This is a genomic window from Pseudoxanthomonas sp. GW835-FHT14C01 (assembly GCF_058793715.1).
This window is the reverse complement of the sequence record NZ_JBXAGB010000002.1, coordinates 1214794-1330136: the sequence shown is the minus strand read 5'-3', so window position 1 is coordinate 1330136 and position 115343 is coordinate 1214794. Positions and strand designations below refer to the sequence as shown.

Below are 115343 nucleotides of genomic sequence, written 5' to 3'. Positions count from 1 at the left end.
GCTGCTGGCCAGTTTCCGCAGCAACGGGAGCACCGCGTGAATCGCCTCCCACTCAATCGAAGCGCGCTCGCGATGCAGCAATGCGCGCACTGCATGGGCCGCACCTTTCTCCTCAAGCTCCGGTGATCACCGAGATGACCATGACTTCACCAATCGACACGCAACGCCGCCACGTTCTGATGGCCGCTGCGGCCCCCCTCGCGCTGGGAGCCGCCAAGGCCGCCCATGCCGTTCCGACTTCGGAGACCACCGCCATGTCCACCTCCACACTTGCACCCGTCAGCACCCCCACGCTCAAGCCGCTGCCGTTCGACCCGTCCAAACTGAAAGGATTGTCCGAACGCCTGATCCGCTCGCATTGGGAGAACAACTACGGCGGCTCGGTCAAGGCGCTGGCCGTGACGAAGAAGCACCTTGCCGAGGCGCTCGCCGCACCGGACATGCCGCCGTACCTCTACAACGAACTCAAGCGGGAGCACCTGCTGCGCACCGGCTCGGTGGTGCTGCACGAGTACTACTTCGACAACCTGGGCGGCAGCGGCCAGGCCGATGCCGGCAGTCGCAAGGCCCTGGCCGAAGCCTTCGGCAGCTTCGATGCATGGGAAACCGAATTCCGCCGGATGGGCACCGGGCTGGGCGGCGGCTCGGGCTGGGTGGTACTCGGCTTCAACACCCACACCCGCCAGCTCGAGAACTACTGGATGGCCGATCACGCTCACGGCCCGGCGGCCACGCTGCCCATCCTGGTGATGGACATGTACGAGCACTCCTACCAGATGGACTACGGCGCCGCGGCCGCCAAGTACGTGGATGCGTTCTTCCAGAACATCCAATGGGACACCGTGGCGCAGCGACTGGAGGCTTGCTGCAGGCCTTCCGCTGCCTGACCCCAAGTTCGCCCGTCAGATTGAGACGCTGTCGTCGCGAGCGCAAGTGCCCCTTCATCTTTTTTGTCGATGTAAATGTAAGGAGTAGTCATGAACGCCATCGCTCATCGTGCCCTGCGGGCCCTCACGCTGTCGCTGCTTTGGGGCTGGGCCAGCGTTCACGCGGCCGAGATCGACTCCGCCCGGATTGGCGAGGCCAGCGGCGCAGTCGCGAAGGTGCAACCGGACGGGGTGGTTCGCATCGGGTGGAGCCGCGACGACGTGGCGGTGACCGTGGACGGCATGCGGCTGCCGCCGCCCGCAGGGCTCGGCTCGTGGGCCGCGTTCATGCCGGCGGACGAGAACGCGATGCTGATGGGTGACACCGTCGTCTTCGAGGATGAGGTCGATGCGGCGATGGACGCAGCGTTCAAGGCCGGCCTCGATGTGACCGGGCTCCACAACCATTTCTTCTTCGATTCTCCGAAGGTGTACTTCATGCACATCGGCGGTCACGGCGATCCGGTGCGATTGGCCGGCAGCGTCAAAGAGGTGTGGGACGCCATCAAGGCCGTGCGCGCGCAGCGCCCGCAGCCGGCCACTGGCTTCGGCGGTCCCGTGCCCACACCGGGAAAGATTGATGCCGCTGCCATCTCCAAGGCCATCGGGCATCCACCGGAAATCACTGGCGACGTGGTGAAGGTGACGATCGGCCGGGAGGGACGCATGCACGGCCGGCCGGTAGGCGGATCGATGGGCCTGACGACCTGGGCGGCCTTCACCGGGTCGGATCGGCTTGCTGCCGTCACCGGCGACGTGATCATGACCGCCGACGAAGTCCAGCCGGTGCTGCGTGCACTGCGCCAGGCAGACTTCCACGTCGTGGCGCTGCACAACCACATGGTGGGCGAGCAGCCGGCGTTCTATTTCGTCCACTTCTGGGGCAAGGGGCCTGCGGCCGGGCTGGCCCAAGGGTTTCGCCGTGTGCTGGATGCCCAAAGTGCCCAAGTCAAATCCGCGGCGCGGTGATCCGATGCACGACCTGACGCAAACAACGACCACGGGAGCCCCATGAGCACAGTCACCAACCCTGTGGCCGCGAGCGAGACCAACGACGCGCCCACCTACGTGGTACCGCAAGAACCGTGGCTGCGGCTGTTCCTGCGGTTCCTACGCTTCGGCGCATTAGCCTGGGGTGGCCCGGTCGCCCAGATCGGCATGATCCGGCATGAATTGGTGGAGCAAGAGCGCTGGATCAGCAGCGCCCAGTTCAACCGGGTGCTGGCCGTCTATCAGATCCTGCCGGGCCCAGAGGCGCACGAGTTGTGCGTGTATTTCGGGATGCTGTCGCGCGGCCGCTGGGGCGGTGTGCTGGCGGGCTTGGGCTTCATGCTCCCGGGGTTCGTGCTGATGTTCGCGCTATCGTGGGCGTACGTGCGCTTCGGGTTGAAGGCCGACGGCGTGCTGGCCATCTTCGCGGCGGTCCAGGTGGCGGTGGCGGCGCTGATCGTGCGCGCCGTGTTTCGCATCGGCGGCCACGTCGTCACCGATCGCTGGCTCTGGGCGATCGCGATCCTGGCGACAGGTGCGCAGTTGGCCGGTGTGCACTTCGCGCTGATCCTCGCTGTGGGCGGGATCATCTACCTGATGGCACGCCACCGCCTCGGCATCGCCGCGCTGGGCGTGATCGGAGTGGCGGCCGCCGGGACCGTCGTGTTCGCAGTGCGCAACGGCGGCCTGGCCGGACTAGACGCGCTGAGTCATGTGGGCGCAGAGAGCACCGCCGTCGTGCAGGCGACGGTACCGCTGCTGCTGCTGTTCTGGTCCGGGTTGAAGGCCGGCCTGTTGACGTTCGGTGGCGCCTATACCGTCATTCCATTCCTGCAGCGCGATGCCGTAACCCAGGGCGCGTGGATGAGCAATGCGCAGTTCCTTGACGGCCTGGCTTTGTCGGGATTGCTGCCGGCGCCGCTGATCATCTTTTCGACCTTCGTGGGCTACCTCGGCGGCGGGCCGTGGGGCGCAGTGGTGATGACCGTGGGCATCTTCCTGCCGGCCTTCGCCTTCACGCTTTTGGGTCACGATGCCTTGGAACGCATAGTGCATCAGCCACGCGTGCGGCTTTTTTTGGAGGGCGTGACCGCAGGCGTGGTCGGCCTGATTGCGGGAACGACGCTGGCCCTTCTGCGCGTAAGCCTGACGGGCCTGGAGGCTCTGATCCTATTTGCGATCGTCCTGAGCATCTTATTCGCCAGCAAGGCGCGGCTGGTGATTCCGGCGGTGATTGCAGGCGCCGCACTGTGGGGCTGGGTGTCGCAGGCACTTGGCCACTGAACCGGTTGCGTTGGGCGACGAAACAGCGCCTGGTCATCATCACGCCGGCGACTGCCGGAACCGAGGTATATCCGCACACGCACTTTCTGGAGAAGCTGCAATGAAAATTGACCAAAAGCCTACGTTTCTGCTCCTCGCACTTGTTCTGCTCGTGTCCACTCCGGAGGTCCGCTCCAGCAGTTTGCAGGATGAAGGAACGGTGTCGCGGCCAGCGAATTCAGCTCCTACGACGTGCATTGAACTGGCCGCCTGGGGCGATGCAGCCGACTTCAGTTCGCGCGGAGTCGGCATGCTGAAGCAACGTTGCGACCTGGAAGATATCCGAGCTAAGTTCGCCGACTTGGACTCCAACCGCGATGGGTACCTCAGGCCGGAGGAATTGCCTATGGAACACTCGCTGAGCCAGCACTTCGCAGGCGTGGATTTCAATGGTGACGAGCGGCTCTCGCTGGCGGAAGTCGCGGAGCACGACGCAGAGACGAATCCAGTCGAGTGAGTGCGGTGCTGTAAGCGGTGGACGCCCCTTCGTGAAAAGCTCTCACGTGAAGTAACGCACGGAGCCGCGGCGTCGCGAATTGGCGTTGCGAACGCGCATGTCGGTGATCTGGAATCAGCGCCGGCGCAGGTTGCTTCGGACGCGAAGACCGCTGTCACAATCAAGTACGTACGCTAACGTCGAGATCGCCATGTCGCAACGAAAAGGCCCATCGAACTTGGGATCGCGCGTCAAGCTGTCGATCCTTCCGGCCGGGCGCGGTGACCATCATCCCGCATGTTGCATGATGAGCCGGGACATCCATGCACGCCGAACTCCGCAAATGTGGGAAGAGGCAGTCGCTTCACTCCAAAGGAGGCGGTGAATGAAGGTGATCGTCGCGTCTGGATGGCTCATGGCCTCCATGCTTCCCGGCATCGTCCTTGCCGAGGACGCAGGTTGGCGTACTGTCCAAGGCAAGGATCTGCAGTCACTTTTCTCCGATCATGAGCTTAGCGACGGCGTGCATTACACCAATCAGTTCCGTCGCGACGGATCGGTCATCGGCGTGGATATGGGCGAAAGGTTCAATGGCACATGGAAGGTCAAGGGCCCTTGCCTGTGCTACGCATGGGTACGTCCCGCCGGCCAGAACGAGTGCTTCGGAGTCAAGCGACGAGGCAACGAAGTCCGGATGTTCCAGAACGGCATTGAAATCTTTTCGGGCACTGTGACACGCATTCGTTCCCCACTGTGAAGATCAACAGGCGCGAAAGAGGATGGCCGCGTGGCGACTTCAAGAGGGTTCGACTGCAGGAAGTTCATGCACTGAACGCAACTGGCGCGCGACATAGCGAAGATACCACCCGTGACGGTTTCGGGTTCGAGCAATGCCGCAATCGGCGCAAAAGCCATGGCCTATCCGCGGGGTCATCGCCATTCCGCTTAGTCCGAGCCAACCCTGGTAGCCCCTGTGCGGGGCCCACGAGACGATAACCGCGCCGGAGAAGTAGGGCGCCTTCCATGCGAACCCGCCGTCTCCTAAAGCCGCAATGCCGTCCAACTGCAGGCGAGGGGAAACGCGTGTGCGTTCTCTCGGGCCGCTTGAGGTCCCACGCTCTCGCGCCATGTGCAGCCGCACCTCGAAATCGGTATTTCGTACCGAATTTCCCTCCGTCCCACTCGAATAAAATGATCAGGCGGGATAATTCAACATTATCCCGCCTGAGCAAAGCCGCCGCCGAACGGCCGCCTGCACTCTTTATTAGTATGTAATTACATGGTATGTAATACATTACGAAATAATTGGAGAACAGCATCATGGCGCGCGCAGGACTCTACAAAGGGGATGTCCAGAAAGCGCGTGACGCGCTGCTGGCCCAAGGCAAGAAGCCTTCCGTGGACGCGGTTCGGGTGGCTCTGGGCAACACGGGCTCCAAGACCACGATCCATCGCTACTTGCGTGAACTGGAAGAGGAGGAGGGCGGCGGTCCGTCACGTGCGGTGGCCGTGAGTGAGGCCTTGCAAGACTTGGTCGCGCGCCTGGCTGCGCGACTTCAAGAGGAGGCAGAAGCGATCCTCACCAGGGAGCGAGAACGCCATGGGGCCGAACTCCAGCGTCAGCAACAAGCGCTTTCCACCGCCCAACAGGAAGCCGCTGCCCTGGGCAGTCAGCTGCAGCGCACTGAGACCAGCTTGACGCAAGAGCAAGCCGCTCACGCCCTACTTCAGCAGAATCTGCGCGACAAGGTCGCGGAAATCGCCCAGTTGAATGAGCGCATCGCCGGCATGACGGTGCGGCTGGCTGATTACGAGGCGCATACGCGTTCTCTGGAGGACAAGCATGCCCACGCCCGGGAAGCGCTCGAGCACTACCGCGCTTCAACCAAAGAGCAGCGCGAGCAAGAGCTTCGCCGTCACGAGCATCAGATCCAAGAGCTGCAAGTAGCCTTACGTCAGGCCAATGAAGCCTTGGGCGCGAAGAATCAGGAGCTGTTGGTGCTTAACCGCGACAATGGCCAATGGCTGGAGCGCCATGGGCGGATTGAGCGTGAGCTTGTCCAGTTGAGGCAGGTCCACGAAGGCCAACACAGCGAGATCGTGGCGTTGCGCCAGACCGCAACGGACCACATGGCACTGCAGGAGCGCTGGAAGACTGACGTCAAGGCCTTGGATGCCCTGCGCAGCGAGCTAGCTCAAGTCCAAGACACCCTTGCGCAGGAGCGTGAGCGCCGCCAGAGCGCTGAAGCCGATGCGTTGCGTGCCAACGCGCGTCTTGAAGCGCTGGAGCCCCTGCTGAATCAACTGACGCCGGCACAAAATACGGTGAAGAGAACCCGGCGCAGCAGTACGCAGGGTGGGGGAGCGGACTAACGAGGCTACTCGTTTGCCTGCTAGCGGCCGGGATAGCGCTCCCCAGTCCAGTACGCCCATTCCATAGGTACGACCCAGTCTACGAACAGCTTGGCTACTGAGGACTCCGGTGCCAGATGGTAGGGCTTGAACATGCCTTGCTGGGGCGAACTGGTCATCAGGTAGCGCAAGCGCTTCTTGACCTCTTGAAAGATGGCCTCGCGCACATGGGCGCTGTCGTGCACGCCAAGACGCATTGCCACCGACGCGCCTTGGCGTACCGCCGCCCAGCAACAATAGCGCCACTGCGCGATCGGCAGACCCCGCGGTCCGGATTGAAACACGAACCCCACATCACGTGCCCAGCCTGGGTCGAAGTGATGTTTGAGCAATTGCTGCTCTAGAAACTGCTCGGTCTCCCAGAGTGCAAGTTCATCCCACAGCTCTAGTTTTGCGTCCGCCAGTTCTACATCGTGTGCCATATCACCGAGTTGGTCTTCCAGCACCGGGAGCAGGTGCCTGCGCTCGTGGGTAGACCAGGCGAAAGCCCATTGCAGATCTTCGATGGGCGTGACCTCGGCATCGGGTCGGATCTGCCATCGATCCGCTGGCCAGGGAACTTGGATCAGGGCCAAGTCTCGCAAGGCGTCCAGCACCAGCAAGGTGGAGCGGCGTGTGGGCGCCACCGGTATGCGTCGTAGCTGCGCGGCCAGCAGCGCGGCAAGGAAAAGGGTGCCACGAAGCCCCAACGCCTCGATGCTGGCGACCCCAGATGGCGTCATTGACGAGGTTCCGGGCATGCGGGTTCCGGGGGTGAGGGAGCGGCGTGGCTCCTGGCGATGGCAGCGCTACCGGGGTCGCCGGTTGCCTCAAAGCTAAGAATATCTTAGTATGCAAGGCAGGGTACATCCGCCATCCTTATGGGGTCTCCATGGGGTGCGCGCGTGACTTTGTCAGTCGACTCAACACCGACCTTCGCTCGACGCCTCAAACAAGCCCGCCTGCACACGGGCTTGTCGCAGAAGGAGTTGGGCATCCGGGCCGGTCTGGATCCTCACGTGGCCAGCCCCCGAATCAACCAGTACGAGCGTGGCAAGCACGAGCCGAAGCTGGAGACCGCTGAGCGGTTGGCTCAAGCGTTGGGGATCCCCGCCGCGTTGCTGTACACCGATGATGATCTGCTGGCCAAGTTGCTCCTACGCTGGGGCTCGCTCAGCAAGCAGCAGAAGCGCGAGCTGGTGAAGCTGATCGAGAGCACATCCGAGAAGTAGGCCGTACGGTCGCTCGCTTTATGGGCAGCACTTCGCTTCAACCCGGCCCTTTGGAGCGCCCCCGGATGGAACACCAGTGGGCGCGGCTAGCGCGACTAACGGGGCGCGGCATCTCAGGCCTGCCTGAGATTTTGTTCACGACCGATACACGCGCGCCTTGTCTAAAGTGATTTACCATGTCGCCCGTGTCAGCCTCCTCACTTCTACTGCGACTGATCCTGATCGCCATGCTCGTGCTTAACGGGGCGTGGTCGGCGTTTGCGTCGGTCAGTATGAATCCGGTGATGGAAGAGCAGGCCAGCGAAGTCGCTGCCGCGGTGCAAGTCGACGAAGACTGCGTCGCCCATCACAGTGCTGAGCATCATCCCGATGCCACATCGATTGAAAAGGCTGGCACTGGGCACGGCGATCATGCCGGCCCCGACTGTTGCAAGTCGTCTGCGTGCCGGTGCGCCTGCGTGCACGCGTGCGCGAGCGCATTGCCTGCGCGCCTGCATGTTTCGGTACAACTGGCCTTGGGCCTGGATGTCATGCCGCTGCCCTTGGGGCATCCGGCGCCTGCCTTGCCTCATCTGATCCGACCACCGATCGGCTAAGCGTCCCTAGGCGCCGCAATGGCGCCGTTGGTGTGGCTTGCATGCCTGTATAGGCCAGCCACCCGCTCTGTACCACCGCCTGCCGGTGGCAACACGACGCTTGGAGCATTTACATGTCGCATGATGATTTTCGTGGTCCACATGGTGGACCGCTGCTGCCTTCGCGGCGGCGATTTGTCCAAGGCTTGGCCTTGGGAGGCGCAGTCGCAGGATTGGGGTTCTGGCCCAAAGCCAGTTGGGCGCTCAAGGGCCCCGGACAAGCCAACGTATTGTCGGGCACCGAGTTTGACCTGACCATCGGCGAGACGCCGATGAACTTCACCGGCAAGACCCGCACCGCGATCACGGTCAACGGGTCCGTTCCGGCGCCGTTGCTGCGGTGGCGGGAAGGCACCACGGTCAACCTGCGTGTCTCCAATGCATTGCCGGCCAACTCCCTCCATGGCACGGATACTTCCATCCATTGGCACGGCATCATTCTGCCGGCCAACATGGACGGCGTGCCGGGCCTGAGCTTTGACGGCATCGGACGTGGTGAGACCTACCACTATAGGTTCACCCTGCATCAGGGCGGAACCTACTGGTACCACAGCCACTCAGGTTTCCAGGAACAAGCTGGGCTTTATGGACCGATCGTGATCGATCCACTGGAGCCAGAGCCTTTCAGCTTCGATCGCGACTACGTCGTGATGCTGAGCGATTGGACAGACCTGGACCCGACGGCCCTGTTCGATCGTTTGAAGAAGATGCCGGGCCATGACAACTACTACAAGCGCACGGTCGGCGATTTCGCGCGCGATGTGAAGCGCAATGGTCTGTCGGCCACGTTGGAAGATCGCAAGATGTGGGGCGTGATGCGAATGACGCCCACGGATCTGTCCGACGTCAACGCCAACACCTACACCTACCTGATGAACGGCACGACCTCTCTGGGCAACTGGACCGGGTTGTTCCGCAGTGGCGAGAAGGTGCGTCTGCGTTTCATCAATGGCTCTGCCATGACGTACTTCGATGTGCGTATTCCGGGGTTGAAGATGACCGTGGTCGCGGCGGATGGCTTGTACGTCCATCCGGTTTCGGTCGACGAGTTCCGCATTGCAGTAGCAGAAACCTTCGATGTGATCGTGGAGCCCTCCGGGCAGGACGCATTCACCATCTTTGCCCAGGACTCCGGTCGCACCGGCTACGTCAGCGGCACGCTCGCCGTGCGCGAAGGACTACGCGCGCCTCTTCCGTCTGTGGATCCCCGGCCGCTGCTGACGATGGCAGACATGGGCATGGATCATGGATCGATGGATATGTCTGGCGGCAGCAAGGGCATGGAAGGCGGCTGTGGTGCAGCCATGGGCATGCCCGGCATGACCCCACCTGCCAGCGGCAATGAGGCCTCGGCCCATGCGGGTCACGCGATGCCCGCCGCCGGCGATGGTGCCATGGCCGGCATGCAGCATGGGGGCATGCAATCACACCCTGCCAGCGAGACCAACAATCCCCTGTTGGACAACCAAGCCATGAGCGTGACTTCGCGCTTGGACGATCCGGGCAATGGCCTGCGCGATAACGGCCGTCATGTACTGACGTATTCCATGCTCAAGAGCACCTTTGAAGACCCTGACGGACGCGACCCCGGTCGCGAGATCGAGCTGCATCTGACCGGACACATGGAGAAATTCTCCTGGGGTTTCAATGGTCAGAAGTTTTCCGATGTCGAGCCGCTACGGCTGAACTACGGCGAGCGCATGCGCATCGTATTGGTCAACGACACGATGATGACCCACCCGATCCATTTGCACGGCATGTGGAGCGATGTGGAAGACGATAGCGGCAACTTCATGGTGCGCAAGCACACGGTGGACATGCCGCCAGGCAGCCGACGTACGTATCGCGTGCGTGCCGATGCGTTGGGCAGCTGGGCGTTCCATTGCCACCTGCTCTATCACATGGAAGCCGGAATGATGCGCACGGTGAGGGTCGACGAATGAACATCAATAGACGCAATACCACCCTGACTGCGCTGACCCTGGCTATCTCGCTGGCCCTGGCCAATGCGGCCAGCGCCCAATCCATGCAGCACGGCTCCATGCCGATGGAGCAGGGCGCGCAGACCCAGGCTCAGGATCACTCTGCACATCAGGCGCCGACATCAAAGCCTGCGCCAGCCCCCAAACCTACAACACCGGCCAAGACCAGCGAAGCGACTATCGATCATGCGGCGATGGGCCATGCCGCGCCGCCGGCTCAAGCAGCCGAGCCTGCCATGCAGGGCATGGACCACTCGCAGATGGGGCACAGCTCGCCCGCGAGTACACCTGCAGCGCCCAAAGCGCAGACGCAGCCGATGCAGGGCATGGATCACAGTCAGATGGCACAGCCCGCTGCGTCCGACGCCTCCAGCACGTCCACGCCTGCGATGCAGGGGATGGACCATTCGCAGATGGGCCACGGTTCGCCCGCATCCGCTACGCCAGAAGCTGGCATGCAATCGATGGAGGGCATGGACCACAGTCAGATGGGACATGGGCCTGTCGCACCAACGCAGCCGCGCACCCCGATTCCTGCGGTGACCGAGGCTGATCGTCAGGCGGCCATCGCGCCCGCACACGCGCATCCGGTGCATGACAATTCGATCAAGAGCTACGTACTGCTCAATCGCCTGGAAGCCTGGGATGCCGATCCGGGCACCGGGCTGGGTTGGGAGGGTCAGGGTTGGATCGGTACGGACCTCAATCGCGTCTGGTTCCGCAGTGAAGGCGAACGCACAGATGGTCAGACCGAGTCGGCTGATCTGGAAGTGCTCTACGGCCGCAGTATCTCCACGTGGTGGGATGTGGTAGCCGGTGTGCGCCATGACTTCAAGCCGGGGGCTTCGCAGAACTTCGCCGCTATCGGCGTACAGGGCTTGGCACCGATGAAGTTCGAAGTATCCGCCACAGCCTATCTCGGCGAAGGCGGCCAGACTGCTGCCAATGTCGAGGCCGAGTACGAACTGCTGCTGACCAATCGGCTGATCCTGCAGCCGCTGGTGGAGGTCACGGCGTATGGCAAGAACGATCCATTGCGCGGAATAGGTTCGGGTCTGAGTACCGCTGAGGCGGGCCTGCGACTTCGTTATGAGTTCACCCGAAAGTTCGCTCCCTACATCGGCGTGGTGTACGAGCGTGCGTTTGGCAATACCGCAGACATGCGACGCGAGCATGGCGAGTCTTTTGAAGACACGCGCTTGGTCATCGGCCTTCGTACCTGGTTCTAAGGGGAACTGACAATGAAATCCAACAAGAAGATGTGGGTATGGCTCGGCGCCGGCGTGGCATTGGTTGCGGTGGTCGCAACCGCCGCGGTCTCTCTGGGCGTGTACAACGTGGCCGCTGATGATCCGCATAGTCGCCCGGTGTATGCGCTACTTGAAACGGCGCGTGAGCGTTCCATTGAGGTGCGCGCCGCCAAGCTTCAGGTACCCACGAACCTGGATGATCCTGAGCGTATCCGCCAGGGTGCGGGCAACTACAACGCTATGTGTGTGACCTGTCATCTTTCGCCAGATGCGGCGGCCACCGAGATGAGCAAGGGTCTGTACCCCGCGCCACCAAACCTAAGCAAGCACCCGGTGGGTCCAGCTGAGGCGTTCTGGGTGATCAAGCACGGCATCAAGGCCAGCGGCATGCCTGCGTGGGGCGGCAGCATGGACGATGAGTTCATCTGGAACATGTCGGCCTTCCTGCAGAAGCTGCCCAAGCTGGACAAGGCCGGCTACCAGGCGTTGGTAGCCAGCAGTGATGGCCATTCACACGGTGGCGGTGAGACCGGCGGGCACTCGCATGGCGAGGAAGCGGGTGCAGATCACCATGGCGGCGGTGATAGCGAAGAGATGGGTGATGGCCATGGCCATGGCCAGGGGCATGAAGCAGGTGGCATGGGCATGGACATGAGCAAGCCTAAGGAAGGCACCACGCATGTGCATGCCGACGGCAAGACGCACGTGCATGCGGCCGAGCCGGCAAAGCAACCTGCGCAGGCCAAGTCCGAGGGCGAGCACGATCAGCACGGCTCCATGCCAGCCAAACCAGCCGAGCCAGCTCCCAAGGCCGATGACGGCCACGATCACCAGCATTGATCCCTTCATGGAGCTGCCCCGGCTCCACGCCCGAGCGCCTCGGCGCTCGGGCATCTCTTAAGGAAGCATGATGAACACTTCACGCAGCTGTCTCTTTCTGCTGGCCACGGCCTTGTCGCTGACCGCATGCGCGCGCCCCGAATCGGCTGTCAATTCAGAGGCGGCATCGGACGCCCAATCTCCGACATCGGCGGCTGCGCAGCAGGTCACTCAACCGCAGCGTCCGTTGCCGTTGGTCAAAGTACATAAGAGTGCGACCTGCGGTTGCTGCCAACTGTGGGTGGAGCATCTGGAGAAAGCAGGTTTTACGGTTGAGGTGCACAACAGCGAAGACCTGAACCCGATCAAGGCGCGCTTGGGCGTTCCTTATGGACGCGGCTCGTGCCATACCGCCGAGATCGATGGCTACATCGTCGAAGGTCATGTGCCGGTGCAAGACATCCTGCGCCTGTTGCGTGAGCGCCCGGTAGGCCGTGGATTAGTGCTACCGGGGATGCCTGCCGGTTCTCCTGGCATGGAGATGCCCGACGGACGTGTTCAACCCTATACGGTGGAATTTGTACTGCCCGATGGCACCACGCAGCCTTACGTCCTGCACGGTCAACGCAGCTGACAGTTTGCTCGCGATCCCTTCTTCCAGCCCAGAGTGATCCATGTCCCCTCATTCCCACGATGAAGCCGGCAAGGCGATGCCGCAGGGTGCCAGCGATGGTCCAGACTCGGTGCGTGATCCGGTATGCGGTATGCAGGTCTCCGCGGCTAGAACGCCGTACCACGCTCTGCATGGCGGAACGAAGTATCACTTCTGCTCAGCCAGATGCCGAGAGCGGTTCATCACTAATCCCGACCGTTATACGGACGGTGCTGCCCAGCAAGTTGAAATGACCGCCCCAGCAGCGGTGGCTCCCCCCCGCGATACCCATGCCACGGTCTATACCTGTCCGATGCATCCGCAGATTCGTCAGCCAGGTCCCGGCACCTGTCCGATCTGCGGCATGGCACTGGAGCCGGAGATGCCGTCGCTGGAGGAGGACGACAATCCGGAGTTACGCGATTTCACCCGACGCTTCTGGTGGACGTTGCCTTTGACGTTGATCGTCCTGGTCTTGGCCATGCTGGGACATCGTCTGCCCGGCTTGTCCACGCAGGCGCGCACCTGGATTGAGCTCGTGCTGAGCGCCCCGGTGGTGCTCTGGGCGGGGTGGCCTTTCTTTGTGCGCTGCCTACAGTCCATCGGCAATCGCAGCCCCAACATGTGGACGCTGATCGGCATCGGCGTGGCCGCCGCGTTTGGCTACAGCGTGGTGGCCACCGTGACGCCGGGCCTGTTTCCGGACTCTTTCCGCGAGCATGGACGGGTGGGGGTCTACTTCGAAGCAGCGGCGGTCATCGTCTCGCTCACGCTGCTCGGCCAGCTGCTGGAACTGCGGGCGCGCTCCAAAACCTCGGCAGCCATCAAGTCGCTGCTGGGGTTGGCGCCCAAGACGGCACGCCGCGTCAAGCCCGATGGGGGCGAAGAGGACGTTGCGCTGGATCACGTGCATGTGGGTGATCTGCTTCGCGTACGACCGGGCGAGAAGGTGCCGGTCGATGGGGAAGTCATCGAAGGTCGCACCAGTGTCGATGAGTCGATGCTGACCGGTGAACCCATTCCGGTGGAGAAGACTGTCGGTGACCACGTCATAGGCGCCACGCTCAACGGGACGGGCGCCCTGGTCATCCGGGCGGACAAAGTCGGATCCGGGACGGTACTGTCGCAGATTGTGCAGTTGGTGGCCCAGGCCCAGCGCTCTCGCGCGCCGATGCAGCGTATGGCGGACAAGGTGGCGTACTGGTTCGTTCTGGCCGTGCTGGCCACGGCGGTGCTTACCTTCTTCGGATGGGGCCTGTTTGGACCCGAACCGTCATGGACCTTTGCCGTCCTCAATGCCGTATCGGTTCTGATCATTGCGTGCCCGTGTGCCCTGGGTTTGGCTACCCCCATGTCGATCATGGTCGCCACCGGCCGCGCTGCGCAGGTCGGAGTCCTGTTCCGCGACGCTCAGGCGATCGAACAGCTACGTCTGATCGACACCTTGATCGTGGACAAGACCGGTACGTTGACCGAGGGACGTCCAGCCTTTCGCGACACGCTCTCCTACGCCGGTTTCGACGCCGATCAGATCCTTCGTTTGGCCGGCAGCCTGGAGCAGGGCAGTGAGCACCCCCTGGCCGAGGCCATCGTGGCTGAAGCCCAACGACGTGGCTTGAACCTGGTGGCCGCCCAGGATTTTGATTCGCTCACCGGCCAAGGCGTTCGCGGGCGCGTGGCCGATCAGGATGTCGTGCTCGGCAACCAAAGCCTGATGGCATCGGTTGGCGCCGATGTAGCCCCCTTGCAGAGCAGCGCCGAGCGTCTTCGCAAAGAAGGCGCCAGCGTGATGTTCCTGGCGGTCAATGGGCGGTTGGCCGGCGCCATTGCGGTGGCTGATCCCATCAAAGCCACGACCTTGCCTGCCTTGAACCTGCTACGTGCCGATGGCCTGCACGTGGTGATGGCCTCCGGTGACGCACAGGCCACGGCCGAGGCCGTGGGGCGCACGCTGGGCATCGACGATGTGCGTGGCGGCGTCAAACCTCAGGACAAGGCCGAACTGGTCCAGCAACTCAAAGCCCAAGGGCGTCGTGTGGCCATGGCCGGCGATGGCATCAACGATGCGCCGGCCCTGGCGGCAGCCGATGTGGGCATCGCGATGGGGACGGGCACGGATGTGGCCATGTCCAGCGCCCAGCTCACCCTGGTCAAGGGTGATTTGAGGCGCATCGTGCAAGCCCGTGCCATCTCGTCTTCGACAGTGGCCAACATGAAGCAGAACCTGGGCTTCGCCTTCGTCTACAACGCCATCGGCGTGCCCATCGCCGCCGGCCTGCTGTACCCCAGCTTCGGCCTTTTGCTCAGTCCGATGATGGCGGCCCTGGCCATGAGCCTGAGCTCGGTTTCGGTGGTCACCAATGCCTTGCGTTTGTCCGGCTCCACCGTTGTTGCCACCTCTCACCCTGACCGCGCCGATGAGCCTGCGCGCGGCCATTCCTGTCACTGATGGCTCATATCCCACAAGGAGTACTGCAATGAAGCGTTATGCCTCCCTCTCGATGATGGCCCTGTTCCTGATGGCCGGCGCGGCCTTCGCCGGTGGCCAGACCACCACGCCCACCACCGACCACGGCCAGCACAAGCCGATGGATCATAAGAAGCAGGAGCATGGTCAGCACAAGCCGGCCGCGGCCGATGCCGACTTCACTAAGCTCGATGCCAACAAGGACGGCTCGTTGTCCAAGGAAGAGCTGGCCAAGCACAAGCTGGCACCCCACTTTGGCATGCTCGATAGCAACAAGGACGGCAAGCTGAGCCCGCAGGAATTCGCTGCCGGCAAGGGTATGTAACTGCTATCTCCCCGGGGGCTGGGTCCTTGGCCCCCGGGATTCGGCGATGTTCTGCTATTCCCACGGAGATCGACATGTCTTCTTCGCACGGTAAGCACGAAAGCACGCACACGCAGCATCTAGGGCAACACGCCTCGCAAGGAAGTCCCGGTCAGACGCATCAGGGGCACTACGGTCGCCTACTGCTGATGATGGCCCTGTCGTTCCTGGCTATGTACGCCCTGATGTATGCCATGGTCGATCAGTGGGCCAACGTCTATCACAACGTCAACCAGCTCTACATGGCAGGGCTAATGGCTGCGCCGATGCTGTTGATCGAGCTTTGGCTCATGTCCAGCATGTACCCCGATCGTCGGCGTAACCTGATCCTGGCCAGCGTGACCGTGGCGTTCATGCTGTTCTGTTGGTGGGGAATCCGTACGCAGGCCGCGGTGACTGATCGGCAGTTCATCCGCTCTATGATTCCCCATCATGCCGGCGCCATCCTGATGTGCGAAGAAAACCGCCTGAAGGATCCCGAGCTGACCAGACTCTGCCTGGACATCATCACCTCGCAGAAGCAAGAGATCGCCCAGATGAAGCAACTTCTCGCCAATTGATCGCGGTGACGTCTGCTGTCTACTTGCGCCGCTCAAAGACTAGGTAAAACGGTGTCCCCGCCCAGGAGGGGTTAGCTAGGCTGCGCCAGAACAGCAGGAGCTGTGCCGTTGAATAGGCGGGCACGGCACCGTGCCGTAAGAACAGAAAACGCAGCAATCGCCTGTTTTGGGCTGAATCAACTTATTGCAGTTCACGCATTCATAGAAGAACTGACATGAGTCTGTGGACATGGTCTCTGTTGCCCGATGACCGCATACAGGGCAAGTCAAGGTGCTGGCCAGTTGCATGTCAGCCACTTTCCGATCCTGTCTTGATGGTCGCTGGAAAACCGGCGTCAGTGATCGCCTTTGCTATTCTCGCTGAATCCACGATTTTCGCATCAAAAATAACGGTCACTGTTCCAGCCCGTGTGTCTACCTGAGTGGACGTTACCCCAGGCACCTTGTCCAAGGCCTTCTCGATGGTAATGCTGCATGCCGGACACGTCATGTTCTCCACATGCAACATGACCCGTTGAGGTGTGATGGCCCAAGCCGCCGACATCCAGATCGTCATGATCAGACCAAGAAGCATTGCGCGCATAAAGTGCTCCTTACAAGAACCAGCTAATGTAATAGGGAAAGAGTAGCAACAGCACGATCCCGCTGGCGGCCATCCAGAGCCAACGACGGCGGCGCCTTAGTGATGGGGTATCCGTGCAGCCACCGTCATTGCTGCACCGCTGCGCGCCTGAGCGATACTGGGTCCAAAACGCCCAAGCCAAGCAAAGTATGGTGAGCGCGCTCAACCAAGGGCGCCAGACGTCAAAGGCCGTGAGGTTAGCGATCCATGCTCCGCTGATTCCCATTAAGACCAGCACCAGCGGCACCACGCAGCATATTGACGCGCCAACAGCGGCAACCGCCGCGCCCCAAAGAGGTGGCAAAAAGGACTTGGGAGGACGATGCTGACTCATGGCAGTATGTTATTCTCCGTACCATGGTACGGAGTCAAGCAGTGATCATGAGTGCCATGACCATCGGTCGGCTGGCAAAGGCCGCGGATGTACATATCGAGACGATTCGCTATTACCAGCGGCGGGGCTTGCTTCCTGAGCCCGAACGTCCACAACGCGGTGTACGGCGCTATGGTGAGGCTGATGTTAGCCGGCTTAGATTTATCCGACGAGCTCAGGCGGCCGGGTTCCGTCTTGATGAGATAGCTAGTTTGTTGCAGATCGAGGGCAGGGGCGCGTGTGAGCAAACCCGATTGCTGACGGAACAGAAGTTGAGCGAAGTCCGCCAGCGCATTGAAGATTTGCGTTTGTTGGAGACCGGGCTGAAACAATTGGTAGACGAATGCCAAGCCTCCGCGGGTGATGCTTGCCCCGCGCTAGATCGGTTGGCAAGGACAAGTCGGTAGCCTCAAGCCATAGAGTTCAGCTGCCCGCTCCTGTTGAGCGCCGGTCGTACCGCGCTACAGGCGCGGTGGATTAGGCGAGCGGCTATGCGCGCAGTAGCTTGATCTAAGTCCAAGGGCGGACACAGCTCAGCCACATCCATCAACCGCACCTTTCCTGAAGACAGGATCAAGTCCATCAATGCTTCCACGACCTCTAGGCTCACGCCTCTTGGATTAGGCGCGCTCACACCCGGAGCAGTGGCTTGCGGCAATACATCCAGGCACAGGGTCAGGTAGATTACGTCCACCGCATCACACCAGCGATTCACCACTTCCGCTTGTGCGTGCCAATTCCACGCGTTTAGGGCGTCATCGGTGATGTAGTGGGCGCCCTCACGTTCGGCCGTAGCGAACAAGCGCGGTGTATTGCTGGAGCGACTGACGCCAATGCAGTGGTACTGGAGCGGCGTGGCACTCCTGTGGGCGTGCTCCAATGCTTGAAGGAAGGGCGTGCCGGAACTCGCACACCCCTGCTCGCGTAAATCGAAATGAGCATCGAAGTTGAAAATGCCGATTCGCGATGGTGATGGTCCGAGGTGGCCGCACAGGGCCGCATAGCTGGCATAGCCAATTTCGTGACCTCCGCCTAAGCCGACGACCCAATGCCCGCTATCCAAGAGTTGTTGGGCGCGCTGGGAGTAGTGGGCCTGTGCCAGCTCCAGGGCACGATCCTCGCAGACGATATTGCCTGCGTCGTAAAGAGGGCAGGGTTGTAGCACGGGCAGGTTGGCCAACGTCCTGCGAAGTGCATCGGGCCCTTGTGCAGCACCTGGCCGTCCGGCATTGCGACGAATGCCTTCATCGCTGGCAAAGCCCAGCAGGGCAATGCCAGGAGCGCCAAGATCCGGGTCCGACGCCACCACCTGATGCCAGCGCTGGGTATCGGCCGACAACGGCAGATCCACGCGCCCCGCCCATGCAGGATTCACCTGCCCGTCTCCTGCAATGGCCACTCCAGGAACGGTTGCAGCCCCCCTCGTTGGATGAAGGCCTCGATGGCCTGCATCTCGGGGGCCAGATAGCGGTCCTCGTCGTAGCGGGGTACCAGGGCGCGTACCTGCGCGTGCACCGCTTCCAAAGCCTGCGAAGACTGCAGCGGCCGTCGGAACTCGATGCCTTGGCAGGCGGCAAGCATTTCGATGGCCACGATGCGACGCACGTTATCGGCCACCTCGCGAGACTTGCGCGCGGCGAAGGTCGCCATGCTGACATGGTCCTCCTGGTTGGCCGAGGTCGGCAAAGAATCCACGCTGGCGGGATGGGAGAGGGTTTTGTTTTCGCTGGCCAGTGCAGCGGCGGTCACGTGGGCGATCATGAAACCTGAATTGACGCCCGGGTTGGCCACCAGGAATGCGGGCAGACCTGACAAAGTCGAATCGATCAACAAGGCAATCCGGCGCTCGGCTAAGGCACCGATCTCCGACACTGCCATGGTCAGTTGATCCGCAGCAAAGGCCACGGGCTCGGCGTGGAAGTTGCCACCCGAGATCACTTCGCTGGTATCGGTGAAGACCAGTGGGTTATCAGAGACCGCGTTGGCCTCTGTCCACAACACTTGTGCCACATGTTGCATCACGTCGCGTATGGCCCCCATCACCTGAGGCTGGCACCTGAGACTGTAAGGATCCTGCACACGCGTGTCGTTCTGACGATGCGACTCACGGATCGCGCTACCGGCCAGCAGGCGAAGGTAGTGCTTGGCCACGACAATCTGGCCCGGCTGGCCACGCACGGCATGGATGCGCGGATCGAAGGGCGAGTCAGAGCCGCAGGCGGCATCGACGCTCATCGCGCCGCTCAACACGGCAGCTGAGTAGATCTGCTCTGCCGCGAACAGCGCCATCAATGCAATGCCGGTGGATACCTGCGTGCCGTTGAGCAGGGCCAGCCCCTCCTTGGCCGCCAGCCGGATCGGGGTGATGCCCGCGTGTTCCAGCGCCTGGCTGGCGGGCAGCACCTGTCCGTCAACCCGCACGTGGCCTTCGCCCATGGCTGCCAACGTCAGGTGCGCCAACGGTGCCAGATCGCCGGAGGCGCCTACTGAGCCTTGGGCAGGAATGCAGGGCCAGATCTGTGCGTTGTAGATCGCCACTAGCGTAGCCAGCGTCTGCTCGCGTACGCCCGAGTAGCCTCGGGCCAGAGACGCGATCTTGGTGGCGAAGATCAGTCGTACGCAGGCGTCATCGAGCAGCGGGCCCATGCCAACGGCATGGGAGCGCACCAGGTTGGTCTGCAGTTGCTCCAATTGCTCGCGCGCTATGTGGACCTTGGCCAGCTTGCCAAAGCCGGTGTTGATGCCATAGGCAGGCTCACCGGCCACCACGATGGCCTGGACGGCTTGGGAAGAGGCGCGCACCTGATCCCAACAGGCGGGGTCCAGTGCGATGGGGGCGGCACCTTCGGCGATCTGCCGCAGCTGCGCCAAGGTCACTTGGCCAGGCGTCAAGTTCAGCATGATGCTCACTCCAGGATGGCCGGCAAGATCAACTCATGCTCACGCGCGCACGCCAATGCTTGCTCGTAGCCGGCATCAGCATGGCGCATGACCCCGGTGGCCGGATCGTTCCATAGCACGCGCGCTAGCCGCCGGTCGGCTTGTTCAGTGCCATCGCAGACGATGACTACACCCGAATGCTGCGAAAACCCCATGCCCACGCCGCCTCCGTGATGCAGGCTTACCCACGTGGCGCCGCCACTGGTGGCCAGCAGGGCATTGAGCAGCGGCCAATCCGATACCGCATCGGAACCATCACGCATGCCTTCGGTTTCGCGGTTGGGGCTGGCGACCGAGCCACAATCCAGATGATCACGCCCAATCACGATGGGCGCCTTCAATTCGCCGTTACGCACCATTTCATTGAATGCCAAAGCCGCTTTGTGTCGCTCGCCCAGACCCAGCCAGCAAATGCGGGCAGGCAGGCCTTGGAACGCGATGCGCTCCCGCGCCTGATCCAGCCACTGGTGAAGATGCGTGTTATCCGGAAACAGCTCTTTGACCTTGGCATCGGTCTTGTAGATATCTTCCGGGTCGCCGCTGAGGGCCACCCATCGGAAAGGCCCCATGCCCCGGCAGAAGAGCGGACGGATACAGGCGGGCACGAAGCCAGGGAAGGCGAAGGCATTGTCCACGCCTTGATCCAGGGCCACTTGCCGGATGTTGTTGCCGTAGTCGATCGTCGGCACGCCCAGCGCGTGGAAATCAAGCATGGCGCGTACGTGCGTGGCGCACGAGGCGGCCGCGGCCTGCGCCAATTCACGGCGTTGGCCGTCGCTGCCGGCCCGGGCCTGCTCCCACTGCGACACCGTCCATCCCGACGGCAGATACCCGTTGATCAGGTCATGCGCCGAGGTCTGATCGGTCACCGCATGGGGGCGGGCGCCGCCATTGCGTGCAAGAGCGACGAACTGCGGGAGTAATTCGGCCGCATTGCCCAGCAATCCCACCGACACGGGGACTGGACTGCTTTCAATGATCTGCAGGGCCTGCTCGATGGAGGTGGCCTTGTGATCGACATAGCGTGTGCGAATGCGAAAATCGATTCGCGACTCCTGACACTCGATCACGATGCTGCTGGCGCCGGCTAGCGTTGCGGCCAATGCTTGCGCGCCGCCCATACCGCCCAAGCCTGCGGTGAGGATCCACTTGTTCTGCCAGTTGCCACCGTAGTGCTGGCGACCCAGCTCAACGAACGTCTCGTAGGTTCCCTGCACGATGCCCTGGCTACCGATGTAGATCCAGCTGCCGGCGGTCATCTGCCCGTACATCATCAAGCCCTTCTTATCGAGCTCGTTGAAATGCTCCCAAGTCGCCCAGTGGGGCACCAGGTTGGAGTTGGCGATCAGTACGCGCGGTGCATCCTTATGCGTGCGGAACACGCCTACCGGTTTTCCCGATTGCACCAACAAGGATTCATCATCCTCAAGCGATCGCAACGTTTCCAAGATACGGTCAAAGCTTCTCCAGTCGCGCGCAGCACGACCGATGCCGCCGTAGACCACCAGGTCTTCCGGGCGCTCGGCAACATCGGGGTCCAGATTGTTCTGGATCATGCGGTAGGCCGCTTCAGTCAGCCAGCTCTTGCAGTGCAGCTGGGTGCCGATCGGAGCGCGAACGGTGCGCGCAGGGGAAGCGGAGCGTTCCAAGGTATCCATCAAATCCTCAAGGGGTCAGGGGGGCGCCAACCTGGAAGGTGCCCACAAAGCGGTAACGAGATGCCGGGTGAATCAACCGCACAAAGCTGGCCACCTGTCCGCGCGACCACGTACGTCGGGTCAGCACCAGCAACGGATCGCCTTCGTTGATCTTCAGTTGCGCAGCCAGACGCTTGCTGGCCGTCTCGGCTTCAATCACATGTTCGGCGCGCTCCAGCGGCGCAACGCGCATCAAGTACTGATGCGGAATCTCGGTGTGGAAATCGATGTCCAGGTAATCCGGCGCCACGCTGGGTTGCACAAAGCGATCCTCCAACTGCACCGGCTTGTCATCGCTGTGGTGGAGCAGGCGACTGTGGAACAGCTCCGTGCCCGGCGTCAGGCCGAAGTTGGTCGTCACACTGGAGCGCGCCTCGACCGTCTCGCAGATCAGCACTTGGACCGAGTGTGTCTGGCCGCGTGACTGAATCTCGTCGCGAATATTGCGCACCTCGAACATCGCCGATTCGGCCTTGGGGCCGGCGACGAACGTGCCGACACCTTGCACCCGGGTTAGTACGCCGGCATCGGTCAACTCGCGCAGCGCTCGATTCACTGTCATGCGAGACAAGCCGAACTTGGCCGTCAGTTCGTTCTCGCTGGGGACGCGACTGCGCGCGGGCCAGTCGCCGTTGGTGATGTGACGCAGGATGAAGTGCTTGAGCTTCTGGTAGTGCGGCTTGGGTTCGTCCATGGCCCAAGCATTACATGTCTATACAACCAGTCCAACCACTTTCGATGCTGTACTGCACAAGCAGTTGACACTAAGAATTTCCTCGTGCTATTGCTGTGGTATAGACAACCTGCGGGTTCGCCACACGCTCATGCCTTCGCTTCGCGTGCTACTGCGTATGTTCCTGATCCTCGTGCTCTGCGCGGATGGGATCCTGAGCGCGCAGGCCACCACGCGGATGGCCGTGCGGCATATTCCTCCCCCAGGTGCGGTGAATGGCACCCACTCGGTGCATGGCGGCGCGCGTGTCAATGAACGCGCCAAGATTAGTAACGATTGCAACAAAATTCTTCCCGGTGGCAAGCGAGCCGGGCAGGGTGATCAGAACGATCATCAGTGCGACTGCAGCACCACCTCCTGCGACTGCAGCTGTGTGCTCACCTTCTTCGCCGGGCGTGTGCCGGTCATCTTTGCCGCCCAGCACGCCCTGACGAGCACCTACCTACCTACGCCTGAGTTGCCGCCGCTGCGACGACAGGTATCCCGGCTGTTCCGACCTCCCATCGGCTAATGCTGCTTGGTCGCCATTGATTGGCGACGTCTACGCACGCCCTGATGTCGCATAGGCCCCCACGTCTGGGGCACCAGGGTCATACGCATGCATTGCCCTTCGGGGGAGAGAGAACCCATGTACTTCAAGCGCAATCCTTTGGCGGTATCCGTCGGTGCCCTTCTGTGCGCCGGTTTTTCCACGGTGGCTCTGGCTCAGCAGGCTGAACAGGGCGCCACGAGCGAGTCGGCCAAGACGCTGGACACCGTCCAGGTCACCGGCAGTCACATCAAGCGGCTCCAGATTTCCGGCGTCGGCCCGGTCAGCGTCGTGGATGCCGAAGCCATCGAGCGCTCCGGCGCCACTTCAGTGGAGACGCTGCTGCAGCGCCTGCCGGCCTCGGCCGGTTTTGCCGGCAGCCAGTCCAATGCCTACTGGGCCGAGAACGGCTACGGCACTACCCAGGTCAATCTGCGCGGCTTGGGCATTAACCGCACGCTGGTTCTGCTCAATGGTCGTCGTGTGGTCAATGGCGGCACCGGTGCCAACAGCTCGGTGGACCTGAACATCATCCCCGTAGCGCTGATCGAGCGGATCGAGGTCCTCAAGGACGGTGCCTCAGCCATCTACGGTGCCGATGCCGTGGCGGGTGTGGTGAACATCATCACCAAGAAGAACTACGACGGTGCCGAGGCGGCGGTGCGGTACGGACAGACCTTCGAAAGTGATGGCGAAGAAAAGTCGTTCGATTTCGCCTGGGGTATTACGTCAGACCGCGGTTCGTTGATGGCCGGCATCAACTACTCGGAGACCGGCGCGGTCAACATGGCCTCACGCGCACCGTGCGGCTTGGGTGAGGTCGACGGGCAACTCGAATGTGTGGGCAGCTCGGCCACCATCGGTGGGCGCGCATTGCTAGCCGACGGCTCGCGCGTGAACTTCAACCAGGATCCCAATGGTGACGGGGACTTCTATGAACCGTATTCGGCGGCCAAGCATAACTACAACGGCAATCCCTATCTCAATGCCGTCAATCCGATCAAGCGTTTGAGCTTCAGCCTGTTCGGCGACAGCACTGTGAATGAAACCACGCGCGTGTTCACCGAGTTGATGTTCACCAACCGCCAGTCCGACCAGTTGGCCACGCCCGGCAGCCTGGGTGTCTATCGACCGATCAATATTGCGGCCGGCCACCCGACCAACCCGACCGGCCAAGACCTGCTGCTGCAGCGCCGCCGTCTGGAAGAGGCCGGCCCACGCGAGTTCTTCCAGGAAACCAATACCTTCCGCGTGGTCGCGGGCATTGAAGGCCAGTTGGGCATGAACTGGGACTGGTCGGCCGCGCTGAATTGGGGCCGCAACACTGGTGTGGATGGCTCGACCAATGTGGCGAACCTGGACCGGGTGGATGACACGCTCAACACCGCGCTGTGCAGCAACACGCCCGGCGCGGCGATCCCCTGCGGTGACTATCTCGGCTACGGCGACCTGACCCCCGAGGTGCTCAACTACATCCTGTTCAGGACGCGCGACAACGGCGGCAACGACCAGAAGAGCTTCACCGCCAACATCAGCGGCCAGCTATTCGAGATGCCGGCCGGTTGGGTGGGCTTTGCCTCTGGCATCGAGGTTCGCAAGGAGCGTGGTTGGCGCGATCCCGATCCGCTGACGGTACTGGGCATTGCCAACACGAACCAACAGGATCCGATCGCCGGTGAGTACACGGCCAAGGAAGCCTTCGCCGAGTTTGCCGTGCCGCTGCTTCAGGACAGCGTGATCGCCGAGAGCCTGACGCTCAATGCCGCCGTGCGCTATTCCGACTATGACCTGTTCGGCGAAGACGTGAATTACAAGGTGGGCCTGGATTGGCAGATCGTGCCGTCCTTGAAGGTGCGCGCCAACTACGCCACGGCTTTCCGTATCCCCAACATCCCCGAATTGTTTGGTGGCGTAGCCGAGGGCAACCTGACCACGACCGATCCCTGTAGCGGCTGGAGCAGCTTGCCGGCTGATTCGGTAGTGCGTCAGAACTGTCAGGCGTACGGCGTGCCGGCAGGTTACGTACAGCCGGGCAACACGATCCTGACCACCTCCGGCGGCAATCCTGACCTGGAGCCGGAAGATGCCAAGTCCCTGACCGTGGGTGCGGTCTGGACGCCGAGCTTCTTGCCGGGACTGACGCTGACGGTGGACTACTTCAACATCAAGATCGACAACGCGATCCAGCGTATCGATGGCTCAACCAAGCTGTCGATCTGCTACAACACCCCGGGCTTGGCGCATCCGTTCTGCGGCAATGACAACTTCACCCGCAATCCGATCACCGGTGAAGTGGACTTCCTGTCGTCCCAGCCGGTCAATGCGGCCAACGAACGGGTACGGGGCATCGACCTGGGTGGTCTGTACGAGTTCGCGGTTGCTGGGTTCGATTCGACCTTGAGCGTGGATGTGTCCTATCTGGACCAGTACGACGTGCGGCCGTTCCCGGGCGCGGATGTGATCGAGTACGCCGGCAAGATCACCGGTGGCCGTGGCAGCTTTACTCACTGGCGCGCCTTGACCTCGCTGACGATGGAACGCGAAGCCTGGTCCGGTTCTTACAGCTTGCAGTACATCGGCAAGGCCGATGACATCAATGCCAGCCCCGGCGACATTGGTGATCACGCACCCAGCGTGACCTACCACAATGTCCAGCTCAAGTACGCACCGAACAAGACCTTCGATGTGTCCTTCGGCATCGACAACCTGTACGACAAGAAAGCCCCGTTTATCCAGAGCTACACCGACGCCAATACCGACACGATGACGTATGACCTGCTGGGTCGTCGTTGGTATGCCCGCGTGGGATACCACTGGTAAGACCTGCTTGGCCTGCTCCCGTCCTGGTGACGGGAGCAGGCGTTGTCCTCTTGTCGAACGAGATCACTATGAAATCGGCTTTCTGGGCACGCAAGGCCCACAAATGGATTGGCCTGATCATTGGCGTGCAAGCGCTGCTGTGGATGATCAGTGGCGTGTACATGACGGTCATCTCCCTGGACATCATCCATGGCGATCACTTGGCCCATGCCCATCAGCAGCCGCTGGTGGCACCCACTCACTTGTCCGGTGAGGAACTGCAGCGGCGCTATCCGGGCATGACGCAGGTCAAGCTCAAGCGACTGCTTGAGCGGGATGTCTACGAGATTCACGCCCGCGATCTGGTGTACCTGCTGGACGCTACGACGGGGGAGGTGCTCTCCCCAGGTGATCAGCAGATGGCGATCGCCTTGGCAAAAGACGTCTATCAGGGCCAGGCACCCGTAGCTCGGGTCGAGTGGGTTACCCAGGCGCCGCAAGAAGTGGCCACCCGCCCGGTTCCCATGTGGGCGGTGCACTACGCCGATGCCGGTGAAACTACCCTGTATTTCTCGCCCTACAGCGGCGAGTTACTGGCGCGGCGGCACAGCCTGTGGCGCTGGTTTGATTTCCTGTGGATGTTCCACATCATGGACTACGAGGCCCGTTCGGACGTCAACAACACCTTGTTGCGCGTGGCCTCGGCGGTTGGCTTGGTGTTCGTGCTCAGCGGTGCCTGGTTGCTGTTCTACAGCTTTCGCAGGAGGGCCGCAGCATGACGCCCTGGATGAGAACGCTGCACAAATGGGTCGGCTTGATCATCGGCCTGCAGTTGCTGCTTTGGATGGCCAGTGGCGTGATGATGAGCTGGCTGGACCATGACCAGGTGCAGGGCCATGAGTTCCAGGCTCACGAGCATGCGGCCCATGAGTGGCCTGCCAATGCCCGCTCGCCGGCCAGTTTCCTGGGTGGAAACAAGAAGATCAGTCGCGTCAGTTCGGGCTGGTTGCTGGATACCCCGGTCTATCAGTTGGCCGATGCCCAGGGCATTACCTTGGCCAACGCCGTGTCCGGCCAACCCATTGCCTTGGACGCGGCCTGGGCCACACGCCTGGCGCAAGCCTCCTATACCGGCCCTGGCACGTTGAAAGCACCGCGCCTGTTGGAGTGGAGTGGTGAGGTACGCGATCACGAAGGCCGACTGTGGCGCGTGGATACCGACGATGGCCAGGACACCACGGTGTACCTGTCTGCCCAGACGGGCGAGGTGCTTTACCACCGCAACAAGACCTGGCGCCTGTTCGATGTGTTCTGGATGTTGCACATCATGGACTACACCGGGCGCAAGAACTTCAACAACCCGTTGGTGGTCACCGCCGCGATCGGCGGTCTGTGGTTGGCCCTGACCGGTATCTGGCTGCTGTTTGCCAGCTTCCATTGGAGCGAGTTCGTGCCGCGCCGCTGGCGTCCGGCCCGCGAGTTGTCGGTATTCGGTCCGGATGGGACACGGCTGCGTACCGTCCGGGCGTCGGCAGGCGACAACGTCTACGTCTCGCTGGCGCGCGAAGGCGTGCAACTGCCGTCCAACTGCGGAGGAGGGCAGAGCTGTGGCCTGTGCGAGGTGCGCTTCCGCGGCGCGGCACCCAAAGCCACCGCGGCCGATCGCGCCCACCTGGGCGCCAGCAAGGTCAAGATGGGCTATCGCCTGGCCTGCAATCTGGCCGTGACGGAAGACACCGATGTCGAGGTGGCTGGCGGGGCCAGCCTGTGGACCGAGTATGGCGCCACCGTGGAGCAGGTCACGGCAGTGACGCCGTTCCTGCGCGAGATCGTGCTCAAGCCCGACGAGGCCCCCGGTCCGGAATATCAACCTGGCGCTTACTTGCAGGTGCATGTGCCCAACTACGAGGTACCGGTGAACAAGCTCGTGCGGCCCGAGCACCACCATCAGGAGTGGGCGGGCGTGGACCTGCCCGAGAAGTTGGTCAACCGCGAACCGGTCCGTCGGGCGTATTCGCTCGCCTTGCCTGTCGATCAGGCACAGGGGCGACTGACCTTGCTGGCCCGCTTCAGTCCTGGACGATCGGACAAGAAACGCCATCCTCCTGGCAGGGGCTCAACCTACCTGTACACGCTCTCGCCCGGGGATCGGGTCTGCTTCAGCGGCCCCTTCGGCGACTTTGCGCTCAAGCCTCACGGACGGGAGAAAGTGTTCATCGGCGGCGGCGCTGGCATGGCCCCGCTGCGCGCGATGATTCGGACGCTGTTGGCGGGGCAGGGCGGTGAGCGGATCCACTTCTGGTATGGCGCGCGCAGTCTCAAGGAAGCGCCCTACATCGAGGAGATGGAGCGCCTGGCCCAGCAGCACGAGAACTTCAGCTGGCACTTGGTGCTGTCGGATGAAGCGCAGAACGACGACGCGCTATTGCGGGGCCTGGTGCATGAGGTAGCGCATGACCGCCTGCTCAAGGCCCACCAGGCCTTGGCCGATTGCGAGTTCTACCTGTGCGGACCGCCGGCCATGCTTAAGGCCACACGCGAGCTGCTGACCCGGCTGGGTGTACCCGACAGCCAGGTGGCGTACGACGATTTCAAGATCTGATCCCAACGCCCGCCGGCCGAGCAGGCCGGCGGGTCTTGCGGCGTACCGGATTTCCTGACCGCGCTCGTCCCAGTGAATGGACGTGCTTGAGCCTGCCTGATGAATCAGCGAGTACCCCGGTGACCACGGCGCTGGATGAGTGGTTCATATCCCATGTCCTGCCCCTGGAAGGCTTGATACATGCCTTCCTGCGCCGGCATGGACATGAGGACAGCGAGATTCCTGATCTTCGGCAGGAGGCTTACGCACGCATCTACGAAGCCGCGCGACGGGGCTTGCCCGCGCAGACCAAGCCCTTTGTCATGACCACCGTACGCAACTTGCTCATCGATCGCATTCGCCGCTCTCGTATTGTCTCCATCGAAGCGATGGCCGATGTGGAGCAGGCGGTCATGCAAAGCGATGAGGTCACGCCGGAGCGACACTTAGGCGCCCGTGATGAACTGCGCCGCTTGCAGCAAGGCTTGCAGAAACTGCCCCACAAATGTCGACAGATCGTGGAGCTTCGCAAGATCTACGGTCTATCCCAGCGCGAAGTGGCTGGACGATTGGGGATCGCCGAAGATACGGTGGAGCGTCAGACCCTGTTGGGTATGCGGGCCTTGGCCGACTTCATGCTCGGCGGTACCGGCAAGATCCAGCGTCCGTCACGGCGCTTCAACAAGGAACGTTCGCAGCCATGAGCCCACACAAGGACATCGAACAGGTCGCGGCGCAATGGATCAACCGTGCCGAGTCCCCACAATGGACTGCACAGGACCAGATCCAGCTGCAAGCCTGGCTGGAACAGGACACCGCCCATCGTGTGGCCTGGCTTCGTTTGAAGTCGGTGTGGACGCGCGCAGACCGGTTGGCGGCGGTACGCGCCGTGCAGCCGCCACGCATACACCGTTGGCGAGCGCCGATGCGCTGGGCCATTGCCGCGAGCGTTGCCATGCTGGCGGTGCTGTTCACCCTCACGGGGTGGGGCCCTGGCACGCGCTACAGCACCGAGGTTGGCGGCCGGGAGGTGATCGCCCTGTCGGACGGTTCCCGCCTGGAGCTCAACACGCACACGCAGCTGCGGGCGCAGGTGGACCCCTCGCTGCGCCACGTGTGGCTGGACAAGGGCGAGGCATTTTTTGATGTGAAGCCCGATCCGGCGCACCCGTTCGTCATCCACGCCGGCGAGCATCGTGTCGTGGTACTGGGAACAAAGTTCTCGGTCAGGCAGGAACGCGAACGCCTGGAAGTGGCCGTGCTGGAAGGCAAGGTGCGCGTTGAGCCGCTGGTGGCCAAACCGGGACGGCCGCCGGTGATCGTGCAGGGCGGGGGGCTGCTGTATAGCAAGCCGGCGGGCACGCTGGTGGCAGTCAACGCTCAGGACAAGGTGCGCCGGTCCTTGAGCTGGCGCCATGGCACCCTGGAGTTCGATCAAACCACGTTGGCGGATGTGGCGGCCCAGTTCAATCGCTACAACGATAAGCAGTTGGTACTGATGGATCCGGAAACGGCCCACATGCGTGTGGGCGGCAGTTTCGATGCCACAGGTGTGGATGCCTTCGCACGTCTGTTGGCCACCGGCTTCAACCTGCGCGTGGAGACGCAGGGTGATCAGATTCGCGTGTCCCAACCGCACTGAGACGCCAGCAGACATCAATCTGAAATATTTCATACCGGAAGCGTGCCGTCCTCTCGTCACAGATATCAGGCCGATTCGCGCCGACCTGGGGAAAATGCATGGCACGTACGAAAGTGGCGAGGACAGCGTTGGCTGTCATGTGTGGTCTGGTCATCGCGGCCTCCGCCGCTGCACAAACGAGCAGTTTTGATATTCCCGAAGGGGATCTGAAAGTCGCGCTGGAAGCCTATGCCCGGCAATCGGGCGTTCGCCTGGTCTACTTGAGCGAAGACGTTCGTGATCGACGCACCGCAGGCGCGCGTGGGGACATGTCCCAAGATGCAGCGCTGAACCGCCTGCTCGCCGGAACCGGACTGACGGTCAAGCGCGATCAAAGCGGCGCGCTGGCGATCGTGCGAGAAGGTGCCAACACGCCGACGCCTACGCGCAACGCACCGACCTCCGGTGTAGGGCAAGCCGGTCCCGATGCCTACAGCGCCTCCCTCTCCGGCGGCGCCGACGCCTCAACGCCGTCGGCCGCTTCACCCACCACCTTTGATGCGGTCCAGGTGACCGGCAGTCACATCAAACGCGCCCAGATGTCCGGTGTGGGCCCCACCACGGTCATTGATGCCGAGACCATCCAAAGCTCCGGTGCCGTCTCGGTCGAGACGCTGCTGCAGCGCTTGCCTGCATCGGCCGGTGCAGCCGGCTCGCAATCCAACAACTTCTGGACGGGTAACGGTAACGGCACCACCCAGATCAACCTGCGTGGCTTGGGCGTCAACCGCACCTTGGTACTGCTCAACGGCCGACGCGTGGTCAACGGTGGTACCGGCGCCAACAATTCGGTGGATCTGAACGTGGTGCCCTTGGCCCTGGTTGATCGCATCGAGATCCTGAAGGACGGCGCATCGGCGATCTACGGCGCCGATGCCGTGGCCGGCGTGGTGAACATCATCACGCGCAAGGAAATGGATGGCGTGGAGCTATCCACCCGCTATGGTCAGACTTTCCAGGGCGATGGCGAGATCGGCTCCTTCAACCTGGCCTTCGGTACCACCGGCGAGCGCAGCTCAATGTCTGGCGCCCTGACCTATGCCGAAAGCGGCACGATCACCATGGCGTCGCGGGCACCGTGTCCGTTGGGTGTGGTGGCCGGCACCCTGCAGTGCGTGGGCAACTCGTCCACCATCGGTGGGCGAGCCCGACTGGCCGATGGTCGCGTGGTCAACTTCAACCAGGACCCCAACGGGGATCCACGCTCCTACGAGCTCTATGATCCGGCCAAGCACAATTACAACTACAACTTGTTGCTCAATGCGGTCAGCCCGATCAAGCGAGTGGGCTTGAGTGGCTTTGGTCAGTTCGACCTGACCGAGAACACCCGTCTGTTCACGGAACTGATGGCGACCAATCGCCAGTCCAATCAGCGTGCCTCACCCAATACCCTGGGGGTGTATCGCACCATCCGGATCGCCGCCACTAATCCCACCAATCCCACCGGCCAGAACCTGACCCTGGAACGTCGGCGTCTGGAAGAAGCCGGGGCGCGCATCACCGAGCAGGAGGTCGATACGTTTCGCACCGTGCTTGGTTTGGAGGGGCAGTGGGGCGATAACTGGGCGTGGAATGTCGCGATGAACTGGGGCCGCAACTCTGCTACGGACAGCTCGACCAATATCGCCAACCTGGATCGGGTAGAGAACACTCTCAACACCAGCCTGTGCAGCAACACACCAGGGGCGGCTATTCCGTGCGGCAACTACTTGGGCTACGGCAACCTGACGCCCGAAGTGCTGGATTACATCCTGTTTACCCAGCGCGGCTCCGGTGGCAACAGCCAGCAGGGCTTTAGCGGCACCATTTCCGGCGCCCTGTTCGATTTGCCCGCCGGTAGCGTCGCCTTCGCTTCGGGCGTTGAGTTTCGCAAGGAACGGGGATGGCTGTACCCAGATCCGCTGGTAGTCAACGGCAGCGCCAACATCGTGCGTCAGGATCCGATCGAAGGTGAGTACTCGGCCAAGGAAGCCTTTGTCGAGTTTGCCGTCCCGCTGCTGCAGGACGTCCCGTTGGTGGACTACGCGACCCTGAACCTGGCCGGCCGCTATTCCGACTACGACCTGTTCGGCAGCGACACCAACTACAAGGTGGGGCTGGATTGGCAGGTGGCCGAACCGCTGAAGATTCGTCTCAACTACGCGACGGCTTTTCGTATCCCCAGCATCCCGGAGTTGTTTGGCGGCATCGGCCAAGGCAGCCTGACCACCCTGGATCCGTGCAGCAACTGGAGCACCTTGCCCGCGGACTCGGTGATTCGGGCCAACTGCCAGGCCGCCGGGGTGCCCACCAACTTTCGTCAGTTGGGCAACACCATCCTCACCACGACCGGCGGCAATCCCGACCTCAAGCCTGAAGATGCGCGGACCTTCACGGCAGGCTTTGTGTGGACCCCAGGCTTTGCGCCGGGGCTGACGCTCACGGCCGATTACTACCGTATCCGCATCGAGAATGCGATCCGTAGCATTGAAGGCTCGGTCAAGCTGCGTGCGTGCTACACCACGCCGAACTTGGCCCATCCGTTCTGCTCACCGGCCAACTTCACTCGTGATCCGGTCACCGGTGAGGTCAACTACCTCTCGTCCCAGCAGGTCAATGCGGCCAGCGAGGAATCCGAAGGCGTGGATATCGGTGTGCTGTATCAATTCGATGTGGCCGGCTGGCAGGCAAGCGCGAGTCTGGATGCCTCGTATCTTGAGCGCTACGACGTCACTCCCTTCGCCGGTGCCACCACCATTGAGTACGCCGGCAAGATCACCAGCGGCTTGGGTAGCTACACCCAGTGGCGTGGCTTGGGCTCACTGCGCATGGGCAAGAACCGTTGGACTGGCGTCTATTCGGCGCAGTACATCGGCAGTGCGGACGACATCATCGCCGTGCCCGGCACGATCGGCTCGCATGTGTCCAGCGTGGTGTACCACAACCTGCAACTGAGCTACGGCATCAAGAAGAAATGGGACATCTCGGCCGGCGTTGAGAACGTGTTCGATAAAAAGGCGCCGTTCGTGCAGAACAACCCCAACGCCAACACCGACACCATGACGTACGACTTGCTGGGTCGTCGCTGGAATGTCCGCTTTGGTTACCACTGGTAAGTCACGATCCCAAGGAGCTACACATCATGAGAAACACGCAACTATCTGCCGCACTACTGCTATTCGCGGTGGCCGGTAGCGCCGGCGCGCACGACCTGTTTGTCGCTTTCTCCAAGCCCGGCACCGCAGCGGGCGAGGCGAACACCGCCCTGGTCAACAACGGCACCTTCGATGAAAGTGCTGGCGCAGTCACCCGGGCGCGTCTACAGAACGTTTCGCTGAGCCAGGGTGGCGCCAAGGCGGCCCCGGACTTGGCCAGTTGGAAAGAGGTCGGCAAGCAAAGCCAGCTCACCGTGCATCCGGCGGGCGAGGGCACCTATCTGCTAGGGGTCTCGACGATGGCTTCCACCAGCACCCGTACGGCCAGCGAGTTCGGCAAGTACCTGGAGTTGGAAGACTTGCCCGATACCTTGGCCACCTATGATGCGAGCAAGTTCCCCAACGGGGTCACCTACAGCTATACCAAGCATGCCCGCGCCATTGGACAAGTAGGCACGAAACTGACTGACGACTTCGCCGCCTCGCTGGGCTATCCGTTGGAGATCCGCCTGGCCCGCAATCCTGGAAGCGTGAAGGTCGGCGAACAGCTGTCGTTCCAGGTACTGCAGCAGGGCACGCCAGTGCCCAACCTGCGCGTGTACGTCGGCCATCGCGCTGACGCACCGGTCAAGGGCGGGCACGGTAGCGCCACGCTGCTGCGTACCGATGCCCAAGGCCAAGCCAGTTTCAAGGTGACCTCCGCCAAGACCTGGTACATCCACACCAATCACATGGTGCCCTCTACACAAAAGAGCTTGGATTTTGTGTCGGATCGGGCGTCGCTGAGCTTTGATATTTCCCCGCACGCCGGGCACTGATAAGTAAGCACGTAGGCGGTACTCTCCCCTTTGACGCCAGTCATGACTTCTTCCATGACTGGCGTCTTTTTGTGGGGACGCACCTCAAGTGCTCAGTCTGTCTCTCATTGGTCGCCCCGCGCCGCGCGCAGTCCACGTCGCCGCACCAGATAGAACGCTGCGGGAATCACCACCATGGAGAGCACCGGTGCGGTGAGCATGCCACCCAGCATCGGCGCGGCGATACGTTGCATGACCTCCGAACCGGCACCGGCACCGATGAACAGCGGAAACAAGCCGGCCAGGATGACGGCCACCGTCATCGCCTTGGGGCGTACGCGCTGCACGGCACCTTCGTAGATAGCTTCTTGCAGAGTCGACACATCTTCCGGCGCACCGCTGGCCAAGCGCTGCTCCCAGGCATGGCGCAGGTACAGCAGCATGATGACGCCGAACTCAGCGGCAACGCCGCCCAGGGCGATGAATCCGATCATGCTGGCCACCGAAATCGCATGGCCCAGCCCCCAGATCAACCAGAAACCGCCCACCAATGCCAAGGGCAAGCTGAGCAGGATGATGGATACATCGCTGAGCCTGCGGAACACCATCCAGATGACCAGGAAGATGATCGCCAACGCCGCGGGCACCACCCACTGCAGGCGTGCCAATGCCCGTTGCAGGTACTCGTACTGCCCTGACCAGGCCACCCCATAGCCGGCAGGCAAGCTCACCTGGGACTGCACCGCGGCTTGCAGGTCCTGGACCACCGATCCCAGGTCGCGATCGGCCACATCCACGTAGATATAGCCCACCAACCGGCCGTTATCGCTCTTGAGCATCGGCGGGCCTGGGCTGACCGACAGCTCCGCCACCTGGCTCAAGGTCAGTTGCACACCGCCTGGCGCGATCAGCGGCAGATCCTGCAAGGCCTGCAACGAGTCACGCTGGCCACGGGGGTAGCGTAAGACGATGGGATAGCGCTCGCGCCCCTCGATCGTTTCCCCGATTGGATCACCGCCAACGACCGTGGCAATCAGTTGCTGGAGTTGGCCTTGCGTGAATCCATAACGTGCAGCGATCTCCGGGCGCACCTGTACATCGACATAGCGCCCGCCGGTGACGCGTTCGGCCAGTGCCGAACTCACGCCGGGCACAGTCTTGGCCACCTGCTCGATCTGCTGGCTCAGGCGTTCGATCTGCTCCACATCCGGTCCGGAGACCTTGATCCCAATCGGGCTTTTGATGCCGGTGGCCAACATATCGATGCGATTGCGAATGGGCGGTACCCATAGATTGGTCAGACCGGGAATCTTGACCGCGGCATCCAATTCCTGGCGTAGCTTCTGAGGGGTCATGCCCGGGCGCCATTGATCCCGCGGCTTGAAGGTCACGGTGGTCTCAAACATTTCGATAGGTGCCGGATCGGTCGCACTTTCGGCACGGCCCGCCTTGCCGAACACGTGCTCGACCTCCGGTACGGTTTTGATCATCCGTCCTGAGAGCTGAAGCAACTGGCGCGCCTTGTCAGCTGACAGGCCTGGCAGCGCTGTGGGCATGTACAACAGGCTGCCTTCTTCCAAGGGCGGCATGAACTCACTGCCCAGCCGGCTGAAGGGGATCAAGGTGAGCACCAGCAGCAGGCCGCTGAGCAGCAAGGTGACACCGGGATGTTTGAGGACCCACAGCAGGATGGGCCGGTAGCCGGCGATCAGGATGCGATTGATGGGGTTCTGCTGTTCCGGGCGGATGCGGCCGCGGATCAGGTAGCCCATCAGCACGGGGATCAAGGTCACCGACAACCCTGCTGCGGCGGCCATCGCGTAGGTCTTGGTGTAGGCCAGGGGCGAGAACAATCGCCCTTCCTGCGCCTGCAGGGCAAAAACCGGCACGAAGGATAGAGTGATGACCAGCAAGCTGGCGAACAGGGCCGGTCCGACCTCGGCCGCCGAGCGGGCCATCAACTGCCAGCGCTCCTCACCGTGGGGTTCCCGGCCGTGCGCTTCGCGCCAGTGCTCCAGGTGCTTGTGTGCATTTTCGATCATCACCACCGCTGCATCGACCATCGCACCAATGGCGATGGCGATGCCGCCTAACGACAGCAAGTTGGCGGAGATTCCCTGGGCGTGCATCACGATGAAGGCCGCCAGGATACCCAAGGGCAGGGTGATGACGGCCACCAACGCCGAGCGTAGGTGCCACAGGAACAGCAGGCATACCAGCGCTACGACCAGGAACTCCTCGCCAAGCTTATGGGTGAGGTTGCGCACTGCATCCTGGATCAGCTCGGAGCGGTCGTACACCGGGACCACTTCCACGCCCTCGGGCAAGCTGGATTGCAACGCCTGTAGTCGCGCTTTGACGTTCCGGATGGCCCCCAAGGCATCCTTGCCGGTGCGCAGGACGATCACGCCGCCGGCCACCTCACCTTGACCATCCAACTCTGCGATACCACGACGGAAGACCGGCCCCCGACTGATCGTGGCCACCTCGCCGAGCAAGACGGGGATGCCGTCGTTGCCGGTTACCGGCACCTGTTCGAACGCCTCCTGTGTGCGCAGGTAGCCTTCGCTACGCACCATCAGTTCGGCTTCGCCTTGTTCGATCACCGAGCCCCCGGTAGCGCCGTTGGCCGCATCCACCGCCTCGATGAGCTCAGCCACCGTGAGTCCACGGGCCGCCAACGCCTGCGGATCGGGCTGGATCTGCCAGGCGCGCACCGCACCGCCCACACTGGCTACCTCAGCCACGTCCGGCACGGTTTTTAGCTCATAACGAAGAAACCAGTCCTGCAACGCACGCAGCTGCCCCACATCACGTTGACCGGTCCGATCCACCAAGGCGTACTGGTAGATCCAGCCGAGTCCTGTCGCATCAGGACCCAGCGCCGGATTCACGTTCGGCGGAAGTCGATCGCGCACCTGGCTCAAGTACTCGAGCACTCGAGAGCGTGCCCAGTAAAGATCAGTGGCATCGTCAAACAGGATGTAGACGAACGAATCACCGAAGAAGGAGAAGCCGCGTACCGCCTTCACGCCCGGCACGGACAACATCGTGGTGGCCAACGGGTAGGTGACCTGATCTTCGATGATGCGCGGAGTTTGCCCCGCCCATTGCGTGCGGATGATGACTTGGGTATCGGACAGGTCCGGCAGCGCATCCAGCGGCGTGTTCTTTACCGACCAGATGCCGACCACCGCCAGCAGCGCGGCGGCAACCAGCACCAGCACGCGATTGGCGATGCAAGCATGGATCAGGCGCGCGATCATGGCGTGCCCTCCATCGCTTCGGGCATGACCTCGCTTGCCCGGCAATCGGCGGCTGCGGCGGGGCCAAACTTGGGTACCAACAGCATATCCATGAACGGTGACTTGCCCGGCTTGTCGAAATGCTTCTCCGGCACCATCGGGTCATACCAGTACTGCACCGGGCAGCGCGGCGGCGTGGAGGTAGAGATCTCTGGCGCGACAGGCGCAGGCTGTCTGGACGGTGACGGCACGACAGTGCGTGCGTCGTGCCCGGCGTCATGGCGCTCGTGTACACCTGATGCGCTGGCAGGGCTTGTCGGTTGTGCAGCGCCCAGGCGTTCCAACGCACCGGAGAGACTGGCTTCAGAGTCGAGCAGGAACTGACCGGAAACCACCACGCGTTCACCACCGGCCAAGCCTGCCACGATCTGCGTGCGCCCTTGCACGCTGCGTCCGACACTCACCCGCACTGGCCGGAAGCTCCCGTCCGGATCCTGCACGATGACCCGGCTGTCCCGCCCAGTGGCGATCAGCGCCTCCGTGGGAACGACTGGCAGGGCCTGCTCGGCATCGGGCTGCACCAGAACCTCGGCGAACATGCCCGGCACCAGCCGACGCTGCGGGTTGCGCAGCACAATTCGCGCCCGCTGCGTGCGACTAGCCATGTCGACCTGGGGAAGCAATGCCTGTATCCGTCCGGCAAAGCGCTCTGCCGGCCATGCACTGACCGTGGCCTGCACTGAGGACCCCGGTCGCAAGGTGCCCAGCGCTGCCTGGGGCACCGAGGCCTCCAGCCACAGCGTGTCCAGCCCATTGATCTTGAACAGTGGCGTACCGGGCATCACCGTCTGCCCCTCGCGTGCAAAGATCTCGGTCACGACACCATTGTGGTCTGCGCCAAGCACGACGCCACTTCTGACCGAGGCGCCAGAAGGAACGCCCAACGAACGCAACCGTTGGTGCGCGGCGCCCTGTAGCTCACGCGCGCTCGCGGACTGAGCTTGGCTCAGCGCATGGGCTTCGGCGATGGCGGCGTTCCATGCCGGGGCCTGCACCGTGGCCAGCGCTTGACCACGACGAACCTCGGTAAACGGCGCCTTTACCTGCACGTGGGTGATCAAGCCTTCCATGCGCGCACTGACCACGGTTTCCTGGGTCAGATCCCACGTCAGCGTGCCCGGCACGCGTACGGCACTTCCTAGTGACTCTACCGCCACTTCTTGAGTGCGTATGCCCACGTTCTGCTGCAGGCGCGGATCGATCTGCGTTCCGCCCCCCATGGCCTCATCTGCGTATTTGGGCAGCAACTCCATATCCATGAACGGAGATTTGCCCGGCTTGTCGAATCGCTGCTCCGGCGCCATGGGGTCGTACCAGTACAGCACCTTGCGTGCTTGATCTGCGCCGCTCTTGCCGGTGGGCGGGGTGGTATCAGAGGTTCGAGTCATCCAGGCATAGCCGCCGGCAAAGCCGAGCGCGAGCAACCCGAGGGCCACGGCGAGTTGTGTGAGACGCGTTTTGGTCGGGCTCATGGCGTGTTCTCCTCATGGGGCAGCAGATAGGCCAGTGCCGCCCAGGCACGGCCCTGTTCGCCCAGCAGGCGGGCGTTCTCCAGTTGCAGTTCGATCTCATCGCGCCGCGCTTCCAGCCACGGCTGCAGGTCGGCACCGGCGCCGTAGGCAGCCAACGCTGTGCGTGCACGATCGCGCGCCAAAGGCAGGCTCTGCGTGTTCTGACGCTCCAACTGGCCGGTTAACCCGCGCCATCGCGCCATCGCGCGGTGTACCGACTCGGCTTGGATGCGCCGGGCCTCATCGCGCTCTGCCGACACCGCCTCCAGCTCGGCCCGTCGCGCCGCGATGCCTCGTGCTTGGCGGTTCTTCTGGAACAGCGGCAGACCCACGCCCACTTCCACCATGAGCATGTTGCTGCGCGCCATGCCGTCGGGTGCGCGCTCGCGACGTCCGTAGGTGAGTTCCACACTCCAATCCGGGCGGGTTTCGGCCACGGCCGCATCCACCTGGGCCTGGGCTAAGCTCTGGCGTGCTTCCCAGCCCAGTAGTGGCGTGTGCTGGTCCAGTTTGGCCAGCAGTTGGGCGGGCTCCAATGGCAACTGCGAAAAATCCGGCGCCGTACCACTGGCCAAGATCGCCTCTGGTGCCACACCCAACCACCGCACCAGGCCGGCCTGCGCCGCAGCATGCTCCGCATGTACCTGGTCCAGGCGATTTTCCAACTGCAGTAGGGCGGCCTGAGCGGCAAGCACGTCACTAGCCCCGGCCGTGCCGCCTGCCAAGCGAGCACGCGCCGCACGCTCGGCGATGCGCGCCGGCTCGCGCAAACCTTCCAACGCATCTACGGCTTGCTGCGTACTCCACAGCTCGATCCAGGCCTGCGCGGTCGCTTGGACCACCATCTGCTGTTCGGCCATCGACAGTGAGCGCGCTTGCGCCAGCGTCGCTTGCGCCAGCGCTTGCTCGGCACGTCGTTTCGCACGCGCAGGAAACTCCTGCATCAGACCGACTTGCTGGGTAGTCATCTCATCGGCCCGCAGGCTGAAGGCATCGGGTCCGCTGACGGGCCAGTTCGCAAGCCCCACGATCAAACGTGGGTCGGGCAGCGCGCCAGCACGCGCGGCTTCTTCGGTACTGGCATCGATCTGGGATCGGCGCACCTGCAGGGTAGGGGCGTTAGCAAGCGCCCGTTGTAGGGCTTCTGTGTAGCTGATCGGGATTGCGGGCGGTGCTGCCACCACAGGACCACTGAGGGCCAGGGCAAACACGAATCCACACGCCATCCTGCGCCTTGCACGCAAGAAGAAAGACATCTCCATAAGACCTCCGGACAAACGACAACGAGCGCGCTGCAACGCATGCAGCACGAGCACGGGTCAATCCAGGAGGGGGCTTAAATCAGCAGGCTACAGAAGCGCTGCAGGGGAGGCGGATCGGACACGCACACCGGAACATCCCGATAGAACTGCGCGTGTACCGGTGGCAACAGAGCCTGCACCAGCGCGAAGGCGACCAGCGCCGGCTGGTAAGGCACTTGAGGGGCCTTCGCATCGGCCGTGGCGATGTGATCGCGCTGGCAATGCTGGTCGCACAACGCCGGAGCATCGGGATCCGGCGCGGACATCTCTTCGCAACCGACCATCAGGGTCGCTCGTCCGGCTTCCACCGATTCCAACGGACAGGCGTAGGCCACCAGTGCCAGCTGCTGCAACAGCAGCGCCCACAGTCCCAGCCATGCCAGTCGGGCACGAGGACGGGGGCGCCGCCATCGCCTCAGCAGCTTCACCATGACCGCTTCCGCACGCCCGAAGCAGCGCCTGCGGACGCTGGGCGGATCAGGGCAGGGGACGTGTGAGCTCTCATGATGGCCAGTCTAGCCCTCTTGGGGCCGACGGGCATTGATCAGGATCAAGCCCTTGCGTGGCCTCAGCGGTGGCATCCGCCGCAGCAGGAGGATGCAGCCGGGGTGGGTGGCGTATCGGCCTCAGAAGGGAGCACGGCGGCGATCACATAGCCTTGCCGCTGGATGGCCTCCACCGCCTGTTCTACGGCAAGCAGGCCCTCGATCTTGACCATGCCACTGCCCAGATCGACGTCCACCTGGGCCTGGGGCTCAACGGCCTGAATGGCTTGGGTGACCGTCCGGACACAATGACCACAGGTCATACCTTCAACAACGAGATTCATGGACAACCCTCCAAAAGCATCGGCGGTTTGCCGACGGTGTCACGATGGGCCTTCCCACGGTGGGAAGGTCAAACGACAGGCAAGTTCAGTGATGCCCCGTCCCGCGTTGTTGACCTTCCCATCATGGGAAGGCTCAGGCTACCTGCTCGTTCCTATTGGTCCTTACTCCATGGACATAACGCTCACTTCGCCGCCGCCGGCGCCTACGGACACGCATCGCTTTGGCGTCGCCGGCATGACATGCGCCTCATGTGTAGGCCGGGTAGAACGCAGCTTGCGGGCCGTTGCCGGCGTGAGCGATGCGTCGATCAATCTGGCAACAGAAGTGGCCGAAGTCACCGCGCCGGCAGCCGCGTTTCCTGCCTTGATCGCGGCGGTGAAGCAGGCTGGCTATGAGGTTGCCAGCAAGGAGTGGGATCTGATCATCCAAGGGATGACCTGCGCTTCATGTGTGGCACGGGTAGAGCGTGCGCTGCGCGCTGTGCCGGGCGTGATGGAGGTGTCGGTCAATCTGGCCACCGAGCGCGCGCGCATACGCGCCACGTCACTGGTGGAGGTCGCATCCCTGGTTGCCGCTGTCAGCGCAGCGGGTTACCGCGCGATCGAACCGCAGACTCCGGAAGGCAACACCGATACAGCATCGGCGCGCCAGACGCTCAGTGGTGACACCCTCAAACTGTTGATCGCTGCGGTCCTCTCCCTGCCGTTAGTCGTCCCGATGCTGGGATGGGTCGCAGGGCAGCATTGGATGCTACCTGGCTGGCTGCAATTCTTGCTCGCAACGCCGGTGCAGTTCTGGATTGGCGCGCGTTTCTATCGCGCTGGATGGCACGCCCTGCGCGCTGGCACGGGCAATATGGATTTACTGGTCGCTTTGGGGACCAGTGCCGGTTATGGGCTGAGTGTCTATCACTTGTTCAATGATGCCGGACACCACGGCGATGCCGCGCTGTACTTCGAGACCTCGGCGGTCATCATTACCTTGATCCTGCTGGGCAAGTGGTTAGAGGCCCGCGCCAAACAACAGACCACGCAAGCGATCCGGGCCTTGCAAGCACTGCGGCCAGCCACCGCACGCGTGTATCAGGACGGACAAGAGCGCGAGGTTGCCATTCACGAGGTTGCCGTCTCGGACATTGTCAGTGTGCGGCCAGGCGAGCGCATCCCCGTGGATGGCGTGATCTCGGAGGGCCGCACGCACGTCGATGAGTCCCTGATCACCGGGGAGTCCATGCCCGTGGCGCGCGGGGAGGGCGATCGCGTCACCGGTGGGGCTATCAATGGCGAAGGCCGCATCCTGGTACGCACACTGGCAATCGGCGCCGAGACCGCGTTGTCTCGGATCATTCGCCTCGTGGAGGATGCACAGGCCAAGAAGGCACCTATCCAGCGAACCGTGGATCGGGTGAGCGCGATCTTCGTGCCGGTGGTGATCGGCCTGGCTTTGCTCACGCTGCTCGGGTGGGGGTTGGGAACGGGTGATTGGAACCAGGCGATCCTGAGCGCGGTAGCGGTGCTGGTCATCGCATGCCCATGCGCGCTGGGATTGGCGACCCCGACCGCGATCATGGCCGGCACCGGCGTGGCCGCCCGAGCGGGCATTCTGGTCAAGGATGCCGAGGCGCTGGAAGTGGCACGTACCGTAAAGGTGGTGGCCTTCGACAAGACAGGCACGTTGACCCAAGGACGTCCTGTACTGACCGAGGAGATTGCCACCCGTGGCCACGCAGCCGATCTGTTGCCGTTGGCGGCGGCCCTGCAGCAAGGCAGCGAGCACCCCTTGGCCAGGGCCGTATTGAGCGTGATGGGCCAGCGCGCCATTCCGCTCGCACGCGATGTGCAGGCGGTGCCTGGCCGCGGCATCACCGGCACAGTGGATGGCAGGAACCTGTTGCTGGGCAGTACCCGCATGATGCTTGAGCATGGCGTGGAGCTCACAGCATTGCAGACCCGGGCCGAACTACTCAGCCAGACCGGCCACACGGTGTCATGGCTGGCAGAGCAGGGCACCGATCATCCGCAGTTGCTCGGCATACTGGCCTTTGAGGACCCGCCGCGTCTGGGTGCAGCGGCGGCTGTTCAACGGCTGCACACGCTGGGTTTGCGCACCGTCATGATTTCTGGCGACAATCCCGGCGCCGCCGCCTCGGTGGCAAAGGTGCTGGGCATCCAAGAGGTGCGCGCCAATGTATTGCCTGAGCAGAAAGCTGCGTTGGTCGCTGAATTGGCTCAGTCGGCACCGGTGGCCATGGTCGGCGATGGTGTCAACGATGCGCCAGCGTTGGCTGCTGCCAACCTGGGGGTGGCCATGGGAACCGGTACCGATGTGGCGATGCATGCCGCTGGGGTTACCCTAATGCGCGCTGAGCCGGGTCTGATCGCCGATGCCATCGACATTTCCCGCCGCACGACCCGCAAGATCCATCAGAACCTGTTCTGGGCCTTCGGTTACAACGTGGTCGGGATTCCTCTGGCGGCCCTGGGCTTGCTTGATCCGGTCATCGCCGGCGCAGCGATGGCCTTGTCCAGCGTGAGCGTGATTGCCAACACGCTGCTGTTGCGCCGTTGGCAGCCAACCAAGATCGATGTGGGAGAGGCATGATGGCAACCAGACGCAGCTCCAGGGCACTGCGACCCGAACTGGCCGACGCGCGCGAAGCCGGATTGCATAACATTGGCGAGGCCGCCGCGCTCAGCGAGGTCAGCGCCAAGATGATTCGCCACTATGAGGGGATCGATCTGATCCCTCCGGCCAGCCGCACCTTTGCTGGCTATCGCCTCTACACCGATGCCGATGTGCACAGGCTTCGGTTCATTCGTCGTGCCCGCAACCTGGGATTTTCCATCAAACAAATCCAATCGCTCCTAGGCTTGTGGAGCGATGACCGGCGAGCCAGCGCCCAGGTCAAGAAACTGGCCCAGGGCCACATCGACGATCTGCAGATCAAGATTACCGAGATGCAGGCCATGCAGCGAACGCTACGCGACCTAGCAAGTCGATGCCATGGCGACAACCGCCCGGAATGTCCGATTCTGGACGATTTGGCGAGTCCGACGAACGGGCATTGACGTTGCCACAGTGGGAAGCCTGACGCTGGCTATCCCTGCTGGTTGGAGCAGCAACGCATGCATCGACTACATATCCCGGCCATGGCTTGCAGCGCATGTGTGGCACCCATTCGACGTGCGCTGATGAGCGTAGACCCCTCGATGCGGGCGCAGTTCATGCCGGACCAACGCCGCATCAGTCTCGAAACCCGCCGTCCGCTTGAGCTGATAAAGCAAGCACTCAGCTCGATCGGCTATCCGGCCCATATTGTTCATTAATGGCGTCATCAAAGAATGCGTTGTGTCATTGCGCCATCTCGATCGCCACCTCTCACCAAACTCGCCGAATGAGCCTCATGCACGCCTACCGCATCATCCGTGGACAGGGTCCACAAAGCCTTCATAGAATCGAGGTTCCGCCCTCGTCCTTGGGTGAGAACCAGGTGCTACTGGCCGTCAAGGCCGCCTCGCTCAACTACCGCGACTTACTCGTTGCTCACGGTCAGATGGGGGCCGGCGAAGCCCGCATCCCATTGTCGGATGCCGCCGGACAAGTAGTAGCTGTCGGTTCGGCGATCACCGACTTCTCCATCGGTGATGCCGTACTCCCCATCTTCTTTCCGCGATGGACTGAGGGATTTCCCAGCGAGCAGGCGCTGTCCCTGTCGCTGGGTGGCAACATCGACGGTGTGCTGACGACACATCTGGTGGTCGATCAAAGCGCATTGGTGCACGCGCCACGCACTCTGTCATGGGAGCAAGCTTCTACGATCGCCTGCGCAGGGGTCACTGCCTGGCACGCGTTGTTTGAGTTGGGCGCGCTGCCCGACGGTGCACATGTGCTGATTCAGGGCACCGGCGGCGTGTCTACATGGGCGGTCCAGCTCGCGTTGGCAGCCGGCTTGCGCGTCACGGTGCTCTCTGGGAGGGAAGAGGGCATCGAGCACATGGTGGCATTGGGGGCACACGCTGCCATCAACTACAACACCGATCCCAACTGGGATGAAACGGTGCTCCGCACGACCGGCGGCGTAGATCTGGTGATGGACATCGGTGGAGCCGGCACGATTGCTCGCTCGCTGCGAAGTCTGCGCCCCGGCGGCCAAGTCGTGACCATCGGTGGCGTCGCTGGCGGATTTGCATTGAGCATCGATCCATTCTCACTCATCGGCGGAAAGTCGCTCACCGGGGTGGTAGTGGGTTCCAAGAAAATGACCAAAGCCCTCATCCGCTTCATCGACGAACACGCCATCGTGCCGGTTATCGACACCATCTTTCCTTTTGCTGAAGCTGCTGCCGCGTTTGCGCGCATGGAACATGGAAGGCCCATCGGCAAAGTGGTCATCGCCATCAACTAGCCTCTCGGCTTCACACGAGCACCTTCATGCCTCTGATCAACATCAAAGTCTCAGCATCTTCGTCTCCCGCGCTGACCGCAAAGATATCTACACAGGTGAGCGATCTGACCAGCCGGATTCTAGGAAAGAAGGCGGGCCTGATCGCGACGATCATCACGTACGTCCGGCCTGAAGATTGGCTGATCGGAGGAAAGACGCTGAGCGAGATTGGCGTCTCAAGCTTCTCGCTGGAGATCATCGTGACGGATGAGACCAACACCAAAGCGGAGAAGGCAGAGTATCTTGCCGAGGTATTCGCCTGCTTTGAGCGCCTGTTAGGCCCCGTGCACCCGACAAGCTATGTACATGTCCACGATGCGCGCGCCTCGGCCTATGGCTACGGTGGGCGTACGCAAGAAGCGCGGTTCCATCAGTCCTGACATTCCCGTTGCACGCATATCTCGCACGAAAGGGCGCTGTCCGGACAAGTTTTCAGGCACTCCCGTGCCTAGGAGCTTTCGCCGGGTACTGCAAAGATCTGTCTGATGTCCATGGGAGTCGTGCGGCCATCTTTTGCTACGAGCTCATGAAAAGCTTCTTGAACTTTGGAGAGTTGGGCCATCGGCAAAGTGATCTCGCCCGATCTGACCGGATCGCACCAGAACGCCGTGTTGGTCAACGCAACATGCTGGCGGCAAACCATTGGACGGTCCTCGTAGATCGAACATTGCTCCTGGATGAGAAAGGGGCAGGGCGAACCATGGAAGTCGGCGCTAGGAAGCGACTTCGGCAATCGAGAATGCGAGGAGCGCTTCTCAATAAGCTCGGCCTCAACGGGATAAAGGTGCACCGGGTAGTGGCAACATGCCGAGCAGCCCGCACTGCATGCGACATATGGAGCCATCGCCGCGGACAGGATCTCCATTTCCTTGTGCAAGGCGCGCAGCTTTTTTATCGGGCTTCCAGGCAAGGCGGCCAGCCGACTGGCCAAGCTGGCTTCTCTGTCTTGGGTTTCCATCGGAATGCCAGTAAGCATTCGATCGAAATTCGCCTGGGCATTCTTCTTGGCCTGAGCAGGATCGCGCTCTGAGTCATCCGTTTGCAGCGTCATCGGTGCTCCTCAAGCGTGCCGGGTTCATCCTCAAAACCTACCAAGCCTGCGCCCATCATGCTCGCGGAACTGAAGGCTATCAGGGTTGGAGCGTCCGGCGCGGGCTAGCCGCAACGTGAGCAAGACACCGATCGAGGGCGGAGCCATTCAGACACCAGACTCACCAAAACGGCCACGCTGCGGTTTTACATAAGCGACGTTATGCGAAGTAAGTTATTGATTATACCGGATTAATTTGGAAATCGCAAGGTCTGTAGTTGCACCGTGCGCTAGCCGGCCACAGACGCGATAAGCTAAGCATTCCTTAGTTCCAGCCATTCTTGATGTCATGACGACGCCATCTGAGCGCACCCGCAATGTGTTGCAGGCGGGCGCGTTCCTCCGGCAGCTAGCGGCCAGCCAAGCCGTGCCCAAAGAGGTGCGGCAAGAGGCATATCGACTGCTGCGGCACTATCCAACCGTCAGCGACATCGAGGCGATTGCTGAGCACGAAGAGCGGCTGCGAGCGCTGACCCAGTCGGCCTTCGTACGACCCTACCTGAGCAGCGAGATCGAGGCGGATTGGTTCTCCGGATACCCGCTTGGCCCTCATCGCATCTGACTATGAAGCAACCGAGCAGGCCGCGTGCAAGAGGGACTACGTCCGCAGAGGCAGCGCTGGAGGCTTCCTTTGAACGGGCCCGCGACAGCGCAGCCGAGGAAGGGGTTCAGCCGAGATACGTGTAAAAGTGCCCCACAGGACTTGATATCGCAATTCCTTTCAACGACTTAGCCGACATTTTTTTGCTCGGCCGGTTGCGCCAGTAGATCGAGCGTCGGGCACGGTGCGCCTGTCACCACGTGGCGACATTCCTCTACCAAATGCTCAAGGTCGACTTCCAATTGGCGTAGCTCGTCCAAACGCTTCCGTACCTCGGCTAATTTCTGTTCGGTCAGCCGCCGCGTCTGCTCGCAAGCACGTTGGCCTTTGATCTCCAACAACCCTGCTATCTCGTCGAGACTGAATCCCATCGCCTGTGCTCGGCGAATGAACTGAAGTCGGCCGACTTCGTTGAGCCCGTACCGGCGGACGCTGCCCATTGGGCGCTCAGGCTCCGGCAGCAGGCCTCGCCGCTGGTAGTAACGGACCGTTTCGACATGCACGCCAGCGGCCGCGGCCAGCCGGCTGATCGTCATTACGTTGGTGGCCATCGGCTTGACTCCGTACTTAGGTACGGAGATTACCATGCGGGTATGGCCCAACGTCCCGAACAGTCCTCCTTGCCTGCCCTCTTGGGCGCCGCCGTCGCGGCCATTGGCGCGTCCGTGTGTTGTGTCGTGCCCCTGGTGCTGGTCCTGATGGGCATCAGCGGTGCCTGGATCGCCAATCTCACTGCCCTGGACGCGTGGCGCCCGTGGTTCAGCGCGGCCACGTTGGTGTTCTTGGGCTGGGCATTCTGGATGCTCTACAGCCCGGCCTCGCGCTGCCGTATCGACGGCATCTGCGTCGATCCCGCGCGATTGCGACGCCGACGGCGCTGGCTGTGGTTCGCCACCGGCCTGATCGCTCTGCTGCTGCTCTTCCCTTACTACATCGGCTGGTTCCTGTAGGAGTCCCACATGCGCAAGATCCTTCTCGGTTTGGTATTCACGGCATGGATGGGCCTGGCTTGGTCGGCTACGCCAAAGAAGGTTGTCCTGCAGGTGGAAAACATGACCTGCCCGGCGTGCAGAATCACGATCGAAAAGGCGTTGGACACAGTCCCGGGCGTAACGGCGAAGCGTGTTGACACCCAAGCTGCCACCGTGACGGTGGCGTTCGATGCCGAGCGCACCAACGCGGCCGCCATCGCGAAGGTCATCACAGATGCCGGTTTTCCAGCCACTACCAAAGTGAGCGCGAACGGTGGCTGAGATGCAGTTGCAAAGCACGCTCACGTGCCCGGCATGTGGACATCAGGCCACTGAAACCATGCCCACCACGGCGTGCCAGTTCTTCTACGAGTGCTCCGCCTGCCACACGCTCCTGCGGCCGAAAACAGGCGATTGCTGCGTGTTCTGTTCCTACGGTACGGTGCCGTGCCCGCCCATCCAGCAACACAGTCCCTGCTGCGGCAGTGCAGATTGACCCACGCTATGCCGCCAGGGCCAGCTCGATTTCGTACGGTTCTGGAAGAGCGTCCACGTCGATCAGGTAGTCGCCGAAGCGCTTCACGTGGCTGGTCACGTAGGGACTGAGTGCCGCCACGTCCTCCGGGGTGATCTTCCAACCTGCTCGCATCAGCATCTTAATGATGCGGGTCTGTTCGACCACGTTGTGAAAGATGACGGCGTTGGCGACCAGGTCGTTGTACTTGACCGCCTTCTCCTGTTCGAGCGGATCGTTATCGGCGATCACGCCCTCTCCGCCGAAGAAGAAATACTTCGAGAACCCGTTATAGGCCTCGACCTTGTTGGTGGAGGCCGTGATCTGCTCGCGCAACTCCCGGTCGGAAATGTACTGCAGCAGGAACAACGTGCGCACCGCGGCACCGAGTGCCCGGAAGGCCTGATACAGGCGGTTCTTGCGGCTGTAGTTGCCCAGCTTGCGCAGCAGCGTCGAGGCCGCGATCTTGCCGGACTTGATCGATAGCACCACTTGCATCAGATCCTTCCAGTGGGTCTCGATCAGGTCCCAGTCCATGTCTTCCCGGAATAGCGCATCGATGTGCTCGTAGCGGCTGTCCTCATCCGGACGGAAGAACCGGTAGTCGCGCCAGTTGCGGATGCGCGGCATCAGCTGGATGCCCAGCAAGTGCGACAGCCCGAACACCGGCAGCGACTGACCCTGGGTATCGGCGTGGACGGTGTCGGGTTGGATGTCGGAGGTGTTCTTCAGCAGCCCATCGATGATGTACACCGCTTCCCAGACACCGCACGGGATGAAGTGGCTGAAGAGCGCCACGTAGGTGTCCGAGACGTGGTGATAGGCAATGCCGCCGTAGCCGCCATAGCGGATGTGGTACGACGCCAGCAGGTTCTGGTCGTACAGGTCGTACTTGGTACCGTCGGCTGCGGCACGCTTGCCATCGCCCCAGAATTTCGGGAGCTGCAGGCCGGCATAGCTGTTGATGATGTCGCGACAGGCCGCTGCCAGCTTGTTCGCATCCACGTGACGGCGATTGACGAACGACAGCATGTGCGCCGACGCGGCACCACGCAGGTGCCGCGCGGCCTGGGCCGGGCCTAGGTTGCAGCCATAGGTGAACGCCGTCAGCACGTAGCGTTCGGTGGGCTGGTCGATCTTGGTGTCGGACCCGGACAGCGGTCCGAAATGCCGCGGCCAGCGGGTCCAGTGGGCCACGTCGCACAGGATCTCGATGACGCTGCGCTCACGCAGGCGGTCGAGGATCGCAGTCTCCAGGGCGCGGGCGCCGCTGCTCATGTCCTTGGCCTTGTGGCGCTTGAGCACCGGCAACCCGTCGTCGCCGATGATCACCTGACCGTTTTCCAGGTAGCCCTGATCCGTCAGGTCCGCGACTTGCATCAGCTTGGCCTGCAAGGCATTGACGAATCCCACCGCAGAGGCCGGCAAGCCCACCTGGCGACAGTAGTCGTCCAGCAACGGCTCGCACTGCTCCCATGGCAGCAACTGCTCGCGGTAATCGGCGTAGGTTTCCGAACCGCGCACGGCCACGTCGCCGGATTTCAGTTCGTTGGCCAGTGAGGAGAACACGCATACCTCGAACAGGCGGCGGTGGATGCGTTCCTCGCCCTGCTCGGTGCGGTGGGTGATGGTCTTTCGCCAGAGCTGGGTTGTGAACGCCAGATCGACCGGCTCGTCGAGCCAGTCGCCGCGGGCACGCTCCTGCGACAGGATCAGCTCGATCGCGTCGATCAACGAACGGTCTTCGGTGGTGGATTCCAGATCCAGCATGCGGACCATGCGCAGGATGGTGGCGCGGTGGCTCTTATAGAAAGGCCACAGCAGCGGCAGGTGGTTGTCGCCGCTGTGGGCGGCGATGGCATCGCAATCGGCCCGCAGGGTCTGGACGCCCCCGCGCGTGCTGACCAGATGGCGAATTTCCCGTCCCGCGTCGGTGTCGCCAGGGTGACGATCGAGCACCTGGATCACATCCGACATCGTGGCAACGATGGCCTCGGTCTTCTCGCGATAGCGCGCACGCAGCCGCTCCAGCTCCTCTTTGCCGCGGTTGTGGAGGTTGCCCATGCGTTTGATGAACATCTCCGCCAGGTCATCGCGGGTTTGCACCCGGGCGCGATGAATCAGGCACAGCAATAGCGCGTGTCGTTTGGCCGGGCCGAAATCACGCAGCTCGGCAGCGTCCAGTACCCGGGCTTCGGCGGCGAAGTGCTTGCGCTTGAGCTCCGGCACGTCCGCCAAGTGCCGCTCGCTGCCGACCAGCTCGTCCAACGCCGTGATGTGGTCGAGCAGCTCCTGAAAGTGCTGCAGAGAAGACCGTTTCGGCAGCCGCTTGATCGCCTGCAGCGGACTCTTGAGGCGAGCGTCGATGACGACCAGCAGATCGTCCAGTCGTTGTTTCTCGTCCGCCGTCAGTCGCGCGTCGATGAGGGCGAAGTAACGGCCGTTGACCAGGGTGCGAACTCGGCGCGCCAAGCGATCCAGGGCGGAAAACGCGGGCAACTCGATCCGGTCGCGGACAAGTTGTTCGATCGCCACGTTGATCAGATCGGCCGGGTTGTCCATGACGGCCGCCGCTTCGTGGATCGCACGAGCCGCCACATCGAGGCCGCCATCGGCGTAGGCCCTAACCTGCAGATAGGCCCGGATGCGCTGGAAATATCGGTAGCGCTTGTTCGGCGCGATGTCGGCGGGCTTGATCTGGACCCGGTACCGCAGTGCATTGCGGATGTGCCGCACCACGGCGGCGGGCACCTCATCCACGGCAGGAAAATAACCTAGCCGCTGGAAGGATTTCAGCAGCAGCGCTAGGGTCAACCGATGGCCTGGTTGGCGGGCATTTTCGGTGATGAAGGCCAATTCGGCGTCGGTCAGCGTGTAGGCCGCGACCAGTTCCCGGACGACAGGGTTGCGTTTGAATTGCGGGTACGCGGTCCGTTCGATCGACGCCATGCAGATCCTCAGTCGTTCATGGGGGTGGGAGTGCCGGTGATGGCAGGCCGGCTTCGATGCGCTGCCGTGCGAACGGATCGCCGCCGTCGAGGTAGCGCATGGCCGAGTGCACGTCGCGCCAGCCGACGTATTCCATCAGCGCCTTCACATCCCAGCCGTTCGCGTTGGCCCAGCCGGCGAAACCGCGACGCAGGGAGTGGCTGCTGTAGTCCGCGGCATCGGGAAGGCCGGCTGCGGTGAACAGGCGACGCAGCAGCGGAATCAGGCTGTTGGGGTGCAACGGTGTCGCGCTGACGCGGCCCCAGCGATCGACGCCGCGGAACAACGGTCCCTGCGTCAGGTCGGCCGCGGCCGACCATTCGGCGATTGCGGTCACCGGACACAGACGCGATAACGCCGGCACTTTGTACGTGGTGCCCACAGCCTGGCGGTCGCCCTTGCTGTGCGGCAGGAAGCAGGTCATGCCTTCGCCGGGAACCAGGCGTAGGTGTTCGACCTGCACGCGGATCAGTTCGTCGCCGCGGAAGCCGCGCCAGAAACCGAGCAAGATCAGGGCGCGATCGCGGCGATGACGGAGTTCGTCCGCATGATCGCTGCGTTCCTGCGCCGCGGTGATCACCGCGGCGAGCCAGCCGTCCACCTGCGCCAACCGGGTCAGCTGCAGCGGTTCGGCTTGTTTCTCGACCGACGGATGCAAGGTCTGGATACCCTTGAGTACCTTGCGCACCAGCGGCGCCCGGGTCGGATCAACGAACCCGTGCTCGCGATGCCAGTGCGCCAGCGCGGCGAGCCGTTGCCGAAGCGTGTTGGTGGCGAACTGGCCAGCCTGTTCGGCGAGGTAGCGCGCCACGCTGTCGGGGGTGGCCGGAAGATGGCCACCCCATTCGACCTCGAAGTGCCGTAGCGCGGTGGCGTAGGTGCGCCGCGTGTTTGCACGGGTCGCCGCCTCTACGTAGCGGTCGACACTGTTCATGGGTTCACCCACGTGGGAAGGGCCTGCGCATAAGCATTGGTGATCGGGTAACGCCGCTCGCGTCCGAACGCACGGCGCGAGATCTTCGGCCCCGGTGCCGCCTGCTGGCGCTTCCATTCGTGGCGGCGCACCAGGTCCAGCACGGGGTCCACGACGGCTGGCGCGAACCCGGCGGCCAGGATCTCCTCGCGCGACTGCTCCTGGTCAATATGGCGGAACAGGATAGCGTCGAGCACATCGTACGGCGGCAGCGTGTCCTGGTCGGTCTGGTGCTCGCGCAATTCCGCCGTGGGCGGCCGCGTGATCGCCTCCGGCGGGATGACCGGCGCGCCACCTACCGTGTTGCGCCAGCGCGCCAGCGTGCTCACCTCGGTCTTGTACACATCCTTGAGTGGGGCGTAGCCGCCGCACATGTCGCCGTAGATCGTTGTGTAACCGACCGCGTACTCGCTCTTGTTGCCGGTGGTCAGCAACAGGCCGCCGAGTTTGTTGCTCAGCGCCATCAACAGCGCACCGCGGATGCGCGACTGCAGGTTCTCTTCGGTGGTGTCGACCGGCTTGCCGGAGAAGGTTTCGGCGAGAGCGTCGAGATAACCCTGAAACGGTTTCTCGATCGGCAACGTCAGCAGCCGCACGCCCAGCGCCCGGCACTGCTCGGCGGCCAGATCGTTGCTCATGTCCGCGGTGTAGCGCGATGGCATCCGCACCGCGGTGACGTTGTCGGCGCCCAGCGCATCGACCGCGATCGCCAGCACCACGGCCGAATCGATGCCGCCGGACAGACCCAGCCAGACCGTGCCAAAGCCGTTCTTGCGACAGTAGTCGCCGGTGCCGCGCACTACCGCGCGCCAGGCCAGCGCATCGCGGCTCCCTTCGTCCTCGAACGGCCATGCGACCGGCGTGAACTTGCGCGTCGCCGGCTCGTAATCGGCGACCAGGCGATGCTCCTCGAAGGCTTTGGCGGCGGGATGGATGGTGCCATCGCCATCGGCGAGCAGGGAGGAGCCATCGAAGACCACGGCATCCTGACCACCGACCAGATTCACATAGGCGAACGCCGTGCCGCTCTCACGGATGCGTTCGGCAAGCAAAGCATCGCGTTCGGCGTGTTTGTCGCGCTCAAAAGGTGAGGCGTTGGGCACCACGACCAGATGCGCACCGGCGGCCGTCGTTTGCGCGATGAACTCCACACCCCACAGGTCCTGGCAAATGAGCAGCCCGATGGGAACGCCCTGGATCTCGAAGACACAGGCCGTGCCATCGGGATCCACATCGAAATAGCGGCGTTCGTCGAAGACGGCGTAGTTGGGAAGATCTCGTTTTCGATACGTTGTGGCGACAACACCGTGGCGTAGCACGCTGGCCGCGTTGTAGACCACCGTGCCGACCGATTCTGGCCAGCCCACGACCGCGACAATCCCCGTTGTGCTCGCTGCAATTGCTTGCAATGCCGATTGGCAATCGGAAAGAAAGCTGGGCCGCAGCAATAGGTCTTCCGGTGGATAGCCGCTCAAGGCCAATTCTGGAAACACGACAAGGTCGGCCTGATCGATATCGCGTGCTTGCGCGATCATGGTCGTAATCCGGTGCGCATTGCCCGCGATATCGCCCACGGGAAAATCCGCTTGGACCAGCGCGATCCGCAGCGAAGTGCTCACGACAGGCCGTTATGGACAGGCGATGCGACGGTGCGAATCGCGGTTTGCCGCAGTGTGTCCAGAATCGTGCACTGGGCGCGCTCACCACCGCCGCAGCTGTGGATCACACGTTCCAGCTCCGAGGCCATGCGAGCCAGATCCTTGAGCTTGGCTTGGATCTCCTGCAGGTGTCCACGGGCCAACTGATCGACCTCCTGGCAGGACAGGTCCGCATTCTCGGCCAGTCGCAACAGGCTGCGGATTTCTTCCAGGGAGAAGCCCAGGTCGCGGCCACGGGTCACGAAGCGCAGCCGTTCGACATCGATCTGGCTGTAATCGCGATAGCCGCTGCCGGTGCGCCCGGGGCTCGGCATCAGCCCGATGCGCTCGTAATAGCGGATGGTTTCCAGGTGGCAACCGCTGGCAGAGGCAGCCTCACTGATTTTCATTCGCATCTCACTTGACTCTGTAGTAGCTACGGACTTTACGCTACCCACCTTCCCGGCGCCAAGCCGATGTCTGTCATCGGCTTGGCGCTGCTTTCAGCTGCCTCTGGTGGTGTGCATGCCTGTTCTACGTTCGTTTCATCCTGTTTTGATCGCCTGTGCGCTGTGGGCGGCATGCAGCACGGCGGCCTTGGCCGCGCCCAACCCGCGCCAGACCTGGCAGCTGCTGGACTATGTGGCGGTGGACTACGCCGGTGCGATCCAGAACGGGAAAGTGGTCTCCCCGGCAGAGTATGCCGAGATGCGGGAATTTGCCGCCACGATTCGTACCCACCTCGCGGCATTGCCAGCCACCCCCGGCCAGCCGGCCTTGGTCGCGCAGTCCGATCGGCTGGTCGCTGTGGTCGAGGCGAAAGCCGATCCGAAAGTGGTCGCCGACCTAGCTCATCGTCTGGCGGACGATCTGTTGCTGAGCTATCCCGTGGGCGCTGTCCCGTCCGCACCGCCGGATATTGGCCAGGTCGCGCCGCTATATGCTCAACAGTGTGCCTCGTGCCACGGGCCGACCGGCCACGGCGATGGTCCGGTCGCTGTCAGTCTGAATCCGCCACCGATCGCCTTCAGCGATGCGGAGCGGGCGGCCCGACGTAGTCCCTTGGCGCTGTATGAGGTGATCTCGCAGGGCGTCCCTGGCACGGGAATGGCCAGTTTCTCCACGCTGTCGGAAGCCGACCGCTGGGCGTTGGCGTTCTATGTCGGCAGCTTGGCGTATTCGTCCGAGTCGCGTACGCAAGGGGAAGCCCTGTGGCGCGACAACGCCGCACTTCATCGACACGTCGCTTCACTCGAAGCGCTAACACGAACCAGCGAGGCCGGTCTGGCTAAGATCGTTGGCGATTCGCAGGCGCAGGCCATCACCGCCTACCTGCGTTCCAGGCCTCAAGCGGTCACCGAACCGGCCTCTGGTGTCGCCGTTGGTCCATTTGCGCTGGCCCGGCAACGCTTGGCTGATAGCGTCCGTGCCTACGAGGCCGGCGATCCGTCACATGCCAAAGCCCTGGCGCTGTCGTCCTATCTGGACGGCGTCGAGCCGGTGGAACCGACGTTGGCAGCCCGCAATCGCGCCCTGATGATCGAGATCGAGACGACGATGGGACAGTTCCGTGCGCAACTCGGGCACGGGGCGTCGATTCGCGAGGTCAATGCGCAAGCCGCTGAAGTCACCGCGTTGTTTGATCGCGCCGAATCAGTTTTGCAAGACGCCCACACCGATGCGACGAGCGCATTTCTCGGAAGTTTCACGGTTCTCCTGCGCGAGGGCCTGGAGGCACTGCTGATTGTGATCGGCATGATCGCGTTCCTGCGCAAGGCCGAGCGTCGCGAGGTGCTGCCGTACGTCCATGCCGGTTGGGTAGGCGCATTGCTCGCCGGTGTGGCGACCTGGGGTGTGGCCACCTACCTGGTGGGCATCAGCGGGGCCAATCGTGAAGTCACTGAAGGCTTGTCGGCGCTGTTCGCCGCAGCGGTGCTGCTGAGTGTCGGCATCTGGATGCACCAGAAGAGCATGGCAGGTCGCTGGCAACAGTACCTGCACGCCAAGATGTCGGCGGCGCTGACCAGACGCTCGGCCGTGTTCCTGTTCCTACTGGCTTTCGTCGCGGTGTATCGCGAAGTGTTCGAGACGATCTTGTTCTTCATCGCCATGTGGAGCGAACAGAATAGCGGCGCCATTCTCGGCGGGTTGATTGCAGGCAGTGTCGTACTCGCTGCGGTAGCGTTTTGGATGCTGCGTATGAGCAAGCGGCTGCCGATCAGCCAGTTCTTCTCGATCAGCTCGATCCTGATCGCGGTGCTCGCCGTGGTGCTGGTAGGCAAAGGCGTCGCGGCGTTGCAGGAGGCCGGCTGGGTGGCGCAGGCATTGGTCGCGGCGCCGCGCATCGAATGGCTCGGCGTGTATCCGTCCTGGCAATCGCTGCTGGCCCAGTTGGGGGTCGCTGTGGCCGCGTTGATCGGCTTCCTGTTCAATGCCCGTACCTCCCGCGTCGCGGCACGGGCCGCCGAGTGACGCGTGGTCAAGCGAAAGGAATTGATATGCGTCTGCAAGGATTGATTCGTTACGGCAGCTATCCCGTGGTCATGGTGCCTGCGGTGCTGGTCGCGGTGGCCGTGGCCGCTGGCGCCTTACCGGCGTGGCCCACGCTCGCCGTAATGGCCGCGGCCGGTATCGCCAGTGTTGCGCTGCTCGAACGTCTACAGCCGTACGAGCGTGATTGGCTGCGTGATCACGGCGACTTGCGCGCCGATCTGCTGCACGGTACCGCCAATCTGATGCTACTCGCCGGTACGGCCTACGCGCTGCACGCCTTGCGTGGGATCGTGCCGGTGGCCTCGCTGTGGCCGACGCACTGGCCGATCGCGGTGCAACTGCTGCTGGCGGGCGCGATCGTCGATGTTGGGCTGTACGTGATGCACCGAGTCAGCCACCGCTACGCTTGGGCCTGGCGATTGCACGCGATCCACCACAGCGCCGAGCGCCTGTACTGGCTCAACGGTGAGCGTCGGCATCCGCTCAGTGCCCTGCTGATGGCCGGCCCGGGCATTGGCATCGTCATGGCCTTGGGCGCGCCTGCGCAGGTGCTCAGCGCCTGGCTCGGACTGCTCAGTGTGCAATTGGCCTTCCAGCACGCCAACCTCGATTACCGGATTGGTCCACTGCGTCGTTGGTTGGGTGTCGCCGAGATTCATCGCTGGCACCACAAGCGTGAGTACGAAGACGCGCAGGTGAATTTCGGCGAGTTTTTCATGGTGTGGGACCGCGTGTTCGGGACGTTCCATGACCGGCCCGAGCCGTTGGCGGCCGACGCGGTCGGATTGCGCGAACAGATCATGCCGCAAGGGTATTTCGCGCAACTGGCGTGGCCCTTCGCGTCGGCAGTCGACGCCCGTGGACGCGCCTTCGCGCAGCGGCTGGCGGACGGTTATGCGGCACTCTACGCCGGCCACGCCGAACGTGCGTACGCGTTGTTCGAGCAGGCGCATGTGCTCGGGCAGTCGCGCACGATCGCGCATATGCGCAGCCACTGGGCGTTTTTGCGTTGGAGCGTCCACTTCGGCGACCGGCACGAGGCGGTCGGCCAGGCGCCTCGCCTGCTGGCGGCCGTGCTGTTCACCTGGTTGTGGATGCCGCGGGGCAACACCGGCGGCGCCCGCGTCGGCGCGCTGCGCGAGATGCCCATTGCCCCCGAACTTCACCCTTACCTGGAGAACCCCCAATGAGCGATTGCGGCTGCCACCACGAGGCCAAGAACGCACACGAGCGCCGCGTGCTGATGATCGCCTTGGCGCTGAACGCTGCCATGGCGGTCATCGGCGGCGTGGCGGGTTGGATCGCCCAGTCCACCGGCCTGCTGGCGGATGCACTGGACATGCTGTCCGATGCCACGGCCTACGCGATTGGGCTGGTGGCCATTGGCCGCACGGCCCGCTTCAAGGCCAATGCGGCCTGGCTCAGCGGCAGCATCTTGCTCGTGTTGGGCATCGGCGTACTGATCGAGGTCGGTCGTCGGGTCATCCATGGCGCCGAACCGCTCAGCGGCTGGATGATCGGCACGGCCCTGCTGTCGCTGGTGGTCAACGTGACCGTACTGCGCATGCTCTCGCCACTGAAGTCCGGCGAGGTGCATCTGCGCGCGACCTGGTTGTTCACCCGTGCGGACGTAGTGGCCAATATCGGCGTGATCCTGGCCGGCATCCTGGTGCTCTGGTTGGGCTCGCCGTACCCCGATTTCATCATCGGCGCCCTGATCGGCCTGTATGTGATCAAGGAAGCCATCGAGATCCTCGGAGACGCGCGGCGTGCCCAACGTGAGGCCCAAGCGTGAGGCGCGTCGGCGGATGGCGCCGACACTGGGCGATCCCCCTGATCGTCGTCCTGTGGCCGGCATGGAGTGCGCACGCGCAGACCCGCCTAAGCCTGGACGAGGCCTTCGCTCGCGTGGCACAGACGCACCCGGAGATTCGTTGGGTGGAAGCCCGCGCGACGGTGCTGGCCGCCGAGCACGAGCGGGCCGAACAACGCCCGCCCTGGATCGTTGGCGCCGACGTCGAGAACGCGTTCGGCACCGGTCAAGCCCGTGGTCTGGACAGCGCTGAGCTGACCCTGACGCTGGCCTCAGTCCTGGAGCGTGGCGGCAAGCTGGATGCCCGCCGCACCTTGGCGCAAAGCCGAATCGATGCGCTGGCCGTGCAGCGGGAGACCCGGCGGCTCGACCTGCTCGCCGAGACCGCACGGCGTTACCTCGCGGTCGTCGCCGCTGACCGGAGCCGGTCGCTGGCCGAGGCCGATGTGGACCAGCGCCAGCGCACCGTCACCGCGGCGCGACAGCGCCTGCAGGCCGGCGCATCACCGGAATCGGTGCTGCTCACCGCGCAGGCGGCGCTGGCCCGGGCCGAACTCGCCCGCGATCGCGCTGAGCAGCAGCGGAATGCCGCCCGCCAGCACTTGGCCGCCCTCTGGGGCGAACGCGCCCCCACCTTCGACGCGGTCGCCGGCGAACCGCTGGCCTTGCCGACCATCTCGCCGCTGCAAACGCTGGCAGCCGAGTTGGAACGCACCCCCGAGCTCGCGCAGTTCGCCGACGAGCGCCGCATTGCCGAAGCCCGCCTGCAGCTGGCGCGCTCGGCGGCGACACCGGACCTGGAATGGCAAGTCGGTATCCGACGGCTACAGGAGAGCGACGACACCGCCCTCGTGGCTGGGGTGTCGTTGCCGCTGGGTAGCCGCGCTCGCGCACAACCGGAAATCCGCGCCGCCGACGCCGAGTTGGAAGCCTTGTCGATCGAGCGTGAGGCCAAGGGCCTGTCGCTGTACTCGACGCTGGTCGAGGCCCACGGTCGCTACACCGTGGCGCAGACCGAAGTGGCGCGCTTGCAGAACGACGTGCTGCCCAAGCTCGCCCGCGCCGAACAGGCTGCCGAACGCGCCTACCGCGCCGGTGCCATCAGCTACCTGGAATGGGCACAGTTGCAATCCGAACGGACTGCTGTACGCCAGCAACAGCTCGATGTCGCGCTTGACGCGCAACGCGCCCTTATCGAAATCCAGCGACTGACAGGCCAGGCCATAGTTGCCTCGGCGGCTGACGCTTCCTCCGGAGAAACTACCCCATGAGCCGCTTTTCCTGGATCGCATTGGCCCTGACCCTGGCCCTTGCCGCATGCAGCGCCCCGACGCCCCCAGCAGGCGGCGAGGCCGAAGAAGGCCACGAAGGCGATGAACACGGCGAGCACGAGGAACTGCCACAGCAGACGTCCATTGCAGCTAAAACGGCTCAAGCTGCTGGTATCCGGACAGCGAGCGCCGATCCGGGTGAGATCGCCGATGAGCACGAGGTGCAAGGCCTGCTTACTCCCGTGGAGGGGCGCATGGCCCAGGTCACCGCACGCTTTCCGGGCCCGATCCGTGTCGTACGCGCCGGCGTGGGCGATCAGGTCAAAGCCGGCCAGGTGCTGGCCACGGTGGAGAGCAACCTGAGTTTGACCAGTTACAACATTACCGCACCCATTAGTGGCGTGGTGATGGCGCGAACGGCATCGGTAGGCACTTCAGCCGTGGAAGGGGCGTCGTTGTTCGAGATCGCGGATCTGTCCACGTTATGGGTCGACCTCCACATTTTCGGGCGGGATGCCGGACACATCGAAGCCGGCGTGCCGGTGACCGTGACCCGACTGAGCGATGGCGTGTCCGAACAAACGACCTTGGAACGCGTGCTGCCCGGCACCGCGACGGCCAGCCAAAGCACCATCGCTCGCGCGAGCTTGCGCAATGCCGATGGACGCTGGCGGCCTGGCTCGGCCGTCAAGGCACGCATCACCGTCGATCGTGCAGCCGCTGATCTGGTGGTGCCGGTGACGGCGCTGCAGACGGCCGAAGACCAGGATGTGGTGTATGTGCGACAAGGCGATGTCTATCACACGCGCCCAGTGAAGCTAGGTCGTCGCGACGCTGAGCGCGTGGAAGTATTGGATGGCCTCAAGGCGGGTGAGCAGGTGGTGGTGGCCCAGAGCTTCCTGATCAAGGCTGACATCGAAAAATCTACTGTCGAAGAAGAGGAATGAGGCCCGCCATGCTCGAACGCCTCATCCACTTTTCCATCCGGCATCGCTGGCTGATGCTGGTCCTCACCGCCGCACTCATTGCACTGGGCGTGTGGAGCTATCGCCACCTATCCATCGATGCCACCCCGGACATCACCAACGTCCAGGTCCAGATCAATACCCAAGCGCCGGGCTATTCCCCGCTGGAAGCCGAGCAGCGGGTGACCTTCCTCATCGAGACTGCGATGGCGGGCTTGCCGCAGCTGGATTACAGCCGCTCCTTGTCTCGTTACGGGCTCTCCCAGGTAACGGTCGTCTTCAAGGACGGCACAGATCTGTATTTCGCACGCCAGCAGGTCGCTGAACGCCTGCAACAGATCACCTCTCAACTGCCGGAAGGCCTCGACCCCGAAATGGGGCCGATCTCCACCGGTCTGGGCGAGATCTTCATGTATACCGTGGAGGCCGGGCCCGATGCCCGCAAGCCCGATGGGTCTGCGTACACGGCCACCGACCTGCGCACGCTGCAGGACTGGGTGATCCGCCCGCAGTTGCGCACGACGCCAGGGGTGACTGAAGTCAATACCATCGGCGGCTTCGAGCGACAAATCCACATCACCCCCGATCCTGCACAACTGGTGGCCTTGGGCTTCACGTTGGAGGACGTGGTTAGCGCGGTTATGCGCAACAACCAGAACGTGGGTGCCGGCTATATCGAACGCAATGGTCAGCAGTTCCTGGTACGCGTGCCTGGGCAGCTGCGCGATCTCCAGGCGATCGGCAACATCGTGCTCGATAGCCGCGAAGGCGTGCCAATTCGGGTGCGCGATGTGGCCACGGTCGGCGAAGGCAAGGAACTACGCACCGGAGCGGCGACCCAGAATGGTCATGAGGTCGTCGTCGGCACGGCTTTCATGCTGTTCGGCGCCAACAGCCGTGAGGTCGCACGCGCGGCAGCGGCCAAACTGGAGGCCGCCAACGCCAGCCTGCCGGACGGGGTGCACGCCAAAGCCGTCTATGACCGTACCGCGCTGGTCGATCGCACCATCAGCACGGTGGCCAAGAACCTGATCGAGGGCGCGCTGCTGGTGGTGGTGGTGCTGTTCCTGCTGTTGGGCAATGTACGCGCTTCGCTGATCACTGCGGCGGTGATTCCGCTGGCCATGCTCTTCACCATCATCGGTATGGTGCGCGGGAATGTCTCGGGCAACCTGATGAGCTTGGGTGCGCTTGATTTCGGCCTGATCGTCGATGGCGCGGTGATCATCATCGAGAACTGCCTGCGGCGTTTCGGCGAGGCACAGCACGCGCTGGGCCGGCAGCTTAACGATGAGGAGCGCTTTGACCTGACAGCCTCAGCGACGGCCGAAGTCATTCGTCCCAGCCTATTCGGCCTGGGCATCATCGCGGCGGTGTACCTGCCGATCTTCGCCCTGTCTGGGGTAGAGGGAAAGATGTTCCACCCGATGGCCATCACGGTCGTACTGGCCCTGACTGGCGCAATGATGCTCTCGCTGACATTCGTGCCGGCTGCCATCGCCACCTTCCTACGGGGCCGAGTGGCCGAGCACGACAACCGGCTTATGCGCTGGTCACGCGCTCGCTACACACCGCTGCTGGATTGGGCGCTACGTCGGCGGCTGGCCGTACTGGCCGGCGCGACCGTACTGGTAGTCGCCTGCGGCATCTTGGCCACTCGATTGGGATCGGAGTTCGTACCCAGTCTGGATGAAGGCGATATCACGTTGCAGCCCATGCGGATTCCGGGCACCAGCCTGGAGCAATCCGTGGCGATGCAGGAATCGCTGGAGAAGCGACTGGCTCAGTTCCCTGAGGTGGCCAACATCTTCTCCAAGATCGGTACGGCTGAGGTGGCCACCGATCCGATGCCACCCTCGATGGCGGACACGTTTCTCATGCTCAAGCCCCGCGACCAGTGGCCTGATCCGCGCAAACCCAAGGCGGAGCTGATCGAAGAGTTGGAGCAGGCCGCAAAGGAGATACCTGGCAGCAACTACGAGTTCACCCAGCCCATCCAGATGCGCACAAACGAACTCATCTCCGGCGTACGTTCGGACGTGGCGATCAAGGTCTATGGGGATGACCTCGAACAACTGGCGCGACTGGCCAGCCGGATCGAACGGGTGATGCGCGATGTTCCCGGCGCTGAAGACGTGAAGTCCGAACAAGTGACCGGACTGCCACTGCTGACCGTCACCCCGGACCCCGTGGCATTGGCACGGTACGGATTGAATCCGGGCGACGTGCAGGAAACCGTGGCCACCGCCATCGGCGGTGAGGTGGCGGGCCAGTTCATCGAAGGCGATCGCCGCTTTGCGCTGGTGGTTCGCTTGCCCGAGGCGATGCGCTCGGACCCGGCAGTGTTGGCAGATCTGCCGATCCCGTTACCGGCCAGGGTCAGTTCTGACGAGTCCAGTCACGAGGTGACTTGGCGTGGTGGCGGACCGCGGACAGTACCGTTGCGCGAGGTCGCCACCGTCCAGGTCGAACGCGGACCGAACCAGGTCAACCGCGAAAACGGTAAACGTCGTATCGTCATCACCGCCAACGTACGTGAGCGTGATCTGGGCAGCTTCGTGAGCGAATTGCGCGCCAAGATCGGTGATGAGGTGAAGATGCCCGAAGGCTACTGGGTGGCTTATGGTGGCACGTTCGAGCAGCTGATCTCGGCCAGCCAGCGCTTGGCGGTGGTGGTGCCGGTGACGCTGGCGCTCATCTTCGCGCTGCTGTTCATGGCCTTCGGTTCAGCCAAGGACGCGGCCATCGTGTTCAGCGGCGTGCCACTGGCACTGACCGGCGGTGTGGCGGCGTTGGCGTTGCGCGGGATTCCGCTGTCGATCTCCGCTGGGGTCGGTTTCATTGCGCTATCCGGCGTGGCCGTGCTCAACGGCCTGGTCATGATCGCTTTCATCCGCAAGCTGCGCGAGCAAGGTGATCCGCTGGACGACGCGGTGCGCGACGGCGCATTGGGCCGGCTGCGACCGGTGCTGATGACGGCACTCGTGGCGTCGCTGGGTTTCCTGCCCATGGCGTTGAACATCGGCGCCGGCTCGGAGGTGCAGCGGCCGCTGGCCACCGTGGTCATCGGTGGCATTGTGTCCTCGACGCTACTGACGCTGCTGGTGCTGCCGGCGCTGTATCGCTGGCTGCACCGGGATGCGGAGACGCGAGAGGAACTGCTGCATAGCTAACCCTCCCACGACGCCACGCCAGAGACTACGCAGTCGAGAAACGACGCATGGCGACACAGCCGCCATGCGTCCACATCGAGTTTATTCAGCCGATTCAATCGTGGTGATCGTGGCCTCCATGCCTTGCGCCTGAAACTCGAAGCGTACCTTCTGGCCGGCCTGGACCGAGGCGATCTGCTCCGGCGTTGCTTTGAAGCCCATGGTCATCGCCGACCAGTCCAGCGCTTCGACCGGGCCGTGAGCGATGGTGATCTTGCCGGCGGTGGCATCGACGGATTCGATCGTGCCCGTCGCCGAGGCGGTCTTGCCTGGCTGCTCCATCTCGCCAGACGCTGGTTTTTCCGGGTCGGCCATCGCCGCGTGCTCCGCGGCCGGCATCGGTGTGCTGTCGGCACTTTGCGTCGCGCTGCCGCTGGGTGCCTGCGAGCAGGCACCTAGCAGCAGCACCAGTGCGGGGATGAAAAAGGTCAGCTTCATAGGAATCTCCTGGGTTGGGTGGTTCGATTGCAGGGGAAAACGGCGGCAGCGCAATCGAACTGCCGCTTCTTCTTTCTGATGGCGCAATCTCAACGCGGCTGATGGTCGGCCAATGCCGGGTGTACCTCATCGAAACGGCGCGCCTTGCCCCGGGTCAGCGTGGCGGCCACACAACGGCTGGACACGTCGGCGCCGATTTGCGCGGTGCCGACCGGACGTTCGCGAAACACCGGCGGAAACTTCGGATTCCCGATCTGCTGACGGCGCACCAATTGGACCTGCTGGCCCGCGACCGGCGGGGTGACCTGCGGATCGAAGCACAACTGCAGGGTGTGATCGGACACGGCCTTGACCGAGCCCAGACGATGCGCCGCCGACGTGGTGCTGCAAGCACTCAGCAATCCGATGACGGCGATCAAGGCGGTGATAGCGAAAGAACGTTTCATGACAGATCTCCAGATACAGGAAGTGAGCGAACCCAACGCGCCGCTCACGTCGCGGCGCCCGCCGAGATGGCGGACAAAGTGCGGGACAAGGCGCGACCGCGCAGCAGGCGGTACGCAGCGGGAATAACCAACATCGACAGCAGCGGCGCGGTGACCATGCCGCCCAGCATCGGCGCGGCGATGCGCTGCATCACTTCCGAGCCGGCGCCAGCGCCGATGAACAACGGGAACAAGCCGGCGAGAATGACAGCGACGGTCATGGCTTTCGGTCGCACGCGCTGCACCGCGCCCTCGCGGATCGCCGCCTCCAGTGTGGCGAGGGTGGCTGGTTCGCCCTCGGCCAGACGGCGCTCCCAGGCATGGCGCAGGTACAGCAGCATGATCACGCCGAACTCGGCGGCGACACCGCCCAGCGCGATGAAGCCGATCATCGTCGCGATCGACACCGCGTGACCCAACGCCCAGATCAGCCATAGTCCGCCGACCAGCGCCAACGGCAGGCTGAGCAGGATGATCGCGACCTCGCCGACGTGACGAAATACCAGCCAGATCACGAGGAAAATGATCGCCAGCGCCGCCGGCACGACCCACTTCAAGCGCGCCATTGCGCGTTGCAGGTACTCGTATTGGCCCGACCAGGCGATGCCGTAACTCGGCGGCAGCTTCACCTGCGCGGCGACGGCGCGTTGCAGGTCGACGACCACCGAGCCCAGATCGCGGCCGGCGACGTCGACATAGACGTAGCCAACCAGGCGGCCATTTTCACTCTTGAGCATCGGTGGTCCCGGACTCAGCGACACGTCGGCCACTTGTCCGAGCGTCAGTTGCACCCCGCCGGGCGCGACCAGCGGCAACTGCACCAGCGCCACCAGCGAATCGCGCTGTTCGCGCGGGTAGCGCAACACGATCGGGTAGCGCTCGCGGCCCTCGATGGTCTCGCCGATCGGATCACCGCCGACCACGGTGGCGATCAGCGTCTGCAACTCCGCCTGGCTCAGGCCATAGCGCGCCGCGACCTCCGGACGGATGCGCACATCGACGTAGCGCCCGCCGGTGACGCGTTCGGCCAGCGCCGAACTGACGCCGGGCACGGTCCTGGCCACGCGTTCGACCTCGCTGCTGAGCCGTTCGATCGTGCTGATGTCGGGCCCCGACACCTTGATGCCGATCGGACTCTTGATGCCGGTGGCGAGCATGTCGATGCGGTTGCGGATCGGCGGCACCCACAGGTTCGTCAGGCCCGGCACCTTGACCGCGGCGTCGAGTTCGGCGCGCAGTTTTTCCGGCGTCATGCCCGGCCGCCACTGGTCGCGTGGCTTGAACGTTACCGTGGTCTCGAACATCTCGATCGGCGCCGGGTCGGTGGCGGTGTCGGCACGGCCGGCCTTACCGAACACATGCGCGACCTCGGGCACGGTCTTGATCATCCGGTCGGACAGTTGCAGCAGTTGCCGAGCCTTGTCCGCCGACAGCCCCGGCAGCGCTGTGGGCATGTACAGCAGCGTGCCTTCCTCCAGCGGCGGCATGAATTCGCTGCCGATGCGGGCATAGGGAATCAGCGTCAGCACCAGCAGCACGCCGCTCAGCACCAAGGTCAGGCGCGGATGCCGCAGCACCCAGTCCAGCACCGGCCGGTAACCGGCGATCAGCACCCGGTTGATCGGGTTCTCTCGCTCCGGGCGAATGCGGCCGCGGATCAGGTATCCCATCAACACGGGGATCAGCGTCACCGACAGGCCGGCGGCTGCCGCCATCGCATAGGTCTTGGTGTAGGCCAGCGGCGCGAACAACCGGCCTTCCTGCGCCTGCAGCGCAAATACCGGCACGAACGACAGCGTGATCACCAGCAGGCTGGCGAACAGCGCCGGGCCGACTTCCGAAGCAGACTGCGCCATCAGCCGCCAGCGCGCTTCGCCTTGGGGTTCATCGCCGTGTTCCTCGCGCCACTGCTCCAGGTGCTTGTGCGCGTTCTCGATCATGACGACGGCCGCATCGACCATCGCGCCGATCGCGATGGCGATGCCGCCGAGCGACAGCAGGTTGGCGGTGATGCCCTGGTAGTGCATGACGATGAACGCGGCCAGCACACCCAGCGGCAGCGTGATCACCGCCACCAATGCCGAACGCAGGTGCCACAGGAACAGCGCGCACACCAGTGCCACCACGAGGAACTCCTCGCCGAGCTTGTGGGTGAGGTTGCGCACCGCCTCATGGATCAGCTCGGAGCGGTCGTAGACCGGCACGATCTCCACGCCCTTGGGCAGGCTGGCCTGCAGTTCCTTCAATCGCATCTTGACGTTCTCGATAGCGGTCAGCGCGTCCTTGCCGGTGCGCAGCACGATCACGCCGCCGGCGACTTCGCCCTCACCATCGAGTTCGGCGATACCACGACGAAAAGTGGGGCCGCGGGTGACGGTGGCGACCTCGCCCAGCAGCACCGGTACGCCGTCGGCCGTGCTGGTGATCGGCAGCTGCTCGAATGCGGCCTCGTTGCGCAGGTAACCTTCGCTGCGCACCATCAGCTCAGCCTCGCCCTGTTCGATCACCGAACCGCCGGTGGCACCGTTAGCCGCATCGACGGCTTCGATCAGTTGCGCCACGGTGAGGCCACGGGCGGCCAGCGCCTGCGGATCCGGCACGATCTGCCAAGCACGCACGGCACCGCCGACGCTGGCCACCTCGGCCACATCGGGAATGGTCTTGAGCTCGTAGCGCAGGAACCAGTCCTGCAAGGCGCGCAGTTGACCCAAATCATGCTGACCGGTGCGGTCGACCAGCGCGTATTGATAGATCCAACCCAAACCGGTGGCGTCCGGGCCCAGCGCGGGGCTCACGCCTTGTGGCAAGCGGTCACGGACCTGGCTCAGGTATTCGAGCACGCGCGAGCGCGCCCAATACAGGTCGGTGTCATCGTCGAACAGGATGTAGACGAAGGAATCGCCGAAGAACGAGAACCCGCGCACCGCCTTGACGCCTGGCACCGACAGCATCGTCGTCGCCAGCGGATAGGTGACCTGGTCCTCGACGATGCGCGGCGTCTGTCCCGGCCATTGCGTGCGGATGATCACCTGTGTGTCGGACAGATCCGGCAGCGCGTCCAGCGGCGTATGCCGCACGGACCACAGACCGGCAATGGCCAGCAGCACTGCGGCCATCAGCACGAGCACGCGGTTGGCGATGCAGGCGTGGATCAGGCGGGCGATCATGGCCGCTTCTCCTGGCCGGCCGATGGCACATCGCGGACGGTGCAGTCGGGTGCCGCGCCGGGCGCGAATTTCGGCACCAGTTGCATGTCCATGAAGGGCGATTTACCGGGCTTGTCGAAGTGCTGCTCCGGCTTCATCGGGTCGTACCAGTACTCCACGGGGCACGAGCGCGCAGGTGCGGCAACAGCGATCTTCGTCGGTGTCGGTGCCGGTGCCGGAGCGGTTTCCGTCGTGCTATCCGCCATGGGTGACTTCATGGGCGTTGCCGGCGGTACGGCTTCTGGCGCTCCCAGGCGCTCCAGCGCACCCGACAAGCTGGCCTCCGAGTCGATCAGGAATTGACCGGACACGACGACGCGCTCGCCGCCGGTAAGTCCGGCGACCACCTCGGTGCGCCCACCACTACTGCGCCCGGTGCGCACGCGCACGGGGCGGAAACTGCCGTCGGCGTTTTGCACGATCACCCGGCTGTCGGCCCCCGTGGCGATCAACGCTTCGGTCGGTATTAGCGCCATCGCCGCACCGGCCTGCTGTTGCAGCGTCACCTCGGCGAACATGCCAGGTGCGAGCATGCCTTCGGGATTGCGCAACACGATGCGCGCCCGCTGGGTGCGGCTGGCGACATCGACTTGCGGCAACAATGCTTCGACTTCACCGGCGAACGTCTGGCCGGGTACGGCGCTGACCACAGCTTCCACCGGGGTGCCGGGACGCAGGGACATCGCACTGGCCTGCGGAATCGCCGCTTCCAGCCAGACCGTGTCAGTGCCATTGACGCGGAACAGCGGCGTGCCCGGCATCACAGTCTGGCCTTCCCGGGCGAGCACCTCGGTGACGATGCCGTTGCTGGGCGCGCTCAAGGTCACGCTGCCATCGCGGGCCATCCCGTTCGGCACGCCCAGCACGCGCAAGCGTTGTTGTGCGGCCGTTTGCAGCTCCCGTGCCGAGGCCGATTGCGCCTGCCGCAGCGCCTGCGCTTCGGCCAGCGCACTGCTCCAACTCGGTGCCAGCAGCGACGCGAGTGGCTGGCCGCGCGTGACCTTCGTATAGGGGGCTTTCACCTGCACGCGGCTCACGATGCCTTCGACGCGCGCGCTCACCATCGATTCCTGGCGCAGGTCCCAGGTCAACGTGCCCGGTACGCGCACCGTGGATGCCAGAGGGCCGACTTCGACTTGCGCGGTGCGAATGCCGACGTTCTGCTGCAGGCCGGCGTCGATGCGCACACCGCCGCCGGCGACCTCGTCGGCGTACTTGGGCACCAGTTGCATGTCCATGAAGGGCGACTTGCCGGGCTTGTCGAAGTGCTGGTCCGGCACCATTGGGTCGTACCAGTACAGAGCCTTGCGCTCGGCCTGAGTCTCCATCGGTCCAGCGGGTGTCGAAACGTCATGGCCGGCTTGGCGTTGCGCCCACCAGTAACCGATGCCGAGCCCCAAGGCCAACAGCGCCACGGCGGCGGCCGCCAACATCAAACGGGTCGTCGTGGATGTCATGGTGCGCTCTCCTCGGGTAGCAGATAGGCCAACGCCGCCCAGGCGCGGCCGAGTTCGCCCAGGTGGAGGGCGTGTTCGATGTGCAGTTCGATTTCGTCGCGGCGCGCTTGCAGCCACGGCTGCAGGTCGCCGCCACCGGCGTAGGCGGCCAGCGCGGTCTTCGCGCGGTCGCGTGCCAGCGGAAGGGATTCGGTTTCCTTGCGGGTGATCTGGCGTTGCAGTCCCTGCCACTCGGCCAAGGCGCGACGCACGGTTTCCGTTTGCAGGCGTCGGGCGTCCTCGCGCTCAGCCGCCACGGCGTCCAGTTCGGCGCGTCGTGCCGCCACGCCCCGGTCCTGCCGATTGCGTGGGAACAGCGGCAGACCGACGCCGACTTCGACCATCAACATGTCGCTGCGGGGCATGCCGGCCGGCGTCCGGTCGCGTTGCCCGTAGGTCACACCAAGGCTCCAATCGGGGCGCTTCTCGGCAACGGCGGCATCGACTTCAGCTTCGGCCAGGGCTTCGCGCGACCGCCACGGCAGCAGTGGCCCTTGGCGGTCGATCGAAGTCAGCAACGCGGCCGGGGCGATGGGCAGTTCCGTCAACGCGGGCGGTGCGTCCTCGGCTTCCAGATCCGTCGGCGCCTCACCGAGCCAGCGCGCCAGGCCGGCACGGGCGGCGCCCAATGCGGCCTCCGCGGCATCGATGCGGTTCTCCAATTCGAGCGCCGCCGCTTGCGTGGCCAGGGTGTCGGTCACCGTGCCGGTGCCACCCGCCAAGCGCGCCTTGGCAGTGCGGACGGCTACGGAAGCGGGTTCCCGCAACAACCGAAGCGCAACGACCTCACGCTGGGCCGCCCAGAGCGCGATCCAGGCTTCGGCGGCGCCACGCCGCACCGCCAACTGCTCTGCCGTCGACAGTGCCTGTGCCTGCTCGATACCGCGATTGGCTACGGCCTGACGGGCACGACGTTTGGCGCGAGCCGGGAATTCCTGCATCACGCCGATCTGCTTCATGGTCATGTCGTCGGCGCGGAAGTCGAATGCGTCGGCGCCGGTGATCGGCCAATTGGCGAGGCCAAGTGTCAGTTTGGGGTCGGGCAAGGCGGCGGCGCGGACGGCTTCTTCCTGCGTGGCCGTGACTTGTGACTGACGCGCCTTGAGCATCGGGGCGCGTTCCACCGTCAGACGCTGCGCGTCATCGAACGAGATCTCGGCCGCGAAGGACCAGGAGGGAGTGAGAACGAAGCCGAGGGCCAGCACCCACGTGGACCAACGGCTGCTGCACCGACGGTGCAGCGAGAAAGGAAAGGACATGAGACCTCCGAACACGCAACGACGAACGCGCCGCCGGGATCGGCAGCGCGGGAATGGGTCGCGGTCGGGGTCTAGATCTGCAGGCTACAGAAGCGCTGCGCCGGCGGCGGATCGGACCGGCAGGTGGGCACGTCTTCGTAGTGCTGGGCCTGTACCGGCGGCAACAGGGCCGCGGTCAGGGCAAAGTGCAGCGGCGGCAAGGCCAGCCCTGGTACCTGTGGCGCTTTGAGATCCTGGCTAGTGACATGGTCTCGCAGGCAATGCTGGTCGCACAGCACCGGCGCGGCCGGATCGGGCATTTCCATGCCCTCGCAGCCAGCCATCACCATCCGCGGCTCCGGCGGCGCCTCGTTGATCGGGCACGCATAGGCGGCGAGCGCGGCCTGCTGGAATAGCAGCGCCAACAACGCAAGCCAAGCAAAGCGCAGACGGAGCGAATGAGTCCGGAATGCGCGCAGTTTCATTGGTGTCCTCCGCAAGGCAACGCGACGTCGTGGCGAGCGGGCGCCACGAACAGGTTACGCATGAGCGGGAGCGAGGACAGGGGCATCGCCAAGGAGTGTACTGCGGACTGCAGCTTGGAAGCACGGCGAATTCCGAAAGTTCCCAATGCAGGCTAGTTTCGTACTGTTCGACCCCTATTGGCGGCCACGGCGACGCTTAAGGCGGGATAAACCACTATTATCCCGTTTGAATTTACAGCAAGACTTCTGATCTTTCTGTAATTTGAATGGTATGTAATTACGTGGTATGTAATACATTACTAAATAATCTGAGGAGGCTGCCATGGCCCGCAGTGGCTTGTACAAGAGCGACGTGCAGAAGGCCCGCGACGCGCTGCGGGCGCAGGGCAAACACCCGTCGGTGGATGTGGTGCGGGTGGCGCTGGGCAACACTGGCTCCAAGACCACGATTCACCGCTATCTGAGGGAGCTGGAGGAAGAGGAAGGGCAAGGCCTGGGCGCCAAGGTCGCGATCAGCGACGCACTGCAGGACCTGGTCGGTCGGCTCGCCGGGCGCCTGCACGAGGAGGCCGAGGCCATCGTTACCGAGGCCCGGCAGCGCTTCGAGGCGCAGTTGCAGGAGCGTGGCCAGGCGCTGGAGCGCGCCCAGCAGGAAGCAGCCGCGCTCAGCGCCCAGATCCAGCGCGCCGAGACGGCATTACACGAGGAAAAGAACGCGCACGCCGCCACCCAGCAGGCTTTGACCGAACGGGTGACGGAGGTCGCGCAGCTCGGCGAACGCATCGCCGGCCTGACTACGCGGCTGACCGAGCACGAGGCGCATGCCCAGTCGCTGGAGCAGAAGCACCAGCACGCCCGTGAAGCGTTGGAGCATTACCGGACCTCGGTGAAGGAGCAGCGCGAACAGGAGCAGCGCCGTCACGAACACCAGGTGCAGGAACTGCAGGTCGCGCTGCGCCAGGCCAACGAGGCGCTGACCGCCAAGAACCACGAACTGGTGCAGCTCAACCGCGACAACGGGCAATGGCTGGAACGCCACAGCCGCCTAGAGCGGGAGCTGGCACAGGTGCGGCAGGCCGCGGACGACCAACGCAAGGAGTTGGACGTGCTGCGGCTTACGGCTGCCGAGCACCAGGCCCTGAAAACGCGCTGGGCGCAAGATATCCAGGTGCTGGAAGCTATACGGGCGGAGTTGACCGGTGCTCGCGCCGATCTAACGAAGGAGCGGGAGCGTCGCGAACAGGCCGAGGCCGAGGCGTTGCGGGCCGGCGTGCGCCGGGACACCTTGGAGCAGTTGCTGGCGCAGTTGCGGCCCGATCACGCTGACGGTTCGATCACCCAAAAAATACCGGCAACCCGATGATTTCACGAATGAAATCAGATTCTATGGGGCATTTTTACACGTATCTCGGCTGAACCCCAGGAACGCGCATTCTTCAAGCGACTGATGGATGCGATCGTGTACGTGCATGCGCCCGTCTCGGATGACGCGCGGACACTGCGGCTGGTCCAGTTCCGCCATCCTGACGGTTTCGATGCGATCCCCTTCTTTACCTCGCTCGACAAGGCGCAGGCGGCCAGTTCGGCTGCTGTCAGAATTCTGGGAGTTCCAGGCCGTGAGCTGCTAACCGGTACTCGCGGCGCTACGTTGATGCTCAATCCCAACGACGACGGCGTTGTCCTCTACCCGGAAGAGGTTGCGGCATTGTTGGATACGGGCTTTCTGGCCAGGGTGGAACGGCTGGAGCCGGCGGAGTTCGCGGTGAGACCTGCCCAAGCCGCACCGGCTTGGCTCGCTCCGGCCATCAGCGGCAGCCTTGAACACGCCGACTTCGTCTCGTCGGCGTATCTCCTGGAAACTCACTCGTCGGGGGGCGTCGAACAGCCTCCCGGTCTGTTGATCTGGCTGGTGGTCGACCTGGCTTTCGCCGAGCGGGCGGCTCGTCTGGTGACCACCGCCATACAGCCCTTATGCTCAGATTTGGACGTCATCATCGACTTGGCGGTCCACGACGTATCGCAGCCTTTGCCGGCGGGCCTGGATGATCCCCAGATCGTGCCCATGTTCACGAGAATCAAGCCAACTTGAGCGCAGCTCATCGGCCTATGAGCCCTGAAGACAAACTGCTAGCACTCCTTCCGGAATTGACCGAGGAAGAGAAGGATCGGCGGACCCGCGAAGGTATCGCCGACGTCGACGCTGGACGTACGATCCCGCACGAGGAACTACTGCAATGGATCAGGCGATGGTCGGAGCCTTCTTGAGGGTTTCCGTTGGGTCAGGAGCGTGGAAACTCTTGAATCCAATATTCAAGAAGGGCACGCGTGCCTAAGCAGCACTTCAGAAATGCCTGGGTCACGCGGCTTCTGGTTCGATCAAGCCTAAGTCTGTAATCCACGCACTGCCTGACGTCGAGGGGTGTTTCCTCGTTGAATCATGGTGTTAGAGCCGATTCGGCTGTTTTTCTCACGAATCCCTGCCGACCCTCAATTATGATCACCGACACAAAGGAGTGACTTCTTACGGATCATCTTAAATTTCGCATAATGCCTATTATGTCAAAGCGGACTGGGGCTGGTGGTGGCACCTGTTCAAGCTCTGGCTGGCATGGAAACTGCGTGGTTCCAAGGCCGTCACATGGAGGCCTGACGCATGCCGCACCGCTTGAACCGCAACGCCCCGCAGATCGTAGAAATCCTCACCGACGTTCCCGGCCACTGGCAAGGCTGGCGGTTCTCCGCCAGCGGCCGGCACCTGATCGGCCCGGATGGCGACAGGATCACGCCACAGCGCCTCGCTGGGCTGCTGTGGCGCGACACCATGGAACTGCGCCGCGCTGGCCTGAATAAGCGTGGACTGAAAGGTGTTCAGGGATACGCATGCGCAGCTCGCCAGTTTCCAAGCACCGACATGGCCCAATCCAATTCAGATTGGACGGCGTCTGTGGAACGAAGGACCCTCCCGGCACGCCTTACTTCGGAAAGGGAGTACTGCGGGCTGGCGTACGCCATATCGTTTATCCCAGAGCGAGTGACTACTTACAAGCTTCCCAAACCGCGTCACTCCAAGCACGCGACTCGTTGAATGTTCGTCGCGTACCTCGCCTGTCATAGCTCTTATCGCGCTCGGATCGCACCATGCCGCAGGTCGAGGTACTCGTAGGAATCGATGCTCCTGTAGCGCGAGATGTCCCACCAACGCCGATGCCAACGGTGACAGGCCGCTGAGCGTCGTTGCGCGCCCTCACCTGCCGCCGATCACGCTCGATAGAGGTCTCTGCGGCCTGGCGCTTATGGTGGTCTTCCCACGTGTAATTGCGCGGCTGGGTGTCCCAGCGCTTTTCAGCTTCCGGGCAGGGGGCAGACTGGTAGACCGCCCCGCCCTTTGCATCACGGCATTTGTAAATCGACTGGGCCGATGCCGGCACCGAGGCCAGCATGGCGGCAAGAAAGATCCATTTCATGGCGCACCCCTACGCTTCCGGCGCCGAGCATACACCGCGTGAGCGTGCGCCGCTCCCTACCGCTTTCCCAAATCCCTCGGAGGCACCGAAATGCCCTCATCCGTCTGAACCACCGGCTTCATCGTGCCGTCGGCGTTGTACTGCAGGTATTCCGCGGTCACGGCCCGGCGACCGATGGCGCCGTTCTGGTCGCCGATGGTGAGCGCGGCGTTGTGCAGGAACAGGTACCAGTGGCCCTTGAACTCGGCGATGCCCGGGTGGATGGTGAAGCTGTACTTGCCCGACCCGGTCAGTTCGCCTCGGTACGTCCACCGCCCCTGCAGCGAGGTGGCCGTCGCGTAGGACACCTTCTCGTCGCGGTGCGTCGCCCGGTCCAGCGATGCGTAGGTCAGGTAATAGAGACCGTCGCGCTTGTGCAGCCACGGACCTTCCTCGAAGTGGGGCGGCGTGATCTCGGTGATCGGGCCGTCGATCTCGATCATGTTCGGCTTGAGCCGGGCGATGTAGCACTGCCGGTTGCCCCAGGCGATCCAGGTGGTGCCATCGTCGTCGGTGAGGACCGTCGGATCGATATCCTCCCAACTGTGCGTGCCCTTGGGTGTCATCGCGTTGGTGACGAGGGCCGCGCCCTTCGCATCCACGAACGGGCCCGTCGGGCTGTCCGACACGGCGACCGCGATGGCCTTGCCTGGCTGCGTGTCGTCGTGTTCGACCGCGGCGTAGAACCAGAACCGGCCGTCCTTCTCGATGGCCTGCGACGCCCAGGCATCGGCCTTGGCCCACGCGAAATCGGCCACCTTCATGATCGGGCCGTTGTCGACCCAGGTCGCCATGTCCGTCGTCGAATAGACCAGCCACTCGCGCATGTTGAACATCTCGTCGCGTTGCGCCTCGTCGTGGCCGACATACAGGTACAGACGGTCCCCGACCACCAGTGGCGCCGGATCGGCGGTGAACTTGTCGCGGATCAGCGGGTTCGACCGTGGCGCAGGAGAAGCGGGCGCCTGCGCGGCCGCCTCCCCCGCCCACGGAAGCATCAGTGATGCGACAAGGAACAAGGCGCCTGCGGTGCGATGCGGTGTCATGGTGTCTTCTCCTCCGTGTGGACCGCACTGCCCTGCCCTCCGGGTTCCAGCCACCCGTGCATCGCCATCCAGCGTGCGAAGGCGTCGAACCAGCCGGTGCTCGTCGTCGGCTTGCGGTACATGCCGAAGCCATGCCCGCCCTGCTCGTACAGATGGAATTCGACCGGCCGCCTTGCGGCGCGCCAGCGTTCGACCAGGCCGAACCCGCCACCGGCGAACAGGCCATCGTCGGCGGCAATGGCCACGAACAGCGGCGGCGCATCCGGCGGCACGTCCAGCGGCGCCAATGGACCATAAACGGTACCGATGAAGGCGGGTCTGGCGTCCTCGCCGGCAAGGGTCGTGGCCAGCGTCAACATGGCACCCGCCGAGAAGCCGACCATGCCGATGCGCTGTGGATCGATACCCCACTCTTCCGCACGGTCACGCACGCGTGCGAACGCGGCGCGTGCGTCGGCAATCTGAGGGCCGAGTCGGGAGATCGATGCGGCGGGATCGATCCGGTGTGCGGGTACCGGGCTGGACAGCATCTCGCGCATGGAGTGCGCGAAGCCGTCCAGGTCGACGGGGGTCTGTTCCAGCCGGTACTTCAGCACGAACGCAGCGACGCCGCGATCGGCCAAGGCACGCGCCACGTCCCAGCCCTCGTTCTGCATGGACAGCGAGCGGAAGCCGCCGCCCGGCGCGACGATCACGGCCGTGCCGGTGGCCTTGGCGGGATCGGGCAGGAAAGGCGTGAGCGTGGCCACAGTGACATTGCGAGCGAACACGCTGCCGTACTGGCGATGCCACGCTTCGGCATGCCGTGCCCCCGGCAGCAACCCGGTGCCGAGCACGATCGCCGTGGGCTGGTCCGGCGTGGCGATGGCGACCATCGCATCTTCCTGCGCGCGGACCGGGCCCACACTCAGCCATGCCATCGCCACGAGCGCGATACGGTGGAAAGCGGTCATGCAAGGGCGACTGGGGTGCATCGTCATTCTCCAGCGGCAACGACGGAGCGCGTGGTGTTCACCCGGCATCCACCCCGTCATTCGTCGCGTGCATGCCAGGCGAGTTCGAAGGAAAGCCGGTGCTGTTGCCCCGGCTGCAGTACGCGTGGCGCTAGCGAGAACGCGTCCGGCGGGCCGGTTTGCGGCTCGACGCAAGTCGCATGGGACGCCGCGTCGTACACGACCCAGTGATCGGTGTCGGCGCGCAGGTGGAGGCGCTGCCGGCCACGCTCCAACGCGATCCCGTCATCCGCCACGAAGCAGTCGTCCCACGGACCGGGGATGGGCGCCACCCGCGGCAGCGTCGCGATACCCTCGCCGTCGCGCGGATACATCGCGGCGGGTGCGAACACCAGGCGGTCGGGCTTGCGGAACCATGGATGCCAGCCCAGCACCGCCGGCATCGCCTGTTCCCCGGCCTGCACGACCAGTTCGAGTTGCAGGCGGTCGCCCGCCACGCGTACCGATTGTGTCGCGGTGCCACCGAACGGCCAATAGGCGTCGCGTGGAAGCGCCAGCGACAGCGTGGCGCTGTCGGTCTCCCGCGTGTCGATCCGCCAGGGCCGCGAGAAGCCGACGCCATGGATCGCGTGCCCACCGAAGTTCACCGGCAACGCATGGGCGCGACCGTCGAGATCGAAGCGTCCTGCACGCACGCGTCCGGCCCACGGCGCCATCGGATAGCAACCCCACGCGATGGTCGCGGGCCAACCGTCGTCGGGTCCGATCAGCCAGTCCACGCCGTCGTAGCGGATCTGCGCGATACGACCGCCGGCGTCCGGCGCCAGCGCGACGTCCAGCCGCCCTGCGCGCAGCCAATGCAACGGACCCGCCGGCATCGGCGCCAGCGCATCATCCCAGGCGGCATCGCGCGGATCAGCCGCCATAGGGATCGATCGTGCGGATGCGGCCATCCGGCTCGTGGTGCAGCACGGTGCACTTGGCGGTGCGCAGATGCGTCACGCCGCCGGAGTGCAGCGCATCGTGATAGAACAGATACCACTGCCCCTCGAAGGCGCAGATGGAATGGTGCGTGGTCCAGCCGACGACCGGCGTCAGGATCACGCCGCCATAGGTGAACGGCCCGTACGGACTGTCGCCCACCGCATAACACAGCAGGTGCGTGTTGCCGGTGGAGTACGAGAGGTAGTAGCGACCTTCATGCTTGTGCAGCCAAGGGCCCTCGAAGAATCGGCGGGCGTGGTCGTCGGCACGCAGGGGCACGCCTTGTTCGTCGAGGATCACGATTTCCCGCGTAGGCTCCGCCAACGCCTTCATGCCGGCATCCAGTCGCCCGACGCGCGGGCCGAGCGCGGGCGCATCGCCCGTCGGTTCTCCCTGCATCGCGTCGTAGACGTTGTCGCGGTATCGCTGCAACTGGCCGCCCCAGATGCCGCCGAAGTACAGGTAGTGCGACCCGTCGTCGTCCTCGAACACCGCCGGATCGATCGAGTACGCCCCGTCTATCGGAGACGGCTCGGCAACGAACGGACCTTCCGGTCGGTCGGCGACCGCGACGCCGATACGGAACAGCCCGTGTGTGTCCTTGGCAGGAAAGTAGAGGTAATAGCGACCGTCGCGATGGGCGGCATCCGGCGCCCACATCTGCCGGGCGGCCCACGGCACGTCCCGCACATGCAGCGCCACGCCGCAGTCGGTGGCCTCGCCATCCGGCGCGTCCATGCGCAGCACGTGGTAGTCCTCCATGCCGAAGTGCCCCCCTTCGTCATCAAAGGCGCCACCGCCGTCGATGTCGTGCGAGGGATAGATGTAGAGCCGCCCTTCGAATACGTGCGCCGATGGATCGGCCGTGTAGATGTGGGTGACCAGCGGCCGGGAGATCGCGCGCTCCGCGAGGTGTTCGAGGTCGGCGGAGCGCGGCGTGGCGTCGTCGTGGACAGGCGTGTCGTTCATGGGCAGGGACGTGGAGGTCACGCGGCTACGCCCGCGGTGCGGCGACGTTGGTCGAGTTCGTGTTCGATGCGCGTTTCCATCGGCTTGTCGATCCGATAGAGGAAGAGCAGCGCCACCGCGACCAGGAAGGGAATGGAACAGTAGACGCTGACGGTCAGGCGGATGCCGTCGACGACCGCGGCCGATTGTTCGGCGGCACCGGCCTGGTAGCCGTAATACGCCAGGATGCCGGCGACCAGCGCGCCGCCGACGCTCAGGCCGATCTTCAGGCCGCACAGCATGGCGGAGAAGATGATGGCGGTGGCGCGACGGTGGTTCTTCCATTCCGAGTAGTCGGCGACGTCGGCGATCATCGCCCACAGCAATGGGATGGTGATGCCGTAGCAGAAGCCGTGCAGCATGAAGGCACCGAAGGCCAGCGCGACCGCGGTGGGCGGAAACACGTAGAACGCGAGCAGGAACAGCGTCGACACGAACAGCGCGCCGCCGAACACATCGCGCTTGCCGAAGCGGTCGGCCAGCCTGCGCGACACGCCGATGCCCAGGATCATGCAGAGGATGCCACTGCCGTTGAACAGGCTGAAGGTGGAGGTGGCGGGATCCTCCGGCCAGGTAAAGCCGGACAGGCCTGCGCCGGTGAGCGTCGCGTTCAGGGCGGCGATGAATCCGTTGAATCCCGAATCGGCCAGGAAACCCGCCAGCGCCGCCTCGTCCATGTAGTACTGGAAATAGTAGATGTACGTGCCGCCTTTCAGCGCCAGGTTGATGAACACCAGCACGGTCAAGGCCAGCATCACTTGCCAGGGACGGTTGCGCGCGAGGTCCGCGAGGTCCTGCATCACGCCCCCGGACTGCTCCTTCGTCGGCACGATGCGTTCGCGCGTGGTGGCGAAGGTGATAAGGAAGAACACCGTGCCCACCACGGCGAAGACCGTCATCACCCGCTCGAAGCCGAGCACGCGGTCGCCGTCGCCGAGGATCAGCACGAGCGGCATCAGCAGCACCTGGATGATGAACTGCGCGATCATCACCGCGACGAACCGATAGGCGGACAGGCTGTTGCGCTGTGCCATGCTGCCGGTCAATACGCCGCTGAGCGCGGAGTACGGCAGATTGTTCGCCGCATAGACCAGGACCAGCAGGCTGTAGGTCATCAACGCGTAGGCGACCTTTCCCCGCTCGCTGAAGTCCGGCGTGCTGAAGGCCAGCAACGACAGCACGCCGAACGGCACCGCCGTCCACAGGATCCACGGCCGGAACCTCCCCCAGCGTGTCGACGTGCGATCGGCGGCGATGCCGATCAATGGCGTGAACACGAACGCGCCCAGCAGACCGACCACGAAGATGATCGTCGCGGCGGTCGCTGCCGGCAGGCGGTAGACGTCGGTGTAGAAGAACGCGAGATAGGTGATCAGCGTCTGGAAGATCAGGTTCGCCGCCAGATCGCCCAGGCTGTAGCCCAGCTTCTCGCGGATCGACAAGGTGTGGTCAGTACTGGCCATGCGGCATGGCTCCTTGGCGGCGGGGTGGGACGGACGGCGCGCGTCCGGACCGGTGCGGGTCGATCATCGTGCCTCCACGTCGAAATGGGCCTGCACGCGGGCGTCGGCACTCGAGCCGCCCACGCGCACCTCGTAACGGCCCGACGGCACGGTGTAGGCGCCGCGCGCCTCGTCGTAGCGGCGCAGGGCCTGCTGCGGCGCCAGTTCGAACGCGACCGTGCGCCGCTCGCCGGCGGCCAGGTGGATGCGCTGGAAGCCGCGCAGTTCCTGCTGCGGATCGCCGGGGCCTGCCTTCAGCGGACGGACGTACAACTGCACCACCTCGTCGCCCGCCCGCTTGCCCGTGTTCGCCACGTCCACCTGCACGCGCAGGCGACCGTCCGCCGCCACGGTGCGGGCGTCGGTGCGCAGGTTGCGGTAGTCGAAGCGGGTGTAGGACAGGCCGTGCCCGAACGCATACAGCGGCGTGCCGCGGAAGTAGCGGTAGGTACGGCCTTCCATGGTGTAGTCGTCGAACGCCGGCATCGACTGGTCCGCCGTATAGAACGTCACCGGCAGGCGTCCGGCGGGATTCGCGTCGCCGAACAGGGTCTCCGCCACCGCCGTGCCGCCCCGCTGCCCCGGATACCAGGCCATCAGGATGGCCGGCAGGCTCGCCTGCGCCCAGTCCACCGCCAGCGCGGAACCGCCGGTCAGCACCAGCACCACCGGCTTGCCGGTGGCATGCAGTGCTTCCAGCAGGGCCCGCTGGGTCGCAGGCAGGCGCAGGTCGGTACGGTCGCCACCGGCGAAGCCGGGATAGTTGACCGTCATTTCCTCGCCTTCCACGTCACCGGTCAGGCCGCCCACGAACACCACCACGTCGGCGTTGCGCGCGATGTCCAGCGCCTCCTCGAACGGCGGCTTGGCGCCCGGCATGCGCCAGGCCAGGCGCACGCCGGCATCGCGCTCGGCATCGTAGTACTCCAGCCGCAGGTCGTAGGCGCGTCCGGCTTGCAGATCCAGGTCAACGCCGTCGCTGCGCAGGCGGTCGCTGTTCGTCCAATGGTCGAGCACGCGCTTGCCGTCCACGTAGAGGCGGAAGCCGTCGTCCGCCGCCGCCTCGATCCGGTAGCGACCGGAGACGGGGGGCAGCAGCTGTCCGCTCCAGCGGATGCTGAAACCGTCGTTGGGGATGCCCTGCCCCGGCGCCGCCTCGCCGCGCGCCAGCAGGTTGTCGGTCGGCGAGCCGCGATCCCAGCGGAAGCCGATCTGCGCATCGGTGCGCACCAGTGCGGGCGATCCGGACAGATCCTGCGTGCGGAAGTATTCGCCGCGCAGTCCGCGCTCGGGGGAGTCGGCCGACGGCCGCAGGTACGCAGCCTCGATGAGTGGGGTAGCGGCTGGATCGTCACGCCCCTCCACCAGATCCACGCCGCGTGCGTAGCTCACCTCGACGCCCTTCGCGGCTTCACGGATGCCCTGCAGGATCGTCACCGGTGCGGCCGGCGTGCCGAAGTAGTTGCCGAGCAGCGCCATGGTGTCGTCGGCCGTGGGACCGACCACCGCGATGCGCTTCAGGTCGCGCGACAGCGGCAGCAGGCCGTCGTTCTTCAGCAGTACCAGCGATTCGCGCGCCGCCTTCGCCGCCAGTGCGTCGTGCGCCGGCGCCTGATTGACCGCGTACGGAATGCGCGCCCAGCGCACGCGCTCGGGCGGATCGAACATGCCCAGCCGCATGCGCGCGGCGAACAGCCGGGTGACCGCATCGTCGATCTCGGCCTCGCTGATCAGGCCCTGCCGCACCGCCGCGGGCAGCGTGGAATATTCCTCCCCGCATTCCAGTTCGGTGCCGTTCTTCACCGCCAGCGCGGCGGCCTCCTCGCGCGTGGCGACGATCTTGTGGTGCTTCCAGATGTCGACGATGGCCCAGCAATCGGAGACCACGTAGCCCTTGAAGCCCCAGTCGCGGCGAAGCACGTCGCGCAGCAGGAACCTGCTCGCGCTGGCGGATTCGCCATAGACGCGGTTGTAGGCGCCCATCACCGCGTCCACGTCGCCCTCCTTCACCAGCGCTTCGAACGCAGGCAGGTAGGTGTCGTACAGGTCGCGCTTGCTCGGCCGCGCGTCGAAGTGATGGCGGTCCGCCTCCGGACCGCTGTGGACAGCGAGGTGCTTCGCAGTCGCGTCCAGCTTGCGGTACACCGGGTCGTCGCCCTGCAGGCCGCGCACGAACGCGACGCCCATGCGCGCGGTGAGGTACGGATCCTCGCCGTAGGTCTCCTGCCCCCTGCCCCAGCGCGGATCGCGGAAGATGTTGATGTTCGGCGACCAGAACGTCAGGCCCTGGTAGCGGCCGTGCTGCCCGTCGCGGACGAACTGATGGTGCTTGGCGCGCGCTTCGTCGCTGATGGTGGTGGCCACCTCGCCCATCAGCGGCACGTCGAAGGTGGCCGCCAGGCCGATGGCCTGCGGAAACACCGTCGCCTGTCCGGCGCGTGCCACGCCATGCAGCGCCTCGTTCCACCAATCGTAGGCCGGCACGCCCAGTCGCTCGATGGCCGGCGCCGCGTTCTGCATCTGCGCGGCCTTCTCCTCCAGGGTCATTTCCGCGACCAGTGCCGCAGCACGCGCCTCGAAACTGCGGGAGACGTCGAGCCACGGCTTCGCGTCGGCCGCCTGCGCCGAAGGCGATGTCCACGCAGCTGCGCACAGCGCCAGCGCGCACAGCCCGGGCGCGACGCGCCGGGCGAGGGAAACGGACACCATCGTCATCATCATTCGCTCCTCTGAGCGCGCTCGTCGCGCGCGTACGGTCCCAGCAGTGCACCGACGAAACCGCCGGCACGATCGGTACTCAGCACGGTGCCGTCGACCTTGCTGGCCAGCATCCGCCATCCACGGCCATCGCCGGCGTCGAAGGCGAAGCCGTAGTCACCCTCGTCGCCTTCGATCTTCAGCCGGAGCGCGTCGGTGGCCTCGATCTCGTTCGTCGCCAGTGTGCGCGTGGCGCCGCTGCCTTCGCGCGCTTCCAGGAACACCGCCATGCGATTCCCCGTCGTGCGACGTACGCCGAGGAAGTACCAGTACGCCTCGCTCTGGAACGCCGCCAGTCCGGCGGCCACGCCCTCCCCGGGCGCGGTCATCGCGGTGCTGGCCTCGAAGCGCAGGTGCTGTTGTCGGCGACCCAGGAAGGCCGGGTTGCGAAGCGTTTCCAGGCCTTCCGTCAGCGGCGTCAGCGCCAGCGAGCCGGGACGTGCGGCCAGGTTCGCCCAGGCGGTCTTCGGCACGCGCACGCGCAGCCAGTCCGGGGCGAGCGCCGGGCCCTCGAATTCGTCGCGATGCACGAAGTTGCCGGTGGACGGCGCCTGCGTGGCGTCGCCGCGCATCCACGAAGGCGCCTTCACGACGTAAGGGATGGTCTGGTCGGCGGGCAGGATCTCCGGCCATCCATCGCGCCACTGCACCGGCAACAGGTAGGTCTCGCGCCCGGTGTTGTAGTGGCGCTGCTGGTAGTTGCGGCTGGCGAGGAACACCGCCCACCACGATCCATCCGGCCCTTCCACCAGGTCGGCGTGGCCCGCGTTGGTGATCGGCAGCGACCGGTCCGCAGGCAGGTCGCGCTGGGTCAGGATGGGATTGCCTGCGTACGGCACGTAGGGCCCCCATACGTCGCGGCTGCGCAGGACCACCTGCGAATGCTGCGGCCCGGTGCCGCCCTCCGCATCGGACAGGTAGTACCAGCCGTCGCGCTTGTAGATGTGCGGCCCCTCGATCCAGATCGGATTCTTCTCCGGCTCCACCCCGCCGTCGATGAGCACCTTGCGCGGACCGATCGGCTGGAAGCGCGCCAGGTCGATCTGCTGCATCCAGATAGCGCGATGGCCGTCGTAGCGCGCCGGTCCCGGCGGTTCGTCGTTGTTGAGCAGATAGACCTTGCCGTCGCTGTCGAAGAACAGCGACGGATCAATGCCGCCGATGCTCGGCAGCCAGTGCGGATCCGACCACGGTCCCGCCGGGTCGCGCGCGGTGGCGATGAAATTGCCGCCGCTGTCGGTGGCCGTGGTCACCACGTAGAACATGCCGTCGTGGAACTCGATGGTCGGCGCAAAAATGCCGCGCGAGACGCTCAACCCGTCGAAATCCAGCTGCGTGGGACGGTCGATGACGTTGCCGATCTGCTTCCAGTGCACCAGGTCCGCGCTCTCGAACACCGGAATGCCGGGGAAGTAGGTGAAGCTGGAATTGACCAGGTAGAACTTGCCGTTGGCGGCGACGATGCTGGGATCGGCGTGGAAACCCGCCAGCACCGGATTGCGGTAATGACCTGCCGGCAGGGGCGTCTCGAAGGCGGTGTCGCGACCGCTGTACTCGAACCAGTCGAAGTACACCGGAGGCGCGGCGGGCGGCTGCGCATGCACCTGCGTGGCCAGCACCAGCAGTGCGGCGATCAGCACGCCACGCGCGCCGCGACGGCGCCCGCGGCATGCGCCCGCCTCGCCTCGATCGTCCTGTGGGATGCGCAGGGAGAACAGCTTCATCGGGGCACCTCGGTCGTCGTGAGGAAAAGTTCGAAAGGACCGGCCGGCAGGCCGGCGGTATCGCGCAGCGTGCAGACCGGGCCGTCCGCCCAGCAGTAGCGAACCCGCGTCGCATCGATCGCGTGCTCGCCGCGCAGGACGACGGCGTTCCCGTCGAGCGTGGCGTCCGCGTACGCGCAACGCGTTTGCCGGTCGCAGAGTTCGAAGCCGATGGGACCGTTCGCGCCCGTCGTCGTCAGCGCGCCGGTGACGCCGTCGAACACGATCCGCACGCCGTCGGCGGCATGCGTCGCCTTGTGCGCGGACGGTCCGGACGGCGCAAGCCCGCGCTCGCCGTAGACGATGTGGCGCGCCACGCGCGCCAGGCGTCGGCCTAGTTCCTGTTTGTTCGGCGGATGGATGTCGTAGGCATCGCCGATGTCGATGGCGATCGCCAGCCCGGCATCCGGATCGTCCGCGACCACCCGCCGCTGCGCCTCCCGCAGCCCGGCCCAGCCGCTCGCTCCCGGCGTGGACGGCGGCATGCCATAGCCCGCCAGCTGCACGACCAGCAGCGGCATGCGACGGCCGAACTGCCGCCGCCAATCGTCGCGCAATATGCGCAACCGCGCGGCATAGGCGGCGCCCTCGCCGGTGTTGGACTCGCCCTGGTACCACAGCATGCCGCGCAGGCCGTAGTCGCCCAGCGGCGCGATCATGCCGTTGTACAGCGTCGACAGGCCGTTCGCTGTCTGCCACGGCGCGCCGGGCGGCGTGTCGTCGCCGGGCGCGGGCCGGTAGCGCCACGATGGGTCGAGGGCCACGCGCGTACCGTCGTCGAAACGCACCGCATGCGCGCTCGCCGGACCCGCGAGCCCGCCATCGCGATAGGTATCCAGCACGTTCACCACCACCCTGTTGGCACCCGCTTTCAGTAAACCCGGCGGCAACCGATAGTGGCGTGGCTCGCCCGCGCCGCTCCCACTGCCGACCGGCACGCCGTTCACCCAGGTCATGTCGGTTTCGTCGGCCGGCGCCAGTTCCAGCGTGGCGGGCATCGCGGCCTGCGCCGCCGTCAGCGTCACCTGCGTGCGGTACCAGACCATGCCGTTGTAATCCGCCAGCGCAGGTACGCCCCAGCGTTCCCACGCACCGAGCGACGCAGGCGCGGCACGCCAGCCGGTATCGGAGGCATCGGACCGCCACGGCATGTCGCCGGGCACGGCGCCGGCACGCGTGGTCCACCAGCGCTCCCAATGCCGCCCCCACTGCGCCAGCGCCGCCGCGGGATCGTGTGCGTAGCGCGCAAGGACATCCAGTGCCTCATCCATGCCGCCACCGGCACGCAAGGCATCGGCACCGGTCCAGGCTTCGATGCGCGACCCACCCCAGGCGGCCTGGATGAGCCCCATCGGAACATCGACGGTCTTCCGCAGTTCGCGCGCGAAGTAGAAGCAGGCGGCGGAAAAATCGCGCGCCGTCTCCGGCGAAGCGACCTTCCACGCGGCTGCACTCTGGAACGCGGCCTGCGGCGCCACCGCCGCCGCCTGCGGCACGGTGAACAACCGGATGCGGGGATGCGCGGCCGAGGCGATCTCGCTGCTGGCGTCGAGCGCACGCCAGACCGGGAGTTCCATGTTCGACTGCCCGGAGCACAGCCACACGTCGCCGATCATCACGTCGCGCGCGACCTGCGTTGCCTGCCCTGCCCTGGCCACGAGCTCGTACGGGCCACCCGCCGCCACCGGGCGCAGCGTCGCGTGCCAGCGACCGTCTTTTCCGGCCCGCGTCGTGACCGTCTCGCGCGCGAAGGTGACGGTAACCGTTGCGCCCGCGTTGGCGGTGCCCCATACCGGGATCGGCCTGTCCCGCTGCAGCACCGCATGGTCCTGAAACAGCGCGTGCAGCAGCGGCGCGTCCTGGGCACGCGCGGCCGCGCTGCCGAACAGCAGCACGAGCGCCACGGCCTTGCCTGCCAGCGCACTCGTCCGGCTCATCGTCCGTCCCCGGGCGCGAACGGGAACTGCAGCGACGCGTAGTACGCGAGCGGATGCGGGGGCGGTGCTTCCCCGCGCGGCAGTGCGCGTCCGTTGAGCGACTGGAAATACGCGACGCTGGCGTCGCGCCACCACTGTGCCTCGTGACGCTGGATGCGCAGGAAGGCGGCGACATGCCGGTGGCGCTCGGCATCCACCTTGCCCTGCAGCCGGTCCCATGTGGCCTGCATCGCTTCGACGCTTCGCACGCCGCGCGTGTAGCGGTGAACCAGTTCGTCCCACAGCGGACGGCCGGACGCCATGGGGTGCTCCCACGGCAGGTGGTGGAACCACAGCAACAGCGATTCCGGCACGCGGTCCACGTCGGCGAACCCGCCTGCGACGTCGGGCGCGTACTGCGACACGGCATCGCTGCCGCGCGACGTGCGGTCGAAGCCGATGCCGTCGCGGTCGGCGCGGTGGTAGTACACCGAGGTCCAGTCCGCACGCGGTCCGCCATCGACCCACGGCCCCGGCCCATAGTGGTGACCGCGCGCCATCACGTGGTGCAGGCCCAGCGGCGTCATGTAGTCCACGGCCGCCTCGCGCGACGCCATCATCATGTCGACGACCGGCGTCACCACGCCGGGATCGCGCGAGAACGTCATTGCCACCCAGTCGGCCGCGATGTCGCGCGCCGACTGCCGCGGATTCCAGGCCAGCCGGCCGAACGCGTACCAGTTCGCCTGGTCTAAGTGCGATCCGCTCCATGTGCGGTCGTCGCCGATGTTGGCCACGCCGGCGATGCCGGACAGCGCGTGGCCGTCCAGCGATCCGTCGATCACCCGGGCGACGGTCGAACCGGGGCCACGCGCGTGGGTGTCGGCGCCCAGGACTTCTTCGTACAACGGCCCCAGATAGACCAGGTGCGTCGCGAAGCCGAGGTATTCCTTGGTGATCTGGAATTCCATCGTCAGCGGGGTCCGCGGCATCGCGCCGAACAGCGGATGGAACGGCTCGCGCGGCTGGAAATCGATCGGACCGTTCTTCACCTGCAGTAGCACGTTGCCGCGGAATGCGCCGTCCAGGCCCACGAACTCGTTGTACGCCTGCTTCGCGCGGTCCTCCGGCACGTCGTGGGCGTAGACGAAGGCGCGCCACATCACCACGCCGCCATGCGGCGCCAATGCGTCGGCCAGCAGGTTGGCGCCTTCGGCGTGCGAACGTCCGTAGTCCTGCGGACCAGGCTGCCCTTCCGAGTTGGCCTTGACCAGGAACCCACCGAAATCCGGGATGAGCGCGTAGATCTCGTCCGCCTTGTCGCGCCACCAGCGCTGCACGTCCGGATCCAGCGGGTCGGCGGTCCGCAACCCGCCGATCTCGATGGGTGCGCTGAAACGCGCACTCAGGTACACGCGGACGCCATAAGGGCGGAACACGTCCGCCAGCGCTGCCGCCTTGCGCAGGTAATCCGGCGACAGGCTCAGCGCGTTCGCGTTGACGTTGTTGAGGACGCTGCCATTGATACCGAGAGAAGCGTTCGCCCGGGCGTAGTCGATGTAGCGCGGGTCCTGCCAGTCCGGCAGCGTATGCCAGTCCCACAGCGACCCGCCGGCATAGCCACGCTCGACGTAGCCGTCGAGGTTGTCCCAATGATTGAGGACACGCCGCGCAATCGCCGGCGACTCGCGGACCTCCAGCCGGTCCAGCGTTGCACCCGTCTGCATCAGGCGCAGCAGGTGGAAGATGCCGTACAGCACCCCGATGTCTTCGCGTGCGGCCACCACGACCACCTCGTGTCCTCCGATCCGCGTGGAGCGGAGCAGATAGCCCTCGTCACCCAGGGCATCCAGGTCACGACGGAACGGCGCGATCCAGGGCGACGACTGCGGCGTGCCCAGGACGAACGCACGACCGCCGGGAGCGGAGCGCTGGCGAGGCGTGATGCCCAGCAGGCCGGACAGTCCGCGCTGCAGCTCCTCGCGCGCGACGCGCTGGGTGGCAGTCCGGTCGGGCGCAACGATGTCTCCTGCAGGGGCGCGATACCCGCCCGCCGACGCGGCGTCGGCCGGCACGTAGCGCATCCACAACGCATAGCCATCTTCCGCCCGTGCCATACCCGCGCATGCCAGCAAGGCCAACGCCACGGCCAGCAGCCAGCGCCGCCGGTCGCCCGACGCGAGGGTTAGCGGTAACATTCGGATGTCCAGAGGACAGGCGGGCGCGAACTGTTCCATCATCCCGCCGAGTGCCCCTGCCGGGCCGGCCGGTCGCCGCCTGGCGGCGCCACAGCAGAAGAAGGGATCGCGTATTGGACAAGCCGAAGAAGTCGATCCGCCGCAAAAGCAGCGGCGTAACGATCGACGAGGTGGCCGCCCGGGCCGGCGTGTCGCCCATGACGGTGTCGCGGGTGATCAACAACCAGGGCAAGGTCCGCGATGCCACCCGCGAGCGCGTCATGCGCGCCGTGCGCGAACTGGACTACACGCCCAACCTGGCCGCCAGTTCGCTGGCGGCCGCGCAGCACACGCGCATCGCGCTGATCTACACCAATCCCAGTGGCGCCTACCTGCGCGAGCTGCTGGTCGGCCTGCTGCGGGTCGCGTCCCGCACCGCGATCCAGCTGGTCGTCGATTACTGGGACGATCTGGATACCGAATCCGAGCGCAAGGCCGCACGCGCACTGGGCGCCCGCGTCGATGGCGTGATCCTGCCGCCGCCGCTGTGCGAATCGCGCGCGGCGGTGACGGAACTGGTGAAGGCCGGCATTCCCGTGGTCGCCATTGCGTCCGGCCGCTTCAGCGACGAGATCTCCTGCGTGCGGATCGACGACTTCCGCGCCGGCAGGGAAATGGCCGAACACCTCATCCAGCAGGGCCACAGCCGCATCGGCTTCATCCGTGGACGCAGCGACCTGAGCGCCAGTTCGCGTCGCTACGACGGCTTCGTCACCGCGCTGCACGAGGCCGGGCTCGACGTGGATACCGACCTCGTCCAGCAGGGCGACTACACCTACCGCTCCGGACTGAAGGCCGCCGAGAAGCTGCTGGCCCATCGCAAGCCGCCGACCGCGATCTTCGCCAGCAACGACGACATGGGCGCCGCGGCGATCTCGGTGGCGCATCGCCGCGGCCTGGACGTGCCGCGCGACCTCTCGGTGGTGGGTTTCGACGATACCTCCGCCGCCACGACCGTCTGGCCGGAACTCACCACCATCCACCAGCCGATCGCGTCGATGGCGAATGCGGCCATCGACATCCTGCTGCGCGGCATCCGGCGCAAGACCGAAAGCACGCGTGTACTGATGGACCACGTGGTGCCGCACCGGCTGGTCGCCCGCGACTCGGTAGCGGCTCCGCCGAAGCGCCGATAGCGCACCACGGGCCATCACCGCGCCCTCGTCCCGCAGACTCGTGCGGACGGCGCCGATGCGATGGCGCAGACAGGCGGCGCCATCGCGAACGGACCCACAGTGGTCACGCATCCGGGCATGCGACGGTGGCCTCGGCTTCGTTCAATGCCCCCAGTGCGACGCGCGACACGGAAATCGTCATCGCGCCGCCCGTGCCGATCGACCACGGACGGTCGAGCTTGCCGACGTCCGCGCCGGCCTTGGCCAGGCACTTCAGCGGCACGCCGACACGCCTCCACTGGCCGAGCGGCAGCTTCGCCAATGTCGGCGCAAGCGCCACGCGCGCCGCACATGCCCCCCCGCAACCGACCGACAGCCACGCGTCGCCGGCCGGTGCCGCGTCGACGCGCAGCGTGGTCAGCAGCATCACGTCGCCATTGCTCTCGCGCTGCAGGTCCAGCGCGGTATGCGATTGCAGCGCGACGATCGCGTCGCCCTTGCCCGACCAGGCAAAGCGTCGGCCGTCTTCCTGTGCCTGATGGTCCACGCCGGTGACACGCAACGCGTCGCCCTCCAGCGCCTCGGGCACCTTGGTGACCGTCACGCCCTGCCCGTCGGCGGTTTCCAGCCGCATCGCGATCCCGGCGCCGGTGTCGCCGCGCGCGAAGAACACACCCGGCGCCCCCTCGTCACCGGTCACACCGGACTCCTCCGAGAGCGCGGCGAGATCGCCCTTGTCCGCATAGGTCAGACCAAAGCCGAACGCGAACAGCGGGTCGTAACCTGCCTGTCCCACGTTGTTGGCGTACTGGACGGCGGTGCGCGGCCAGCTGAAGCCCAGCTTGCCCTTGAAGTCGTGCTGCACGCTGCCATCGGCCTTGCGCAGCAGCACGTCGGCGATGCCCGCGCCTTCCGAACCCGGCAGCCACGCGGCGACGAACGCGTCGGCGGCATTGATCTCGCGGTTCACCCACAGCGGACGGCCGCTCAGGAATACCGCCACCACCGGGATGCCCTCGCCCTTGAGGCGCTTGAGCAGTTGCAGGTCGGCATCGTCGCCCGGCTTGTACGCCAGCGTCTGCAGGTCGCCCTGGAACTCGGCGTACGGGTTCTCGCCGAATACCACCACCGCCACGTCCGGCTTCTGCGTGTACGTGCCGTCGATGGCCAGGATGGCTTCGCCGCCGGCCGCCTTGGCCTGCTGCGCGATGCCTTCGTAGATCGTGTCGGCATTGGGAAAGTCCTTGCGCGTGGTGCCGGTGCCTTGCCAGTTGAGCGTCCAGCCGCCGGCCTGCTTGCCGACATCGTCGGCGCCGTCGCCGGCCACCAGGATGCGCTGCTTCGGCGATAGCGGCAGCACGCCGCCTGCGTTCTTCAACAGCACCAGCGATTCGCGCACGGCCTGGCGCGCGACGGCGCGATGCTCCGGCGAACCGAGCAGCGCGAACTGCCCGCCGACCGCGCGCGACGACGGCTTGCCGGCCTCGAACAGGCCCAGGCGGAACTTGACCCGCAGGATGCGGCGCACCGCATCGTCCAGCCGTGCCTGGCTGATCGTGCCGGCCTTCACCGCCGCCAGCGTGGTCTCGTAGAACCCCTTCCAACTGTCCGACGCCATCGCCATGTCGAGGCCGGCGTTGATCGTCGCCGGGCAATCGGTGTTCGTGCAGCCCTTGACCTGGCCGTGGCCGTTCCAGTCGCCGACGACGAAGCCGCCGAAATTCATGCGGCCCTTCAGCGCATCGGTCAGGTACGGCTTGTGCCCGTGCATCTTCTCGCCGTTGACGCTGTTGAACGAGGCCATCGCCGTCTGCGCGCCGGCCGCGATCGCCGGCGGATAGCCGGCGGCGTGGATGCGCACCAGGTCCGCTTCGCCGATCTTCGTGTCGCCCTGGTCCTTGCCGTTCGTGGTGCCGCCATCGCCGAGGAAATGCTTCACCGACGCGATGACGTGGCGGCCGTCGAGGAAGGCCGGGGTGCCGACCTTGCCCTGCAGGCCTTCCACCATCGCCGCCGAATAACGGGCCACCACGTCGGGCGATTCCGAATAGCCCTCGTAGGTACGCCCCCAACGATCGTCCTGCGGCACCGCCACGGTCGGCGCGAAGGTCCACTCCATGCCGGTCGTGCGCGTCTCCAGCGCGGTGATCTCGCCGATCCGGCGCAACAGTTCGGGATTGCGCGCGGCGCCCAGCCCGATGTTGTGGGGGAACAGCGTGGCACCGACGATGTTGCTCTGGCCGTGCACGGCATCGATGCCAAAGAGGATCGGGATGGCCTTGCCGCCCTGCGAGGTGTCCATCGACGCCTCGTAGAAGGCATCGGCCAGCGCCAGCCATTCGGCCGGCGCTGCATCGTAGCGTCCGCCGGGATCGGAGTTGCCGCCGGCCAGGATCGAACCGAGCCGGTACTTGCGGATGTCGTCCGGGGTGATGCTCGCGATATCGCCCTGCACCAGCTGGCCGACCTTCTCCTCCACCGTCATCGTGGCCATCAGGTCGGTGATGCGCTTTTCCAGCGCGGCGTCTTCGGCCAGCGGCCACGCGACCTGCGGCCACGCGACCTGCGGCCACGCGACCTGCGGCCACGGGCTCGCCTCCGCGCCCGCGGCAACCGCAGCCTTCCCGTCTCCCTTGCAGGCACCCAGCGCCAGCACCAGCGCGGCCATCAGCAATGCATGGGGTTTCGTCATCGCATTCATCCTTCCATCTGCTCCAGTTCACGACCTTTGGTCTCGTGAACGTACCGCAGTACGAAGAAGACCGAAACGATCGCCGACACCAGATAGAGGCTGTAGGTGGCCGCCAGACCGATGGCCGCCAGCAGGATCGGAAAGGTCACCGTGATGGCGAAGTTGGACGTCCACTGGGCCGCGCCGGCCACCGCCAGCGCCGAGCCGCGGATCTGGTTGGGGAACATCTCGCCCAGCATGACCCACATCACCGGGCCCCACGAGAGGTTGAAGAACACCACATAGACATTGGCCGCCACCAGCGCCAGCGTGCCCATACCCTCCGGCAGCTGCAGATGGCCGTCGACCAGCGAGCCGCTGGCGAAGGCGACCACTACCAGCGCCAGCGACACCGCCATGCCGGCCGAACCGACCCAGAGCAGCGGCTTGCGGCCGATGCGGTCGATCAGCAGCACGGTGACAATGCAGGCGCCGATGCTGAGCGCGCCGGACAGCACGTTGATGGCCAGCGCGTCGTTCTCGGAAAAGCCCACCGCCTGCCAGAGCACCGCGCCGTAGTAGAACACCACGTTGATGCCGACCAGCTGCTGGAACGTCGCCAGGCCGATGCCGACCCAGACGATGGGGCGGATCCTGCCGGTCGCCTTGTTCCTCAGATCGGACAGCTGCGGGCGATGGTGATCCTGCGACAGCGAGGCATCGATCTCGGCCAGCTTGGTCTGCGCTTCGGCACCGCCGAACAACCGGGTCAGCACGCGCAAGGCCTCGTCCTTGCGGCGCTTCACCACCAGATAGCGCGGGCTCTCCGGGATGGTCAGCAGCAGCATGAGGAACAGCAGCGACGGTACCGCCTGCATCCAGAACATCCAGCGCCACGCGGCATGTCCTCCCCACAGCGCCTCGGTGGACGCGCCGGCTTTCGCGGCCAGCAGGTAGTTGGACAGGAACGCCGCGGTCAGGCCGCTGATGATGGCGATCTGCTGGACCGTGGCCAGCCGGCCGCGATAGCGCGCCGGCGCGACCTCGGCGATGTAGGCCGGCGAGATCACGCTGGCCGCGCCCACCGCAAAACCGCCGATCACGCGCGCAATGACGAACACGACCGACGACGTGGCCGCGCCGGCGCCGATGGCCGAGAGCAGGAACAGCACCGCCGAGACGATCAGCACGTTGCGACGGCCCAGACGGTCCGCCATTCGACCGGCGCTGAACGCACCGACCGCGCAGCCGAGCAGCATCGAGGCGACCTCGAAGCCCAGGCCCGCCTTGGTGGAACCGAAGGCCTGCTGAAGCCCGTCCACGGTGCCGTTGATCACGCCACTGTCGAAACCGAACAGAAATCCGCCGATCGTCGCCACCACGCTGATCAGCACGATCAGCCGGGTGTTCTCACCCCCCGTCATTGCCTGGCTCATCGCCATCCCCTCCCTCTGTCCCGATGTGGTGGATCTGACGCTCAGCGCAGCAGGTACTGGTTGAGCAGGTTCTCGTAGCGCTCCTGCTTGCCGCTGACCTGCTTCGGCTCGCCCAGTTGCGCCGCTAGCGTGGCCAGACCGGCCAGATCCAGCGTGCCGCTTTCGAAATCCTTGCCGTTGCCGCTGTCGAAGCTGGCGTAACGCTCCTTGCGCCACTGTTCCCAAGGCGACTCGGTCAGCAGCGCGTGCGCGACGTCCAGGCCGCGGGCGAACGCATCCATGCCGCCGATGTGGGCGATGAACAGGTCCTCGAGATCCGTGGACTCGCGCCGTACCTTCGCGTCGAAGTTGAGGCCACCTTCCAGACCGCCCTGGCGCAGCACCACCAGCATCGCGCCGACGGTGTCGTACAGGTCGGTGGGGAACTGGTCGGTATCCCAGCCGTTCTGCGCATTGCCGCGGTTGGCATCGATGCTGCCGAGCAGGCCGTGGTCGGAGGCGACCTGCAGGTCGTGTTCGAACGTGTGGCCCGAGAGCGTCGCGTGGTTGGCCTCGATGTTGAGCTTGAAGTCCTTCTCCAGCCCATGCTCCTTCAGGAAGCCGGCGACCGTGGCGCTGTCGAAGTCGTACTGGTGCTTCATCGGCTCCATCGGCTTGGGCTCGATCAGGAAGTTGCCCTTCAGCCCGATGCTGCGCCCGTAGTCGCGCGCCATGGTCAGGAAACGGGCGAAGTGCGCGACCTCGCGCTTCATGTCGGTGTTGACCAGCGACGCGTAGCCTTCGCGACCGCCCCAGAACACGTAGTGCTCGCCTCCGAGTTCGACGGTGGCGTCCAGTGCCGCCTTGACCTGCACCGCCGCGCGGGCGACGACGGCGAAGTCCGGATTGGTCGACGCACCGTTCATGTAGCGCGGATGCGAGAACAGGTTGGCCGTGCCCCACAGCAGTTTCATGCCGGTGGCGTCCTGGCGCGCCTTGGCCAGGCCCACCATGTGCTTCAGGTTCTTCTCGTACTGGCCGATGTCGTCCGCGTCCGGCGCCAGGTCGATGTCGTGGAAGCACCAGTACGGCACGCCCAGCTTGGTGAAGAACTCGAAGGCCGCGTCGACCTTGGCCTCGGCGGTGGCCATCGGCGAGCCGGCCTCCCACGGGAAGTGGCGCGTACCCGGGCCGAAGGGATCGTGGCCGGCGTTGCAGAAGGTGTGCCAGTAGCAGACGGCGAAGCGCAGGTGCTCGGCCATCGTCCTGCCGCCGATCTTCTTCTGCGCGTCGTAGACCTTGAAGGCCAGCGGATTGTCCGAGCCGCGACCCTCGAACGGGATGCGGCCGATGCCGGGGAAGTATTCCTTGGCGCCGATGAAGGGCTGGGTGCTCATGGTGCGGGATCCTGTGGGTGTGCGTGGAAAGGTCAGCCGCGCTGCAGCGGCGCGACGGCATCGAGGTACTGGAGGAAGCGCTGGTACGCGTGCGCGTAGGCCGATGTCCTTGAGGCATCCGGTACTGCGGACAGCGCTGGATCGAGGGCCACGTGTGCGCGGGTGACGTCAGCGATCGACGCCGTGTCGCCACCGCTGCGCCCGAACGCCCACAACGCCTGCAGCGCCGCACCGAACGCGGCGCCCTCGGACTGCACCGGCACATCGACCGGCAGCCCGAACACATCGGCCACCAGTTGCCGCCATGCCGCGCTGTTGCTGCCGCCGCCGGTCAGCACGATGCGCTCGAAGCGCATGCCAGCGCGGACGAAGGCATCAAAGCCGTACTTCAGGCTATAGGTGGCCCCCTCCATCGCCGCACGGTAGACATGCGCCGGCGTCAGGTTCGTCGTGTCGATCCCGGCCAGCACGCCCTTGCCCAGCGGGAGATCCGGCGTGCGCTCGCCATTGAGGAACGGCAGCATCACCAGACCATCCGCGCCGGGCGGTGTGGCATGCAGATGCGCGTCGCCTTCGCGAGTGCTGAAGCCGAAGGTCTTGGCCACCTGTTCGGTCGCCACGGTGCAGTTCATGGTGCAGATCAGCGGAAGCCAGCCGCCGGTCGACGAACAGAACGCCGCCCACGCGCCGGCCGGATCGACCACAGGCGTCTCCGAGTAGGCGAACAGGGTGCCCGAGGTCCCCAGGCTCATCGCCAGTCGTCCCTCTTCCACGCAGCCGGTGCCGATGGCCGCCATCATGTTGTCGCCACCACCGACCGCGACCTTGACCGTCGCAGGCACGCCGAGTTGCGACGCCGCATCGGGATCGATGTCGACCAACGCATCCGGCGCGGCGATCGGCGGCAGGCAGGCGGCGAGATCGCGGTCGGAATCGGTCGCACGCAGCAGGTCCGTCGACCACGTGCGCGTGCGCACGTCGAGCCAGCCCGTGCCGGACGCGTCCCCGTACTCACAGAAGCGTTCGCCGGTCAGCACGAAGTTCAGATAGTCGTGCGGCAGCAGGATGGTCGCCAGCCGCTCGTAGGCCTCCGGCCGATGCGTCCTCGTCCACGGCAGTTTCGAGGCGGTGTAACCGGCGAGGATGGGATTGCCTGCGAGTTCGATGGTGCGTGCCGCGCCCCCCACCGCCGCCATGATCCGCGTGCACTCGGCCGTCGTGCTGGTATCGCACCACAGCTTGGCCGGCGCGAGCACCGCGCCTGTCGCGTCCACCGCCACGAAGCCATGCTGCTGGCCCGAGACCGCCAGCGCGACGATATGCGCGCGCACGGCCGGATCGATGCGTGCGAAGCAGACGCGCATGGCCACGACCCAATCGGACGGCTCCTGTTCGCGACGGCCGTCGTCACCGCTGGTCAGGTCCAGCGATTCACTGGCGCTGGCCACGATCCTGCCCGCTGAGGGGTCGTAGACGACCACCTTCAGGCTCTGCGTGCCCGCGTCGATTCCGGCGACAAACCCCATCGAACTGCCTCCGACCCATAAAAAGTTAGCGCTACCATTTCGGCTGGTTAAAAAAGGGAGTCGGCGCTTCGCTCCCTTTTTTCCGCGGCTTTCGGTCAGCCGTGACCGCGATGCCGCACTGTAACCACCCTTGGCGGAAAAAGCGTGCTGCGCCGCAAAAACACCCTCCAGACCCCCGGACAAGCGCCCCACGCGGCCGCGGCATCGCGGCATGCGGGCCCACTCATGGCACGACATCGATGAAACTGTTGATGGACAACCGTCCCGTCATCGGGTCCGCGGGCAGCGGCTTGTCGTTTCCCACCTTTCCGGAATGCAACGAGTTGCGCCGGTAGACGATCAGCCGGTTGAATACGCCTTCCACGCCGGCGATCCGCTCGAACAACGACGTATCCCCATCGATGTAGCCGCTGCCGACGTCCGCCTCGTCACGACTCTCCTGCGCCAGACGATCGAAGTACGTCGCGTGCCGGCTTTCGTCCACGTATTCGAAGCCGCTGTGCCGGTGCCGATAGAAATCGGTTCCTCCCCAATCGCCGCGGAACAGGTAGTGCACCGTGGCCAATCCGTTCCGGCTGACCGAATCGATGTGCGGCAGGCGCTGCAGGACATGCAGGCTTTCGCGCGCCTGCGTCACCAGCGAGAAATGGCACATCGGGTACATGAAACGTCCCGGCTCCAGACCGAACGTGTCGCGTAGCAGCGGCCTGAGGATCGCCTCAAGGAAGTTCTGGTACGACGGCGGCGCGGGCGCGCGGATACCGGGGAACATCGTGGGCATCTTCTCGAACGCTCGACTCGCCGCCTTGCGCACCATGCGGTCCGGGTCGGCCAGTACGTTGTCGATCACCAGCAACGGCGCACGCTCTCGCCCGATCGCGTGGTGGTGGATGCGGATGGCCGGGTGCGGCGTGATCAACATGCGATCCGACGCTAGACGGCTGCCGCGCGCGATGGCCAGACGTCCGGCGCGGCCTTGCAATAGCGCTCGATGAACGCCTGCTGCGAAGGCATCTGCGCGACGGCGCGTTCGATCGGCTGCCGGATCGAGCCCAGCAGGGTGCGCAGGTCCTCGTCCGCCAGCGCACGCGCGAGCGGATGCGGCGGTCCGGGCTGGATGCCCTGACCGAGCAGCACGTGGGTCCAGGAGTCCACCCGGAACAACTCGTCCGGATCCTGCCACGCATGCGCGCGCTCGCGCCACGCGCGCAGCCGTATCTGCAACGATTCCGGCAACACCATCTCGCGGCACGCCTTCCACATCGGTTCGTCGCGCTGGGTCGCGTGGTAATGCAGGATGATGAAATCGCGCACGTGCTCCATTTCCGCACGGCTGACGTCGTTGTACAGCTCGACCAGCGATGCGGAAATGCCGTCGAAGGGGAACAGCTGCACCAGCCGCACCACGGCGCTGATGGCCAGATGGATGCTGGTGGATTCCAGCGGCTCGATGAAGCCGCTGGCCAGGCCCAGCGACACCACGTTCCTGTTCCAGGCTTTCAGCCGGCGCCCGGTGCGGAACGGCACCAGCCAGGGATCGCGCAGCGCCGGCGCACCCACGTCGCGCAGCAGCTTGGCGCGCGCCTCGTCGTCCGACATGTGGCGACTGGAGAACACCAGTCCGCAGCCCACGCGGTGTTGCAACGGGATATGCCAGCGCCAGCCCGCCTCGTGCGCGATCGCCCGGGTGTACGGCACCGGCGGCCCTACCGACTCGGTCTGCACGGCGACCGCACGGTCGCTGGGAAGCCATTCGTTCCAGTCTTCATAGCCGGTGTGCAGCGTCTGCTCGATCAACAGACCGCGGAACCCGGTGCAGTCGATGAAGAGATCGCCCTCGATGACCTGGCCATCTTCCAGGATCAGCGACTGCACGGCGCCGTCGTCCGCGTGCTGCGTCACCTCGCGTATCTTGCCCTCCACGCGACGGAGCCCGTGGCCTTCGGCGATGCGGCGCAGGAATTTCGCGTACAACCCCGCATCGAAGTGGTACGCGTAGTTGACCTGGGGTTGGGTCTGCAACGAGAACCGGTCGACGCGCGAAGCGACCGTTTCGAGGCAGAAGTCGCCCAGCTCGGATGGCATGCCGCGCCGCAGGCTGTCCAGCCAGAAATGATGGAATGCCGCCGCCCAGGTGCCCTGTCCGGTGATGCCGAACGGATGGATGTAGCGCTCGCCGGGACGACGCCAGTTCTCGAACGAGATCGACAGCTTGAAGGTACCGGCGACGGCGCGCAGGAATTCCTGTTCGTCGATCTGCAGGAAGCGGTGGAACGTGCGGATCGGCGGCACCGTGGATTCGCCTACGCCGACGGTGCCGATCTGCTCCGACTCCACCAGGGTGATCTCCAGGCGGTCGCGGAACTGGTGCGCCAGCGCACAGCCGGCCAGCCACCCCGCCGTGCCGCCGCCCGCGATCACCACTTTGCGGATACATCCTTCCGGTGTCGTTGGAGAGTCCAATGCAGTCGCCTCCTTCAGCGGTTGAGTCGGCCCAGCAGCATGGCGCGTATGCGACGTGCCTGCGTTTCATCGATCGGCGCAAGCAGGTCGCGGGCCGCTTCCGGCAAGTGCTCCCCTGCCCGCTCGCCGGGACCGAATACGTAGTACTCGAAGATCTTCGCCCATGCCTGCTTCTCGCGTAACGGCAGATCGCGCAGCGTCCACAGCGCGTGGTGCAAGGCAGGCAGCGGCGAGGACAGGAAGACGGGCGAAGAGCGCCACCAGTAATTCACCAGGACGTTGAACGGCTCCAGGCTCCGCACGTGATGCCACCACATGCTGGGAATGAAGAGCGCATCGCCGGGTTCGAGCAGGGCGGTCCTTGCCGCGGCCAGCGCGTCGGAAAAACGCGGATAGCGCGCGAAATCGGGATTGTCGAAATCGACCACGCTGACGACCTGCCCGCCCGGGGTGGGATCGAAAGGCCCCGGGTAGAGGTTCTCGACCTGCTCGGGCGGAAACAGCGTGAATTGCCGCCGCCCCACCAGGCAGCACGCCAGGTTGTCGGGCGCATCGAAATGGCACGACGCCACCACGCGGTTGCCGATCCAGATGCTGGCGGGCGCCTCGATTCCGCATGCCGCAAGGTCGAGATCATTGGCCTGCGAGAAGCCGGGGAGCGCCTTGTCGACCAACAGTGAGGCGACGTAATAGGTGGGCGGCTGCGGATCGTCGAGGTGGCTCTCGATGCCGTCCAGCACTTCCGACAACGCGCCTTGCCTGACGTCGAAGTTCAACCGCGTGAAGTCGTCGTTGTAGAACGGACGCCCGTTGATCTCCGGACCGCCGAACGAATACGGGATCGGAACGCCGGCGTCGAGATCGCGCAGATACGCCATCGCCTCCCGCGTCGAGCCCCGCCCGGCCCGCACAAGACCCCAGTCGCGCGCGATGCCCTTCAGCACGACCGGCTCGCCTTCGGCCAGCAGAACGTCCAGCGGCAGCGCGCCGCTCCCGGCGTACTCGAAGACGCGGATCGAGGCAGCGCCGCTCACGCGTCAGTTCTTGCCGGTGGAGGGCGCCGCGTCCTGCATGCGCAGACGACGCTGCTTCTCTGCCATCAGCCGACGCATGTTGTGCAGGGACGCCAGCATCAGATAGGCGCCCTCCAGATAGCCGGCTCGGTTCAGTTCGAGCAGTGCCGGACCATCCAGCGCCGCCAATCGTTCCCGATCGATGCCATGCAGGCCGTTGACGGCGACCCGGTTCCGTTCGTCGACCTGGACGTCCAGCGTGACGGGTTGTATCAGGCCCTTTGCGTCCAGCGCCTGGAACATCGCCGCACCATACGTGCTGCCATCGTGGATGCCGCGCAGGATGCCCGCGATGTGGTTGAGATAAGGACTGTTGCCGCCTTGCGGCAGGAATACCGGTTCGCCCGTCGCCGCCTTCACCCTCGGGTGATCCACATCGACGTGCATCACCGCGTCGCGGGTCAGCTCGCCGTCGACATGCTGTTCCTGGAATCCGATGAGGAAAGGCCCCTTCGCCACGGCACCCGGCAGATAGGTGGCATTCCAGCGCCCCTCCTGCAGGAAGAGGTTTTCGTGCTGCTCGAAACCCAGCAGCACGACCGACTGCCACGCGTCACCGGTCGCGTCCTTCCGCAGGAAGATCGGATATTCCCGCTGCAACTCGGCGAACTCGCTCGGGAACGCCGGCACCATCCCGACATCGTCGCCGAACTCGACGCCGAAGCCCGTGGCCACATGCAGATCACGGTGCGCGATGTTGTTGAGCAGCTCGTAGCGGGCCATCGTCTCGTCCAGTCAGAATCGGGAAGGCATGCGCCGCCATGGTACCGCCGACGCAGCCTGCCGGTGCGGTGGACATCGCGGTCCACCTTGAAAAAAGGGACTGCTGCTCGCGCAGCAGTCCCCATTGGCGACATCAGGAGAGGTCGTCTGCCGCCAAACTCAGAACTTGTAGCGAACGCCGACCATGTAGCGCGGACTCTGGTCGGCCAGCTTGACGATCTGCTGGTCGGTCCGCGCATGCCAGCGCACGTCTTCGCCCGTCAGATTGATCGCCTCCAGGCCGAACGACCAGTGGTCGTTGAGCGTGTAGTTCACGCTCAGGTCCCACTGTTCGTACTCTTCGACATAGTAGGGATTGCGGCTGGCACCCTGGTTGGCGAGGATCAGGTACTCGTCGCGCCAGTTCCACGCCAGGCGGACCGACCAGCCGTACTTTTCGTACATGAGCATGGCGTTGGCGGTATCGCTCAGTCCGGTCAGTGCGAACTGGTCGATGCCCGGGTCGCCGCCGTTGTTGTAGCCGACATCGCCGCGGACGACGGTGTAGTTGGCCAGGACGCCGAAGCCGCTGTCGCCGAAGAAGTACTGGCCACCCAGTTCCCAGCCGTGCAGCTTGGACTGGTTCTGGTTGATCGGGCGGTTGACGTTGAACAGATACAGCGGATCGTCGGCTTCGCCGTACAGGTCGTACGCCGCTTCCGTCGCCAGCACCTGCGCATCGGTACCGTTGTAGGCGCCCAGCCCCGCCGGATTGTTGCGCAACAGCGCCAAGGCGGTGAACAGCGAGGTGTCGTTCGCCGAGCACGCCGCGGCATTGGCCGCGCCGACCTGGGTGACGCAGGCCGCACTGGTCAGGAAGGCCAACGCCGTCTGCGCATCCGGACCGGAGGTGGGATCCCTCAACCCGTACAGGTTTTCCTGTCCCACCGTATTGCCGATGAAGTTGTCGACCGACTTGTTCCAGTAGGTCAGCGATACGTAGCTCGCGTCCGCGAAGTACCACTCGAGGGCCAGGTCGAGATTGTCGGATTCGAGCGGCTTCAGGCTAGGGTTCTGCGCATTGCCGCTCGCCCGCACCGATGGGTCGATCAGGACCGAGCCGAACGGCTGCTGGGCTCCCGGACCTGCGTACAGGTTGCCGTAGGGCGCACGCGCGATGCTCTTGCCGAACGAGGCGCGGCCTTTCAGGTCGTCCGTGATGTCGATGCTGAAGTCGAGGTTGGGCAGGATGTAGCTGTAGCTCGCGCGTTCGCTGAAGGGTTGTTGCTCGTCGGACAGCACCACCCGGAAGTCGTTGTTGGCCTGCCATTCGATGGCTTCGGGGATCGCGATAACCGACGTCGACACGACGTCCGTCGTCTCGTAGCGCACACCCAGACGGGTGTTGGTGCGCATGCCCCCCAGTTCGCCATCCAGTTCGACCTGGAAGTAGGCCGAATGGGTCTTCTCTTCCACGCGATTGTCGGCGGCACGCTGCGGGCTGACGCCCAGCCCGACGCCGTACTGTCCGGCCGCCCATTGCGCCAGTTCGGCCGCATTGCCGCGCCATGCCGGCCAGCTCGTCGCGTTGTAGTCGTCGAACAGGCCCACCAGGTTGACCGGCCGCAGCAGGTCCACCAGCCCGGCCGCGGTATCCGAACCGACGTTGGCCACGCCCCAGTCGCCCAGCGTCGAATAGGCCTCGGCCGCCTGGATGCGGTGCGTGGTGGACTTGTTGGTATCCACGCCGAACTGGAAGCGGCCCTGGTCGAAGGTCCATTCACCGTCGATGCGCGCCTGCTTGATCTCACTGACCTGCGTCTGCGCGTTGATGCGCAGCACCTGCGAGCCGATCTCGCCTTCCACGAAGCCCGGGTTGACCACGCCGTTGGTGCCGGCGATCGCATCCGCCGTGCTCGGATACCAGGTCTGCGTGCCGATCGGCAGCCCGTTGTTGAACCGCAGCTCCTGTACCCACGAGCCGCCGCAATGCGGGCCGGTGGTGCAGTTGTTGGTGCCCGCGATGCTCATGAAGATCGATCCGCCGCCGGTCAGCGGATCGTTCGGCCGGCTTTCGTTCTTCGAGTTGTGGGCGTCGAAGCTGAGGCGGAACCGGTCGTTGACGTCCCATGCCGCGTTGAAGCCGAGCGACCCCAGCTTGTATTCCTGCATGCTGCGCTGCTGTTCGAGGCCGAAGTCCTTGGTGCCCGCGATTTCGCGGATGTAGATCGGCGTGGCGACGGCGCCGCTAGTGTCGAACTCGACGTTGGTGTAGTTGCTGTTCTGCAGCCACATCGCCTGCTCGCCACGATTCTCGGTGATCTCGTTGGTCGAATAGGTGTAATCCAGCGTCAGGGTCAGGCTGTCGGTCGGCGCGAACTGCACCACCGCCTGGCCGTTGACGCGGTCGCGTTCGAACTCGGAGAACGCGTAGCGCAGATCGTTCGGGCGCGCGTAGAGGTCGCCGACGCCAGGCGCATTGACCACGTTTGGATTGCCCGGCATCGTCCCGGTCCAGGGCTGGACGTTCCAGTAGTTCTCGGTGGCCTGCACCGAGCCGCCCTTGCGCTTCTGCTGGCTCGCGCTGAGGCTGACGCCGAAGGTCTTGTCGGGGTTGGTGTAGCTGAAGATGCCGGACAGCTCGGGCGTCAGGTCGTTCTCGAACGGCTGGCTGCGGTCCGACACCACCTTGGCGCCGGCGTTGGCGACGAAACCGTCATAGTTGAACGGACGCGCGGTCAGGATGTTGATCGTCGCGCCGATACCGCCGCTGGGCACCTGGGCCTGGCTGGTCTTGTAGACCTCGATGCCGTTGATCGCCTCGGCGGCGAGCTGGGCGAAGTTGAACGCACGCGTTCCGCCGTCCACGCCGCCGATGGCCACCTGCCCGGAGGCACCGAACGCATCCGCGCCCGGCATCTGGCGGCCGTTGAGGGTCACCATGTTGAACTGCGGGCCGAAACCGCGGGCCGTCACCTGCGCGCCTTCGCCGTCGCGGCGCTCGATCGAGATGCCGGTGATGCGCTGCAGCGATTCGGCGAGGTTGGTGTCCGGGAACTTGCCGATGTCCTCGGCACTGATCGCATCGACGACGCCCGCGGAGTCACGCTTGATGTCCATCGCCTGGCTGAGGCTGTTGCGGATGCCCGTCACCACGACGGTGTCCAGATCGGTCGCCTGCGACGAGGTCTGTTCCTGTTGCGTGGCCGGCGCCGTGGCCGGGGCGTCCTGGCCGAACGCGGGATTGACGACCAGTACACCCCCCACAAAGGTGAACATGGCCCTCGACTTGAATTTCGCCAACTTCCGGCTCATTGACGTGCCCTCGGATCTGGAGTGGTACGGAAACTGCACGCGTTCATGGATTCCCCTTCGCTACGTTCGTATGTGATGTATCGCCCCTCCCAGGGGCGCCCACGGGCAGTGCCCGTCTTCCAGGCCGGATGCAGGGCTGGCCGTGAAGGCCGTGCTCCGAAGTCCGGATTCAGCGTGGCAAGACGACGATCGCGCGATGGCAAGACACAGCCGGTTCTGCTTGGTGGCGACTAGGTGGTAGCGCTACCATCGCGTTGGGGCGCAGACTAATCACGCGTATTCCCCCTTGTCACCATGCAGCGCAGCAAAATGGCCATCGCACGGGCGCAGCAGCGTGGAAAACGCCACCGAGCCGGTAAGGTGGGGCGCCGCCACGGCGGGTCCATGCGCAAGTAATCCGGATTTCGCCATATCGACACATGAGTACCGCAGAAGCACAGCATGAAGAAGACCAATAAAGGCGCACGCAGGAAGGCGAATGCGGTCACCATCGACGAGGTCGCGCACCACGCCGGCGTGTCCCCGATGACCGTGTCCCGCGTCGTCAATGGCCACGCCGGCGTGCGCGACGCCAATCGCGAACGGGTCATGCGCAGTGTGCGTGAGCTCGGCTACCGCCCCAACCTGGCCGCCAGTTCTTTGGCCGCGGCGCAACACACGTGCATCGCGCTGATCTACACCAATCCCAGCTCCAGCTACCTGCGCGAGCTGCTGGTCGGCGCGCTGCGCGGCTCGGCGCGCGCGGCGGCACAGCTGGTGATCGCCACGTGGGACGGTCTTGATGCGGAGGGGTATCGCGCGGCCGCACGCCAGCTGGCTAACAGCGTGGCGGGCGTGATCCTCCCTCCCCCCCTGTGCGAGTCGAAGACGATCGTGTCGGAGTTCGCGCGCGCCGGCGTCCCCGTCGTGTCGATCGCCTCCGGCCACTTCAGCGACAGTATTTCCTGCGTCCGTATCGACGACCACCGCGCGAGCCACGACGTCGTCGCGCACCTGATCGCGCGCGGACATACGCGGATCGGCTACATCAAGGGCGACCCCAACCAGACCGCTAGCGCGCATCGCTGGCAAGGCTACCGCGACGCGCTGGTCGAAGCGGGGATCGGTTACGACGACAAGCTCGTGCAGCCCGGCTACTTCACCTACCGCTCCGGCCTGGACGCGGCGGAGCGGCTGCTCGCACTGCGCCGGCCTCCCAGTGCGATCTTCGCCAGCAACGACGACATGGCCTCCGCCGTCGTGTCGGTCGCGCATCGCCGGGGGCTGGACGTACCACGGGACCTTTCCGTCGTCGGCTTCGACGACACCTCGGCGGCAACGATGGTGTGGCCCGAGCTGACGACCATCCACCAGCCGGTCGCCGCCATGGCCGATGCGGCCGTCGACATCCTGCTGCGCGAGATCAGGCGTACGCCGCCCGCGCCACGCGTGATCGTCAATCACGTGGTGCCGCATCAGCTGGTGGCGCGCGACTCGGTCATGGACAAGGCGGCGGACGCGATACGGTCCGGCAGGAAGCCGCGGTAGATCCCCGCGCAGGTCCTGGCGACGCTTCACTGCTCGTGTACGCCGGATTGCGCAGTCTGGCGTCATGACGGCGACCTCCCGCGATCTCATCGTGCTGCGCCCCGAGGGCATGTACTGTCCTGCAGGCGATTTCTACATCGATCCCTGGCGACCCGTCGCTACCGCCGTCATCACGCATGGCCATGGCGACCACGCCCGGATCGGCATGGGCGCTTACCACGCCGTGCGCGACGGCATGCCGGTGCTGCGCTGGCGACTGGGAGAGCAGGCTTACCATCCGCATGATTACGGTCAGCCGTTCGAACTGGGCGCGGCACGCGTGTCGCTGCATTCGGCAGGCCATGTGCTGGGTTCGGCGCAGGTGCGGATCGAAGTGGATGGCGAGGTGTGGGTGGCCTCCGGTGACTACAAACGCCAGCCGGATCCCACCTGCCCTGCGTTCGACGTAGTGCCCTGCGACGTCTTCATCACCGAAGCCACCTTCGCCCTGCCGGTCTACCGGTGGCCCGACACCCATGAAGAAGTCGCCCGCATCGTCGCGTGGCGGCACGCATGCGAAGCGCGAGGACGCGCGGCGGTGCTGTACTCCTACGCCCTGGGCAAGGCGCAACGGATCCTGGCCGAACTGGCGCGCTTCGACGAACCACCGGTTTACCTGCACGGTGCCGTCGACGCAGGGGTACAGGTGTATCGGCAGGCCGGCATCGCGCTGATGGCGACCGAGCCGGTCGGCGAACAACCCAAGGGCAAGGAATACGCCGGCAGGCTGGTGATCGCCCCGCCGTCCGCCGCCGGATCGACATGGACACGCCGCTTCCGCGATGCCGAGCACGGCTTCGCCTCGGGCTGGATGCGCCTGCGTGGCAACCGCCGGCGCCGCAACTACGATCGCGGCTTCGTGATTTCCGACCATGCGGACTGGCCGGCACTGCTTGCCACCATCGGACAGACCGGTGCCCGCCGCGTCATCGCCACCCATGGCAGCACGGATGCGTTGATCCGCTACCTGCGCGAGCACGGGCTGGATGCGCATGCCTTCTCCACAAGCTTCGGCGGCGAGGAATGAAGGCGTTCGCCGCCCTGTATCAGGCGCTGGAGCACAGCACCGGCACGCTGGACAAGCGGGCGGCGATCGCCGACTACGTCCGCCGCGTGCCGCGTGCCGATGCCGCATGGGGCCTGTGGTTGCTGGCCGGCAACAAGCTGCGCCGTGTCGCTGGCAGCGGCGAGCTCCGCACTTGGTGCGGGGAGGTGGCCGGGCTGCCGTCGTGGCTGGTCGACGACAGCTATTCCCATGTCGGCGATCTGGCCGAAACACTCGCGCTGCTGCTCCCGTCGTCCCCGGCGCCCCATGCCGATGTGCCGCTGCACGCATGGATCGAACAGCGCCTGCTGCCCGTCGCAGGCGCGGATGCGGACATCCGGCAGCGCACCGTGGTCGAGGCGTGGACGCAACTGCCCGATGGCGAGCGCCTGGTATTCAACAAGCTGCTGACCGGCGCGCTCCGCGTCGGTGTCTCGGCGCGGTTGGTGCAACAGGCGCTCGCCGACCTTTCCGACGTCCCGATCGCCGTCCTCGCACAGCGCATGCTCGGCGACTGGCCGCCGACGCCCCAGTTCCTCGACGCCTTGCTGTCCACCGACGTGCTGGACAGCGACCGCGAGCAGCCCTACCCGTTCTTCCTCGCTTCGCCTCTGGAAGTCGCACCGGTGCAACTGGGCGATGTCGGCGCGTGGCTGCTGGAATGGAAGTGGGACGGCATCCGCCTGCAGATCATCCGCCGCCGCGGCGAGGTCGCCCTGTGGTCGCGTGGAGAGGAGCGGCTGGACGGTCGCTTTCCCGAGATCGAAGCGGCGGCGCTGGCGTTGCCACGGGACGCGGTGATCGACGGCGAACTGCTGGCGTGGAACGAGGGCGAAGCACCCCTGCCCTTCTCCGCACTGCAGACCCGCATCCAGCGCAAGCGTCCGGGCAGCAAGCACCTGACGGCAGCGCCCGCGCGCGTGCTGGCCTACGACTTGCTGGAACTGGACGGTGAAGACCTGCGTGAACGACCGCTGCAGGCGCGCCGGCAGCAGTTGCGCGACCTGCTCGATGCCGCCGCCGATCCGCGCCTGGCGCTGTCGCCGGAAGCGCAGGTCGCGACGTGGGAAGAGGCGGCCACCCTGCGCGAGACCTCGCGGGACCGCGGCGTGGAAGGGCTCATGGTGAAGCGCCGCGATTCGCCGTACCGCAGCGGCCGACGGCGCGGCGACTGGTGGAAGTGGAAGATCGATCCGCTCACCATCGATGCGGTGCTGCTGTACGCCCAGGCCGGCCACGGCCGTCGCAGCACGCTGTACACGGATTACACCTTCGGCGTGTGGACCGACGCGGGCGAGTTGGTGCCGGTCGCCAAGGCGTATTCCGGGCTGGACGACGGCGAGATCCTCGCGCTGGACGGATGGATCCGCGCACACACGCGCGAACGCTTCGGGCCGGTGCGTTCGGTGGCGGCCGAACAGGTGTTCGAGCTGGGCTTCGAGGGCGTCAACGTCAGCAGCCGCCACAAGTCGGGCATCGCGGTCCGATTTCCTCGCATCCTGCGGTGGCGACGCGACAAGCCCGCGGTCGAAGCCGATCGGCTGGCGACGCTGCAGGCCTTGGCGCGATGACGCCGCTCGCCCGGCTGCGGCAATGGTTCACCGCGCGCGGCTGGAAACCGTTGCCGTTCCAGCGCCAGGCCTGGCGGCACTATCTGGCCGGCGAATCGGGACTGATCCACACGCCGACCGGCAGCGGCAAAACATTGGCGGCGCTCGGAGGCCCGCTGCTGGAAGCAATGGCGGAAGCGCCGCCGTTGGCGGCGAAGAAACGACCCGTGTCGCGACCCTTGCGCATCGTGTGGATCACGCCCTTGCGTGCGCTGGCAGCCGACACGACACGTTCCCTGATGGAAACGGCGCACGCCGTCGGTGTGCCCTGGACGGTGGCGCAGCGCACCGGCGATGCCAGTGCGCGGGACAAGCGGCTGGCGCGCGGCGGCAAGCTGGACGTGCTGGTGACCACGCCGGAATCCCTGTCGCTGCTGCTGAGCTATCCCGACACCGCACCGATGTTCGCGGACCTGCGTTGCATCGTCGTCGACGAATGGCATGAGCTGATGGGCAGCAAGCGCGGGGTACAGACGCAACTCGCGCTGGCCCGGTTGCGGCGCTGGTCGCCGGGGGCGCGTACCTGGGGCCTTTCCGCGACGCTGGGCAACCTCGACGACGCCTGTCGCGCCCTGCTGCCTCCGGGAACGCCGTCGCAGGTGCTGTCGGCCGCGCGTCCGCGGCCGATGACGCTGGAGACCCTCCTTCCCGCGGACATCGTGCGCTTCCCGTGGAGCGGTCACCTCGGTCTGAGCCAGCTGGCCGGTGTGCTGGAACGCCTGTTGGCGGTGCGGACGACCCTGCTCTTCACCAACACCCGTGCGCACGCGGAGCTGTGGCACCAGGCGCTGGCCTCCGTCTGGCCGGAGGACCCGGGTACGCTCGCGCTCCATCATGGCTCGCTGGATCCCGCCTTGCGGCAGCAGGCGGAAGCGGGACTGCGCGATGCGACCCTGCGCTGCGTCGTCGCGACCTCCAGCCTCGATCTGGGCGTGGACTTTCCATCCGTCGACCAGGTCATCCAGATCGGCAGTCCGAAGGGCGTGGGGCGTCTGCTGCAGCGTGCCGGACGTGCACGGCACCGTCCGGGCGAAACCGGCCACGTGCTCTGCGTTCCCACGCACGCGCTGGAGCTTGCCGAGTACGCCGCGACCCGGACTGCCATCGCGGCCAGCGGGGTGGAGGCACGGGAGCCGCCGCGGCTGCCGCTGGACGTACTGGCCCAGCACTGCGTCACCATCGCGCTGGGAAGCGGCTTCGCGGCAGACGAGCTGTTCGACGAAGTGCGCCGCACCGATGCCTTCGCCGTACTCGATGCCACGACCTGGCAGCGCGTGCTCGACTTCGTCGTGCGGGGCGGTGGCGCGTTGGAGCACTATCCCGAGTACCGGCGCGTCGTGCGCGACGACGATGGGGTGCACCGCGTGCACGATCGTACCGTCGCGCTGCGCCATCGCCTCTCCATCGGCACCATCGCCAGCGACGGCAACATCGCCGTGAAGTTCCTGCGTGGCGGTGGGCTAGGCGCGGTCGAAGAAACGTTCCTGAGCCGGTTGCGGCCCGGCGAGCGTTTCCGCTTCGCTGGCCGGCTGCTGGAACTGGTCCGGCTGCAGGACATGACCGCGTACGTCCGCCTGGTGAAGCAGGGCGATGGCGTGGTGCCCCGCTGGATGGGTGGACGGATGCCGCTGTCGTCGCGCCTGGCCGATCAGGTACGCCAGACGCTGGCGGCCGATCGAACGTCGCCGGAGATGCGCGCCTTGCAGCCATTGCTGGCGGTGCAGGCGCGGGTGAGCAGGATTCCATCACCCGATCTCCTGCTGGTGGAAACCGTCGTCCGGCGCGACGGACAGCACCTGTTCGTCTTTCCATTCGCCGGGCGGCGCGTGCATGAAGGTCTCGCTGCGCTGCTGGCATGGCGACTGGGCCAGCGCGAACCGAACACGTTCTCGCTGTCGGCCAACGATGTCGGCTTCATGCTGTCGCCACAACGCCCGCTCACGCTGGAGGTCGACCTCCTGCGCGACCTGCTGACGCCCGATCGCCTGGTCGAGGACCTCACCCACGGCGCCAACCTGGGCGAACTGGCGAAACGCCAGTTCCGGGGCATCGCGCGTGTGGCTGGATTGCTGCCTCCCTCGTTGCCTGGCCGCGCGCCCCGCAGCCTGCGCCAGCTGCAGGTGTCGAGCGGGCTGCTGTTCGATGTGCTCGCGCAGCACGATCCCGATCACCTGCTGCTCGCACTCGCACGCCGCGAGGCGCTCGAGGACGACCTGCAGGTCGCAGGCATCGACCGGCTGCTGCGACGGCTACGAGACAGCCGCATCGTCCTGGAACGCCCCGAAAGCCTCACGCCCCTGGCGTTTCCGCTATGGGCCGACGGCATGCGCGGTCATCTGAGCACCGAAGACTGGCAGGTCCGCGTGCGACGGGCGGCAGAGCAATTGGAGCGCCGGCATGCACGCTAGCCTGCCGCTGAGTCTGGCCGGCGAACAGATGCTGCTGCTCGCGGACCGCGCCCTGTTCTGGCCTGCGCAGAAAACGGTGTTCATCGCCGACCTGCACCTCGGCAAGGGACACGCGCTGCGCCGCGGCGGTGTCGCCGTGCCGCGCGGCGGCACCCGCGATGACCTGCAGCGCCTGGATCGGCTGATCCAGGCCACGGGCGCGCGCGAACTCTGCGTGCTGGGCGACTTCCTGCATGGCCCCGTGGATCGTGCGACATGGCAGGAAGAATGGCAGCGCTGGCGGACACGGCACGCGAGCCTGGATATCTCGGTCGTCGCGGGCAACCATGATCGCCGCTTGCTGCACCATGCGACGGACTGGGGGCTGCTGCTGCACGATGAAGGGGTGATGCGCGGCCCTTTCGAGCTGAGGCACATGCCGCGTGCGGGAACGCGGCATGTCATCGCGGGCCACCTGCATCCCCGCGTGCGCTATCCCGGATTGCGGGGCCGATGGCCCGCGTTCCTGCTGCGCGAGCGACTGACGCTGCTGCCGGCGTTCTCGCTGTTCACCGGTGGCATCGAGCCACCACCGGCGCCAGGCGATCGCTACGTGGTCTGCCTGGACGGCCTGCTGGCGGAGATGGCGATGCCTGTTCGTTCCCGTTGACGATGCGGCATCCGCCACACGCGCGCCGGTACCACGGTGTGAACACGACGTCGCTGGGTAGCCCCTCAGCCCAATCGGTGGCGATGGCTGTACACCACATGCCGACCGCGACGCAGAAATCCCACCAGGGTGAGCCCACAGCCCTCCGCCAGATCCACGGCCAGCGCGGTCGGCGCGGATATCGCCGCGAGCAGTGGAATACCCGCCATCGCGGCCTTCGACACCATTTCGTAGCTCGCGCGACTGGTGACCAGGGCGAAGCCTGATCGCGGATCGACGGCCTCCCGCTGCATGGCGCCGATCAGTTTGTCCAGCGCGTTGTGGCGGCCGACGTCTTCGCGGACCAGCATCAGGCTGCCGTCTCCCCTCGCCCACGCGGCGGCGTGGATGGCTCCAGTCATCGCATTCAATGGCTGCCGCTGTTCTAGCCCGGCCAGCGCGATGTCCAGTGACGACGCGGCGATGGCGGTCCCGTGCGCCACCGCCGTGGGCCGTCTGACCACGTCTTCCAGCTGCCGATTGCCGCAGATCCCGCAACCGCTGCGTCCGGGCAACCAGCGCTGTCGATCGGCGGTGCGTGCAGGCAACGGACGGCCTGTCCGGAGGTCGAGCTCGATGCCTTCCAGCAGCGGCCTTACCTCGACGGACACCAGCTCATCCGCAGCGATCCCCAGCTCCGTCAGTGCGAAGCCATGCGCGAAATCCTCCAGGTCGCACGGCGATGCCATCATTACCGCCAGCGGTTCGCCGTTGCCGTGGATCGCCAGCGGGACCTCCTCCGCCAGCCGGTCCTCTCGGGCGATGGATACGCCCCCGGTGACCTCGACGACCTCGCGTCGTGCGGCCCCCTCGATGCGGTCAGCCGGCATGCGCGTCCGCGATGGGCAGCTTGCGGACCAGGACCGGAATCGATTTATAGGCCGGTGTGCCGGACGCCGGATCATGGCTGTCCAAGGGCACCAGCCGGTTGCCCTCCGGGTAGTACATCGCCGCCGAACCTCGCGGCAGGTCGTATTCGACCGCGATGAAGCCGGATACCGTCCGTGCAGCCGACACGTGGCCAGCCATGCGCGACTGCACTTCGATCCGGTCGCCCTGCTCCAGCCCACGCGCCCGCATGTCGTCGCGGTTCATGAAGACCACGTCGCGCCGTCCACTGACGCCGCGATAACGGTCGTCGAAACCGTAGATCGTGGTGTTGTACTGGTCGTGCGAACGGATCGTCGTCAGCGTCAGCTGGTCGCGCCGGTCGGCGCCCGGATCTTCGTCGAGCCCGGGCGCGACCAGGAAGCGCGCCTTCCTGCCAGGACCCCAGTCGCGTTCGGACGCACCGACGTACAGCCGGAAGCCGCCCGGCTCGCGCACGCGACGGTTGAAGTCCTTGAACATGGGAAACACCGCTTCGATGTCGTCGCGGATGCGGTCGTAGTCGCCGACCAGGCCGTCCCAGTCCACCTTCGTCTGCGGCAACGTGGCCTTGGCGATGCCGGCGACGATGGACGGCTCGGACAGCAGGTGCCCGGAGGCCGGCGGCAGGCTGCCCTGCGAGGCATGCACCATCGACATCGAATCTTCGACCGTCACCGACTGCAGTCCGCTGGCCTGGACGTCGCGCTCGGTACGCCCCAGGCACGGCAGCAGGAAGGCCTGCTTCGCCGGGATCAGGTGCGAGCGGTTCAACTTGGTCGCGATGTGCACGGCCAGGTCGAGCGTGCGCATCGCGGGAATCGTCGTCTCCGGATCCGGCATCGCCACGGCGAGGTTGCCGCCCATGCACACGAGTGCCCGGGAACGGCCATCGCGGATCGCACGCACGGCCTCGACCGCATCATGGCCGTGCGTCAGCGGAAACTCGAAGCCGTACCGGCGCCTGATCGCGTCGACCAGCGCCTGCGTCGGCTTCTCGGTGATGCCGACGGTGCGGTCGCCCTGCACATTGGAATGACCGCGGATCGGCGCGATACCGGCGCCCTGCTTGCCGATGTTCCCGCGCAGCAGCAACAAGTTGGCCATCTGCTGCACGTTCTGGGTGCCACGCCGGTGCTGGGTCATGCCCATGCCGTAGCAGAGGATCACCCGTTCCGCCTTCGCGTAGAGACCCGCTGCTGCGGCGATGGCGTCGCGCGACAGGCCGGAATGTTCGACGATCTCGTCCCACGTCGTAAGCGCCAGGTCGTCGCGCAAGGCGTCGAGGCCTTCGGTATGTTCGGCGATGAAGGCGTGGTCCAGCACGCCCGGCCCACCCGCGGCGAGATCGTCGGCGTCGGCCTGCAGCAGCCACTTCATCATCCCCTTCAGCAGGGCCAGGTCGCCGCCGATCTTCACCTGGTAGTAGGTCTGCGCGATCGGCGTGGCGGTGTTGGTCAGCATCTCGGCCGGATGCTGCGGCGAGGTGAAGCGCTCCAGCCCGCGTTCGCGCAGCGGATTGACCGCCACGATCGGCACGCCACGCTTCGATACTTCGCGCAGCGTCGACAGCATGCGTGGATGATTGGTCCCGGGGTTGTGCCCGAAGCTGAAGAGCGCATCGCAGTATGCGAAATCGTCCAGCGTCACCGTGCCCTTGCCCACCCCGATGGATTCCGGCAGGCCGACGCTGGTCGCCTCGTGGCACATGTTCGAGCAGTCGGGGAAATTGTTGGTGCCGTACTCGCGCACCATCAGCTGGTAGAGGAAGGCAGCCTCGTTCGAAGTGCGTCCCGAGGTGTAGAACTCCGCCATGTCGGGATGCGGCAGTGCACGCAGCGCTTCGCCGATGCGGGCGAATGCGTCTTCCCAGCCGATCGGCACATAGCGGTCGGCCTCGGCGTCGTACACCATCGGATGCGTCAGGCGGCCTTCGTCCTCCAGCGCATGGTCGCTCCATTCCCACAATTCGGCCAGCGTGTGGTCCGCGAAGAACGCCGGCGTCGCGCGCTTGCCGGTCGCTTCCCACGACACCGCCTTGGCGCCGTTCTCGCAGAACTCGAACGACGAGGTGTGCCTGGGATCGGGCCATGCGCAGCCGGGGCAGTCGAAACCGGCCGGCTGGTTGACGCGGCGCAGGGCCGACGTCTCGCGACCGACCGCCATCTGGCTCTTCACTGCTCGCGCCACGGCGGCCAGTGCGCCCCAACCACCGGCCGCACCTTCGTATTCGTCGATGCCCGGAACCTTGCGCTCAGTCATCGGAACACCCCGTCATTGCGTGCCGTCATGAAGATGGCCGCAGGATACCCGATGCCATTGCGCAGCATGCAGGAGGTGCGTGGCGCCATCGCATGTGAACCGGTCGCTCAGCCTCGGGTTGCTAGCATGCGCGAGATTCTCGTCCCGGTACCGATCCCGCCCCGTGCTCCGCATCCTGCTTCCCATCACCGCTCTGCTCGCCAGCGTCGCCCTGCTGCTGGGCGGCAACGGGCTGCTGGGCACGCTGCTGGCGATGCGCAGCCAGGCGGAAGGATGGGGTGAGCGGACGACCGGACTGGTGATGTCGGGTTACTTCATCGGCTTCTTTCTGGGCACCTTCACCGCACCGCCGCTGATCCGGCGGGTCGGCC

At 64.9% G+C, this 115343-nt stretch carries 95 protein-coding genes and 1 pseudogene (2 of these 96 only partly in view); 49 read left to right on the top strand and 47 right to left on the bottom strand.

Features of this window, described 5'->3' with window-relative positions; genetic code table 11:
* The 7 genes from AC1Q5B_RS13005 to AC1Q5B_RS12975 form a co-directional block, all read left to right on the top strand.
* Nucleotides 1-40, top strand: partial view of a chromate resistance protein ChrB domain-containing protein gene (locus AC1Q5B_RS13005; protein ID WP_031269114.1) — the 3' end only. It extends 899 nt beyond the left edge of the window; only the last 40 of its 939 coding nucleotides appear in the window; its start codon lies off the left edge, out of view; it ends in the stop codon at nt 38-40.
* 214 nt (nt 41-254) lie between these two features.
* Nucleotides 255-887 carry a superoxide dismutase gene (locus AC1Q5B_RS13000; protein WP_100322981.1) on the top strand — a complete coding sequence of 211 codons (633 nt, stop codon included), beginning with the start codon at nt 255-257 and terminating at the stop codon, nt 885-887.
* A gap of 90 nt (nt 888-977) precedes the next feature.
* The gene (locus AC1Q5B_RS12995; protein ID WP_021201845.1) at nt 978-1895 is read left to right on the top strand and encodes a DUF1259 domain-containing protein; all 918 of its coding nucleotides are present in this window, start codon (nt 978-980) and stop codon (nt 1893-1895) included.
* A gap of 42 nt (nt 1896-1937) precedes the next feature.
* Entirely contained in the window at nt 1938-3200 is a 1263-nt protein-coding gene (gene chrA, locus AC1Q5B_RS12990) for a chromate efflux transporter (protein ID WP_080241902.1), read from the top strand.
* 100 nt (nt 3201-3300) lie between these two features.
* Entirely contained in the window at nt 3301-3696 is a 396-nt protein-coding gene (locus tag AC1Q5B_RS12985; RefSeq protein ID WP_021201847.1) for an EF-hand domain-containing protein, read from the top strand.
* A 364-nt stretch (nt 3697-4060) separates the two neighbouring features.
* Nucleotides 4061-4432 carry a hypothetical protein gene (locus tag AC1Q5B_RS12980; RefSeq protein WP_021201848.1) on the top strand — a complete coding sequence of 124 codons (372 nt, stop codon included), beginning with the start codon at nt 4061-4063 and terminating at the stop codon, nt 4430-4432.
* A gap of 563 nt (nt 4433-4995) precedes the next feature.
* The gene (locus tag AC1Q5B_RS12975; protein ID WP_054668669.1) at nt 4996-6048 is read left to right on the top strand and encodes a DNA-binding protein; all 1053 of its coding nucleotides are present in this window, start codon (nt 4996-4998) and stop codon (nt 6046-6048) included.
* 20 nt (nt 6049-6068) lie between these two features.
* Here the strand turns inward: AC1Q5B_RS12975 and AC1Q5B_RS12970 are convergent, their stop codons facing one another.
* Entirely contained in the window at nt 6069-6827 is a 759-nt protein-coding gene (locus AC1Q5B_RS12970) for a hypothetical protein (RefSeq protein ID WP_228903388.1), read from the bottom strand.
* A 120-nt stretch (nt 6828-6947) separates the two neighbouring features.
* Here AC1Q5B_RS12970 and AC1Q5B_RS12965 point away from each other — a divergent pair, with 120 nt between their 5' ends.
* From AC1Q5B_RS12965 to AC1Q5B_RS12925, 9 genes are all read left to right on the top strand, one after another.
* Complete coding sequence (locus tag AC1Q5B_RS12965) at nt 6948-7298, top strand: helix-turn-helix domain-containing protein (protein WP_046934799.1); 351 nt, start codon at nt 6948-6950, stop codon at nt 7296-7298.
* 176 nt (nt 7299-7474) lie between these two features.
* Nucleotides 7475-7894, top strand: a complete 420-nt coding sequence (copL, locus tag AC1Q5B_RS12960; protein ID WP_046934798.1) for a transcriptional regulator CopL — start codon at nt 7475-7477, stop codon at nt 7892-7894.
* A gap of 113 nt (nt 7895-8007) precedes the next feature.
* A complete protein-coding gene (locus AC1Q5B_RS12955; protein WP_046934797.1) occupies nt 8008-9876 on the top strand; it encodes a copper resistance system multicopper oxidase in 1869 nt (622 codons plus the stop codon).
* Entirely contained in the window at nt 9873-11144 is a 1272-nt protein-coding gene (locus AC1Q5B_RS12950; RefSeq protein WP_046934796.1) for a copper resistance protein B, read from the top strand. The genes AC1Q5B_RS12955 and AC1Q5B_RS12950 overlap by 4 nt, the downstream gene beginning before the upstream one ends.
* A 12-nt stretch (nt 11145-11156) precedes the next feature.
* Entirely contained in the window at nt 11157-12005 is an 849-nt protein-coding gene (locus AC1Q5B_RS12945) for a c-type cytochrome (protein WP_228903386.1), read from the top strand.
* Between the two features lie 70 nt (nt 12006-12075).
* On the top strand, nt 12076-12618 hold the full coding sequence (locus tag AC1Q5B_RS12940) for a DUF411 domain-containing protein (protein ID WP_080955570.1): 543 nt from the start codon (nt 12076-12078) through the stop codon (nt 12616-12618).
* Between the two features lie 40 nt (nt 12619-12658).
* Nucleotides 12659-15085, top strand: coding sequence for a heavy metal translocating P-type ATPase (locus AC1Q5B_RS12935; RefSeq protein ID WP_379605912.1), 2427 nt, complete (start codon nt 12659-12661; stop codon nt 15083-15085).
* A 28-nt stretch (nt 15086-15113) separates the two neighbouring features.
* Nucleotides 15114-15428: a hypothetical protein gene (locus tag AC1Q5B_RS12930; protein ID WP_046934794.1), complete on the top strand. Its 315-nt coding sequence runs from the start codon at nt 15114-15116 to the stop codon at nt 15426-15428.
* A gap of 74 nt (nt 15429-15502) precedes the next feature.
* On the top strand, nt 15503-16027 hold the full coding sequence (locus AC1Q5B_RS12925) for a DUF305 domain-containing protein (RefSeq protein WP_046934793.1): 525 nt from the start codon (nt 15503-15505) through the stop codon (nt 16025-16027).
* Between the two features lie 19 nt (nt 16028-16046).
* Here AC1Q5B_RS12925 and AC1Q5B_RS12920 read toward each other — a convergent pair whose 3' ends face one another.
* Genes AC1Q5B_RS12920 through AC1Q5B_RS12905 form a run of 4 tightly spaced genes read right to left on the bottom strand, consistent with a single transcriptional unit; the run spans nt 16047 to nt 16983 of the window.
* Nucleotides 16047-16151, bottom strand: coding sequence for a hypothetical protein (locus AC1Q5B_RS12920; RefSeq protein WP_475498672.1), 105 nt, complete (start codon nt 16149-16151; stop codon nt 16047-16049).
* Complete coding sequence (locus AC1Q5B_RS12915; protein WP_080955569.1) at nt 16103-16315, bottom strand: GDCCVxC domain-containing (seleno)protein; 213 nt, start codon at nt 16313-16315, stop codon at nt 16103-16105. The genes AC1Q5B_RS12920 and AC1Q5B_RS12915 overlap by 49 nt, the downstream gene beginning before the upstream one ends.
* 1 nt (nt 16316) lies before the next feature.
* Nucleotides 16317-16610, bottom strand: coding sequence for a heavy-metal-associated domain-containing protein (locus AC1Q5B_RS12910; RefSeq protein ID WP_046934792.1), 294 nt, complete (start codon nt 16608-16610; stop codon nt 16317-16319).
* Nucleotides 16611-16620: 10 nt separating this feature from the next.
* The gene (locus AC1Q5B_RS12905; RefSeq protein WP_046934791.1) at nt 16621-16983 is read right to left on the bottom strand and encodes a mercuric transporter MerT family protein; all 363 of its coding nucleotides are present in this window, start codon (nt 16981-16983) and stop codon (nt 16621-16623) included.
* A gap of 47 nt (nt 16984-17030) precedes the next feature.
* Between AC1Q5B_RS12905 and AC1Q5B_RS12900 the strand changes: the two genes are divergently transcribed.
* Entirely contained in the window at nt 17031-17429 is a 399-nt protein-coding gene (locus AC1Q5B_RS12900; RefSeq protein WP_080955572.1) for a MerR family transcriptional regulator, read from the top strand.
* Between the two features lie 2 nt (nt 17430-17431).
* Here the strand turns inward: AC1Q5B_RS12900 and hutG are convergent, their stop codons facing one another.
* The 4 genes from hutG to hutC are packed head-to-tail and all read right to left on the bottom strand — an operon-like array spanning nt 17432 to nt 22353.
* Nucleotides 17432-18397, bottom strand: a complete 966-nt coding sequence (hutG, locus tag AC1Q5B_RS12895; protein ID WP_492632030.1) for a formimidoylglutamase — start codon at nt 18395-18397, stop codon at nt 17432-17434.
* On the bottom strand, nt 18394-19932 hold the full coding sequence (gene hutH / locus AC1Q5B_RS12890) for a histidine ammonia-lyase (protein WP_202924162.1): 1539 nt from the start codon (nt 19930-19932) through the stop codon (nt 18394-18396). Before hutH ends, hutG begins: the two co-directional genes overlap by 4 nt.
* Nucleotides 19929-21620, bottom strand: a complete 1692-nt coding sequence (gene hutU / locus AC1Q5B_RS12885; protein WP_046934789.1) for a urocanate hydratase — start codon at nt 21618-21620, stop codon at nt 19929-19931. The genes hutH and hutU overlap by 4 nt, the downstream gene beginning before the upstream one ends.
* Nucleotides 21621-21627: 7 nt before the next feature.
* Nucleotides 21628-22353, bottom strand: a complete 726-nt coding sequence (gene hutC / locus AC1Q5B_RS12880; RefSeq protein WP_046934788.1) for a histidine utilization transcriptional repressor HutC — start codon at nt 22351-22353, stop codon at nt 21628-21630.
* On the opposite strand from hutC, the gene AC1Q5B_RS12875 reads away from it, so the two are divergent.
* The 8 genes from AC1Q5B_RS12875 (at nt 22352) to AC1Q5B_RS12840 (ending at nt 33934) form a co-directional block, all read left to right on the top strand.
* On the top strand, nt 22352-22903 hold the full coding sequence (locus AC1Q5B_RS12875; protein WP_152667173.1) for a CopL family metal-binding regulatory protein: 552 nt from the start codon (nt 22352-22354) through the stop codon (nt 22901-22903). The genes hutC and AC1Q5B_RS12875 overlap by 2 nt on opposite strands.
* A gap of 117 nt (nt 22904-23020) precedes the next feature.
* Nucleotides 23021-25741, top strand: a complete 2721-nt coding sequence (locus AC1Q5B_RS12870) for a TonB-dependent receptor (protein ID WP_046934786.1) — start codon at nt 23021-23023, stop codon at nt 25739-25741.
* A gap of 68 nt (nt 25742-25809) precedes the next feature.
* Nucleotides 25810-26499 carry a PepSY domain-containing protein gene (locus AC1Q5B_RS12865; RefSeq protein ID WP_046932627.1) on the top strand — a complete coding sequence of 230 codons (690 nt, stop codon included), beginning with the start codon at nt 25810-25812 and terminating at the stop codon, nt 26497-26499.
* Nucleotides 26496-28322 carry a PepSY domain-containing protein gene (locus tag AC1Q5B_RS12860; protein ID WP_046937801.1) on the top strand — a complete coding sequence of 609 codons (1827 nt, stop codon included), beginning with the start codon at nt 26496-26498 and terminating at the stop codon, nt 28320-28322. Before AC1Q5B_RS12865 ends, AC1Q5B_RS12860 begins: the two co-directional genes overlap by 4 nt.
* A gap of 86 nt (nt 28323-28408) precedes the next feature.
* The gene (locus AC1Q5B_RS12855; protein WP_200909222.1) at nt 28409-29005 is read left to right on the top strand and encodes an RNA polymerase sigma factor; all 597 of its coding nucleotides are present in this window, start codon (nt 28409-28411) and stop codon (nt 29003-29005) included.
* Nucleotides 29002-29943 (top strand): FecR family protein, encoded by a 942-nt coding sequence (locus AC1Q5B_RS12850; protein ID WP_052756063.1) that lies wholly within the window; start codon nt 29002-29004, stop codon nt 29941-29943. The genes AC1Q5B_RS12855 and AC1Q5B_RS12850 overlap by 4 nt, the downstream gene beginning before the upstream one ends.
* 98 nt (nt 29944-30041) lie before the next feature.
* The gene (locus AC1Q5B_RS12845) at nt 30042-33077 is read left to right on the top strand and encodes a TonB-dependent receptor (protein WP_080952948.1); all 3036 of its coding nucleotides are present in this window, start codon (nt 30042-30044) and stop codon (nt 33075-33077) included.
* A 26-nt stretch (nt 33078-33103) separates the two neighbouring features.
* A complete protein-coding gene (locus AC1Q5B_RS12840; RefSeq protein ID WP_046932602.1) occupies nt 33104-33934 on the top strand; it encodes a DUF4198 domain-containing protein in 831 nt (276 codons plus the stop codon).
* A gap of 104 nt (nt 33935-34038) precedes the next feature.
* On the opposite strand, the gene AC1Q5B_RS12835 is transcribed toward AC1Q5B_RS12840, so the two are convergent.
* The 5 genes from AC1Q5B_RS12835 to AC1Q5B_RS12815 form a co-directional block, all read right to left on the bottom strand.
* A complete protein-coding gene (locus AC1Q5B_RS12835) occupies nt 34039-37179 on the bottom strand; it encodes an efflux RND transporter permease subunit (RefSeq protein WP_046932604.1) in 3141 nt (1046 codons plus the stop codon).
* A complete protein-coding gene (locus tag AC1Q5B_RS12830; RefSeq protein ID WP_046932607.1) occupies nt 37176-38690 on the bottom strand; it encodes an efflux RND transporter periplasmic adaptor subunit in 1515 nt (504 codons plus the stop codon). The genes AC1Q5B_RS12835 and AC1Q5B_RS12830 overlap by 4 nt, the downstream gene beginning before the upstream one ends.
* Nucleotides 38687-39991 carry a TolC family protein gene (locus tag AC1Q5B_RS12825; protein ID WP_184578737.1) on the bottom strand — a complete coding sequence of 435 codons (1305 nt, stop codon included), beginning with the start codon at nt 39989-39991 and terminating at the stop codon, nt 38687-38689. The genes AC1Q5B_RS12830 and AC1Q5B_RS12825 overlap by 4 nt, the downstream gene beginning before the upstream one ends.
* Nucleotides 39992-40065: 74 nt before the next feature.
* Nucleotides 40066-40461 (bottom strand): hypothetical protein, encoded by a 396-nt coding sequence (locus AC1Q5B_RS12820; protein ID WP_046933519.1) that lies wholly within the window; start codon nt 40459-40461, stop codon nt 40066-40068.
* Nucleotides 40462-40598: 137 nt separating this feature from the next.
* Nucleotides 40599-40859: a heavy-metal-associated domain-containing protein gene (locus tag AC1Q5B_RS12815; RefSeq protein ID WP_162337844.1), complete on the bottom strand. Its 261-nt coding sequence runs from the start codon at nt 40857-40859 to the stop codon at nt 40599-40601.
* 169 nt (nt 40860-41028) lie between these two features.
* Between AC1Q5B_RS12815 and AC1Q5B_RS12810 the strand changes: the two genes are divergently transcribed.
* From AC1Q5B_RS12810 to AC1Q5B_RS12795, 4 genes are all read left to right on the top strand, one after another.
* Nucleotides 41029-43461 (top strand): heavy metal translocating P-type ATPase, encoded by a 2433-nt coding sequence (locus tag AC1Q5B_RS12810; protein ID WP_279911751.1) that lies wholly within the window; start codon nt 41029-41031, stop codon nt 43459-43461.
* Nucleotides 43461-43928 (top strand): Cu(I)-responsive transcriptional regulator, encoded by a 468-nt coding sequence (gene cueR, locus AC1Q5B_RS12805; RefSeq protein WP_201417330.1) that lies wholly within the window; start codon nt 43461-43463, stop codon nt 43926-43928. The genes AC1Q5B_RS12810 and cueR overlap by 1 nt, the downstream gene beginning before the upstream one ends.
* A 335-nt stretch (nt 43929-44263) precedes the next feature.
* The gene (locus AC1Q5B_RS12800; RefSeq protein WP_046933530.1) at nt 44264-45265 is read left to right on the top strand and encodes a zinc-dependent alcohol dehydrogenase family protein; all 1002 of its coding nucleotides are present in this window, start codon (nt 44264-44266) and stop codon (nt 45263-45265) included.
* Nucleotides 45266-45291: 26 nt separating this feature from the next.
* A complete protein-coding gene (locus AC1Q5B_RS12795) occupies nt 45292-45684 on the top strand; it encodes a tautomerase family protein (protein ID WP_046933516.1) in 393 nt (130 codons plus the stop codon).
* A 68-nt stretch (nt 45685-45752) separates the two neighbouring features.
* Here the strand turns inward: AC1Q5B_RS12795 and AC1Q5B_RS12790 are convergent, their stop codons facing one another.
* Complete coding sequence (locus tag AC1Q5B_RS12790) at nt 45753-46355, bottom strand: YkgJ family cysteine cluster protein (protein ID WP_052759651.1); 603 nt, start codon at nt 46353-46355, stop codon at nt 45753-45755.
* A 328-nt stretch (nt 46356-46683) separates the two neighbouring features.
* On the opposite strand from AC1Q5B_RS12790, the gene AC1Q5B_RS12785 reads away from it, so the two are divergent.
* On the top strand, nt 46684-46956 hold the full coding sequence (locus AC1Q5B_RS12785; RefSeq protein WP_046933515.1) for a BPSL0761 family protein: 273 nt from the start codon (nt 46684-46686) through the stop codon (nt 46954-46956).
* Nucleotides 46957-47123: 167 nt separating this feature from the next.
* Here the strand turns inward: AC1Q5B_RS12785 and AC1Q5B_RS12780 are convergent, their stop codons facing one another.
* Nucleotides 47124-47546 carry a MerR family transcriptional regulator gene (locus AC1Q5B_RS12780; protein WP_182684929.1) on the bottom strand — a complete coding sequence of 141 codons (423 nt, stop codon included), beginning with the start codon at nt 47544-47546 and terminating at the stop codon, nt 47124-47126.
* Nucleotides 47547-47615: 69 nt separating this feature from the next.
* On the opposite strand from AC1Q5B_RS12780, the gene AC1Q5B_RS12775 reads away from it, so the two are divergent.
* Genes AC1Q5B_RS12775 through AC1Q5B_RS12765 form a run of 3 tightly spaced genes read left to right on the top strand, consistent with a single transcriptional unit; the run spans nt 47616 to nt 48462 of the window.
* Nucleotides 47616-47945 carry a mercuric transporter MerT family protein gene (locus tag AC1Q5B_RS12775; protein WP_246372752.1) on the top strand — a complete coding sequence of 110 codons (330 nt, stop codon included), beginning with the start codon at nt 47616-47618 and terminating at the stop codon, nt 47943-47945.
* Between the two features lie 9 nt (nt 47946-47954).
* Nucleotides 47955-48248 (top strand): heavy-metal-associated domain-containing protein, encoded by a 294-nt coding sequence (locus tag AC1Q5B_RS12770; protein WP_492632029.1) that lies wholly within the window; start codon nt 47955-47957, stop codon nt 48246-48248.
* A 1-nt stretch (nt 48249) separates the two neighbouring features.
* On the top strand, nt 48250-48462 hold the full coding sequence (locus AC1Q5B_RS12765) for a GDCCVxC domain-containing (seleno)protein (protein WP_246372750.1): 213 nt from the start codon (nt 48250-48252) through the stop codon (nt 48460-48462).
* A gap of 6 nt (nt 48463-48468) precedes the next feature.
* Here the strand turns inward: AC1Q5B_RS12765 and AC1Q5B_RS12760 are convergent, their stop codons facing one another.
* From AC1Q5B_RS12760 to AC1Q5B_RS12745, 4 genes and pseudogenes are all read right to left on the bottom strand, one after another.
* Nucleotides 48469-51429, bottom strand: coding sequence for a Tn3 family transposase (locus AC1Q5B_RS12760; protein WP_492632028.1), 2961 nt, complete (start codon nt 51427-51429; stop codon nt 48469-48471).
* A 22-nt stretch (nt 51430-51451) separates the two neighbouring features.
* Nucleotides 51452-52402, bottom strand: a pseudogene (locus tag AC1Q5B_RS12755) (site-specific integrase); the annotation flags it as partial.
* The gene (locus AC1Q5B_RS12750) at nt 52399-54060 is read right to left on the bottom strand and encodes an NAD+ synthase (protein WP_492632027.1); all 1662 of its coding nucleotides are present in this window, start codon (nt 54058-54060) and stop codon (nt 52399-52401) included. The pseudogene AC1Q5B_RS12755 and the gene AC1Q5B_RS12750, both read right to left, overlap by 4 nt.
* Nucleotides 54057-54488 (bottom strand): MerR family transcriptional regulator, encoded by a 432-nt coding sequence (locus tag AC1Q5B_RS12745; RefSeq protein ID WP_492632026.1) that lies wholly within the window; start codon nt 54486-54488, stop codon nt 54057-54059. Before AC1Q5B_RS12745 ends, AC1Q5B_RS12750 begins: the two co-directional genes overlap by 4 nt.
* A gap of 115 nt (nt 54489-54603) precedes the next feature.
* Between AC1Q5B_RS12745 and AC1Q5B_RS12740 the strand changes: the two genes are divergently transcribed.
* The 6 genes from AC1Q5B_RS12740 to AC1Q5B_RS12715 are packed head-to-tail and all read left to right on the top strand — an operon-like array spanning nt 54604 to nt 63793.
* Nucleotides 54604-56550, top strand: a complete 1947-nt coding sequence (locus tag AC1Q5B_RS12740) for an FTR1 family protein (protein WP_492632025.1) — start codon at nt 54604-54606, stop codon at nt 56548-56550.
* Nucleotides 56551-56576: 26 nt separating this feature from the next.
* Nucleotides 56577-57761 carry a DUF3703 domain-containing protein gene (locus AC1Q5B_RS12735; protein WP_492632024.1) on the top strand — a complete coding sequence of 395 codons (1185 nt, stop codon included), beginning with the start codon at nt 56577-56579 and terminating at the stop codon, nt 57759-57761.
* Nucleotides 57758-58366, top strand: a complete 609-nt coding sequence (locus AC1Q5B_RS12730; protein WP_492632023.1) for a cation diffusion facilitator family transporter — start codon at nt 57758-57760, stop codon at nt 58364-58366. Before AC1Q5B_RS12735 ends, AC1Q5B_RS12730 begins: the two co-directional genes overlap by 4 nt.
* A gap of 32 nt (nt 58367-58398) precedes the next feature.
* On the top strand, nt 58399-59655 hold the full coding sequence (locus AC1Q5B_RS12725; RefSeq protein WP_492632096.1) for a TolC family protein: 1257 nt from the start codon (nt 58399-58401) through the stop codon (nt 59653-59655).
* The gene (locus AC1Q5B_RS12720; protein WP_492632022.1) at nt 59652-60602 is read left to right on the top strand and encodes an efflux RND transporter periplasmic adaptor subunit; all 951 of its coding nucleotides are present in this window, start codon (nt 59652-59654) and stop codon (nt 60600-60602) included. The genes AC1Q5B_RS12725 and AC1Q5B_RS12720 overlap by 4 nt, the downstream gene beginning before the upstream one ends.
* An 8-nt stretch (nt 60603-60610) precedes the next feature.
* Complete coding sequence (locus tag AC1Q5B_RS12715) at nt 60611-63793, top strand: efflux RND transporter permease subunit (protein WP_492632021.1); 3183 nt, start codon at nt 60611-60613, stop codon at nt 63791-63793.
* An 81-nt stretch (nt 63794-63874) separates the two neighbouring features.
* Here the strand turns inward: AC1Q5B_RS12715 and AC1Q5B_RS12710 are convergent, their stop codons facing one another.
* The 6 genes from AC1Q5B_RS12710 to AC1Q5B_RS12685 form a co-directional block, all read right to left on the bottom strand.
* Nucleotides 63875-64270 carry a copper-binding protein gene (locus AC1Q5B_RS12710; RefSeq protein WP_492632020.1) on the bottom strand — a complete coding sequence of 132 codons (396 nt, stop codon included), beginning with the start codon at nt 64268-64270 and terminating at the stop codon, nt 63875-63877.
* Nucleotides 64271-64359: 89 nt separating this feature from the next.
* Nucleotides 64360-64716, bottom strand: coding sequence for a hypothetical protein (locus tag AC1Q5B_RS12705; protein ID WP_492632019.1), 357 nt, complete (start codon nt 64714-64716; stop codon nt 64360-64362).
* A 44-nt stretch (nt 64717-64760) separates the two neighbouring features.
* Nucleotides 64761-67922 carry an efflux RND transporter permease subunit gene (locus AC1Q5B_RS12700; RefSeq protein WP_492632018.1) on the bottom strand — a complete coding sequence of 1054 codons (3162 nt, stop codon included), beginning with the start codon at nt 67920-67922 and terminating at the stop codon, nt 64761-64763.
* A complete protein-coding gene (locus tag AC1Q5B_RS12695) occupies nt 67919-69418 on the bottom strand; it encodes an efflux RND transporter periplasmic adaptor subunit (protein ID WP_492632017.1) in 1500 nt (499 codons plus the stop codon). The genes AC1Q5B_RS12700 and AC1Q5B_RS12695 overlap by 4 nt, the downstream gene beginning before the upstream one ends.
* Nucleotides 69415-70716, bottom strand: a complete 1302-nt coding sequence (locus tag AC1Q5B_RS12690; RefSeq protein WP_492632016.1) for a TolC family protein — start codon at nt 70714-70716, stop codon at nt 69415-69417. Before AC1Q5B_RS12690 ends, AC1Q5B_RS12695 begins: the two co-directional genes overlap by 4 nt.
* Before the next feature lie 71 nt (nt 70717-70787).
* Nucleotides 70788-71180, bottom strand: a complete 393-nt coding sequence (locus AC1Q5B_RS12685) for a hypothetical protein (RefSeq protein ID WP_492632015.1) — start codon at nt 71178-71180, stop codon at nt 70788-70790.
* A 322-nt stretch (nt 71181-71502) separates the two neighbouring features.
* Between AC1Q5B_RS12685 and AC1Q5B_RS12680 the strand changes: the two genes are divergently transcribed.
* The 3 genes from AC1Q5B_RS12680 (at nt 71503) to AC1Q5B_RS12670 (ending at nt 74265) form a co-directional block, all read left to right on the top strand.
* Nucleotides 71503-72543, top strand: coding sequence for a DNA-binding protein (locus AC1Q5B_RS12680; RefSeq protein WP_492632014.1), 1041 nt, complete (start codon nt 71503-71505; stop codon nt 72541-72543).
* 18 nt (nt 72544-72561) lie between these two features.
* Nucleotides 72562-73269 carry an SseB family protein gene (locus AC1Q5B_RS12675; RefSeq protein ID WP_492632095.1) on the top strand — a complete coding sequence of 236 codons (708 nt, stop codon included), beginning with the start codon at nt 72562-72564 and terminating at the stop codon, nt 73267-73269.
* A 564-nt stretch (nt 73270-73833) separates the two neighbouring features.
* Entirely contained in the window at nt 73834-74265 is a 432-nt protein-coding gene (locus AC1Q5B_RS12670; protein WP_492632013.1) for a DUF3653 domain-containing protein, read from the top strand.
* On the opposite strand, the gene AC1Q5B_RS12665 is transcribed toward AC1Q5B_RS12670, so the two are convergent.
* The 10 genes from AC1Q5B_RS12665 to AC1Q5B_RS12620 all read right to left on the bottom strand — a co-directional run bounded on the left by AC1Q5B_RS12665 (nt 74216) and on the right by AC1Q5B_RS12620 (nt 88810).
* Nucleotides 74216-74644, bottom strand: coding sequence for a DUF4124 domain-containing protein (locus AC1Q5B_RS12665; protein WP_492632012.1), 429 nt, complete (start codon nt 74642-74644; stop codon nt 74216-74218). The genes AC1Q5B_RS12670 and AC1Q5B_RS12665 overlap by 50 nt on opposite strands.
* A gap of 56 nt (nt 74645-74700) precedes the next feature.
* Nucleotides 74701-75729 carry a glycoside hydrolase family 43 protein gene (locus AC1Q5B_RS12660; RefSeq protein ID WP_492632011.1) on the bottom strand — a complete coding sequence of 343 codons (1029 nt, stop codon included), beginning with the start codon at nt 75727-75729 and terminating at the stop codon, nt 74701-74703.
* Nucleotides 75726-76682 carry an alpha/beta hydrolase gene (locus tag AC1Q5B_RS12655; RefSeq protein ID WP_492632010.1) on the bottom strand — a complete coding sequence of 319 codons (957 nt, stop codon included), beginning with the start codon at nt 76680-76682 and terminating at the stop codon, nt 75726-75728. The genes AC1Q5B_RS12660 and AC1Q5B_RS12655 overlap by 4 nt, the downstream gene beginning before the upstream one ends.
* A gap of 77 nt (nt 76683-76759) precedes the next feature.
* Nucleotides 76760-77608 carry an aldose 1-epimerase gene (locus tag AC1Q5B_RS12650; RefSeq protein ID WP_492632009.1) on the bottom strand — a complete coding sequence of 283 codons (849 nt, stop codon included), beginning with the start codon at nt 77606-77608 and terminating at the stop codon, nt 76760-76762.
* The gene (locus AC1Q5B_RS12645) at nt 77598-78635 is read right to left on the bottom strand and encodes a glycoside hydrolase family 43 protein (RefSeq protein ID WP_492632008.1); all 1038 of its coding nucleotides are present in this window, start codon (nt 78633-78635) and stop codon (nt 77598-77600) included. The genes AC1Q5B_RS12650 and AC1Q5B_RS12645 overlap by 11 nt, the downstream gene beginning before the upstream one ends.
* Nucleotides 78636-78652: 17 nt before the next feature.
* Complete coding sequence (locus AC1Q5B_RS12640; protein ID WP_492632007.1) at nt 78653-80137, bottom strand: MFS transporter; 1485 nt, start codon at nt 80135-80137, stop codon at nt 78653-78655.
* Nucleotides 80138-80200: 63 nt separating this feature from the next.
* Complete coding sequence (locus tag AC1Q5B_RS12635; protein WP_492632006.1) at nt 80201-82897, bottom strand: glycoside hydrolase family 3 protein; 2697 nt, start codon at nt 82895-82897, stop codon at nt 80201-80203.
* Nucleotides 82894-84657: a glycoside hydrolase family 43 protein gene (locus AC1Q5B_RS12630; protein WP_492632005.1), complete on the bottom strand. Its 1764-nt coding sequence runs from the start codon at nt 84655-84657 to the stop codon at nt 82894-82896. Before AC1Q5B_RS12630 ends, AC1Q5B_RS12635 begins: the two co-directional genes overlap by 4 nt.
* A complete protein-coding gene (locus AC1Q5B_RS12625; RefSeq protein ID WP_492632004.1) occupies nt 84654-86633 on the bottom strand; it encodes a sialate O-acetylesterase in 1980 nt (659 codons plus the stop codon). Before AC1Q5B_RS12625 ends, AC1Q5B_RS12630 begins: the two co-directional genes overlap by 4 nt.
* A complete protein-coding gene (locus AC1Q5B_RS12620; protein ID WP_492632003.1) occupies nt 86630-88810 on the bottom strand; it encodes an alpha-glucuronidase family glycosyl hydrolase in 2181 nt (726 codons plus the stop codon). Before AC1Q5B_RS12620 ends, AC1Q5B_RS12625 begins: the two co-directional genes overlap by 4 nt.
* Before the next feature lie 113 nt (nt 88811-88923).
* Between AC1Q5B_RS12620 and AC1Q5B_RS12615 the strand changes: the two genes are divergently transcribed.
* The gene (locus AC1Q5B_RS12615) at nt 88924-89985 is read left to right on the top strand and encodes a LacI family DNA-binding transcriptional regulator (protein ID WP_492632002.1); all 1062 of its coding nucleotides are present in this window, start codon (nt 88924-88926) and stop codon (nt 89983-89985) included.
* A 103-nt stretch (nt 89986-90088) separates the two neighbouring features.
* Here the strand turns inward: AC1Q5B_RS12615 and AC1Q5B_RS12610 are convergent, their stop codons facing one another.
* From AC1Q5B_RS12610 to AC1Q5B_RS12570, 9 genes are all read right to left on the bottom strand, one after another.
* Nucleotides 90089-92665, bottom strand: coding sequence for a glycoside hydrolase family 3 protein (locus AC1Q5B_RS12610; RefSeq protein ID WP_492632001.1), 2577 nt, complete (start codon nt 92663-92665; stop codon nt 90089-90091).
* Nucleotides 92662-94077: a sugar porter family MFS transporter gene (locus AC1Q5B_RS12605; protein ID WP_492632000.1), complete on the bottom strand. Its 1416-nt coding sequence runs from the start codon at nt 94075-94077 to the stop codon at nt 92662-92664. Before AC1Q5B_RS12605 ends, AC1Q5B_RS12610 begins: the two co-directional genes overlap by 4 nt.
* A 35-nt stretch (nt 94078-94112) precedes the next feature.
* Nucleotides 94113-95447 carry a xylose isomerase gene (gene xylA, locus AC1Q5B_RS12600; protein ID WP_492631999.1) on the bottom strand — a complete coding sequence of 445 codons (1335 nt, stop codon included), beginning with the start codon at nt 95445-95447 and terminating at the stop codon, nt 94113-94115.
* A gap of 32 nt (nt 95448-95479) precedes the next feature.
* Nucleotides 95480-96973 (bottom strand): xylulokinase, encoded by a 1494-nt coding sequence (gene xylB / locus AC1Q5B_RS12595; RefSeq protein ID WP_492631998.1) that lies wholly within the window; start codon nt 96971-96973, stop codon nt 95480-95482.
* A gap of 223 nt (nt 96974-97196) precedes the next feature.
* Nucleotides 97197-97895 carry a DUF6445 family protein gene (locus tag AC1Q5B_RS12590; protein WP_492631997.1) on the bottom strand — a complete coding sequence of 233 codons (699 nt, stop codon included), beginning with the start codon at nt 97893-97895 and terminating at the stop codon, nt 97197-97199.
* Nucleotides 97896-97906: 11 nt separating this feature from the next.
* On the bottom strand, nt 97907-99436 hold the full coding sequence (locus AC1Q5B_RS12585) for a tryptophan halogenase family protein (protein ID WP_492631996.1): 1530 nt from the start codon (nt 99434-99436) through the stop codon (nt 97907-97909).
* Between the two features lie 14 nt (nt 99437-99450).
* Nucleotides 99451-100470, bottom strand: coding sequence for a cupin-like domain-containing protein (locus AC1Q5B_RS12580; RefSeq protein ID WP_492631995.1), 1020 nt, complete (start codon nt 100468-100470; stop codon nt 99451-99453).
* Between the two features lie 3 nt (nt 100471-100473).
* Nucleotides 100474-101232, bottom strand: a complete 759-nt coding sequence (locus tag AC1Q5B_RS12575; RefSeq protein ID WP_492631994.1) for a SapC family protein — start codon at nt 101230-101232, stop codon at nt 100474-100476.
* Between the two features lie 159 nt (nt 101233-101391).
* A complete protein-coding gene (locus AC1Q5B_RS12570) occupies nt 101392-104526 on the bottom strand; it encodes a TonB-dependent receptor (protein ID WP_492631993.1) in 3135 nt (1044 codons plus the stop codon).
* Between the two features lie 441 nt (nt 104527-104967).
* On the opposite strand from AC1Q5B_RS12570, the gene AC1Q5B_RS12565 reads away from it, so the two are divergent.
* The 5 genes from AC1Q5B_RS12565 to pdeM all read left to right on the top strand — a co-directional run bounded on the left by AC1Q5B_RS12565 (nt 104968) and on the right by pdeM (nt 111804).
* Nucleotides 104968-106053, top strand: a complete 1086-nt coding sequence (locus tag AC1Q5B_RS12565; protein WP_492631992.1) for a LacI family DNA-binding transcriptional regulator — start codon at nt 104968-104970, stop codon at nt 106051-106053.
* 64 nt (nt 106054-106117) lie between these two features.
* Entirely contained in the window at nt 106118-107119 is a 1002-nt protein-coding gene (locus AC1Q5B_RS12560; protein ID WP_492631991.1) for a ligase-associated DNA damage response exonuclease, read from the top strand.
* Complete coding sequence (locus AC1Q5B_RS12555; RefSeq protein ID WP_492631990.1) at nt 107116-108708, top strand: ATP-dependent DNA ligase; 1593 nt, start codon at nt 107116-107118, stop codon at nt 108706-108708. Before AC1Q5B_RS12560 ends, AC1Q5B_RS12555 begins: the two co-directional genes overlap by 4 nt.
* Nucleotides 108705-111155 carry a ligase-associated DNA damage response DEXH box helicase gene (locus tag AC1Q5B_RS12550; protein WP_492631989.1) on the top strand — a complete coding sequence of 817 codons (2451 nt, stop codon included), beginning with the start codon at nt 108705-108707 and terminating at the stop codon, nt 111153-111155. The genes AC1Q5B_RS12555 and AC1Q5B_RS12550 overlap by 4 nt, the downstream gene beginning before the upstream one ends.
* Complete coding sequence (gene pdeM, locus AC1Q5B_RS12545; protein ID WP_492631988.1) at nt 111145-111804, top strand: ligase-associated DNA damage response endonuclease PdeM; 660 nt, start codon at nt 111145-111147, stop codon at nt 111802-111804. Before AC1Q5B_RS12550 ends, pdeM begins: the two co-directional genes overlap by 11 nt.
* A 65-nt stretch (nt 111805-111869) precedes the next feature.
* Here the strand turns inward: pdeM and fdhD are convergent, their stop codons facing one another.
* Nucleotides 111870-112673: a formate dehydrogenase accessory sulfurtransferase FdhD gene (fdhD, locus tag AC1Q5B_RS12540; RefSeq protein ID WP_492631987.1), complete on the bottom strand. Its 804-nt coding sequence runs from the start codon at nt 112671-112673 to the stop codon at nt 111870-111872.
* On the bottom strand, nt 112663-114972 hold the full coding sequence (locus AC1Q5B_RS12535; RefSeq protein WP_492631986.1) for an FdhF/YdeP family oxidoreductase: 2310 nt from the start codon (nt 114970-114972) through the stop codon (nt 112663-112665). The genes fdhD and AC1Q5B_RS12535 overlap by 11 nt, the downstream gene beginning before the upstream one ends.
* A gap of 175 nt (nt 114973-115147) precedes the next feature.
* On the opposite strand from AC1Q5B_RS12535, the gene AC1Q5B_RS12530 reads away from it, so the two are divergent.
* Nucleotides 115148-115343, top strand: partial view of an MFS transporter gene (locus AC1Q5B_RS12530; RefSeq protein WP_492632094.1) — the start only. The gene runs 1040 nt beyond the window's last position; 196 of the gene's 1236 nt are visible here — the first part of the coding sequence; it begins with the start codon at nt 115148-115150; its stop codon lies beyond the right edge, outside the window.

What these genes read in the sequence shown, in the direction of transcription:
- AC1Q5B_RS13000 (WP_100322981.1), top strand. Translation starts at nt 255, where the DNA reads ATGTCCACCTCCACACTTGCACCCGTCAGCACCCCCACGCTCAAGCCG.
- AC1Q5B_RS12995 (WP_021201845.1), top strand. Translation starts at nt 978, where the DNA reads ATGAACGCCATCGCTCATCGTGCCCTGCGGGCCCTCACGCTGTCGCTG.
- chrA (WP_080241902.1), top strand. Translation starts at nt 1,938, where the DNA reads ATGAGCACAGTCACCAACCCTGTGGCCGCGAGCGAGACCAACGACGCG.
- AC1Q5B_RS12985 (WP_021201847.1), top strand. Translation starts at nt 3,301, where the DNA reads ATGAAAATTGACCAAAAGCCTACGTTTCTGCTCCTCGCACTTGTTCTG.
- AC1Q5B_RS12980 (WP_021201848.1), top strand. Translation starts at nt 4,061, where the DNA reads ATGAAGGTGATCGTCGCGTCTGGATGGCTCATGGCCTCCATGCTTCCC.
- AC1Q5B_RS12975 (WP_054668669.1), top strand. Translation starts at nt 4,996, where the DNA reads ATGGCGCGCGCAGGACTCTACAAAGGGGATGTCCAGAAAGCGCGTGAC.
- AC1Q5B_RS12970 (WP_228903388.1), bottom strand. Translation starts at nt 6,827, where the DNA reads ATGCCCGGAACCTCGTCAATGACGCCATCTGGGGTCGCCAGCATCGAG.
- AC1Q5B_RS12965 (WP_046934799.1), top strand. Translation starts at nt 6,948, where the DNA reads ATGGGGTCTCCATGGGGTGCGCGCGTGACTTTGTCAGTCGACTCAACA.
- copL (WP_046934798.1), top strand. Translation starts at nt 7,475, where the DNA reads ATGTCGCCCGTGTCAGCCTCCTCACTTCTACTGCGACTGATCCTGATC.
- AC1Q5B_RS12955 (WP_046934797.1), top strand. Translation starts at nt 8,008, where the DNA reads ATGTCGCATGATGATTTTCGTGGTCCACATGGTGGACCGCTGCTGCCT.
- AC1Q5B_RS12950 (WP_046934796.1), top strand. Translation starts at nt 9,873, where the DNA reads ATGAACATCAATAGACGCAATACCACCCTGACTGCGCTGACCCTGGCT.
- AC1Q5B_RS12945 (WP_228903386.1), top strand. Translation starts at nt 11,157, where the DNA reads ATGAAATCCAACAAGAAGATGTGGGTATGGCTCGGCGCCGGCGTGGCA.
- AC1Q5B_RS12940 (WP_080955570.1), top strand. Translation starts at nt 12,076, where the DNA reads ATGAACACTTCACGCAGCTGTCTCTTTCTGCTGGCCACGGCCTTGTCG.
- AC1Q5B_RS12935 (WP_379605912.1), top strand. Translation starts at nt 12,659, where the DNA reads ATGTCCCCTCATTCCCACGATGAAGCCGGCAAGGCGATGCCGCAGGGT.
- AC1Q5B_RS12930 (WP_046934794.1), top strand. Translation starts at nt 15,114, where the DNA reads ATGAAGCGTTATGCCTCCCTCTCGATGATGGCCCTGTTCCTGATGGCC.
- AC1Q5B_RS12925 (WP_046934793.1), top strand. Translation starts at nt 15,503, where the DNA reads ATGTCTTCTTCGCACGGTAAGCACGAAAGCACGCACACGCAGCATCTA.
- AC1Q5B_RS12915 (WP_080955569.1), bottom strand. Translation starts at nt 16,315, where the DNA reads ATGCAACTGGCCAGCACCTTGACTTGCCCTGTATGCGGTCATCGGGCA.
- AC1Q5B_RS12910 (WP_046934792.1), bottom strand. Translation starts at nt 16,610, where the DNA reads ATGCGCGCAATGCTTCTTGGTCTGATCATGACGATCTGGATGTCGGCG.
- AC1Q5B_RS12905 (WP_046934791.1), bottom strand. Translation starts at nt 16,983, where the DNA reads ATGAGTCAGCATCGTCCTCCCAAGTCCTTTTTGCCACCTCTTTGGGGC.
- AC1Q5B_RS12900 (WP_080955572.1), top strand. Translation starts at nt 17,031, where the DNA reads ATGAGTGCCATGACCATCGGTCGGCTGGCAAAGGCCGCGGATGTACAT.
- hutU (WP_046934789.1), bottom strand. Translation starts at nt 21,620, where the DNA reads ATGGATACCTTGGAACGCTCCGCTTCCCCTGCGCGCACCGTTCGCGCT.
- AC1Q5B_RS12875 (WP_152667173.1), top strand. Translation starts at nt 22,352, where the DNA reads ATGGCCCAAGCATTACATGTCTATACAACCAGTCCAACCACTTTCGAT.
- hutC (WP_046934788.1), bottom strand. Translation starts at nt 22,353, where the DNA reads ATGGACGAACCCAAGCCGCACTACCAGAAGCTCAAGCACTTCATCCTG.
- AC1Q5B_RS12870 (WP_046934786.1), top strand. Translation starts at nt 23,021, where the DNA reads ATGTACTTCAAGCGCAATCCTTTGGCGGTATCCGTCGGTGCCCTTCTG.
- AC1Q5B_RS12865 (WP_046932627.1), top strand. Translation starts at nt 25,810, where the DNA reads ATGAAATCGGCTTTCTGGGCACGCAAGGCCCACAAATGGATTGGCCTG.
- AC1Q5B_RS12860 (WP_046937801.1), top strand. Translation starts at nt 26,496, where the DNA reads ATGACGCCCTGGATGAGAACGCTGCACAAATGGGTCGGCTTGATCATC.
- AC1Q5B_RS12850 (WP_052756063.1), top strand. Translation starts at nt 29,002, where the DNA reads ATGAGCCCACACAAGGACATCGAACAGGTCGCGGCGCAATGGATCAAC.
- AC1Q5B_RS12845 (WP_080952948.1), top strand. Translation starts at nt 30,042, where the DNA reads ATGGCACGTACGAAAGTGGCGAGGACAGCGTTGGCTGTCATGTGTGGT.
- AC1Q5B_RS12840 (WP_046932602.1), top strand. Translation starts at nt 33,104, where the DNA reads ATGAGAAACACGCAACTATCTGCCGCACTACTGCTATTCGCGGTGGCC.
- AC1Q5B_RS12835 (WP_046932604.1), bottom strand. Translation starts at nt 37,179, where the DNA reads ATGATCGCGCGCCTGATCCATGCTTGCATCGCCAATCGCGTGCTGGTG.
- AC1Q5B_RS12830 (WP_046932607.1), bottom strand. Translation starts at nt 38,690, where the DNA reads ATGAGCCCGACCAAAACGCGTCTCACACAACTCGCCGTGGCCCTCGGG.
- AC1Q5B_RS12825 (WP_184578737.1), bottom strand. Translation starts at nt 39,991, where the DNA reads ATGGAGATGTCTTTCTTCTTGCGTGCAAGGCGCAGGATGGCGTGTGGA.
- AC1Q5B_RS12820 (WP_046933519.1), bottom strand. Translation starts at nt 40,461, where the DNA reads ATGGTGAAGCTGCTGAGGCGATGGCGGCGCCCCCGTCCTCGTGCCCGA.
- AC1Q5B_RS12815 (WP_162337844.1), bottom strand. Translation starts at nt 40,859, where the DNA reads ATGAATCTCGTTGTTGAAGGTATGACCTGTGGTCATTGTGTCCGGACG.
- AC1Q5B_RS12810 (WP_279911751.1), top strand. Translation starts at nt 41,029, where the DNA reads ATGGACATAACGCTCACTTCGCCGCCGCCGGCGCCTACGGACACGCAT.
- cueR (WP_201417330.1), top strand. Translation starts at nt 43,461, where the DNA reads ATGGCAACCAGACGCAGCTCCAGGGCACTGCGACCCGAACTGGCCGAC.
- AC1Q5B_RS12800 (WP_046933530.1), top strand. Translation starts at nt 44,264, where the DNA reads ATGCACGCCTACCGCATCATCCGTGGACAGGGTCCACAAAGCCTTCAT.
- AC1Q5B_RS12795 (WP_046933516.1), top strand. Translation starts at nt 45,292, where the DNA reads ATGCCTCTGATCAACATCAAAGTCTCAGCATCTTCGTCTCCCGCGCTG.
- AC1Q5B_RS12790 (WP_052759651.1), bottom strand. Translation starts at nt 46,355, where the DNA reads ATGACGCTGCAAACGGATGACTCAGAGCGCGATCCTGCTCAGGCCAAG.
- AC1Q5B_RS12785 (WP_046933515.1), top strand. Translation starts at nt 46,684, where the DNA reads ATGACGACGCCATCTGAGCGCACCCGCAATGTGTTGCAGGCGGGCGCG.
- AC1Q5B_RS12780 (WP_182684929.1), bottom strand. Translation starts at nt 47,546, where the DNA reads ATGGCCACCAACGTAATGACGATCAGCCGGCTGGCCGCGGCCGCTGGC.
- AC1Q5B_RS12770 (WP_492632029.1), top strand. Translation starts at nt 47,955, where the DNA reads ATGCGCAAGATCCTTCTCGGTTTGGTATTCACGGCATGGATGGGCCTG.
- AC1Q5B_RS12765 (WP_246372750.1), top strand. Translation starts at nt 48,250, where the DNA reads ATGCAGTTGCAAAGCACGCTCACGTGCCCGGCATGTGGACATCAGGCC.
- AC1Q5B_RS12760 (WP_492632028.1), bottom strand. Translation starts at nt 51,429, where the DNA reads ATGGCGTCGATCGAACGGACCGCGTACCCGCAATTCAAACGCAACCCT.
- AC1Q5B_RS12745 (WP_492632026.1), bottom strand. Translation starts at nt 54,488, where the DNA reads ATGAAAATCAGTGAGGCTGCCTCTGCCAGCGGTTGCCACCTGGAAACC.
- AC1Q5B_RS12740 (WP_492632025.1), top strand. Translation starts at nt 54,604, where the DNA reads ATGCCTGTTCTACGTTCGTTTCATCCTGTTTTGATCGCCTGTGCGCTG.
- AC1Q5B_RS12735 (WP_492632024.1), top strand. Translation starts at nt 56,577, where the DNA reads ATGCGTCTGCAAGGATTGATTCGTTACGGCAGCTATCCCGTGGTCATG.
- AC1Q5B_RS12730 (WP_492632023.1), top strand. Translation starts at nt 57,758, where the DNA reads ATGAGCGATTGCGGCTGCCACCACGAGGCCAAGAACGCACACGAGCGC.
- AC1Q5B_RS12720 (WP_492632022.1), top strand. Translation starts at nt 59,652, where the DNA reads ATGAGCCGCTTTTCCTGGATCGCATTGGCCCTGACCCTGGCCCTTGCC.
- AC1Q5B_RS12715 (WP_492632021.1), top strand. Translation starts at nt 60,611, where the DNA reads ATGCTCGAACGCCTCATCCACTTTTCCATCCGGCATCGCTGGCTGATG.
- AC1Q5B_RS12710 (WP_492632020.1), bottom strand. Translation starts at nt 64,270, where the DNA reads ATGAAGCTGACCTTTTTCATCCCCGCACTGGTGCTGCTGCTAGGTGCC.
- AC1Q5B_RS12705 (WP_492632019.1), bottom strand. Translation starts at nt 64,716, where the DNA reads ATGAAACGTTCTTTCGCTATCACCGCCTTGATCGCCGTCATCGGATTG.
- AC1Q5B_RS12700 (WP_492632018.1), bottom strand. Translation starts at nt 67,922, where the DNA reads ATGATCGCCCGCCTGATCCACGCCTGCATCGCCAACCGCGTGCTCGTG.
- AC1Q5B_RS12695 (WP_492632017.1), bottom strand. Translation starts at nt 69,418, where the DNA reads ATGACATCCACGACGACCCGTTTGATGTTGGCGGCCGCCGCCGTGGCG.
- AC1Q5B_RS12690 (WP_492632016.1), bottom strand. Translation starts at nt 70,716, where the DNA reads ATGTCCTTTCCTTTCTCGCTGCACCGTCGGTGCAGCAGCCGTTGGTCC.
- AC1Q5B_RS12685 (WP_492632015.1), bottom strand. Translation starts at nt 71,180, where the DNA reads ATGAAACTGCGCGCATTCCGGACTCATTCGCTCCGTCTGCGCTTTGCT.
- AC1Q5B_RS12680 (WP_492632014.1), top strand. Translation starts at nt 71,503, where the DNA reads ATGGCCCGCAGTGGCTTGTACAAGAGCGACGTGCAGAAGGCCCGCGAC.
- AC1Q5B_RS12670 (WP_492632013.1), top strand. Translation starts at nt 73,834, where the DNA reads ATGCCGCACCGCTTGAACCGCAACGCCCCGCAGATCGTAGAAATCCTC.
- AC1Q5B_RS12665 (WP_492632012.1), bottom strand. Translation starts at nt 74,644, where the DNA reads ATGAAATGGATCTTTCTTGCCGCCATGCTGGCCTCGGTGCCGGCATCG.
- AC1Q5B_RS12660 (WP_492632011.1), bottom strand. Translation starts at nt 75,729, where the DNA reads ATGACACCGCATCGCACCGCAGGCGCCTTGTTCCTTGTCGCATCACTG.
- AC1Q5B_RS12655 (WP_492632010.1), bottom strand. Translation starts at nt 76,682, where the DNA reads ATGACCGCTTTCCACCGTATCGCGCTCGTGGCGATGGCATGGCTGAGT.
- AC1Q5B_RS12650 (WP_492632009.1), bottom strand. Translation starts at nt 77,608, where the DNA reads ATGGCGGCTGATCCGCGCGATGCCGCCTGGGATGATGCGCTGGCGCCG.
- AC1Q5B_RS12645 (WP_492632008.1), bottom strand. Translation starts at nt 78,635, where the DNA reads ATGAACGACACGCCTGTCCACGACGACGCCACGCCGCGCTCCGCCGAC.
- AC1Q5B_RS12640 (WP_492632007.1), bottom strand. Translation starts at nt 80,137, where the DNA reads ATGGCCAGTACTGACCACACCTTGTCGATCCGCGAGAAGCTGGGCTAC.
- AC1Q5B_RS12635 (WP_492632006.1), bottom strand. Translation starts at nt 82,897, where the DNA reads ATGATGATGACGATGGTGTCCGTTTCCCTCGCCCGGCGCGTCGCGCCC.
- AC1Q5B_RS12630 (WP_492632005.1), bottom strand. Translation starts at nt 84,657, where the DNA reads ATGAAGCTGTTCTCCCTGCGCATCCCACAGGACGATCGAGGCGAGGCG.
- AC1Q5B_RS12625 (WP_492632004.1), bottom strand. Translation starts at nt 86,633, where the DNA reads ATGAGCCGGACGAGTGCGCTGGCAGGCAAGGCCGTGGCGCTCGTGCTG.
- AC1Q5B_RS12620 (WP_492632003.1), bottom strand. Translation starts at nt 88,810, where the DNA reads ATGTTACCGCTAACCCTCGCGTCGGGCGACCGGCGGCGCTGGCTGCTG.
- AC1Q5B_RS12610 (WP_492632001.1), bottom strand. Translation starts at nt 92,665, where the DNA reads ATGAATGCGATGACGAAACCCCATGCATTGCTGATGGCCGCGCTGGTG.
- AC1Q5B_RS12605 (WP_492632000.1), bottom strand. Translation starts at nt 94,077, where the DNA reads ATGGCGATGAGCCAGGCAATGACGGGGGGTGAGAACACCCGGCTGATC.
- xylA (WP_492631999.1), bottom strand. Translation starts at nt 95,447, where the DNA reads ATGAGCACCCAGCCCTTCATCGGCGCCAAGGAATACTTCCCCGGCATC.
- xylB (WP_492631998.1), bottom strand. Translation starts at nt 96,973, where the DNA reads ATGGGGTTTGTCGCCGGAATCGACGCGGGCACGCAGAGCCTGAAGGTG.
- AC1Q5B_RS12590 (WP_492631997.1), bottom strand. Translation starts at nt 97,895, where the DNA reads ATGTTGATCACGCCGCACCCGGCCATCCGCATCCACCACCACGCGATC.
- AC1Q5B_RS12575 (WP_492631994.1), bottom strand. Translation starts at nt 101,232, where the DNA reads ATGGCCCGCTACGAGCTGCTCAACAACATCGCGCACCGTGATCTGCAT.
- AC1Q5B_RS12570 (WP_492631993.1), bottom strand. Translation starts at nt 104,526, where the DNA reads ATGAGCCGGAAGTTGGCGAAATTCAAGTCGAGGGCCATGTTCACCTTT.
- AC1Q5B_RS12565 (WP_492631992.1), top strand. Translation starts at nt 104,968, where the DNA reads ATGAAGAAGACCAATAAAGGCGCACGCAGGAAGGCGAATGCGGTCACC.
- AC1Q5B_RS12560 (WP_492631991.1), top strand. Translation starts at nt 106,118, where the DNA reads ATGACGGCGACCTCCCGCGATCTCATCGTGCTGCGCCCCGAGGGCATG.
- AC1Q5B_RS12555 (WP_492631990.1), top strand. Translation starts at nt 107,116, where the DNA reads ATGAAGGCGTTCGCCGCCCTGTATCAGGCGCTGGAGCACAGCACCGGC.
- AC1Q5B_RS12550 (WP_492631989.1), top strand. Translation starts at nt 108,705, where the DNA reads ATGACGCCGCTCGCCCGGCTGCGGCAATGGTTCACCGCGCGCGGCTGG.
- pdeM (WP_492631988.1), top strand. Translation starts at nt 111,145, where the DNA reads ATGCACGCTAGCCTGCCGCTGAGTCTGGCCGGCGAACAGATGCTGCTG.
- fdhD (WP_492631987.1), bottom strand. Translation starts at nt 112,673, where the DNA reads ATGCCGGCTGACCGCATCGAGGGGGCCGCACGACGCGAGGTCGTCGAG.
- AC1Q5B_RS12535 (WP_492631986.1), bottom strand. Translation starts at nt 114,972, where the DNA reads ATGACTGAGCGCAAGGTTCCGGGCATCGACGAATACGAAGGTGCGGCC.